The 115,343-nt window shown below is 71.2% G+C and carries 96 protein-coding genes, 2 pseudogenes and 1 riboswitch (1 of these 99 cut by a window edge); of the genes and pseudogenes, 39 read left to right on the plus strand and 59 right to left on the minus strand.

Annotation, left to right across the window (positions count from 1 at the left end; genetic code table 11):
- Positions 1-82 precede the first annotated feature (82 nt).
- The 13 genes from ACIQM0_RS28870 to ACIQM0_RS28930 all read left to right on the plus strand — a co-directional run bounded on the left by ACIQM0_RS28870 (position 83) and on the right by ACIQM0_RS28930 (position 13,317).
- Positions 83-1,138 (plus strand): hydrogenase expression protein HypE, encoded by a 1,056-nt coding sequence (locus ACIQM0_RS28870; protein ID WP_401292098.1) that lies wholly within the window; start codon positions 83-85, stop codon positions 1,136-1,138.
- A gap of 46 nt (positions 1,139-1,184) precedes the next feature.
- Positions 1,185-2,978 (plus strand): nickel-dependent hydrogenase large subunit, encoded by a 1,794-nt coding sequence (locus ACIQM0_RS28875; protein WP_401292100.1) that lies wholly within the window; start codon positions 1,185-1,187, stop codon positions 2,976-2,978.
- Positions 2,978-3,925: a NifU family protein gene (locus tag ACIQM0_RS28880; RefSeq protein WP_401292102.1), complete on the plus strand. Its 948-nt coding sequence runs from the start codon at positions 2,978-2,980 to the stop codon at positions 3,923-3,925. Before ACIQM0_RS28875 ends, ACIQM0_RS28880 begins: the two co-directional genes overlap by 1 nt.
- Positions 3,922-4,575: a DUF5947 family protein gene (locus ACIQM0_RS28885; RefSeq protein ID WP_401292104.1), complete on the plus strand. Its 654-nt coding sequence runs from the start codon at positions 3,922-3,924 to the stop codon at positions 4,573-4,575. The genes ACIQM0_RS28880 and ACIQM0_RS28885 overlap by 4 nt, the downstream gene beginning before the upstream one ends.
- Positions 4,572-5,216 (plus strand): DUF6084 family protein, encoded by a 645-nt coding sequence (locus tag ACIQM0_RS28890; RefSeq protein ID WP_401292106.1) that lies wholly within the window; start codon positions 4,572-4,574, stop codon positions 5,214-5,216. The genes ACIQM0_RS28885 and ACIQM0_RS28890 overlap by 4 nt, the downstream gene beginning before the upstream one ends.
- A gap of 34 nt (positions 5,217-5,250) precedes the next feature.
- Positions 5,251-6,654 carry a hypothetical protein gene (locus tag ACIQM0_RS28895; protein ID WP_401292107.1) on the plus strand — a complete coding sequence of 468 codons (1,404 nt, stop codon included), beginning with the start codon at positions 5,251-5,253 and terminating at the stop codon, positions 6,652-6,654.
- The gene (locus ACIQM0_RS28900) at positions 6,651-6,770 is read left to right on the plus strand and encodes a DUF6893 family small protein (RefSeq protein ID WP_385030265.1); all 120 of its coding nucleotides are present in this window, start codon (positions 6,651-6,653) and stop codon (positions 6,768-6,770) included. The genes ACIQM0_RS28895 and ACIQM0_RS28900 overlap by 4 nt, the downstream gene beginning before the upstream one ends.
- 13 nt (positions 6,771-6,783) lie before the next feature.
- Positions 6,784-7,323: a hydrogenase maturation protease gene (locus tag ACIQM0_RS28905; RefSeq protein WP_401292110.1), complete on the plus strand. Its 540-nt coding sequence runs from the start codon at positions 6,784-6,786 to the stop codon at positions 7,321-7,323.
- 28 nt (positions 7,324-7,351) lie between these two features.
- The gene (gene hypF, locus ACIQM0_RS28910) at positions 7,352-9,895 is read left to right on the plus strand and encodes a carbamoyltransferase HypF (protein WP_401292112.1); all 2,544 of its coding nucleotides are present in this window, start codon (positions 7,352-7,354) and stop codon (positions 9,893-9,895) included.
- A gap of 47 nt (positions 9,896-9,942) precedes the next feature.
- A complete protein-coding gene (locus ACIQM0_RS28915; protein WP_363026014.1) occupies positions 9,943-10,239 on the plus strand; it encodes a HypC/HybG/HupF family hydrogenase formation chaperone in 297 nt (98 codons plus the stop codon).
- A complete protein-coding gene (gene hypD / locus ACIQM0_RS28920; protein WP_401292115.1) occupies positions 10,236-11,339 on the plus strand; it encodes a hydrogenase formation protein HypD in 1,104 nt (367 codons plus the stop codon). Before ACIQM0_RS28915 ends, hypD begins: the two co-directional genes overlap by 4 nt.
- Positions 11,340-11,506: 167 nt before the next feature.
- Positions 11,507-12,499, plus strand: coding sequence for a hydrogenase expression/formation protein HypE (gene hypE / locus ACIQM0_RS28925; RefSeq protein WP_401292285.1), 993 nt, complete (start codon positions 11,507-11,509; stop codon positions 12,497-12,499).
- A gap of 65 nt (positions 12,500-12,564) precedes the next feature.
- Positions 12,565-13,317, plus strand: coding sequence for a DUF6390 family protein (locus ACIQM0_RS28930; protein ID WP_401292117.1), 753 nt, complete (start codon positions 12,565-12,567; stop codon positions 13,315-13,317).
- Positions 13,318-13,836: 519 nt separating this feature from the next.
- Here the strand turns inward: ACIQM0_RS28930 and ACIQM0_RS28935 are convergent.
- The 4 genes from ACIQM0_RS28935 to ACIQM0_RS28950 all read right to left on the minus strand — a co-directional run bounded on the left by ACIQM0_RS28935 (position 13,837) and on the right by ACIQM0_RS28950 (position 19,317).
- Positions 13,837-14,487: a thymidine kinase gene (locus ACIQM0_RS28935; RefSeq protein WP_363026021.1), complete on the minus strand. Its 651-nt coding sequence runs from the start codon at positions 14,485-14,487 to the stop codon at positions 13,837-13,839.
- A gap of 91 nt (positions 14,488-14,578) precedes the next feature.
- Positions 14,579-15,766: an alkaline phosphatase family protein gene (locus ACIQM0_RS28940; protein WP_401292119.1), complete on the minus strand. Its 1,188-nt coding sequence runs from the start codon at positions 15,764-15,766 to the stop codon at positions 14,579-14,581.
- On the minus strand, positions 15,766-16,362 hold the full coding sequence (locus ACIQM0_RS28945) for a DUF5998 family protein (RefSeq protein ID WP_123462856.1): 597 nt from the start codon (positions 16,360-16,362) through the stop codon (positions 15,766-15,768). Before ACIQM0_RS28945 ends, ACIQM0_RS28940 begins: the two co-directional genes overlap by 1 nt.
- A gap of 81 nt (positions 16,363-16,443) precedes the next feature.
- Complete coding sequence (locus ACIQM0_RS28950) at positions 16,444-19,317, minus strand: GNAT family N-acetyltransferase (protein WP_401292122.1); 2,874 nt, start codon at positions 19,315-19,317, stop codon at positions 16,444-16,446.
- Positions 19,318-19,500: 183 nt separating this feature from the next.
- On the opposite strand from ACIQM0_RS28950, the gene ACIQM0_RS28955 reads away from it, so the two are divergent.
- On the plus strand, positions 19,501-19,782 hold the full coding sequence (locus ACIQM0_RS28955) for an HPr family phosphocarrier protein (RefSeq protein WP_266410823.1): 282 nt from the start codon (positions 19,501-19,503) through the stop codon (positions 19,780-19,782).
- Between the two features lie 178 nt (positions 19,783-19,960).
- On the opposite strand, the gene ACIQM0_RS28960 is transcribed toward ACIQM0_RS28955, so the two are convergent.
- The 4 genes from ACIQM0_RS28960 to ACIQM0_RS28975 all read right to left on the minus strand — a co-directional run bounded on the left by ACIQM0_RS28960 (position 19,961) and on the right by ACIQM0_RS28975 (position 24,853).
- Positions 19,961-20,671 (minus strand): GntR family transcriptional regulator, encoded by a 711-nt coding sequence (locus ACIQM0_RS28960; protein ID WP_401292125.1) that lies wholly within the window; start codon positions 20,669-20,671, stop codon positions 19,961-19,963.
- A 172-nt stretch (positions 20,672-20,843) separates the two neighbouring features.
- The gene (locus ACIQM0_RS28965; protein WP_401292127.1) at positions 20,844-21,680 is read right to left on the minus strand and encodes a M23 family metallopeptidase; all 837 of its coding nucleotides are present in this window, start codon (positions 21,678-21,680) and stop codon (positions 20,844-20,846) included.
- A 13-nt stretch (positions 21,681-21,693) separates the two neighbouring features.
- Positions 21,694-21,860: riboswitch (cyclic di-AMP (ydaO/yuaA leader) on the minus strand.
- Between the two features lie 213 nt (positions 21,861-22,073).
- Complete coding sequence (locus tag ACIQM0_RS28970; protein WP_401292288.1) at positions 22,074-23,456, minus strand: M16 family metallopeptidase; 1,383 nt, start codon at positions 23,454-23,456, stop codon at positions 22,074-22,076.
- Positions 23,457-23,482: 26 nt separating this feature from the next.
- Positions 23,483-24,853 (minus strand): pitrilysin family protein, encoded by a 1,371-nt coding sequence (locus ACIQM0_RS28975; protein WP_363026030.1) that lies wholly within the window; start codon positions 24,851-24,853, stop codon positions 23,483-23,485.
- Positions 24,854-25,099: 246 nt separating this feature from the next.
- Between ACIQM0_RS28975 and ACIQM0_RS28980 the strand changes: the two genes are divergently transcribed.
- On the plus strand, positions 25,100-27,550 hold the full coding sequence (locus tag ACIQM0_RS28980; protein ID WP_401292130.1) for a DNA topoisomerase (ATP-hydrolyzing) subunit A: 2,451 nt from the start codon (positions 25,100-25,102) through the stop codon (positions 27,548-27,550).
- 24 nt (positions 27,551-27,574) lie between these two features.
- Here the strand turns inward: ACIQM0_RS28980 and ACIQM0_RS28985 are convergent, their stop codons facing one another.
- Positions 27,575-28,687, minus strand: coding sequence for a CobW family GTP-binding protein (locus ACIQM0_RS28985; protein ID WP_401292133.1), 1,113 nt, complete (start codon positions 28,685-28,687; stop codon positions 27,575-27,577).
- Positions 28,688-28,707: 20 nt separating this feature from the next.
- A complete protein-coding gene (locus ACIQM0_RS28990) occupies positions 28,708-29,868 on the minus strand; it encodes a citrate synthase/methylcitrate synthase (protein ID WP_401292135.1) in 1,161 nt (386 codons plus the stop codon).
- Positions 29,869-29,980: 112 nt separating this feature from the next.
- Between ACIQM0_RS28990 and ACIQM0_RS28995 the strand changes: the two genes are divergently transcribed.
- Positions 29,981-31,351 carry a citrate/2-methylcitrate synthase gene (locus ACIQM0_RS28995; protein WP_401292138.1) on the plus strand — a complete coding sequence of 457 codons (1,371 nt, stop codon included), beginning with the start codon at positions 29,981-29,983 and terminating at the stop codon, positions 31,349-31,351.
- 6 nt (positions 31,352-31,357) lie between these two features.
- On the opposite strand, the gene ACIQM0_RS29000 is transcribed toward ACIQM0_RS28995, so the two are convergent.
- A complete protein-coding gene (locus tag ACIQM0_RS29000; RefSeq protein ID WP_401292141.1) occupies positions 31,358-32,377 on the minus strand; it encodes a LacI family DNA-binding transcriptional regulator in 1,020 nt (339 codons plus the stop codon).
- A 96-nt stretch (positions 32,378-32,473) separates the two neighbouring features.
- Between ACIQM0_RS29000 and ACIQM0_RS29005 the strand changes: the two are divergent.
- A pseudogene (locus ACIQM0_RS29005) lies at positions 32,474-32,686 on the plus strand (hypothetical protein); the annotation flags it as partial.
- 32 nt (positions 32,687-32,718) lie between these two features.
- On the opposite strand, the gene ACIQM0_RS29010 reads toward ACIQM0_RS29005, so the two are convergent.
- The 6 genes from ACIQM0_RS29010 to ACIQM0_RS29035 form a co-directional block, all read right to left on the minus strand.
- The gene (locus ACIQM0_RS29010; protein ID WP_401292144.1) at positions 32,719-34,311 is read right to left on the minus strand and encodes a cation acetate symporter; all 1,593 of its coding nucleotides are present in this window, start codon (positions 34,309-34,311) and stop codon (positions 32,719-32,721) included.
- Positions 34,308-34,751, minus strand: a complete 444-nt coding sequence (locus tag ACIQM0_RS29015; RefSeq protein WP_401292291.1) for a DUF485 domain-containing protein — start codon at positions 34,749-34,751, stop codon at positions 34,308-34,310. Before ACIQM0_RS29015 ends, ACIQM0_RS29010 begins: the two co-directional genes overlap by 4 nt.
- A 131-nt stretch (positions 34,752-34,882) precedes the next feature.
- Entirely contained in the window at positions 34,883-35,560 is a 678-nt protein-coding gene (locus tag ACIQM0_RS29020; protein WP_401292146.1) for a response regulator, read from the minus strand.
- Positions 35,557-36,720, minus strand: coding sequence for a sensor histidine kinase (locus tag ACIQM0_RS29025; protein WP_401292149.1), 1,164 nt, complete (start codon positions 36,718-36,720; stop codon positions 35,557-35,559). The genes ACIQM0_RS29020 and ACIQM0_RS29025 overlap by 4 nt, the downstream gene beginning before the upstream one ends.
- Entirely contained in the window at positions 36,717-37,235 is a 519-nt protein-coding gene (locus ACIQM0_RS29030) for a DUF1453 domain-containing protein (RefSeq protein ID WP_401292151.1), read from the minus strand. Before ACIQM0_RS29030 ends, ACIQM0_RS29025 begins: the two co-directional genes overlap by 4 nt.
- Before the next feature lie 149 nt (positions 37,236-37,384).
- Complete coding sequence (locus tag ACIQM0_RS29035) at positions 37,385-39,505, minus strand: DNA topoisomerase IV subunit B (RefSeq protein WP_363026050.1); 2,121 nt, start codon at positions 39,503-39,505, stop codon at positions 37,385-37,387.
- 438 nt (positions 39,506-39,943) lie between these two features.
- Here ACIQM0_RS29035 and ACIQM0_RS29040 point away from each other — a divergent pair, with 438 nt between their 5' ends.
- Positions 39,944-40,177: a hypothetical protein gene (locus ACIQM0_RS29040; protein WP_024489001.1), complete on the plus strand. Its 234-nt coding sequence runs from the start codon at positions 39,944-39,946 to the stop codon at positions 40,175-40,177.
- A 104-nt stretch (positions 40,178-40,281) separates the two neighbouring features.
- On the opposite strand, the gene ACIQM0_RS29045 is transcribed toward ACIQM0_RS29040, so the two are convergent.
- The 7 genes from ACIQM0_RS29045 to ACIQM0_RS29075 form a co-directional block, all read right to left on the minus strand.
- The gene (locus ACIQM0_RS29045; RefSeq protein ID WP_401292155.1) at positions 40,282-41,112 is read right to left on the minus strand and encodes a S1 family peptidase; all 831 of its coding nucleotides are present in this window, start codon (positions 41,110-41,112) and stop codon (positions 40,282-40,284) included.
- 133 nt (positions 41,113-41,245) lie between these two features.
- Entirely contained in the window at positions 41,246-42,793 is a 1,548-nt protein-coding gene (locus tag ACIQM0_RS29050) for an RNA polymerase sigma factor (RefSeq protein WP_401292157.1), read from the minus strand.
- A 322-nt stretch (positions 42,794-43,115) separates the two neighbouring features.
- Positions 43,116-43,982, minus strand: a complete 867-nt coding sequence (locus ACIQM0_RS29055) for a FadR/GntR family transcriptional regulator (protein WP_401292293.1) — start codon at positions 43,980-43,982, stop codon at positions 43,116-43,118.
- A 181-nt stretch (positions 43,983-44,163) separates the two neighbouring features.
- Positions 44,164-46,017, minus strand: a complete 1,854-nt coding sequence (locus ACIQM0_RS29060; protein WP_401292160.1) for an ATP-binding cassette domain-containing protein — start codon at positions 46,015-46,017, stop codon at positions 44,164-44,166.
- A 214-nt stretch (positions 46,018-46,231) separates the two neighbouring features.
- Complete coding sequence (locus tag ACIQM0_RS29065) at positions 46,232-46,996, minus strand: NUDIX domain-containing protein (protein ID WP_363026057.1); 765 nt, start codon at positions 46,994-46,996, stop codon at positions 46,232-46,234.
- 108 nt (positions 46,997-47,104) lie between these two features.
- The gene (locus ACIQM0_RS29070) at positions 47,105-48,406 is read right to left on the minus strand and encodes a DUF4192 domain-containing protein (RefSeq protein WP_401292163.1); all 1,302 of its coding nucleotides are present in this window, start codon (positions 48,404-48,406) and stop codon (positions 47,105-47,107) included.
- Positions 48,407-48,599: 193 nt separating this feature from the next.
- Positions 48,600-50,759, minus strand: coding sequence for a RecQ family ATP-dependent DNA helicase (locus tag ACIQM0_RS29075; RefSeq protein ID WP_401292166.1), 2,160 nt, complete (start codon positions 50,757-50,759; stop codon positions 48,600-48,602).
- 413 nt (positions 50,760-51,172) lie between these two features.
- On the opposite strand from ACIQM0_RS29075, the gene ACIQM0_RS29080 reads away from it, so the two are divergent.
- A complete protein-coding gene (locus tag ACIQM0_RS29080) occupies positions 51,173-51,802 on the plus strand; it encodes a hypothetical protein (RefSeq protein ID WP_401292168.1) in 630 nt (209 codons plus the stop codon).
- Between the two features lie 65 nt (positions 51,803-51,867).
- On the opposite strand, the gene ACIQM0_RS29085 is transcribed toward ACIQM0_RS29080, so the two are convergent.
- Positions 51,868-52,488, minus strand: coding sequence for a hypothetical protein (locus ACIQM0_RS29085; protein ID WP_401292169.1), 621 nt, complete (start codon positions 52,486-52,488; stop codon positions 51,868-51,870).
- 60 nt (positions 52,489-52,548) lie between these two features.
- The gene (locus ACIQM0_RS29090) at positions 52,549-53,259 is read right to left on the minus strand and encodes a ribonuclease HII (RefSeq protein WP_363026065.1); all 711 of its coding nucleotides are present in this window, start codon (positions 53,257-53,259) and stop codon (positions 52,549-52,551) included.
- Between the two features lie 181 nt (positions 53,260-53,440).
- Here ACIQM0_RS29090 and ACIQM0_RS29095 point away from each other — a divergent pair.
- Positions 53,441-54,092, plus strand: a pseudogene (locus ACIQM0_RS29095) (MFS transporter); the annotation flags it as partial.
- A gap of 114 nt (positions 54,093-54,206) precedes the next feature.
- Here ACIQM0_RS29095 and ACIQM0_RS29100 read toward each other — a convergent pair.
- The 4 genes from ACIQM0_RS29100 to ACIQM0_RS29115 form a co-directional block, all read right to left on the minus strand.
- On the minus strand, positions 54,207-56,015 hold the full coding sequence (locus tag ACIQM0_RS29100; protein ID WP_401292171.1) for a DUF4153 domain-containing protein: 1,809 nt from the start codon (positions 56,013-56,015) through the stop codon (positions 54,207-54,209).
- Between the two features lie 234 nt (positions 56,016-56,249).
- The gene (locus ACIQM0_RS29105; protein WP_401292174.1) at positions 56,250-57,146 is read right to left on the minus strand and encodes an ADP-ribosylglycohydrolase family protein; all 897 of its coding nucleotides are present in this window, start codon (positions 57,144-57,146) and stop codon (positions 56,250-56,252) included.
- Positions 57,147-57,156: 10 nt separating this feature from the next.
- On the minus strand, positions 57,157-57,816 hold the full coding sequence (locus tag ACIQM0_RS29110; protein WP_401292177.1) for a histidine phosphatase family protein: 660 nt from the start codon (positions 57,814-57,816) through the stop codon (positions 57,157-57,159).
- A gap of 94 nt (positions 57,817-57,910) precedes the next feature.
- Entirely contained in the window at positions 57,911-58,516 is a 606-nt protein-coding gene (locus ACIQM0_RS29115; RefSeq protein ID WP_401292179.1) for a YdbC family protein, read from the minus strand.
- A gap of 261 nt (positions 58,517-58,777) precedes the next feature.
- Between ACIQM0_RS29115 and ACIQM0_RS29120 the strand changes: the two genes are divergently transcribed.
- Positions 58,778-59,314 (plus strand): TerD family protein, encoded by a 537-nt coding sequence (locus ACIQM0_RS29120; protein WP_363026075.1) that lies wholly within the window; start codon positions 58,778-58,780, stop codon positions 59,312-59,314.
- A 103-nt stretch (positions 59,315-59,417) separates the two neighbouring features.
- On the opposite strand, the gene ACIQM0_RS29125 is transcribed toward ACIQM0_RS29120, so the two are convergent.
- Together ACIQM0_RS29125 and nrdR are read right to left on the minus strand one after the other, a co-directional pair.
- On the minus strand, positions 59,418-62,324 hold the full coding sequence (locus ACIQM0_RS29125) for a vitamin B12-dependent ribonucleotide reductase (RefSeq protein WP_401292182.1): 2,907 nt from the start codon (positions 62,322-62,324) through the stop codon (positions 59,418-59,420).
- A 159-nt stretch (positions 62,325-62,483) separates the two neighbouring features.
- On the minus strand, positions 62,484-62,996 hold the full coding sequence (gene nrdR / locus ACIQM0_RS29130) for a transcriptional regulator NrdR (protein ID WP_385037075.1): 513 nt from the start codon (positions 62,994-62,996) through the stop codon (positions 62,484-62,486).
- Between the two features lie 521 nt (positions 62,997-63,517).
- Here nrdR and lexA point away from each other — a divergent pair.
- On the plus strand, positions 63,518-64,312 hold the full coding sequence (lexA, locus tag ACIQM0_RS29135) for a transcriptional repressor LexA (protein WP_123462787.1): 795 nt from the start codon (positions 63,518-63,520) through the stop codon (positions 64,310-64,312).
- Positions 64,313-64,394: 82 nt separating this feature from the next.
- On the opposite strand, the gene ACIQM0_RS29140 is transcribed toward lexA, so the two are convergent.
- The 5 genes from ACIQM0_RS29140 to ACIQM0_RS29160 form a co-directional block, all read right to left on the minus strand.
- On the minus strand, positions 64,395-66,365 hold the full coding sequence (locus tag ACIQM0_RS29140; protein WP_401292186.1) for an ATP-dependent DNA helicase: 1,971 nt from the start codon (positions 66,363-66,365) through the stop codon (positions 64,395-64,397).
- A gap of 50 nt (positions 66,366-66,415) precedes the next feature.
- The gene (locus ACIQM0_RS29145) at positions 66,416-68,341 is read right to left on the minus strand and encodes an IucA/IucC family protein (RefSeq protein WP_401292189.1); all 1,926 of its coding nucleotides are present in this window, start codon (positions 68,339-68,341) and stop codon (positions 66,416-66,418) included.
- Between the two features lie 60 nt (positions 68,342-68,401).
- Positions 68,402-69,136, minus strand: coding sequence for a GNAT family N-acetyltransferase (locus tag ACIQM0_RS29150; protein ID WP_401292191.1), 735 nt, complete (start codon positions 69,134-69,136; stop codon positions 68,402-68,404).
- Between the two features lie 62 nt (positions 69,137-69,198).
- Positions 69,199-71,091 (minus strand): IucA/IucC family protein, encoded by a 1,893-nt coding sequence (locus ACIQM0_RS29155; protein WP_401292194.1) that lies wholly within the window; start codon positions 71,089-71,091, stop codon positions 69,199-69,201.
- A gap of 29 nt (positions 71,092-71,120) precedes the next feature.
- Complete coding sequence (locus ACIQM0_RS29160; protein WP_401292197.1) at positions 71,121-72,500, minus strand: diaminobutyrate--2-oxoglutarate transaminase family protein; 1,380 nt, start codon at positions 72,498-72,500, stop codon at positions 71,121-71,123.
- A gap of 371 nt (positions 72,501-72,871) precedes the next feature.
- On the opposite strand from ACIQM0_RS29160, the gene ACIQM0_RS29165 reads away from it, so the two are divergent.
- Both ACIQM0_RS29165 and ACIQM0_RS29170 read left to right on the plus strand, forming a co-directional pair.
- Entirely contained in the window at positions 72,872-74,101 is a 1,230-nt protein-coding gene (locus tag ACIQM0_RS29165) for a trypsin-like serine peptidase (protein WP_401292198.1), read from the plus strand.
- Between the two features lie 228 nt (positions 74,102-74,329).
- On the plus strand, positions 74,330-75,496 hold the full coding sequence (locus ACIQM0_RS29170) for a trypsin-like serine peptidase (protein WP_401292200.1): 1,167 nt from the start codon (positions 74,330-74,332) through the stop codon (positions 75,494-75,496).
- Positions 75,497-75,579: 83 nt separating this feature from the next.
- Here ACIQM0_RS29170 and hflX read toward each other — a convergent pair whose 3' ends face one another.
- The 6 genes from hflX to miaA form a co-directional block, all read right to left on the minus strand.
- Positions 75,580-77,100 (minus strand): GTPase HflX, encoded by a 1,521-nt coding sequence (gene hflX, locus ACIQM0_RS29175; RefSeq protein WP_363026092.1) that lies wholly within the window; start codon positions 77,098-77,100, stop codon positions 75,580-75,582.
- Between the two features lie 133 nt (positions 77,101-77,233).
- Positions 77,234-78,697, minus strand: coding sequence for a M1 family metallopeptidase (locus tag ACIQM0_RS29180; RefSeq protein WP_401292203.1), 1,464 nt, complete (start codon positions 78,695-78,697; stop codon positions 77,234-77,236).
- A 111-nt stretch (positions 78,698-78,808) separates the two neighbouring features.
- The gene (locus ACIQM0_RS29185) at positions 78,809-80,920 is read right to left on the minus strand and encodes a RelA/SpoT family protein (RefSeq protein ID WP_401292205.1); all 2,112 of its coding nucleotides are present in this window, start codon (positions 80,918-80,920) and stop codon (positions 78,809-78,811) included.
- Between the two features lie 229 nt (positions 80,921-81,149).
- A complete protein-coding gene (dapF, locus tag ACIQM0_RS29190; RefSeq protein ID WP_401292208.1) occupies positions 81,150-82,022 on the minus strand; it encodes a diaminopimelate epimerase in 873 nt (290 codons plus the stop codon).
- Positions 82,023-82,125: 103 nt separating this feature from the next.
- Positions 82,126-82,566 (minus strand): hypothetical protein, encoded by a 441-nt coding sequence (locus tag ACIQM0_RS29195; RefSeq protein ID WP_385032597.1) that lies wholly within the window; start codon positions 82,564-82,566, stop codon positions 82,126-82,128.
- Positions 82,567-82,673: 107 nt separating this feature from the next.
- Entirely contained in the window at positions 82,674-83,612 is a 939-nt protein-coding gene (miaA, locus tag ACIQM0_RS29200; protein ID WP_401292211.1) for a tRNA (adenosine(37)-N6)-dimethylallyltransferase MiaA, read from the minus strand.
- Positions 83,613-83,851: 239 nt separating this feature from the next.
- Between miaA and ACIQM0_RS29205 the strand changes: the two genes are divergently transcribed.
- The gene (locus ACIQM0_RS29205) at positions 83,852-84,088 is read left to right on the plus strand and encodes an antitoxin (RefSeq protein ID WP_362965262.1); all 237 of its coding nucleotides are present in this window, start codon (positions 83,852-83,854) and stop codon (positions 84,086-84,088) included.
- A 122-nt stretch (positions 84,089-84,210) separates the two neighbouring features.
- Here the strand turns inward: ACIQM0_RS29205 and ACIQM0_RS29210 are convergent, their stop codons facing one another.
- On the minus strand, positions 84,211-84,924 hold the full coding sequence (locus tag ACIQM0_RS29210; RefSeq protein ID WP_401292215.1) for a class III extradiol dioxygenase subunit B-like domain-containing protein: 714 nt from the start codon (positions 84,922-84,924) through the stop codon (positions 84,211-84,213).
- A gap of 84 nt (positions 84,925-85,008) precedes the next feature.
- Positions 85,009-86,529, minus strand: coding sequence for a tRNA (N6-isopentenyl adenosine(37)-C2)-methylthiotransferase MiaB (gene miaB, locus ACIQM0_RS29215; RefSeq protein WP_363026103.1), 1,521 nt, complete (start codon positions 86,527-86,529; stop codon positions 85,009-85,011).
- A 135-nt stretch (positions 86,530-86,664) separates the two neighbouring features.
- Here miaB and ACIQM0_RS29220 point away from each other — a divergent pair, with 135 nt between their 5' ends.
- Entirely contained in the window at positions 86,665-87,666 is a 1,002-nt protein-coding gene (locus tag ACIQM0_RS29220; RefSeq protein WP_401292218.1) for a TAXI family TRAP transporter solute-binding subunit, read from the plus strand.
- A 34-nt stretch (positions 87,667-87,700) separates the two neighbouring features.
- On the opposite strand, the gene ACIQM0_RS29225 is transcribed toward ACIQM0_RS29220, so the two are convergent.
- On the minus strand, positions 87,701-89,095 hold the full coding sequence (locus ACIQM0_RS29225) for a sensor histidine kinase (RefSeq protein ID WP_401292221.1): 1,395 nt from the start codon (positions 89,093-89,095) through the stop codon (positions 87,701-87,703).
- Positions 89,096-89,110: 15 nt separating this feature from the next.
- The gene (locus ACIQM0_RS29230) at positions 89,111-89,803 is read right to left on the minus strand and encodes a response regulator transcription factor (protein ID WP_385032530.1); all 693 of its coding nucleotides are present in this window, start codon (positions 89,801-89,803) and stop codon (positions 89,111-89,113) included.
- A 337-nt stretch (positions 89,804-90,140) separates the two neighbouring features.
- On the opposite strand from ACIQM0_RS29230, the gene ACIQM0_RS29235 reads away from it, so the two are divergent.
- The 8 genes from ACIQM0_RS29235 to ACIQM0_RS29270 all read left to right on the plus strand — a co-directional run bounded on the left by ACIQM0_RS29235 (position 90,141) and on the right by ACIQM0_RS29270 (position 96,549).
- The gene (locus ACIQM0_RS29235) at positions 90,141-90,929 is read left to right on the plus strand and encodes an amino acid ABC transporter ATP-binding protein (RefSeq protein ID WP_363026111.1); all 789 of its coding nucleotides are present in this window, start codon (positions 90,141-90,143) and stop codon (positions 90,927-90,929) included.
- Positions 90,930-91,010: 81 nt separating this feature from the next.
- The gene (locus ACIQM0_RS29240; protein ID WP_401292224.1) at positions 91,011-91,853 is read left to right on the plus strand and encodes a glutamate ABC transporter substrate-binding protein; all 843 of its coding nucleotides are present in this window, start codon (positions 91,011-91,013) and stop codon (positions 91,851-91,853) included.
- 74 nt (positions 91,854-91,927) lie between these two features.
- Complete coding sequence (locus ACIQM0_RS29245; protein WP_401292227.1) at positions 91,928-92,593, plus strand: amino acid ABC transporter permease; 666 nt, start codon at positions 91,928-91,930, stop codon at positions 92,591-92,593.
- A complete protein-coding gene (locus tag ACIQM0_RS29250) occupies positions 92,590-93,498 on the plus strand; it encodes an amino acid ABC transporter permease (RefSeq protein ID WP_401292230.1) in 909 nt (302 codons plus the stop codon). Before ACIQM0_RS29245 ends, ACIQM0_RS29250 begins: the two co-directional genes overlap by 4 nt.
- A gap of 242 nt (positions 93,499-93,740) precedes the next feature.
- A complete protein-coding gene (locus ACIQM0_RS29255) occupies positions 93,741-95,354 on the plus strand; it encodes an FAD-dependent monooxygenase (RefSeq protein WP_401292297.1) in 1,614 nt (537 codons plus the stop codon).
- A 72-nt stretch (positions 95,355-95,426) separates the two neighbouring features.
- Positions 95,427-95,474: a hypothetical protein gene (locus tag ACIQM0_RS29260; RefSeq protein WP_311314449.1), complete on the plus strand. Its 48-nt coding sequence runs from the start codon at positions 95,427-95,429 to the stop codon at positions 95,472-95,474.
- Between the two features lie 74 nt (positions 95,475-95,548).
- Positions 95,549-96,085, plus strand: coding sequence for a cysteine dioxygenase (locus ACIQM0_RS29265; RefSeq protein WP_401292233.1), 537 nt, complete (start codon positions 95,549-95,551; stop codon positions 96,083-96,085).
- Positions 96,086-96,129: 44 nt separating this feature from the next.
- The gene (locus ACIQM0_RS29270; protein ID WP_401292300.1) at positions 96,130-96,549 is read left to right on the plus strand and encodes a rhodanese-like domain-containing protein; all 420 of its coding nucleotides are present in this window, start codon (positions 96,130-96,132) and stop codon (positions 96,547-96,549) included.
- Between the two features lie 58 nt (positions 96,550-96,607).
- Here ACIQM0_RS29270 and ACIQM0_RS29275 read toward each other — a convergent pair whose 3' ends face one another.
- A complete protein-coding gene (locus tag ACIQM0_RS29275) occupies positions 96,608-99,166 on the minus strand; it encodes an FtsX-like permease family protein (protein WP_401292235.1) in 2,559 nt (852 codons plus the stop codon).
- A gap of 448 nt (positions 99,167-99,614) precedes the next feature.
- Between ACIQM0_RS29275 and ACIQM0_RS29280 the strand changes: the two genes are divergently transcribed.
- Positions 99,615-100,331, plus strand: coding sequence for a hypothetical protein (locus ACIQM0_RS29280; RefSeq protein WP_401292238.1), 717 nt, complete (start codon positions 99,615-99,617; stop codon positions 100,329-100,331).
- A 24-nt stretch (positions 100,332-100,355) separates the two neighbouring features.
- Here the strand turns inward: ACIQM0_RS29280 and recX are convergent, their stop codons facing one another.
- The 4 genes from recX to ACIQM0_RS29300 form a co-directional block, all read right to left on the minus strand.
- On the minus strand, positions 100,356-101,102 hold the full coding sequence (gene recX, locus ACIQM0_RS29285) for a recombination regulator RecX (protein WP_401292241.1): 747 nt from the start codon (positions 101,100-101,102) through the stop codon (positions 100,356-100,358).
- A 3-nt stretch (positions 101,103-101,105) separates the two neighbouring features.
- Positions 101,106-102,236: a recombinase RecA gene (gene recA / locus ACIQM0_RS29290; protein ID WP_401292244.1), complete on the minus strand. Its 1,131-nt coding sequence runs from the start codon at positions 102,234-102,236 to the stop codon at positions 101,106-101,108.
- Between the two features lie 309 nt (positions 102,237-102,545).
- Entirely contained in the window at positions 102,546-103,715 is a 1,170-nt protein-coding gene (locus ACIQM0_RS29295) for an AI-2E family transporter (protein ID WP_401292303.1), read from the minus strand.
- A gap of 184 nt (positions 103,716-103,899) precedes the next feature.
- Positions 103,900-104,094, minus strand: coding sequence for a DUF3046 domain-containing protein (locus ACIQM0_RS29300; RefSeq protein WP_401292245.1), 195 nt, complete (start codon positions 104,092-104,094; stop codon positions 103,900-103,902).
- Between the two features lie 79 nt (positions 104,095-104,173).
- Between ACIQM0_RS29300 and ACIQM0_RS29305 the strand changes: the two genes are divergently transcribed.
- Entirely contained in the window at positions 104,174-105,088 is a 915-nt protein-coding gene (locus ACIQM0_RS29305; protein WP_401292247.1) for a hypothetical protein, read from the plus strand.
- A 24-nt stretch (positions 105,089-105,112) separates the two neighbouring features.
- On the opposite strand, the gene ACIQM0_RS29310 is transcribed toward ACIQM0_RS29305, so the two are convergent.
- Genes ACIQM0_RS29310 through ACIQM0_RS29320 form a run of 3 tightly spaced genes read right to left on the minus strand, consistent with a single transcriptional unit; the run spans position 105,113 to position 107,089 of the window.
- Entirely contained in the window at positions 105,113-105,418 is a 306-nt protein-coding gene (locus tag ACIQM0_RS29310) for an AzlD domain-containing protein (protein ID WP_363072708.1), read from the minus strand.
- Positions 105,415-106,215 carry an AzlC family ABC transporter permease gene (locus tag ACIQM0_RS29315; RefSeq protein ID WP_401292249.1) on the minus strand — a complete coding sequence of 267 codons (801 nt, stop codon included), beginning with the start codon at positions 106,213-106,215 and terminating at the stop codon, positions 105,415-105,417. The genes ACIQM0_RS29310 and ACIQM0_RS29315 overlap by 4 nt, the downstream gene beginning before the upstream one ends.
- A gap of 10 nt (positions 106,216-106,225) precedes the next feature.
- Positions 106,226-107,089: an AraC family transcriptional regulator gene (locus ACIQM0_RS29320; protein ID WP_363026131.1), complete on the minus strand. Its 864-nt coding sequence runs from the start codon at positions 107,087-107,089 to the stop codon at positions 106,226-106,228.
- 138 nt (positions 107,090-107,227) lie between these two features.
- On the opposite strand from ACIQM0_RS29320, the gene ACIQM0_RS29325 reads away from it, so the two are divergent.
- From ACIQM0_RS29325 to ACIQM0_RS29335, 3 genes are all read left to right on the plus strand, one after another.
- Complete coding sequence (locus ACIQM0_RS29325; RefSeq protein WP_401292252.1) at positions 107,228-111,901, plus strand: DEAD/DEAH box helicase; 4,674 nt, start codon at positions 107,228-107,230, stop codon at positions 111,899-111,901.
- A gap of 72 nt (positions 111,902-111,973) precedes the next feature.
- A complete protein-coding gene (locus tag ACIQM0_RS29330) occupies positions 111,974-112,801 on the plus strand; it encodes a DNA-formamidopyrimidine glycosylase family protein (RefSeq protein WP_401292255.1) in 828 nt (275 codons plus the stop codon).
- A 36-nt stretch (positions 112,802-112,837) separates the two neighbouring features.
- Positions 112,838-113,602, plus strand: a complete 765-nt coding sequence (locus ACIQM0_RS29335; RefSeq protein WP_401292256.1) for an SDR family NAD(P)-dependent oxidoreductase — start codon at positions 112,838-112,840, stop codon at positions 113,600-113,602.
- Here the strand turns inward: ACIQM0_RS29335 and ACIQM0_RS29340 are convergent.
- The 4 genes from ACIQM0_RS29340 to ACIQM0_RS29355 form a co-directional block, all read right to left on the minus strand.
- Positions 113,550-113,849 (minus strand): hypothetical protein, encoded by a 300-nt coding sequence (locus tag ACIQM0_RS29340; RefSeq protein WP_401292258.1) that lies wholly within the window; start codon positions 113,847-113,849, stop codon positions 113,550-113,552. The genes ACIQM0_RS29335 and ACIQM0_RS29340 overlap by 53 nt on opposite strands.
- A 191-nt stretch (positions 113,850-114,040) precedes the next feature.
- Positions 114,041-114,235: a CsbD family protein gene (locus tag ACIQM0_RS29345; protein WP_401292261.1), complete on the minus strand. Its 195-nt coding sequence runs from the start codon at positions 114,233-114,235 to the stop codon at positions 114,041-114,043.
- 109 nt (positions 114,236-114,344) lie between these two features.
- Entirely contained in the window at positions 114,345-114,815 is a 471-nt protein-coding gene (locus ACIQM0_RS29350) for a Dps family protein (RefSeq protein WP_401292264.1), read from the minus strand.
- Positions 114,816-115,027: 212 nt separating this feature from the next.
- On the minus strand, positions 115,028-115,343 hold the 3' portion of the coding sequence (locus ACIQM0_RS29355; RefSeq protein ID WP_024492760.1) for a helix-turn-helix domain-containing protein. The gene runs 68 nt beyond the window's last position; only the last 316 of its 384 coding nucleotides appear in the window; its start codon lies beyond the right edge, outside the window; it ends in the stop codon at positions 115,028-115,030.

Raw genomic sequence — 115,343 nt, forward strand, 5'->3', positions numbered from 1 at the left:
AGGCGTGATGGTAGCAATGTGCGCGTACCCGTCCGTGGGGGCCGATGGCCGGTGGGCCGTCATTCTGAAAGGCGGCACTTCCATGCCGACAGAGGAAGCGGTAAAAGCGGAGGACACCCTGATCCACGTTCTGTGGATCAACGCGGGCCTGAGCTGCGACGGCGATTCCGTTTCACTGACCGCCGCCACTCAGCCGAGTATCGAGGAAATCGCACTCGGCGCCCTGCCCGGACTCCCGAAGATCGCCGTCCACTGGCCTCTCATCGATTTCGAGTGCGGCCCCAACGGCGGCGCGGATGATTTCCTCGAATGGTTCTTCAAGGCCGACCGCGGAGAGCTGGAACCGTTCGTCCTGGTCGTCGAGGGGTCCATTCCGAACGAGCAGTTGCACGACGAGGGGTACTGGTGCGGATTCGGTAACGATCCCGCCACCGGTCAGCCGATGACCACCAGCGAGTGGCTCGACCGGCTGACCCCGAAGGCCACCGCGGTCGTCGCGGTCGGCACGTGTGCGACGTACGGCGGCATCCACGCGATGGCGGGCAACCCGACCGGCGCGATGGGGGTGCCCGACTACCTGGGCTGGGACTGGAAGTCCAAGGCCGGGATCCCGATCGTGTGCGTCCCCGGGTGCCCGATCCAGCCGGACAACCTGTCGGAGACGCTCACCTACCTGCTCTACATGGCCACCGACCAGGCGCCGATGATCCCGCTCGACGACGCGCTGCGGCCGACGTGGCTGTTCGGTTCGACGGTCCACGAGGGCTGTGACCGGGCCGGGTACTACGAACAGGCCGACTTCGCGACGGAGTACGGCTCGCCCAAGTGCATCGTCAAGCTGGGCTGCTGGGGGCCGACGGTCAAGTGCAACGTGCCCAAGCGCGGCTGGATGAACGGCATCGGCGGCTGCCCCAACGTCGGGGGCATCTGCATCGGCTGCACCATGCCGGGGTTCCCGGACAAGTTCATGCCGTTCATGGACGAGCCTCCGGGCGGCAAGCTCTCGACCAACGCGGTCGGGCTGTACGGGTCGACGATGCGGCGGCTGCGCCGCATCACCACGCACACCCTGGACCGCGAACCGAAATGGCGTAAGCCCGGCACGGAACTCACGACCGGCGCCGCACGCACCTGGTAAGTATCCCGCACATCACCGCAACGGACAGAAAGATGAGGCGGCGCACATGACCGCGACGCAGCACAAGGGTGCCCGGGGAGGCCAGGGAAAGAACGACCTGGTCGAAATGGCGTGGGATCCCATCACCCGGATCGTCGGCAGCCTGGGCATCTACACGAAGATCGATTTCAAGCAGAAGGTGGTCGCCGAGTGCCACAGCACCAGCTCCATCTTCCGCGGCTATTCGGTCTTCATGAAGGGAAAGGACCCGCGGGACGCGCACTTCATCACGAGCCGCATCTGCGGAATCTGCGGTGACAACCACGCCACGTGTTCCTGTTACGCGCAGAACATGGCGTACGGAGTGAAGCCGCCGCACCTCGGTGAATGGATCGTGAATCTCGGCGAGGCCGCGGAGTACATGTTCGACCACAACATCTTCCAGGAGAACCTGGTCGGGGTCGACTACTGCGAGAAGATGGTCGCGGAGACCAATCCCGGGGTGCTGGAGCAGGCCAACCGCACCCCCTGCCCGCACGCCGACGACCACGGGTACAAGACGATCGGCGACATCATGCGGTCGCTGAACCCGTTCACCGGCGAGTTCTACCGCGAGGCGCTCCAGGTCAGCCGGATGACCCGGGAGATGTTCTGCCTGATGGAGGGGCGGCACGTCCACCCCTCCACGCTGTATCCCGGCGGCGTCGGCACCGTGGCGACCATCCAGCTGATGACGGACTACATCACCCGGCTCCAGCGGTACGTCGAGTTCATGAAGAAGGTCGTGCCGATGCACGACGACCTCTTCGACTTCTTCTACGAAGCCCTGCCGGGGTACGAGCAGGTCGGCAACCGGCGCATCCTGCTGGGCTGCTGGGGCTCCTTCCAGGACCCGGACCACTGCAACTTCGAGTACAAGGACATGACCGACTGGGGACGGAAGATGTACGTCACCCCCGGTGTCGTCGTCGACGGGAAGCTCGTCACCACCGACCTGGTGAAGATCAATCTCGGCATCCGCATCCTGCTCGGTTCGTCGTACTACAACGACTGGGACGAGCAGGAGACCTTCGTCTCCCACGACCCGCTCGGCAACCCGGTCGACCGGCGCCACCCGTGGAACCAGCACACCAACCCGCAGCCGCAGAAGCGGGACCTGGACGACAAGTACAGCTGGGTCATGTCGCCGCGGTGGTTCGACGGCAAGGACTACCTGGCGCTCGACACCGGCGGCGGACCGCTCGCGCGGCTGTGGACCACCGCGCTGGCCGGTCTGGTCGACATCGGCTACATCCAGGCCACCGGCCACAGCGTCAAGATCAACCTCCCCAAGACCGCGCTCAAGGGGCCGGTGGAGCTGGAGTGGCACGTCCCGAAGTGGAGCAACACCATCGAGCGCAACCGGGCGCGCAGCTACTTCCAGGCCTACGCGGCCGCCTGCGCGCTCCACTTCGCGGAGAAGGCGCTCGCGGAGATCAGGTCGGGGAACACCAAGACCTGGGAGAAGTTCGAGGTGCCGGAGGAGGCTGTGGGCTGCGGGTTCACCGAGGCGGTGCGCGGTGTGCTCTCCCACCACATGGTGATCCGGGACGGCAAGATCGCCAACTACCACCCGTATCCGCCGACTCCGTGGAACGCGAGTCCTCGTGACACCTACGGCACGCCGGGTCCCTACGAGGACGCCGTACAGGGCCAGCCGATCTTCGAGGAGAACGACCGGGAGAACTTCAAGGGCATCGACATCATGCGCACGGTGCGCAGCTTCGACCCCTGTCTGCCCTGCGGTGTGCACATGTATCTCGGCGAGGGCAAGAAGCTGGAACTGCTGCACTCCCCCACCCAGTCCGCGGGCAGCGAGTGATGGCGCGGGAGGAAGAACCCCCGCCGGCGCCGGACTGGCGGACGACCGGTGACCGCATCGACACCCTGATCGCCGCCAGCGGCTCCGGCGGCGCGGTCGCCCGTGAGCGCAGCGAGGAACTGGTCCGGCTGGTCGTCGACTTCTACGGGGCCGGTCTCGAGCGGCTGCTCGACCTCGTGCACGAGCAGGGGCGGCTGGACGACGGCGTCCTGGCGGCCCTGGCCGGCGACGATCTGGTGGCCAGTGTCCTGCTGGTGCACGGGCTGCACCCGTACGGCGTGGAGACGCGGGTCGAGCGGGCGCTGGAGAGTGTGCGGCCGTATCTGGGTTCGCACGGCGGTGATGTGGAGCTGCTCGCCGTCACCGAGGAGGGCACCGTCCGGCTGCGGTTGCTGGGCAGCTGCGACGGCTGCCCGTCGTCCTCGGTCACGCTCAAGCTGGCCGTGCAGGGTGCGGTGGAGGCGGCGGCTCCGGAGATCACCTCGATCGAGGTCGAGACCGCGGCCGAGCAGGAGTCCGGGGCGCCGGGGCCGCTGGTGCCGGTGGATTCGCTCTTCTCCCGGCTGCACACGGGTGCCGGAACGGTCCCGGACGACGGCGCGTCCTGGGAGGTCGTCCCCGAGCTGTCGGCTCTGGAGTCCGGTGCCGTGGCCCGGGTGGAGGTCGGCCGGATTCCGGTGGTGGTCTGCCGGGTGGGTGCGGATCTCTTCGCCTTCGAGGACCGGTGCGCGCGCTGCGAGCGGCCGTTCGAGGGCGCCGCGCTGGCTCGGCGGCTGGGCGGTGGGGCGGGGGACGCGATCCTGCGCTGCGCCGGCTGCAAGGCGCACTACGACGTGCGGCGGGCGGGTGTCTGCCTCGACGAGGACGGCGCGCACCTGGCCCCGCTGCCGCTGCTGTCGGACGGCGGCGAGGTCTGCGTATCGGTGCCCGCGGCGGTGGCGCCGTGATCGCGGCCGGCCGTTCCGCGTACCCGGCGTCCACGCTGCTGCGCCTCAGCCGCGACCGGCCGCCGCCGGCCGCCGGGGAGCGCTGCGAGATGTGTGCGGAGCCGATCGGCGAGAGCCACTCCCACGTGGTGAACCTCGACAGCCGGGCCCTGATGTGCGGCTGCAGGGCGTGCTATCTGCTGTTCACCGACGAGGGGGCGCAGTTGCGCTACCGGGCGGTTCCCGAGCGCTATCTGCACTTCGCCGGGCTGACCGTGGACGGGCGTGCCTGGGACGAGTTGCAGATTCCGGTCGGGCTCGCCTTCCTGTTCCGTAATTCGGTCCAGGACCGCATGGTCGCGTTCTATCCGGGTCCGGCCGGGGCCACCGAGTCGGAACTGCCGCTGGACGCCTGGGAGGCGGTCGTCGAGTCGAGCCCTGAGCTCGCCGGGCTGCGTCCCGATGTCGAGGCCCTGCTGATCCGGCGCACTCCGGAGAGCGGCGGTTCGTGCCATCTGGTGCCGATCGACGCCTGTTACGAGCTGGTGGGACAGCTGCGCACGCTGTGGCGGGGCTTCGACGGCGGCTCCGAGGCACGCGCCGCGATGGACGCCTTCTTCGCACGGGTCGCGGAGCGCAGCCGGCCGGCCGCGGGGATCGGGGCGCCGTGAACGACTTCGCGTTCTCCGTGCTCGACGTCTTCGCCGAGCCGTACGCGGCCGCGCCGCAGCTGACGGCGCGGCTGCGGATCGAGGAGCGGACGGGCCGGCGGATCCATGCCGTCGCGCTGCACTGCCAGGTCCGCATCGAGCCGCAGCGACGCCACTACGACGACGCCGAACAGAGCGGTCTGCACGCCCTGTTCGGCGGCCGGGAGCGCTGGACCGACACGCTGAAGCCGTTCCAGTGGATGAGCTGCGACACCACGGTGCAGGGGTTCAGCGGGGCCACCGAGGTGGACCTCGCGCTGCCCTGCACGTACGACTTCGACGTGATCGGCTCCCGCTATCTGCACGCCCTGGGAGAGGGTTCGGTCCCGCTCGCCCTGATGTTCTCCGGCACGGTCTTCACCCGGGGCAGCAAGGGCTTCGGGGTCGAGCAGGTGCCGTGGGACTGCGAGGCCCGCCACTCCATGCCGGTCCAGGTGTGGCGGGACATGGTGGCGGCGCACTTCCCGAACACCGGCTGGATCAGGCTGGACCACGAGGTGCTGGCGCGCTTCGCGGACTTCCGGGCCCGGCGCGGGCTGATCAGCTGGGACGAGACGGTCCAGGCCCTCCTGGCCGAGCACGACGAGGTGGTCCCGCGATGAGCCCTGACCGGATGTGTGCGCGAGAGGTGGCCCTGTGAGCCTTGACCAGGTGCGTTCGATCGCCGACGCCGTCCTGTACGAGGGGTACCTGCTCTACCCGTACCGCGCGAGCTCGCACAAGAACCGCTCGCGCTGGCAGTTCGGGGTCCTCGGCCCGCCGCACGCGACGGCGGCGAGTTTCGGCGAGCAGCCGGGGATGGAGACGCAGTGCCTGCTGGCACCGCACGACGGACCGGCGGCCGTCACCGTGCATCTGCGCTTCCTCCAGCTCCAGGTCCGCGAGGTGCGGAGCCTGGGCGCGGACGGGGTGGAGACACCGGTCGACCAGCTCACCGTCGACGGGGTCCCGGTGCTGTCCTGGGACGAGGCCGTCGAGCGGGAGGTCGTGCTGGCCGCGCTGCCGTTGGGTGAGCCGACGGACACCGTCCACGCGGTCCCCGGCGGTGAGGACAGCGAGCCGGTCACCGACGCGCGGGGCGCGGTGGTGGGCCGGATCGTGCGGCGGCGGCTGCCGTTGGCGGTCCGCATCCGTACGGAAGCCGTCGTGGACGACGGTTACGTACGCCTCTCGGTGGCGGTGCGCAACGAGCACCCGGAGCCGGCGGACACCAAGGACGCCGCGATCCGGGCCTCGCTGATCGGTGCGCATCTGCTGCTGCGGGCGCATGACGCCGGGTTCGTCTCGCTGCTCGAACCGCCCGCAGGGGCGGTGGGCGCCGCGGGGCGCTGCCGGCAGAGCAGGTGCTGGCCCGTGCTGGCCGGTCCGAAGGGGACGACGGACGTCCTGCTCGGCGCGCCGATCATCCTGTACGACTACCCGGAGGTCGCCGAGCAGAGCCCTGGTGCCCTGTTCGACTCGACCGAGATCGACGAGATCCTGACCCTCCGGGTGATGACCATGACGGAGGCGGAGAAGGCGGAGGCGCGGGCCACCGACCCGCGGGCCAGGGAGATCATCGACCGCTGCGACGGGATGTCCCCCGCCGGCCTCCAGCAGCTGCACGGCTTGCTGCGCGACCCGCACCGGCCGCGGCCCGGGGCCCCCGTGGAGCCGGCGCCGGACGTGCGGGACGTGGAGCCCGCCGCCTTCGACACCGCGGGCGCCCCCTGGTGGGACCCGGCGGCCGACGCCTCGGTGCGGCCGGGGAGCGACGCGGTGGTGATCGACGGGGTCAGGGTGGCCAAGGACAGCCTGGTCCGCGTCCATCCGTCCCGGCGTGCCGACGCGCAGGACCTGTTCTTCGCCGGCCAGGTGGCCCGGGTGACGGCGGTGCTCTCGGACGTGGACGGCGGCACGCACGTCGCCCTGGTCCTCGTCGACGACCCGGCATCGGACCTGCACGACTGGTACGGCCGCTACTTCTACTTCGCACCCGACGAGCTGACACCGCTGACCGTCGAGGAGACGGCGCGGCACCGAGAGGAGAACCGATCGTGAAGATCCTGGGCATCATCACCGCCGGCGTGGCGGCGGCCGTGGCGCTGGTCGCCGTGGGCGTCGGCATCAAGTCGATCCCCGATGTCCGCCGCTATCTGCGCATCCGCTCGATGTGAGCCGCCGGTCCCGATGACGAGAACGGCGAGGGAGACGGGGGCGGCCGAGGAGACGGGCACGGCCGCGCGGGTACTGGTGGCCGGCATCGGCAACCTGTTCCTCGGCGACGACGGCTTCGGCCCGGAGGCGGTCCGCCGGCTGGCCCGCGACGCCGGACTGCCGCCGCGGGTACGGGTGGTGGACTACGGCATCCGCGGCATGCACCTCGCCTACGACCTGCTGGACGGGTACGACGCGCTGGTGCTGGTCGACGCGTACCCGGGTGGCGGAGCGCCCGGGGAGCTGACGGTGCTGCGCATCGGCGCGGAGGACCTCGGTACGGGTGAATTCGACGCCCATGGGATGAATCCGGTCGCTGTCCTTGCAAACCTGGATCAATTGGGCGGTACTCTTCCGCTCACTTACCTCGTCGGCTGCACACCCGCCGGAGTCGAGGAGGGCATCGGGCTCAGCGAGGCCGTCGAGAGCGCGGTGCCCGAGGCCGTCCAGACCGTGCACACCCTGGTCCGGCAGCTCGTGCCGGCCGGACCAGCCCTACCGACACATCCGTGAAGAGCGCCGAACCCCGGAGATCCTGATCATGTGCCTAGGCATTCCTGGCCGCGTCGTGGAGATCGTGGACGGGTATGCGGGCCAGCTGGCTCTGGTCGACGTGGAGGGCGCCAGGCGCCGCGTCAACATCGGCATGCTCGACGAGGCACCCGGCTGCGACGACTGGGTGCTTCTTCACATGGGCTTCGCCGTCGAGCTCATCGACCGGGCGAAGGCCCGCGAGGCCCTGTCGGGCCTGGAGATGATGGGCCGCGGCCGGGCGGAGCGCGTCCGGCGCAGATTCGAGGTGCGCGGGGTCGTGCAGGGCGTGGGCTTCCGGCCCTTCGTCTACGTCACCGCCACCGAGCTGATGCTCACGGGCACGGTGACGAACACCGGCGACGGGGTGCTCGCCGAGGTCGAGGGAGCCTCCGACGCGGTGGAGGAGTTCGGCCGGCGGCTCCGTACCGACGCCCCGCCGCTCGCGGTCGTCGAGGACGTGCGCACCGGCGAACAGCCGGTCCGGGGCGGTACCGGCTTCACGATCGAGGAGTCCAGCGGAGGCGGCCGGGCCAGGACGCTCGTCGCGCCCGACACGGCGACCTGCCGGGACTGCCTCGACGAGCTGGCCGACCCGGCGAACCGGCGCCACCGCCACCCCTTCATCACCTGTACGCACTGCGGCCCCCGGTTCACGATCGTCACCGGCCTCCCGTACGACCGGGCCGCCACCACGATGGCGGACTTCGAGATGTGCGGGGCCTGCCGGACGGAGTACGAGGACCCCCGCGACCGGCGCTTCCACGCCCAGCCGATCGCCTGCCCCGACTGCGGGCCCCGGCTCGAACTGGTCGGCGGGGACGGCGTGCCCCGCTCCCGTGACGAGGACGCGCTGCGGGCCGCCCGGGAGCTGCTCGCCGGCGGCGGGATCATCGCGGTCAAGGGGCTCGGCGGCTACCACCTGGTGTGCGACGCCCGCGACGACGCGGCCGTGGCCGAGCTGCGCCGGCGCAAGCGGCGCGGCGGCAAGCCGTTCGCGGTGATGGTGTCGGGACTCGACGTGGCGCGGGAGCTGGTGACCGTCACGGCCGAGGAGGAGGAACTCCTGACCGGCGGCCGCCGCCCGATCGTTCTCCTTCCCCGACGGGGCGGGGCAGGTGTGTCCGACGCCGTGGCTCCCGGGAGTCCCGACCTCGGGCTGCTGCTCCCGTACACCCCGTTGCACGTCCTGCTCTTCGGCATCGGTGCCGACCGGCCGGGTCCGGACGCGCTGGTGATGACGTCGGCCAATCTGTCGGGCGAGCCGATCGTCACCGATGACGAGGCCGCGCTGAGCGTGCTGGCCCCGCTCGTCGACGGCTGGCTGCGGCACGACCGGCGCATCCAGGTGCCGTGCGACGACTCGGTCAGCCGCTGGGTGGCCGGTGCGGAGCTACCGGTCCGCCGGTCGCGCGGATACGCCCCGCTGCCGCTCGCCCTGCCCTTCGACGTGGAGCCGACGCTCGCCGTGGGCGCCGACCTCAAGAACACCTGCGCGCTGGCCGAGGGCCGCTACGCCTGGCTGAGCCAGCACATCGGCGACATGGACGACCTGTCCACGGTGGACGCGCTGACCCGGACCGAGAAGCACCTGGAGAACCTCACCGGGGTGGCGCCCGCCCGGCTGGTCGCCGACCGCCACCCCGGCTACCACTCCGCCGCCTGGGCCCGCGCGCACGCGGCCGGGAGGCCGGTCCGCACCGTGCAGCACCATCACGCGCATATCGCGTCCGTGATGGCCGAGCACGGTCTGGGCGCGGACGAGCGCGTGATCGGCATCGCCTTCGACGGCACCGGTCACGGCGACGACGGGGCGGCGTGGGGCGGCGAGGTCCTGGTCGCGGGGTACGCGTCCTTCCGCAGGGCCGCCCACCTGGCTTACGTACCGCTGGCCGGGGGCGACGCGAGTGTGCTGCGTCCGTACCGGATGGCTCTCGCGCACCTGTACGCGGCGGGCATCGCCTGGGACGCGGACATGCCCGCGGTCCGGGCGTGCCCGGCCGCGGAACGCGACGTGCTGGCGCACCAGTTCGCCACCGGGTTCGGCTGCGTGCCGACGTCGAGCATGGGCCGGCTCTTCGACGCCGTCGCGTCCCTGGCCGGCGTCCGGCACGAGGTGGCGTACGAGGCGGAGGCCGCCATGGAGCTGGAGGGCCTGGCCCGGGGCGCACACGGTGTGCCCGGCGCTCCCGGGAGCGGCTACCGCTTCGGTGTCCGGCCAGGAACGGACGACGGGACCGCTGTCGCCGATCCGGCCCCGGTCGTGCGGGCCGTCGTGTCCGACGTACGGGCGGGCGTTCCCGCCGGGCTGATCGCCGCGCGCTTCCACGCGTCCGTCGCCGCGCTGGTCACGGACCTCGCGGACCGCTGCCGCAAGCACACCGGTCTCGCCACCGTGGCTCTGGGCGGCGGTGTCTTCCAGAACGCCGTCCTGCTCGAAGCGGCGCAACGGGGCCTGGCGGAGCGGGGCTTCACGGTGCTGCGGCCCCGGCTGCTCCCGCCGAACGACGGCGGGATCGCCCTCGGCCAGCTCATGATCGCCGCGGCGGGCTGACCGCGCCGCGCTCCCGTACCCCAAGGGATCCACAGAGGAGAGAAGCCATGTGTCTCGCTGTTCCGGGGCGTGTCCTCAGTACCGCAGAAGTCGACGGCACCGTGATGGCCGAGGTCGACTTCGGCGGGGTGCGCAAAGAGGTGTGCCTCCAGTACATCCCCGACGCGGTCGTCGGTGAATACGTCATCGTGCACGTCGGATTCGCCATTCAGCGCCTCGACGAGGCCTCCGCCCAGGACACCCTGGCCAACTTCGAACGGCTCGGCATCCTCGCCGAGGAGTTCGGGGACGGCTTCGAGCTCGCCGCACAGCAGCGCACGTCACCCGAAGGAGCCGGCCGGTGAAGTACCTCGAAGAGTTCAGCGACCCCGATCTCGCGAAGAAGCTGATCGACCAGATCCATGCGGCCACCACCCGGAGGTGGGCGATGATGGAGGTCTGCGGCGGCCAGACCCACTCGATCATCCGGCACGGCATCGACCAGCTCCTCCCCGAGAGCGTGGAGATGATCCACGGTCCGGGATGTCCCGTCTGTGTGACCCCGCTGGAGATCATCGACCGCGCCCTGGCGATCGCCGCCCGCCCCGGTGTCATCTTCTGCTCGTTCGGCGACATGCTGCGCGTGCCCGGAAGCAGCCAGGACCTGTTCTCCGTCAAGAGCGCCGGCGGCGACGTACGGGTGGTGTACTCACCTCTCGACGCGCTGAGACTGGCCCGCGAGAACCCGGACCGTGAGGTCGTCTTCTTCGGGATCGGCTTCGAGACCACCGCCCCCGCCAACGCGATGACGGTGTACCAGGCCGAGCGGCTCGGGGTGCGGAACTTCTCGCTGCTGGTGTCCCACGTCCTGGTGCCGCCCGCCATCGCGGCGATCATGGAGTCCCCGGCCTGCCGGGTGCAGGCGTTCCTCGCCGCCGGTCATGTGTGCAGTGTGATGGGGACCTCCGAGTACCCTCCGCTGGCGCAGAAGTACAAGGTGCCGATCGTGGTCACGGGCTTCGAACCCCTGGACATCCTCGAAGGCGTCCGCCGGACCGTCCTCCAACTGGAGGCGGGCCGCCACGAGGTGGAGAACGCCTACCCCAGGGCCGTTCGCGACGAGGGCAACGCGCCCGCGATGAAGATGCTCGCCGATGTCTTCGAGGTGACGGACCGGACCTGGCGCGGCATCGGCGCGATTCCCCGCAGCGGCTGGCGGCTCTCCGGGAAGTACCGGGAGTTCGACGCGGAGCAGCGGTTCGACGTGACGGACATCCACACCGCCGAGTCCTCGCTCTGCCGCTCGGGCGAGGTGCTCCAGGGCCTGATCAAACCGCACCAGTGCGAGGCGTTCGGCAAGGAGTGCACACCGAGGAACCCGCTCGGCGCGACCATGGTGTCGTCGGAGGGCGCGTGCGCCGCGTACTACACCCACCGCCGCCTGGAACTGGTCGATGCGAAGTGACTGAGGCGATGCAGGACGTGACTGCCCCTGTGTGGGACTCGGCCGATCCCGTGCGGGACTTGGCCGGCCCGGCGCGCGACATCTCCGACGCGGCGCCGGGGCCGGCCGGACCGGACTTCGAGGGGTGGGCCTGCCCCGTACCGCTGCGGGACGTCCCGACCGTCGTAATGGGCCACGGTGGCGGCGGCGCGATGTCCGGCGAGCTGATCGAGCACCTGTTCCTGCCCGCGTACGGGGCCGCGGCGGCCGCCGAACTCGGTGACTCGGCCGTCCTGAGCGTCGGCACCGACACCCGGCTCGCCTTCTCCACGGACTCGTTCGTGGTGAAGCCGATGTTCTTCCCCGGCGGGTCGATCGGTGACCTGGCCGTGAACGGGACGGTCAACGACCTGGCCATGTCGGGGGCGACGCCCCTGTTCCTGTCGACCGCCTTCATCCTCGCGGAGGGCACCGAACTCAGCGTCCTCGGCCGGATCGCCCAGGCGGTGGGCCGGGCGGCCGAGGCCGCCGGCGTACGCCTGGTCACCGGGGACACCAAGGTCGTGGAGCGCGCCAGCGGCGACGGCGTCTACCTCAACACCTCGGGCATCGGTGTCGTGCCGTCCGGTGTCGACATCGGCCCGCGCCGGGCGCGCCCCGGCGACGCCGTGCTCGTCAGCGGTGACATCGGGGTGCACGGGGTGGCGGTGATGAGCTGCCGGCAGGGCCTGGAGTTCGGTACGGCCGTCGAGAGCGACACCGCTCCGCTGCACGGACTGGTCGCCTCCATGATCGCCACCGGCGCGGACGTCCATGTGCTCCGGGACCCCACGCGCGGGGGTGTCTCCGCGTCGCTGAACGAGATCGCCCGTGCCGCGGAGGTGGGCATCGAGCTGGTCGAGCGGCTGTTGCCGGTGCCGCCCGCGGTGCGGGACGCGTGCAGTCTGCTCGGGCTCGACCCGCTCCAGGTGGCCAACGAGGGCAAGCTGATCGCCATCGTTCCCGCCGCGGACGCGGACCGGGTGCTGGCCGCGATGCGGGCGCACCCGCTGGGCGGGTCCGCGTGCAGGATCGGCAGGTGCGTGCCGGATCACGCCGGGATGGTGGTCGCGAGGACAGGCCTGGGCGGGAGCCGGGTGATCGGGCTGCCGATCGGCGAACAACTGCCGCGGATCTGCTGAGTGAGTGGCGAACGGCTGCCGAAGGCCTGCCGCGTGGCGAACGACTACGACCGAGGATCTGCTGAGTGAGTGCTGAGGGCGCGCTGCTGTTCGCGCGATACGCCTACCCGCCCAACGAGCTCGGTTACTGCGGCCCCGCCGACGCGGCGGCCCTCCTGCGCCGGGAGGCGACCGCCGACATCGGGCGGCGGGCCCGGCAGTTCGAGGGGGCCTGGTGCTATCTCCAGTTCCTCGCGGAGACGGCCGGGCTCACGGACCCGCTCGATGTCCGGGTGGTCGAGGCCTACTGGATCGGCAACGAACTGCTGGAGCTGGCCGATCCCGCCGCCTTGGTGGAGCGCCTGACGGACCGTTTCCGCGGCCAGTCGGGCGGTACCTGGCGCGAGGCGGCGCGGCGGGCCCTGGCCCACCACAGCTTTCAGGTGTTCGAGGTGTATCCGTGGGCGCCGATGCTCCGGCCCGACGGAAATCCGACCGCCCTGTCCGTACTGGACCGCTGCCGCATCCGGACGGGCGTGGTGCTCACGGCCGGCAGCGAGGTGGCGACCGTACGGTCCCGTCCGCTGGTCTGGGACGGGACCGCGACCGCCACCGGCGACTGGCAGGAGGAGACCGTGCGCCTCTCGGCGGGCGGGCGGACACTGCTCGACGGCGTCTCCCCCGGTGACCGGGTGGCGCTGCACTGGGACTGGGTGTGCGACGTGCTCACCGATGAGCAGGCCCTGCGCATCGAGTCCTTCGAGGCGCGCACCCGCACCGGGCTGGGCCTGCTCGTTGCTCAGCCCGGCACCACCCCGGCTCAGGTCAGAGCGCGTTGATCTCCTCGTCGGACAGCACCCCGGCCCAGGTGCGTACCTCGTCGATGTCACCGTCGAGGTGGTGGGCCCCGGCCCCGTCGGCTGCGGAGTCCCGGCCGGCCTGGAGGAACCCCGTGGCTCCCAGGCGTCGGACGCCGCGTAGGGCGCGCTGTCGGCGAGGGCGCCATCGATCCAGAGCTGAACCTCGCCGGCCTTCTCGCCGTACTGGAGCAGCAGGGTCCGCGTGCCGCCCGCCGCCGGTGCGCTGAGCTCCGTCGTCCCCGCGTCCGGCTCGTCGAAGTGGGCCGCACCCGGGGCGTTTCCGTGGGGCCCCTGAACCCAACCGCGCGACCCGGACCGCACCCGAGTGCGAACCAGATCGGCGAACCGGCGCGAGCGACAGGTGAGACCCGGCCAACCCCCCGTACAAACCCTCACCCTAGAACAAGAGTTCGGCATCACCGGAGCGGCCGATGGGCTGCTTTCAGCCATCGAGTACCGGAAGCGGAACGCCGCCGCCCACCGCGGGCGAACGCGGTGTCAGGCAGGTGACACCGGCAGAACGTCGGGAGACAGGGCGCCCACACGGGCGGACGCGGCGGTCATGCGGCGCGAGTGGTGGCGGCGGCAGAGAACCTCGTAACCGACCTCGCCCGCCGGGCGGTTCACATCACCGACCACGACCTGGGCGCCCGCGACGACCATCTCCCCCTCTATCGTCCGCGCGTTGTGCGTCGCACGGGCCCCGCACCAGCACAGGGCCTCGACCTGGAGCTGCTCGACCCGGTCCGCCAGTTCGATCAGCCGCTGCGATCCGGGGAACAGCTTCGTACGGAAGTCCGTGGTGATACCGAAGGCGAAGACGTCCATCTCCAGGTCGTCCACGACGCGGGCCAGCTGATCGATCTGGTCCGGAGCCAGGAACTGCGCCTCGTCCACGATCACGTAGTCGACCCTGCCGCCCTTCGACAGCTGAGCGACCAGGTACGCGTACAGGTCCATCCCCCGGTCCGCCTCGACCGCGTCCGTCACCAGACCCAGCCGCGACGACAGCTTGCCCTCCCCCGCCCGGTCGTCCCGGGTGAAGATCACGCCCTGGAGGCCACGCGCCGACCGGTTGTGCCCGATCTGGAGCGCCAGAGTGCTCTTCCCGCAATCCATGGTTCCGGAGAAGAACACCAGCTCGGGCATGAGGGGTCGAGCACCTTTCGGGACGGGCGGGGGGGGCCGTGGAACGGGCCCGTACGGCCAGGAGGGCGCGTACGGGACTTTCGAAACACGCCTAAGAGCGTACTTCGAGGAGCGGGACCAACTGCTCGACGGGGGTCATCGAGCCGTGCATGCCCACCATCGCCGACTCGTGGGGCTCGTTGTCGGAGGCGGTGATCACCACGTCGTCGTGGGCCGCCGCGACGACGTCGCCGATCCGGCCGAGGGCCCGTTCGTCGATCCGGGGGCCGAACCAGCCCGCCGCGACGGCCTCGTCCCGGCTCGCCACCCAGAACTGCTCGCCGAGCACCTCGCGCCAGACGGTCAGCACATCGGCCTCGGCGCCCGGGACTGCGTACACATGGCGGGCGCGGCCCTCGCCGCCGAGCAGCGCGACGCCCGCGCGCAGCTCCCAGTCCGCGTCGAAGTCGATCCTGGACTGCTCGTCGAACGGGATGTCGATCATGCCGTGGTCGGCGGTGATGTACAGCGCCGAGCGCGGCGGGAGCTGCTCGGCGAGGCGCCGGGCCAGTCCGTCGACGTGCATCAACTGACCGCGCCAGGCGTCGGAGTCGACGCCGAACCGGTGCCCCATGCCGTCGACCTCGCTGTAGTACGTGTAGACGAGCGAGCGGTCACCGGCGGCCAGCCGCTCGGCGGCGACGTCCATCCGGTCCTCGCCGGTCAGCCGGCCGAGGAACGAGCCGCCGCTGAGCGCGACCTTGGTGAGCGGGGTCTGCTCGAAGGCGGGCGCGGAGACCTGCGCGGTACGCACTCCGGCCGCGTCGGCGCGAGTGAAGACAGTGGGGTGCGGCTGCCAGACCTTGGGCTGCGTCCACGGCCTCCAGCGGAGCTGGTTCATCAGCGCGCCGGTCTCCGGATTGCGCACCGTGTACCCGAGGAGGCCGTGCTCGCCCGGGGGCAGCCCGGTACCGACCGAGGCCAGCGAGGTCGCGGTGGTGGCCGGGAAGCCCGCCGTTATCGGGCGGCCCGTGCCGCCGCGCGAGGTGGGCAGCAGGGAGTACAGGAAGGGGGCCTCGTCCGGGTGCGCCCGGATCTGATCCCAGCCGAGGCCGTCGATCAGGAAGACGCAGTTCCGGTCGGCGGGGGTCAGCTCGGCGATCGCCGCCGTGAAACCGGGCACGCCCTGTCCCGCGACGAGCGTGGGCAGCAGATCGGCGAGCGAGCCGCTGCCGTACTCCGGTACCGGGGCGGTGTCGACGGACAGCAGGACGGGGTCCTGCCAGGCCGGCTGGACCATCAGCGGCCGGCCGCCGCGGTCGCGGCCGTGGCCTCGGAGAGCGCCTGGGCGAAGGCGAGGGTCTGGCGCACGGTGTCGGGGCCGTCGCCGGCCTCACTGACCCGCAGGCTCAGGTCGTCGGCGGTGGAGCTGCCGGTGTAGCCGTGGTCGGCCTCGCAGTTGGGGTCGCCGCAGGCGGCGGGCTCCAGGTCGATCCGGGAGACCGCGCCCCAGCCGATCGTCAGGACGACCTCACGGGGCAGCGTGCCGGGAACGTACTTCTCCGGGTTGGCCACGACACGGCTGACCACGACCGAGGAGATCCGGTCGAGCTTGACCGACTCGGTGGAGGTGGTGGCGTACGGCGTCGGGGAGCTGGTGTCGGCGTTCTGCTCGTCGGTGTGGCTGACGACGAAACGATTGTCCGTGAGCACCAGGACCGTGACGTGCCGGCGCACCTCGTTGGAGTCGAAGGTCGTCTCCTGGTGCACCAGGTACGAAGCGACCGGCTCACCGCCCACGGCGGCCTCCACCGCCTCGGCCACGAGGGCCGGGTAGTAGCCGCTGCGCTCGATCGCCGCGCGCAGCCCCTGGGTCGTCGTACCGGTCTTAGCCATACGGACCATCCTACGGGGGGCGGATGGCTGCCGGGGACGTCCTGTCCGCCCTCCCTGCCGGGCGGCGCCTGCAGGGGCGGTTCAGTAGTTGGAGAGGCGGCGGGGCCCGAGGTCGGTGCGGGCCGGGGGCGGCGACAGCCGGACGCTCGCTCCCAGGACGGTCAGCCCCTGGGTGGCGACCACGACCGGTTCCAGGGCGATGGAGACCACCTCGGGGTGGTCGTCGACCAGCAGGGAGACCCTGAGCAGCAGTTCTTCCAGCGCCTCGGTGTCCACGGGCGCCGAACCGCGCCAGCCGAAGAGGACCGGGGCGGCCCGGATCGAGCGGATCAGCTCGGCGGCGTCCCGGTCGGTGACCGGAACCAGCCGGTGGGCGGTGTCGCCGAGGAGCTCGGAGGGCGCACCCGCCAGGCCGAAGGAGAGGACGGCGCCCGCGGCCGGGTCGATCGTGGCCCGTACGACGGTGTCGACACCGCGCGGGGCCATGGCCTGCACGACGGGCCGGAGCTCGGCGGGCTTGCCGAGGAGATCGGTCAGTTCGCCGTACGCGCGGCGCACCGCGGACTCGGTGGCGAGGTCCAGCCGCACACCGCCGAGGTCGGCGCGGTGGCGCAGATGGGGTGCGGTCGTCTTCAGCGCGACCGGGTAGCCGAGCCGTGCGGCGGCGTCGACGGCCGCCTCCGCGTCGGGCGCCGGAAGCGTCGGCCGGACGGTGATGCCGTAGCAGGCCAGCAGCTCGCGGGCCTCGTCGTGCGCCAGGGGCCTGCCGCGCGGATCGGGGTCCTCGCCGAGCAGCGCCTCGATGCGGGCGGCCGCGCCCCGCTCGTCGATGGTGTCGTCGAGGAACTCGGGGACCTTGCCGGGGACCGCGGCCTGGCGTCGCCACTGGGCGTACTTCACGGCTTCTGCGAGCGCCCGGACGGCCCGTTCCGCGGCGGGGTAGGCGGGGATCCGGCCGGTGGTGCGGGCTCCCCCGGGGCCGGTCGCCGTCGGCGCGGCGTCCGTTCCGCCGGGCGGGGCCGGTGTGGCGGCGGGGGTGGCCGAGGGCCGTCCCGGCGCCGGGGCCGGGCGCTGCTGGGCCACCGTGCCGGTGGCGGCGGCCAGGGCCTCCGCCAGGCCGCCGATCTCGACGTGGACGACGGCCACCGGCTTGGCCGGCCCGGCGGCAGCGGCCGCGTGCAGGGCGGTGGCCAGCACCTCGCCGTCGCCCGGCTCCGCCTCGCCGTCCTCGCCCACCCACGGGATCGCCGTCACGACCACCGCGTCGCAGCCCTCGTCGGCCAGCGCCTCGGCCAGCGCGTCCCGGAAGTCCTGCGGGGTGGCGGCGGTGGTGAGGTCGCGCGGCGGACGCGGGCGCAGGCCCTCGGCCAGGCAGGCGTCGTACGTGAGCAGGCCGAGGGACTCGGAGTTGCCGAGGATCGCGACACGGCCGCCCGCCGGGAGCGGCTGGCCGGCGAGGAGCAGGCCCGCGTCGACCATCTCCGTCACCGTGTCGACGCGGATCACGCCCGCCTGCCGCATCAGCGCGGAGACCGTGGCGTCCGGGATCCGGCTGACGGGTACGGCGTGGCCCGGCGGGGTGGAGCCGCTGTGCCGGGCGCCCTTTACGACGACGACCGGCTTCACGGCGGCGGTACGCCGGGCGAGGCGGGTGAACTTGCGGGGGTTGCCGAGCGATTCGAGGTACAGCAGGGCGACGTCGGTGTCCGGGTCCTCGTACCAGTACTGGAGGAAGTCGTTGCCGGAGATGTCTGCGCGGTTGCCGGCGGAGATGAAGGTGGAGAGTCCGGCGCCGCGCCGGTAGAGCCCGGAGAGCAGGGCGATGCCGATCGCGCCGGACTGGGTGAACAGGCCGATGCGCCCGGAGGCGGGCCGTTCCGGTGCCAGGGAGGCGTTCAGCCGGACCGCCTCGGAGTTGTTGATGATGCCGAAGGCGTTCGGGCCGATGATCCTCATGCCGTACGAGCGGGCCTGGCGCACCAGTTCGCGCTGCCGTTCGCGGCCCTCCGCACCCCACTCGGCGTATCCGGCGGAGAGGACCACCAGGCCCTGGACGCCGTGTTCGCCGCAGTCCGCGACGGCCTCCGGCACCCGCTCCGCGGGTACGGCGACGACGGCGAGGTCGACGGGTTCGCCGATCTCGCCGAGGGAGCGGTGGGCGGGCACCCCGTCGATGGTGTCCTGGCCGTCGGCGAAGGCGCTGTTCACGGCGTAGGCGCGGCCGGTGAAGCCCGCGCCCAGGAGGTTGCGCAGGACGGTGCGGCCGACCCCGCCGGGGGTGCGCCCCACGCCGATGACCGCGACGGAGCCGGGTGCGAGCAGCCGCTGCACGGAGCGTGCCTCCGCGCGCTGTTCCCGGGCGCGCTGGACGGCGAGCGACTCCGCGGTCGGTTCGAGGTCCAGGGTGAGGTGGACGGAGCCGTCCTCGAAGCTGCGCTGCTGGGTGTACCCGGCGTCCCGGAACACCTTGATCATCTTGTTGTTGGCGGGCAGTACCTCGGCGGCGAAGCGCCGGATGCCGCGCTCGCGGGCGACGGCCGCGATGTGTTCGAGCAGTGTGGAGGCGACGCCGCGGCCCTGATGCGCGTCCTGGACGAGGAAGGCGACCTCGGCCTCGTCCGCCGGGGCCGACGCGGGCCTGCCCGTGGCGTCGATCCGGTCGAAGCGGACCGTGGCGATGAACTCGCCGCCCACCGTGACGGCGAGTCCCACCCGGTCGACGTAGTCGTGGTGGGTGAAGCGGTGGACGTCCTTGGCGGAGAGCCGGGGGTAGGGAGCGAAGAAGCGGTAGTACTTCGACTCCGGGGACACCTGCTCGTAGAAGCTGACCAGCCGTTCGGCATCGTCCGTGGTGATCGGCCTGATCCGCGCGGTGCCGCCGTCGCGGAGCACCACGTCCGCCTCCCAGTGGTCGGGGTAGACGTGATGCGGACTCTGCTCCGGAGAGGGCTCCATGGGCAAAGCGTACGGCTCTGTCAGCGGTCGCGTGGGTGTCGGGGCCGGGGCAGTCTGGGGGTGGCCGATCGACGGTTCGACCCGGCCCCGGCACCCGCGCGGACGGGCCGCGGGTCGGCCGGAGCATCGGGCACTGCATGAGAGACTGGTCTAGACAACCATTGATTCGTGAAGGGCAGAACCATGGCTGAGCGCCGCGTCAACGTCGGTTGGGCCGAGGGCCTGCACGCCCGCCCCGCATCCATCTTCGTCCGTGCCGCCACGGCCTCCGGCATACCCGTGACGATCGCCAAGGCCGACGGCAACCCGGTGAACGCCGCGTCCATGCTCGCGGTGCTCGGGCTCGGCGCCCAGGGCGGCGAGGAGATCGTCCTCGCGTCCGACGCCGACAACGCCGAAGCCGCTCTGGACCGCCTGTCCAAGCTGGTCGCCGAGGGGCTCGACGAGCTTCCGGAGACCGTCTGACCCAGCGGTCACGACCGCCGGAATTCTTGCGAAAGAGCCGCGACACCCCCGACCGGGAGTCGCGGCTCTTTCGTGTGCGCGGGAATGACGGATCACAGATAAAGACCCGCGCGTCAGAATTCAGAGCAGCAAGAAGAAAGCCCCACTGAATGCCTGCTCTTTGTATACGGCCCTCTTGTTAATGCCGGCCGCTCGGGGTGTTTACGGCATGTTGCGAAGTCCTCACCCGGCCGGCACGGGGGATGGCGGCGGCACCCGGCAGGTCGGGGCGGCGCAGCCGGTGCGCGGCGGTGGCCCGCTCGGCGTGCTGGGCGGCCAGCGCCCGCGCGCGTTCCGCGTCGCCGCGCGCCACGGCGTCCACGATGGCCCCGTGCTCGGCCCAGGAGTCGGCGGGGCGGGCCGGCTGGTCGACCGCGTACATCCAGGCGATCTTGTGCCGGAGCTGGGTGAGCAGTGCGATCAGGCCGGGGCTGCCGGAGGCCTGGGCCAGGGTCTCGTGGAACCAGCCGCCCAGTGACCGCAGGTCCTCGCCCTCGCCCCGGCGGGCCCGCTCCTGCCCCAGCCTGACCAGGCCGCGCAGCACCTTGAGGTGGGCGTCGGTGCGGCGCTGGGCGGCACGGGCCGCGCCGAGCGGCTCCAGCAGCATCCGGACCTCCAGCAGGTCGGCGGCCTCCTGCTCGTCGGGCTCGGCGACGCAGGCCCCGGCATGCCTGCGGGTGACCACGAAGCCCTCGGACTCCAGGGTGCGCAGCGCTTCGCGCACCGGGACGCGGGAGACCCCGTAACGGCGTGCGAGCACCTCCTCGGTGAGTCGGCTGCCGCGCTCGAAGACACCGGAGACGATGTCGTCACGGATTGCCGTGCATACCGAATGCGCCGGAATGCGCATGTCCGAACCTCCGCCTTAATCCCCGCGGAACGCGGCCGATCGACGCCTGTCCTGTGACTCTATTGCAATGCGCTCGTATTTCCGATGCCGGGTCGAAATTCATGAATATCTTTTGGGCACGACGAAGGCCCCGGCGGGCTGCGGGGCCTTTCACCGAGGTGCTTCGTGCCGGTCAGACGGTGACGCCGTGGGCGCGCAGATAGGCGACCGGGTCCATGTCGGAGCCGTACGACGGCGTGGTCCGGGCCTCGAAGTGGAGGTGCGGTCCGGTGGAGTTGCCGGTGGAGCCGGAGAGGCCGATCCGCTGCCCCTGCCCGACGCTCTGGCCGACGGAGACGCCGATCGAGGAGAGGTGGCCGTACTGGGTGTACGTGCCGTCCGTCATCCGGAGCACGATGTTGTTGCCGTACGCGCCGCCCCAGCCGGCCTCGACGACCGTACCCGCGCCGACGGCGACGACCGAGCTGCCGGACACGGCGTGGAAGTCGATGCCGGAGTGGCTGCCGGAGGACCACAGGGAGCCGCCGGCCTGGTAGCCGGTGCTCACGCGGGAACCCGCGACGGGGAGCTGGAAGGTGCCCAGCCGGGCGCGCTCGGCGGAGCGGGCGACACGCACCTCGCCCGCACGGGCCTCCTCGGCCTTGGCGGCGGCCTCGGCCTTCGCGGCAGCCCTGGCCCTGGCGTCGGCCTTCTTCTTGGCGTCCGCCTTCTTCTTCGCCTCGGCCTTCGCCCTGGCTTCCGCCTTCGCCTTCGCGGCGGCGTCGGCCTGGTGCCGCTGCGCGTCCGCCTGCGCGTCGATCCGGTCGGCCAGGTCGCCCTCGATGGCGATGAGCTGGGAGAGGCCTGCCTCTTCGGCGTCGGGGGTCTCGGTGTCGGCGGCGAGGGCCGGGGAGGCCAGGGAGCCGATGACGCCGGTGGTGGCCAGGGTCGCGATGCCGACGGCCTTCGCGCCGCAGCGCGTCAGACGGCTCGGGGCACGGTGCTTCCCGGTGGCACGGGTGAACGCCATGAAGTGGCTGGTCCTTTCCTTCCTTCTCGCCTACCGGGTTAGCTGACGGGTTCGGAGCAGGAAGGTCTCCTACGGATCCCCCGGCCTCACCGAGGCATGGGCATCCGATTCACCCCAGGGACTGCGCGGGTCCCCGGCTCCCCCGGCTCGCGCCTGACGGGGACTCGGCGATGGCTGCCCGGTACGTCGCGGATGCGGCATACGAGTGACGGACAGCCGGGCCGACGTTAAACGGGGGCACTTCCCCACACCAAACGGACAGGCGGTTTTGTAGCACATCCCACAGGGCGGACAGGCAACCTCCCCCGCAAAACCGGACAAAAGAGGAAGGCCCCGGCGGTCAGTGATCCGCCAGGACCTTCCTTTTGTCCCGTTACCGGGGAGAGTGACCGGTCAGCCGGTGACGACCGAGACCTCTCCGATGCCGAGGGCCCTCACGGGCTCCTCGATCTGCGCGGCGTCCCCGACGAGGACCGTGACCAGCCGGTCGCCCGGGAAGGCGTTGACCACGGCTGCCGTCGCCTCCACCGTGCCGGTGTCCGCGAGGCGCGCGTACAGCTGCGCCTGGTAGTCGTCCGGGAGGTGCTGCTCGACCTGGTCCGCGAGGGTCGCGGCGACGGAGGCCGCCGTCTCGAACTTCAGCGGTGCGACGCCCACGAGGTTCTGCACGGCCGTCTCGCGCTCGGCGTCCGTGAGGCCCTCCGCGGCCAGCGTCCGCAGCACCTTCCACAGATCCTCCAGCGCCGGCCCGGTGGACTCCGTGTCCACCGAGCCGCTGATGGCGAGCATCGCGGCGCCGGTCGACCCAGAGGCGGCGTCCCTGGCGGAGGAGCGCAGCACCTGGGCGAAGGCGCGCACGCCGTAGGTGTAGCCCTTCTCCTCGCGCAGCACCCGGTCCAGGCGGGAGGTCAGCGTGCCGCCCAGGCAGTACGTGCCGAGCACCTGGGCGGGCCAGACGCTGTCGTGCCGGTCGGCGCCGATCCGGCCGAGGAGCAGCTGGGTCTGGACCGCTCCGGGTCGGTCCACGATCACCACCCGGCCGGTGTCGTCGGCGGTGATCGGCGGGACCGGGCGGGGCTCCGCCGTGTTGCCCGACCAGTCGCCGACGGTGTCGGCGAGCAGGGCGTCCAGGTCGATGCCGGTGAGGTCGCCGACGACCACGGCGGTCGCGGTGGACGGCCGGACGTGGGCGTCGTAGAAGGCGCGCACGGCCGCGGAGTCGATCCGCTCCACGGTCTTCTCGGTGCCCTGACGCGGGCGCGACATGCGGGCCGTGGCCGGGAAGAGCTCCTTGGAGAGCTGCTTGGCGGCGCGCCGCGCGGGGTTCGCCTGCTCGTGCGGGATCTCGTCGAGCCGGTTGTTCACCAGCCGCTCGATCTCGCTGTCGGCGAAGGCCGGTGCCCGCAGGGCCTCCGCGACCAGGCCGAGCGCCTTGGCCAGCCGGGAGGCGGGAACCTCCAGGGAGACCCGGACGCCGGGGTGGTCGGCGTGGGCGTCCAGGGTGGCGCCGCACCGCTCCAGCTCGGCGGCGAACTCCTCGGCGCTGTGCTTGTCGGTGCCCTCGGACAGGGCGCGCGACATGATCGTGGCCACCCCGTCCAGGCCCTCGGGCTCGGCGTCCAGCGGGGCTTCGAGGAAGATCTCGACGGCGACGACCTGCTGGCCGGGGCGGTGGCAGCGCAGCACCGTGAGGCCGTTGGGCAGGGCACCGCGCTCGGGTGCGGGGAAGGCCCAGGGCCTGGCCTCTCCGGGGGCGGGCTGCGGGTGGTACTGCATCGAAACTCCAGTCGCGGCAGCGTCGGTCACTTGTCCGCTCCTTCGTGCGCGTCGGTGTCGTTGGCTGCGTCGGCGTCCTCTGCGGGCTCCGCCGACTCGACCGGCTCATAGACCAGCACCGCCCGGTTGTCGGGCCTCAGCTGGGCCCTGGCGGCCGCCCGGACCTCCTCCGCGGTGACGTCGAGCACCCGGTGCACGGCGGTCAGGGCGAGCTGCGGGTCACCGAACAGCACGGCGAACCGGCACAGTTCGTCGGCCCGGCCCGCGACCGTACCGAGCCGGTCCAGCCACTCGCGCTCCAGCTGTGCCTGGGCGCGCTCCATCTCCTCGGGCGAGGGGCCCTCCTCGGCGAACCGGGCGAGCTCCTCGTCGACCGCGGACTCGATCTGCGCCACCTCGACGCCGCCGGACGTCTTGACGTCCAGCCAGCCCAGCGAGGGCGCACCGGCCAGCCGCAGCAGTCCGAATCCGGCCGCGACGGCCGTCCGGTCGCGGCGGACCAGACGGTTGTGCAGCCGGGACGACTCGCCGCCGCCCAGCACGGTCAGCGCGAGATCCGCGGCGTCGCACTCACGGGTGCCGTCCTGCGGCAGCCGGTAGGCGGCCATCAGCGCACGCGCCGGGACCTCCTCGCGGACCTCCTCGCGCAGCTCACCGCCCATGACCTCGGGCAGTGAACCGTCCCGCGGCGGCTGCTTGCCGTCGTGCGACGGGATGGTGCCGAAGTACTTCTCGATCCAGGCGAGCGTCTGCTCCGGGTCGATGTCGCCGACGACCGAGAGCACCGCGTTGTTGGGCGCGTAGTACGTACGGAAGAAGGTCCGCGCGTCCTCGAGCGTCGCCGCGTCCAGGTCGGTCATCGAGCCGATCGGGGTGTGGTGGTACGGGTGGCCCTCCGGGTAGGCGAGGGCGGTCAGCTTCTCGAACGCGGTGCCGTACGGGACGTTGTCGTAGCGCTGGCGGCGCTCGTTCTTGACGACGTCGCGCTGGTTCTCCATGGACTCCTCGTCGAGCGCGGCGAGCAGCGAGCCCATCCGGTCGGCCTCGAGCCACAGGGCCAGTTCCAGCTGATGCGTGGGCATCGTCTCGAAGTAGTTGGTCCGCTCGAAGCTGGTGGTGCCGTTGAGGGAGCCGCCGGCGCCCTGCACCAGCTCGAAGTGTCCGTTCCCCTTGACCTGGCCCGAGCCCTGGAACATCAGGTGCTCGAAGAGGTGAGCCAGACCGGTGCGCCCCTTGACCTCGTGGCGCGAGCCGACGTCGTACCAGAGGCACACCGCGGCGACCGGGGTCAGATGGTCCTCGGAGAGCACCACGCGCAGGCCGTTGGCCAGACGGTGCTCGGTCGCTGTCAAGCCGCCGGAGCCGGCCTGGGCTGTGGCCGTGTGACCCATGGGCATGTACGTCCCTTCGATCGCGATACTGGATGTGATGCGAGACCTGCCACTGTAAGCAAGCGCACCGACGCCTGGCGAAGTTCCCGTGCCGCGCACGTCACCGGAAAGCGGTGTCCGGACCCCTCGGGACGGGTGGAGAACCCCCTTTGGGACGGGTCGAGGTCGGAGTTGTCAGTGCGGCGGTCCACAATGGTCCGCGTCAGAACCTGAGGTTGCCCGAACAGAATCCGTGAAGGAGTCGCAGCAGCGATGGCCCGCCGCAGCACGAAGACCCCGCCGCCGGACGACTTCGAGGAGAAGATCCTCGACATCGACGTCGTCGACGAAATGCAGGGCTCCTTCCTCGAGTACGCGTACTCGGTGATCTACTCACGGGCCCTGCCGGACGCCCGTGACGGCTTGAAGCCGGTGCACCGCCGCATCGTGTACCAGATGAACGAGATGGGCCTGCGCCCGGACCGCGGCTACGTGAAGTGTGCCCGCGTCGTCGGCGAGGTCATGGGTAAGCTGCACCCGCACGGGGACGCGTCGATCTACGACGCCCTGGTGCGGATGGCGCAGCCGTTCTCCATGCGGCTCCCCCTCGTCGACGGACACGGAAACTTCGGCTCGCTCGGCAACGACGACCCGCCGGCCGCCATGCGATACACCGAGTGCCGGATGGCCGACGCGACGTCGTTGATGACGGAGTCGATCGACGAGGACACCGTCGCTTTCCAGTCGAATTACGACGGTCAGGAGCAGGAGCCGGTCGTCCTCCCGGCCGCCTATCCGAACCTCCTGGTCAACGGCACGACCGGGATCGCCGTCGGCATGGCGACGAACATGCCGCCGCACAACCTGGGCGAGGTCATCGCCGCCGCCCGCCACCTGATCAAGCATCCGGGCGCGGACCTGGAGACCCTGATGCGGTTCGTCCCCGGTCCCGACCTGCCGACCGGCGGCCGGATCGTGGGCCTCGGCGGCATCAAGGACGCCTATGCGGGAGGCCGCGGCTCGTTCAAGATCCGCGCCACCGTCGCCGTGGAGAGCGTCACGGCACGCCGCAAGGGTCTGGTCGTCACCGAACTGCCCTTCAGCGTCGGCCCGGAGAAGGTGATCGCCAAGATCAAGGACCTGGTCTCGGCGAAGAAGCTCCAGGGCATCGCGGACGTCAAGGACCTCACCGACCGCTCGCACGGACTGCGCCTGGTCATCGAGGTCAAGAACGGCTTCGTGCCGGAGGCCGTCCTGGAGCAGCTCTACAAGCTGACGCCGATGGAGGAGTCCTTCGGCATCAACAATGTGGCGCTGGTCGACGGACAGCCGCTCACCCTGGGCCTCAAGGAGCTCCTGGAGGTCTATCTCGACCACCGCTTCGACGTGGTGCGCCGGCGCAGCGAGTTCCGCCGGACCAAGCGCCGCAACCGGCTGCACCTGGTCGAGGGCCTCCTCGTCGCGCTGATCGACATCGACGAGGTCATCCGGCTCATCCGCTCCAGCGACAACTCGGCGCAGGCCAAGGACCGGCTCATCGAGCACTTCTCGCTGAGCGAGGTCCAGACGCAGTACATCCTGGACACCCCGCTGCGCCGGCTCACCCGGTTCGACCGGGTCGAGCTGGAGAGCGAGCAGGAGCGGCTCAACGCCGAGATCGCCGAGCTGACCGCGATCCTCGACTCGGACGCCGAGCTGCGCAAGCTCGTCTCCACGGAACTGGCCGCGGTCGCCAAGAAGTTCGGCACCGACCGGCGTACGGTGCTGCTGGAGTCGGCCGGTTCGCAGGTCGCGGCCGTACCGCTGGAGGTCGCGGACGACCCGTGCCGGGTGCTGCTGTCCTCGACCGGTCTGCTGGCCCGTACCGCCAACGGCGACCCGATCGTCTTCGCCGAGGACGCCAAGCGCGCCAAGCACGATGTGATCGTGTCGGCCGTGCTCGCCACGGCGCGGGGCGACGTCGGCGTGGTGACCACGACGGGGCGGATGCTGCGGCTCGCGGTGATCGATCTGCCGCAGCTGCCGGACACCCATGCGGCGCCCAACCTCTCGGGCGGCGCGATGGTCGCGGAGTTCCTCACCCTGGAGGCGGACGAGGAGGTCGTCTGCCTCACCACGCTCGACGAGTCCTCACCGGGGCTGGCGATCGGCACCTTGCAGGGCGTCGTGAAGCGCGTGGTGCCGGACTATCCGGCCAACAAGGACGAGCTGGAGGTCATCGGCCTCAAGGACGGTGACCGGATCGTCGGCGCGGTCGAGCTGCACACCGGCGAGGAGGACCTGGTCTTCATCACCTCGGACGCGCAGTTGCTGCGCTACCCGGCGGCGCAGGTGCGCCCGCAGGGCCGCGCGGCCGGCGGTATGGCGGGCGTCAAGCTCACGGAGGGCGCGGAGGTGCTCTCCTTCGCCGCGGTGGATCCGGCCGCGGACGCCATGGTGTTCACGGTCGCTGGTTCGCACGGCACGCTGGACGACTCCGTGCTGACGTGCAAGTACACCCCGTTCGACCAGTACCCGCGCAAGGGCCGGGCCACGGGTGGGGTGCGCTGTCAGCGGTTCCTCAAGGGCGAGGACGTCCTGACGTTCGCCTGGGCGGGCCCGACACCCGCCCGCGCCGCGCAGAAGAACGGCACACCGGCCACGCTGCCCGCGCCCGACCCGAGGCGCGACGGTTCGGGGACGCCGCTGGAGTCCCCGGTCGCGGTGATCGCCGGTCCGGTGTAGCCGGGCCGGCCCGGTGCGTCAGCGCTATGCGTCGTCGCCGGGCTGCTGTACGTAGCGCAGGACGCCCCACATGCTTCGCTCATGTGCGGCGTCCTGCGTTGTGTCCGGCGCCGTTTCCCGCTGCGCCCGGGCGGTCTCGCGGCAGTCGGCCAGCTCCTTGCGCAGGGCCTCGGCGTCGATGCCGGAGCCGATCAGCACGAGGCTGGTCAGCCGCGGTTCGGCGCGGCTCCAGGGCCGCGGGGCGAACCGCAGGAACCTGCCGACGGCGTGCAGCGCGTAGCGGTTGTCCGTGTCCCCCGCGCCGAAGTCGACGAACCCCTTGATCCGGTAGAGGCCTTCCGGCCGGGAGTCCAGGAACCCCATCAGCCGCCGGGGGCTCATGGGCACGTCGGAGGTGAACTCGACGCTCTCGTACGCCGCGTGCAGATGGTCCCCGTGCTCCTCACCGGCGTCCGCGGCCCGCTCCTCCAGGTACAGGTCCTCGAAGGTCAGCTGTCGGGCCTTCTCCTCGCTGTCGGGCCGCAGCGCCGGATCGAAGAGCAGCTCGGGGTCGATGCGCCCGTACGTGGCGGGGACGACGGCCGCCGTGCTGCCGGTGGCCGCGACGGCCTCCCGGATGCGCAGCAGTCCGGCGTCCCCGGCCCGGTCCGTCTTGTTCAGCACGACCAGGTCGGCGACGGCGAGATGGCGGTCGATCTCCGGGTGGCGCTCCCGGGTGGCGGCGAACTCGGCGGCGTCGACCACCTCGACCAGTCCCCCGTACACGATGTGCGGGTTGTCGCTGGCCAGCAGCATCCGTACGAGTTCCTGGGGTTCGGCGAGCCCGCTGGCCTCGATGACGATCACGTCGAGCCGGGCGGCGGGCCGGGTGAGGGTCTCCAGGTAGGTGTCCAGCTCGCTCACGTCGACCGCGCAGCACAGACAGCCACCGCCGAGTGAGACCGTCGAGCCGACCTGTCCGGACACGGTCATGGCGTCGATCTCGATGGACCCGAAGTCGTTGACGATCACGCCGATCCGGTTTCCCGCGCGGTGGCGCAGCAGGTGGTTGAGCAGCGTCGTCTTGCCGGATCCCAGGAATCCTGCGAGGACGATGACCGGGATCTGCCGGCTGCGGGGCGGGGACGACGGGTTCAACGGTGGCCCTTCGGAGGACGTCAGACGGCCGGGACCGGCTGCGGCGGAGGCGGGCCGACGTAACGGGCCGCCGGGCGGATGATCTTGGAGTCCTCCGCCTGCTCCAGGATATTGGCGCTCCAGCCGACCACTCGCGCCGCGCAGAACGTCGGCGTGAACATCTCGCGCGGCAGCCCGCACAGCTCCATGACCACGCCGGCGTAGAACTCCACGTTGGTGTGCAGTTCGCGCCCCGGCTTGAGCTCGGCGAGGATCGCCTCGACCTGCCGTTCCACCTCGACGGCGAAGTCGACGAGCGGTCCGCCGAAGCTCTGGGCGATGCCGCGCAGCATGCGCGAGCGCGGGTCCTCCGTGCGGTAGACCGGGTGTCCGAAGCCCATGATCCGGTCACCGGCGAGGACCCGTTCGCGGATCCATCCGTCGATGCGGTCGGGGGTCCCGATGGCGTCCAGGGTGTCGAGGGCCCGGCTGGGCGCACCGCCGTGCAGCGGTCCGGAGAGCGCGCCGACGGCCGCCACCAGGCATGCGGCGACGTCCGCGCCGGTGGACGCGACGACCCGGCCGGTGAAGGTCGAGGCGTTGAAGCCGTGGTCGACGGTGGAGATCAGATACTGCTCGACGGCCCTGACCCGGGCGGCGTCCGGCACGGAACCGGTGAGCATGTAGAGGTAGTTGGCCGCGTACGGCAGGTCGTCGCGCGGCTCCACCGGTTCGAGGCCCCGGCCGAGCCGGTGCAGGGCGGTGAGCACGGTGGGGACCGCGGCGCAGGCGATCAGCGCGTCGGCCCGGCGCCGCTCCGCGTCGATGTCGTACACCGGGCGGAAGCCCGCCGACGCACCGAGCAGCGAGAGCGCCGTGCGCAGGCCCGCCAGCGGACCGGAGACGGCGCCGGCGCGGGCTATGGCGGGCAGGGCGTCACGTACCTCCGCGGGCAGCCGGCGCAGTGCGGCGGTGCGGGCCGCGAAGTCGGCGCGGGCGGCCGGACCGGGCAGCTCACCCTCGGTCATCAGGTACCAGACGTCCTCGAAGCCGCGGGTCTGTGCCAGCTCGACCGCCGAGTACTGCCGGTAGTGGTAGAAGCCCTCGCGGCCGCGGACATCGCCGAGGGCGGTGTCGGTGACGACGACACCCGCGAGACCTCGGGGGACGTCGAGCGGGGCTGAGCCGGTCATGGTCGTCATTGCTTCCTCCATGGACATTCCGGTGGTGCGACTCTTGACATTGATTCGACTGTCCATGCTTGACTTTAGATCTGTCAATGTTGATTGAATCAATATGGATACGGTGAGCAGCATGACGGATCAAGCAGGTGCGGGCGACAGTTCGGGGGCCACGGCGCATCGGCTCACCACCCGGGAGACGGCCGAGCGCCTTGGCGTGAAGCCCGAGACGGTGTACGCGTACGTGAGCCGGGGCCAGCTGAGCAGCAACCGCGCGCCCGGCGGGCGGGGCAGCACGTTCGACGCGGCGGAGGTCGACGCCCTGGCACGGCGTACGGGACGCAGGGAGCCCGCGTCCCCCGCCGGCGAGCTCGCCTTCCGGACCGGCGTCACGCTCATCGAGAGCGACCGGTACTACTTCCGGGGCGTGGACGCCACGGAGCTGGCCCTGCGCCACACCTACGAGGAGGTCGCCGAGTGGCTCTGGACCGGTGAGCTGCGGACGGGCACGCGCTTCACGGCGCCTCCCGAGGCGCTGGCCGCGGCCCGCCGCACGGTCGGCGCCCTGCCGGCGCACTGCGGTTCGACGGACCGGCTGCGGGTGGCGGTCGTCGCCGCGGCCGCCGCCGATCCGCTGCGTTTCGACCTGTCGCGCGAGGCGGTGCTGGGGGGCGCCCGGAGTCTGATCCCGACCCTGGTGGCCGCACTGCCGACGGTGGACACGAACGGGGCCGGGGGCAGGGACGGCGGCGCGGGCGGCGGCGCGGACGGCGCCGGGGACGGCGGGGCGGACGCGTCCGCCGGCACCGGTCTGGCGCGTCAACTGTGGCCGAAACTCACCGCGCACCCGGCCGACGAGGCGTCACTCGACGTGCTGGACACCGCCCTGGGACTGCTGATCGACCACGATCTGGCCGCCTCCACCCTGGCGGCCCGGGTCGCGGCCTCCGCTCGGGCCCACCCGTACGCGGTGGTGTCGGCGGGGCTGGGGGTGCTGGAGGGGCCGCTGCACGGCGCGGCCAGCGGACTGGCGCACCGGATGCTGGCCGAGGCCCTGGAGCGGGGCGGCGCGGCCCCGGTGGTCGCGGACCATCTCCGCACCGGACGCCGGGTACCGGGGCTGGGCCACCGGCTCTACACCGGCGAGGACCCACGGGCCACGGCGCTGTTCGCGCTGCTCGCGGAGGTCCCGCGAGCAGCGCCTGCGCTGGCCGCGGCCCGCGACGTGGTCACCACGGCCGCGCGCCACACCCCGCTGCACGCGAACGTCGACCTGGCGCTCGCGGTGCTGTCCGTCTCCTCGGACATGGCGGCGGAGGCGGGTGAGACCGTGTTCGCGATCTCCCGCACCGCGGGGTGGATCGCCCATGCCCTGGAGGAGTACGGGGAGCGGCCGCTGCGGATGCGCCCCATCGGCCAGTACACCGGGCCGCGGCCGCCCCGACCGCTGCCCGACGCCATCGGAAACACCGTCGCAATAGACGGCTCACCGGGCGCAAAATAGCGACGGTCAGCGGGAAGGATTGCGCGGGGGCTGGGCAGTCGAGCCGCGTACCACCAGCTCAGGCTCGAAGAGCAGCTCGTCGGAGGGCACGGCACGCCCTGCGATCTGCACGGAGAGCAGCTCGACCGCGGCCCGCCCCATGGCCTCGATCGGCTGGCGGACCGTGGTCAGCGGCGGCTCGGTGCAGTTCATGAACGCCGAGTCGTCGTACCCGACGACCGAGACGTCAGCGGGGACCGAGAGGCCGCGGCGGCGCGCCGCGCGCACCACACCCAGGGCCAGCGGGTCGCTGGCACAGATGAACCCCGTGACCCCTTCGTCCAGCAGTCGCGTGGCGGCCGCCTGCCCGCCCTCGAGCGAGAACATCGCCCTGGCCACCCAGGCGTCGGGGATGGCCGTGCCGGACTCCTCGGCGAGCACCCGGGCGGCGGCCAGCTTGCGCAGCGAGGGCATGTGGTCCGAGGGGCCGAGCACCAGGCCGATGCGCTCGTGGCCCAGCGAGACCAGGTGGCGCCAGGCCTGCTCGACGGCGACGGAATCGTCGCAGGAGACGGCCGGGAAGCCGAGATGGGCGATGGCCGCGTTGATCAGGACGACGGGGATCTTGCGGTCGGCGAGCACCTTGTAGTGGTCGTGCGGGGCGTCGGCCTGGGCGTAGAGACCGCCGGCGAAGACGACGCCGGAGACCTGCTGCTGGAGGAGCAGCTCGACGTAGTCCGCCTCGGAGACGCCTCCCTTGGTCTGGGTGCACAGGACGGGCGTCAGGCCCTGCTGCGCCAGCGCGCCTCCGACCACCTCGGCGAAGGCGGGGAAGATCGGGTTCTGCAGCTCGGGCAGGACCAGGCCGACCAGCCGGGCCCGCTCGCCGCGCAACTGGGTCGGCCGCTCGTACCCGAGGACGTCCAGCGCGGACAGGACGGCCTGCCGCGTGGCGTCGGAGACTCCTGGCTTGCCGTTGAGCACCCGGCTGACCGTAGCCTCGCTGACTCCAACCTTCTGTGCCACCTGAGCAAGTCGTCGCGTCATGTGTGCAAGATTAGCGCAAGATACGCAAGTGGATTGCGTGGGGCTGGAAACTTGACGAATTTCGGAAAGCACCGGAATGCCCCTGCCGTCTCTGCGATGAGCGCACCGCCCGTCTCCACGACGAGCGCCCCACCGTCCACCGCCGGAAAGCCGCGTCGGCTCGGCCGGCCCCGGCGGGTCTTCTCGCAGGTAATGCTGATGCAGCCGGCTGTCGCCACCGGCGTCACCGTACTCGTCACCGGCCTCTTTCCGGCACCCCTCAGTGCACAACTCGACGACCGGGCGATACGCCGGGCACCGGCCATCGCGCTCCCCCGCAGCTGAGGGCACGCCGCCGCCCGTCAGACGGCGCCGGCTCCGGTCAGCGCACGGACCTCGGTCTCCGCGTGCTTGGCCGTGTCCGGCGGCTCCTGCGAGGTGACGGTGCCGATCCAGCCGGCCAGGAATCCCAGCGGGATGGAGACCAGGCCCGGGTTCTCCAGCGGGAAGAGCTGGAAGTCGACGCCGGGCAAGAGCGAGGTGGCGCTGCCGGAGACCACCGGGGAGAACACGACGAGCAGCACGGCGGGGATCAGCCCTCCGTAGACCGACCAGACCGCCCCGCGCGTGGTGAAGTTCCGCCAGAACAGCGAGTAGAGCAGGACCGGGAGGTTCGCCGAGGCCGCGACGGCGAAGGCCAGGCCCACCAGGAACGCCACGTTCAGGTCCTGGGCGAGCAGCCCCAGCCCGATGGCGGCCACCCCGATCCCCACTGCGGCGACCCGGGCCACGGCGACCTCGCTGTGCTGCCTGGAACCCGGACGGCGCAGCGACGCGTAGAGGTCGTGGGCGACGGACGCGGACGAGGCGAGGGTGATCCCGGCGACGACGGCAAGGATCGTCGCGAAGGCCACGGCGGCGACCACGGCGAACAGGATCGTTCCTCCGGTGGAGCCCTCGCCGCCGCCGAGCACGAGTGCCAGCAGCGGAACGGCCGTGTTCCCGGCGGGATTCGACGCCCGGACGTCCGCCGAGCCGACCAGCGCCGCCGCCCCGAATCCGAGCACGATCGTCATCAGGTAGAAGCTGCCGATGAGGCCGATGGACCAGACGACCGACCGGCGGGCCGCGCGGGCGGTCGGCACGGTGTAGAAGCGCGACAGGATGTGCGGCAGTCCGGCCGTGCCGAGTACCAGGGCCAGTCCGAGACTGATGAAGTCGACGCGCGCCGTCCAGGTACCGCCGTACCGGAGACCGGGCGAGAGGAACTTCTTGCCGTACCCGCTGCGGTCGGCGGCGGAGTTGAGCAGCTCGTTGACATTGCCGTGGAAGTGGACCAGGACGAGCACGGTGAGGACGATCGTGCCCGCCAACAGCAGGACGGCCTTCACGATCTGGATCCACGTCGTGGCGCGCATCCCGCCGAGCGACACGTAGATCACCATGAGCGCACCGACGCCGATGACGGTCCAGGACCGCGCGGCACCGCTCGTTCCGCCGAGGAGCAGGGCCACCAGGCTGCCCGCGCCGACCATCTGCGCCACCAGGTAGAGCACGGAGACCGTGACGGAGGACGTTCCCGCCGCGATCCGGACCGGGCGCTCCGCCATGCGCGCCGCGGCCACGTCGGCGAGAGTGAACCGGCCGCAGTTGCGGACGAGTTCCGCGACGAGCAGCAGCACGACGAGCCAGGCGACCAGGAAGCCGACGGAGTAGAGCATGCCGTCGTATCCGAAGAGGGCGATCAGACCGGAGATACCGAGGAAGGAGGCGGCCGACATGTAGTCGCCCGCGATGGCGAAACCGTTCTCCAGGGGTGAGAACAGCCGCCCGCCGGCGTAGAACTCCTCGGCCGAACCGTGCCGGTTGCGGCTCACCCAGGTGGTGATGCCGAGTGTCACGGCGATGAACACGCTGAACAGCAGGAGTGCCAGGGTCTGGTGATTCCCGCTCAACGCCCGAACCCCCGCGTCATCTCCTGTGTCTCCCAGCGCAGATCGAGCGCCGCCCGGTCCCTGCGCAGCCGTGCGTGCCGTGCGTACGCGCCGGTGAGCAGGAACGTCGTCAGGAACTGCCCGAGCCCCGCGACCATGGCGACGTTGACCGCCCCGGCCACCGGTCTCGCCATCAGGCCGGGCGCGGTGACCGCCATGACCACATAGGCGAGGTACCAGACGAGGAAGGCGAGGGTGGCGGGGACGACGAAGCGCCGGTACCGGCGCCGCACCTCCTGGAAGGCGTCGCCGCGCTGCACCTCCAGATAGATGTCCGCCGCGCTGCGGCCGCGCTGCGGTGCCACGGAATCGGGAGTCCCGGCGGGCGCCAAGCTTCCCGTACCGTCCAGTTCCCCCCATCCGGAGGCCAGCGCGTCGTACCACGGGTCGTCGAGTCGCATCGCTGCGGATTCGCGCCCTGCTTCCTTCTCCACCGAACAACTCCCCTTGTCCACGGACCACTTCGGCCGTGTACACAAGAATGGGCAGATGGGGAAGATCCCGGGCACTTCATTCCCGAGACTTCACCTCTTCAGGTGAAGGATGCACCGGGTGGCTGTGCGAGCCCTCGAACGTACGCGTAGCGGACCGCCTGTGCGCGGTCGCGGAGCCCCGCCTTGGCGAACAGGTTGTTGATGTGGCTCTTCACGGTCGCCTGCGAGATGTGCAGGCTGTGGGCGATCTCCGCGTTGGACATCCCGTCGGCGATCAGGACGAGCACCTCCACCTCACGGGGTGTCATCCCGTCGGGCAGCTCGGGCTCACCGCCCCCGGCCAGGGGCAACGGCCCCGTGGTGACCTGTTCCAGCAGCCGGCGCTGCACGGCGGGCGAGAGCCCCGCCTCGCCCGAGAGCACCGCCTCGATGGCCCGCACGATCTCGTCGCCCCCGGCGTCCTTGGTGAGATAGCCGCGGGCCCCGGCCCGGAGTGCGGGAAAGAGCGAGTCGTCCTCGGCGAAGGTCGTGAGCACCACGACCTGCGTGGCGGGAAAGTCCTTGCGGATACGTCGCGTTGCCTCCACCCCGTCGCAGCGGGGCATCCGCAGGTCCATCAGGACCACGTCGGGTGCCTGCTCGGCCACCAGGGCGACGGCCTCTTCCCCGTCCTTCGCCGATCCGACCACCTCGATCCCGGGGAGCAGGCCCAGGAGCATGACGATTCCCTCGCGCACCACCGACTGGTCGTCGGCCACCACCACCCGCGCGGTCACGCGGGCACCCTCAGATTCACCACGAACCCCTCCTCGCCGGGACCGGCCTCCAGCGTGCCGCCCAGCAGTTCGGCGCGCTCCCTCATTCCCAGCAGACCGTATCCGGAGCCACTGACAGCGAGGTCGCCCCCGGGACTTCTCCCACCCGAATCGCTGACCTCCAGGGCGATCCCGTCCGGCAGGTACTCCAGCCTGATGAGCACCCTGGCCCCCGTCGCGTGCTTGCGCACATTGGTCAGCGCCTCCTGTGCGACGCGCCGGACCGTCTGCGAGGCCTCGGCGGTCAGCGTGCGGCGCTCGCCCTCCACCCTGACCTCGGCCGGCTCGGCCGCCACCAGCTGGCGCAGGAAGTCCTCCACCGGCGACACCTCGCCGCGCAGGGCGGAGAGCGCCTGGCGGGTCTCCGCGAGCCCCTCACGGGCCATGCAGCGGGCCGCGACCACCCGCTGAAGGACCTGGTCCCGGAACTCCCCCGCGGGCTCCCTCTCGATCAGCAGCCGCGCCGCCTCCAGATGCACCAGCTGCGCGGAGAGACTGTGGGCGAGCACGTCGTGGATCTCCCGGGCGATCCTGGACCGCTCGTCCAGAGCGGCCGTCTCGGCCTCCGCCTTCCGCGCGGCCCGCTCCTGCGCGAGAAGCCGGCTCGCGCTGCCGCGGGCCTCGGCGTCCAGGCGCAGCACGTAGCCCGCGAGACAGAGCCCCGCCGTGGTCATGGCCGTGGCCGGCCAGTTGTCGGTGTTCACGACGGCGTACGCGCCGAGCGCGACCGCCGTGGACGGGATTCCCGCCACCAGCGGCAGCCGCTCCAGAGCCGTGACCGCGCAGCCGCACCAGAGCACCACCGCCGGCACGGTTGCCCCGGCCTGCTGGGCCCCCAACGCCGCCAGCATCAGTAGGGCGAGCACGCCGAGGGACACCCACAGCCGGTTCTCCAGGCTGGCCCGGAAGAAGGCCACCGCGAGCACCGCGCAGCCGAGCACCCCGGTCAGGCCGACCGCGATCTCCCAGGGCTCGAACAGCCCGCCCGTGAAGGTCCCCCAGAGCATCAGGGTGAGCAGCGCGGCCCGTACGGACCATGCGATGAAGATCCGTGAGCGGGTGCGCGTCTCCCGCGAGAGAGCCTCCCGCGAAGGCCAGCTCGTCCACGAAGCGGGTGTCACACACGGTCCTTCCATGCCTGCCGGAACGGCGCGCGGTCAGCGGGAACACCGTACGACTCGGGTATTTCCGAGGCCCGCCGGACCAGTACCCCACCGCGCACCAGCAGTGTCACGGCGAGCGCCATCATCAGGACGGGGCTGCCCTGATGCACGCCCAGCGCCGCGGCCACCCCGTAGAGCGCCACCCTCAGCACCAGGCCCCCGGTCCAGACGTAGACGGTGGCCTTGGTCCCCTTGCTCCAGAGGGAGCCGTCCTCCGCGCGCCAGAGCCGGGCCGTCCACCCCCAGGCGGCGCCCGTGACCAGCCCCACGACCAGCTCGGCGCCCAGGACGACGACGGAGAGTGTCTCGTGGTGCGGGTCCACGAGTTCGGGCTCGCGCAGCGCCATGACGAGCAGGACGCCCGGCAGGACCCACCAGCGCCGGTCGCCTGAGATCTGCCGTGCCGAGCACTGGCGGACCACCACGAGAGCGATGACCGCGACGATCACCAGGACATTGACGAGCCCGGACATGGAGGCCTCCGAATAGCGGGAAGTTCTACGACTCCGACGCTACGGAAACGGCCAGGTCAGGGGATCGGCTCAGGGGTGGATCGTGGGTGGAGCCGTCGTCTCCACCCAGGGGTGCAGACGACGGCTCCGGTGACGTGCGAACCGCGGACTCAGACGTCGATGCGCGAGCGGTCCAGCGTGGCGGCCGAGCTGGTGATGAATTCCTTGCGGGGCGCCACCTCGTTGCCCATCAGCAGGTCGAAGACCTGCTCGGACGATTCCAGATCTCCGATGTTGATCCGCCGCAGGGTGCGGAAGCGCGGGTCCATCGTGGTCTCGGCCAGCTGGTCGGCGTCCATCTCGCCCAGACCCTTGTAGCGCTGGATCGAGTCCTTGTACCGGACGTTCTTGCGCTGGAGCTCCAGCAGCCGCTGGCGCAGCTCGTTGTCCGAGTACGTGTAGATGTACTTGTCCTGGCCCTTCTTCGGCTGGACGAGCTCGATCCGGTGCAGCGGGGGCACCGCGGCGAAGACCCGCCCCGCCTCGACCATGGGCCGCATGTACCGCTGGAAGAGCGTGAGCAGCAGGATCCGGATGTGGGCGCCGTCCACATCGGCGTCCACGAGCAGGACGATCTTGCCGTAGCGGGCCGCGTCGATGTCGAAGGTCCGCCCGGACCCCGCTCCTATGACCTGGATGATCGCGCCGCACTCGGCGTTCTTCAGCATGTCGGAGACGGATGCCTTCTGAACGTTGAGGATCTTGCCGCGGATCGGCAGCAGGGCCTGGAACTCACTGTTCCGGGCCAGTTTGGCGGTCCCGAGCGCGGAGTCGCCCTCGACGATGAAGAGCTCGCTGCGCTCCACGTCGTCGCTGCGGCAGTCGGCGAGCTTCGCGGGCAGCGAGGAGGACTCCAGAGCCGTCTTGCGGCGCTGGGCGTCCTTGTGCTGGCGGGCCGCGATCCGGGTGCGGGCGGCGGCCACCGCCTTCTCCAGGACAGCCCTGGCCTGGGCCTTCGCGTCCCGCTTGGTCGAGGTCAGGTGCGCCTTGAGCTCCTTGGCCACGACGTTGGCGACGATCCGGTTGGCCGCGGAGGTGCCGAGCACCTCCTTGGTCTGCCCCTCGAACTGCGGCTCCGCCAGCCGTACGGTGACGACCGCGGTGAGGCCCTCCAGCGCGTCGTCCTTGACGATGTCGTCCTCGGCGACGCGCAGCAGCTTCGCGGAGCGGAGCACCTCGTTGACCGTCTTGGTCACGGAGCGTTCGAACCCGGACACATGGGTGCCGCCCTTGGGGGTGGCGATGATGTTGACGAAGGACTTCAGGTTGGTGTCGTAGCCGGTGCCCCAGCGCATGGCGATGTCGACGACCAGTTCCCGGGTGACCTCGGTCGCCGTCATGTGCCCGCGCTCGTCGAGTACGGGCACGGTCTCCTTGAAGGTGCCCTGACCGGTCAGGCGCAGCACGTCGCAGACGGCCTTGTCCTGCGCGAGGTACTCGCAGAATTCGCTGATCCCGCCGTCGAAGCGGAAGGTCTCCTCGGTCTTGCCCTCGCCGTTCAGGCCCCGCTCGTCGCGCACGACGATGGTGAGACCGGGAACGAGGAAGGCCGTCTGGCGGGCCCGCTGGTAGAGCGTGTCCAGATTGAGCTTGGCGTCCTTGAGGAAGATCTGCCGGTCGGCCCAGTACCTGACCCTGGTACCGGTGCGCGCCTTCGGGACCCGCTTGCCCTTGAGGAGCCCGTTGGCCGGATCGAAGGGGCTGTCCGGGCCCTGCTCGGTGAAGATGCCCGGAACCCCGCGCCGGAAGCTGATCGCGTGGGTCACGCCGTTGCGGTCGACCTCCACGTCGAGCCGGGCGGAGAGTGCGTTGACCACGGAGGCGCCCACGCCGTGGAGACCGCCGGAGGCGGCGTACGAGCCACCGCCGAACTTGCCTCCGGCATGGAGCTTGGTCATCACGACCTCGACGCCGGACAGGCCGGTCTTGGGCTCCACGTCGACGGGGATGCCCCGGCCGTTGTCACGGACCTCGACGGAGTTGTCGTCGTGGAGGATGACCTCGATGTGATCGCAGTAGCCGCCGAGAGCCTCGTCGACGGAGTTGTCGATGATCTCCCAGAGGCAGTGCAAGAGGCCGCGGCTGTCGGTGGACCCGATGTACATCCCGGGGCGCTTGCGAACCGCTTCGAGCCCCTCGAGTACGAGCAGATGCCGCGCGGTGTAGTTGGAACCGTCTCGGTCTGCTCCGGTCAGCAGCGCAGTGGACGGCACGGACGTATCGGCGGTCACGCGGTTCGCTCCTCGCTGAATTTCATTTGGGGCCCAGTGGGTAACGGGCTCGGCTTCGGTTGCCGCTGAGAGGGTACCGAGGCCTGGTAGAGCGGGTGTAACGCCACCCTCGGAGAACGCTCACAGTAGTCCAGCCTCGCATACACGTTCGATCCCTCCTCGGAGTGACGTGCACATCACGTTCCCTTCCAGGCATGAACCATTTAGGCTCCGGGCACGTCCTCATGAAGGAGCCGGCAAGCCAGCCGGTCGGACGGACCGACCAAGACAAGCAACGCGAAACCGTAGCGCTACGCAATACGGCACATTCGCCGCGAACCGGCAACAGACAGCCATCTTGAGAAGAAGTTTCGAAGAAAAGCCACGAGCGGGAACGTTTTCGGCCTGGTTGGATGTTGACCCTGGTACGACAGCTCGTCGAGCTAGAGAAGAGGCGACGTGACTACTGTTCTGACCCCCGCGAGCCCGCTGACCGCAGCAGACCGCTGTGACCGTTGCGGCGCCCAGGCCTACCTGCGCGTCGTCCTGATCAGTGGCGGTGAACTGCTCTTCTGCGCCCACCACGGACGCAAGTTCGAGCCGGAACTCAAGAAGATCGCCGCGGAAATACAGGATGAGACGGACCGGCTGACGGCCGTGCAGGCCCAAGCCGCCGAAGAGGAACAACACTGACACCTCGCATCCACGACGAGCCAGGGTCCGGTCCCGGACCGACCGACGGGCGGCCCCCTCCGCAAGAGGGTGCCGCCCGTTCTCGTACCCGGAGCCGGTACCGGTCAGTCGGCGTCGGCCATCCACCCGATGGCGGCGGAGACCCGCGTATAGACCCCGGGACTGCCGGCCCGACCGCAGCCGCTCCCCCAGGACACCAGCCCGACAAGCCGCCCACGGGCCACCAGCGGCCCTCCGCTGTCGCCCTGGCATGCGTCGTACCCGCCCTGCGGTTCGCCCGCACAGAGCATCGCAGAGGCCTCGTACGTGCCATCCCTGCCGCCCGGGTAGGCCTGCTCGCACGAGCTGTCCGGCAGAATGCTCACTTCCGCGGACCGGAGTGACGACGCGTAGTCACTGTTACCCGTGGTGTCCCCCCACCCATAGACGACAGCGGCTGTACCCGACCGGTATCCGACGTCACCGGCTTCGGCCATCGGGATCACGCTCTGCTCCGGCAACGCCTCGGCGAGGGTCAGCACCGCGACGTCCCCGCTGTTGGTGGTGGCGTCGAACCCGGGGTTGACCCACGTCCCGCTCACCGCGATCTCCTTGCCGCCGGAACCGGTCAGCTCGTCACGGCCGGAGATGATCCGCAGATCGCGCACCTGGCCGACATCGGCACCGAGCGCCTCCCTGCTGAGGCAGTGCGCGGCCGTCAGCACTTTCTTCGGCCCCACCGCCACGGCGCCGCAGAACTGGCCGGCGCGGGCGTCTCCGAACCGGGCACGGCTGGAGAGCGCCACTACCCACGGGCTGTCCTTGACGTGAGCGGGCTGGCCCCCGATGACGATGCTGTCCGCGACGGCCGAGGCGGGGAATCCGAGCGGTATCAGGGCTGCGGCGGCAGTGAGGGCGAGCGCCCCGGTCATGGTGCGGACGACGGTACGGGACATACGTACTCCTGACTCTGTGAGGGGACACGCCTACCCAGAGTCATTCCACCGACGCCGATCCGCACCCCAGCACAGGCCGAGGGCCCGCGTCCCAGGGGGATGCGGGCCCTCGTTCCGTGTACTCGCCTGCGACCTAGTCGAGGTAGTCGCGCAGCACCTGCGAACGCGACGGGTGGCGCAGCTTCGACATGGTCTTGGACTCGATCTGACGGATGCGCTCACGCGTCACGCCGTAGACCTTGCCGATCTCGTCGAGCGTCTTCGGCTGTCCGTCAGTGAGACCGAAGCGCATGGAGACCACGCCGGCCTCACGCTCGGAGAGGGTGTCGAGCACCGAGTGCAGCTGCTCCTGGAGGAGCGTGAAGCTGACCGCGTCGGCCGGAACGACCGCCTCGGAGTCCTCGATCAGGTCACCGAACTCGCTGTCCCCGTCCTCACCCAGCGGGGTGTGCAGGGAGATCGGCTCGCGGCCGTACTTCTGGACCTCGATGACCTTCTCGGGGGTCATGTCGAGTTCCTTGGCCAGCTCCTCCGGGGTGGGCTCGCGGCCCAGGTCCTGGAGCATCTGGCGCTGCACCCGCGCGAGCTTGTTGATGACCTCGACCATGTGCACCGGGATACGAATGGTGCGGGCCTGGTCCGCCATGGCGCGGGTGATCGCCTGACGGATCCACCAGGTGGCGTACGTGGAGAACTTGTAGCCCTTGGTGTAGTCGAACTTCTCGACCGCGCGGATCAGACCGAGGTTGCCCTCCTGGATCAGGTCCAGGAAGAGCATGCCGCGGCCGGTGTACCGCTTGGCCAGCGAGACCACGAGACGGAGGTTGGCCTCCAGCAGGTGGTTCTTGGCGCGACGGCCGTCCTCGGCGATGATCTCCAGCTCGCGCTTGAGCTTCGGCGCGAGCTTGTCGGAGTTCGCCAGCTTGTCCTCGGCGAACAGGCCCGCCTCGATGCGCTTGGCGAGCTCGACCTCCTGCTCGGCGTTGAGGAGCGGGACCTTGCCGATCTGCTTCAGGTAGTCCTTGACCGGGTCGGCCGTGGCGCCGGCGACGGCGACCTGCTGCGCAGGTGCGTCGTCCTCGTCGTCGTCGGAGAGGACGAAGCCCTTGTTCTCGCCCTCGCCCTCCTCCTCGTCACCCTTGCCGGCCTTGACTTCCTCGGCGGCGTCGTCGCCGTCGAGGGCATCGTCGTCCTGCTTGCCGGCCTTCTTCGTCGCGGTCTTCTTGGCCGCCGTCTTCTTCACGGCGGTCTTCTTGGCAGCCGTCTTCTTGGCTGCCGCCTTCTTCGCAGGGGCGGCCGCGGTGGCGTCATCGGCCGCCACGTCCACGGTCTCGGCCGACGGGGCGGCGGTGGCCGCGACGGTACGCGTCACGGTCGTCTTGGCCGCGACAGACTTGGTGGCGGTGCGCTTGACCGGGCTCTTCGCTGCGACGCTCTTGCGGGCGCGCTTGGACGGCTCCGCGGCACTGACCATCAGCGTCACACCCTCTTCCTCGAGGATCTGGTTGAGGCTGCGCAGAACATTCTTCCACTGGGTTGGCGGAATCTGGTCAGCCTCGAAGGCCCGACGCACGTCATCGCCGGCGATCTGCCCATCAGCCTTTCCCCGCTCGATGAGCGCCATCACAGATTCGGACTCGGCGATCTCCGGCGGGAGCGTACGGGATGTGCTGGCCGACACGAACAACCTCTCGGAACGATGGAAACGGCTTCCGGTCCGGCCCAGGAGAGGGCTGAACCGACGACCGTCGGCTGGGAGTGTGCCGACGGCGCGGGCTATGCCTCGGAACTGCACAGCGCACTGAACGGCTGCTGTATTCCTTCCGCGGCGGTCACCTCTTAAGTCATCGCGCTGTTTCGAGGAGTGTTACGCCCAATCCGCGTGGCCCGAGTCACACCCCATTTCCGACGAACGCGACCAGGGGCAACATCCCCCCACAATTGTGCCGCCGGACCACGGGGGTCCGGCGACACCTGGCTCGTACGCCCTGCCCGCGCCGCGCTCAGTGCTCGCGCGGCGCCGGCACCACCCGCTCCGCATCGAGGGGGACCGCGAGCAGCTGGCGCATGGCCGTCTCGGCGCCCGCGGAGTCGCCGGACGCGAGGGCTTCGACGATCCGCGCGTGGTGGCCGAGCGACGCCTCATTGGGGCGGTCACAACCGGTCACCGGACCACCCGATACGTGCAGGGCGGCGGAAACGATGCCGGAGAGGTGCTCCAGCATGCGGTTGCCCGCGGCCTGGATGAGCAGGGCGTGGAACTCCGCGTCGGCCCGAGCGCAGGTGATCACGTCACCCTGCCCGAGCGCGTGCCCCATGATCTCGACCATGTCGGCGAGGCGCTGCTGAAGATCCTCACGGCCGTGGCCCGCGGCGAGGCTGGCGGCGAGCGGCTCGATCGTCCACCGGAGCTCGCTCAGCTCGCGGCGCTGGTCGTCGCGCTGCGGGCCGAAGGCGCGCCATTCGATGATGTCGGGGTCGAGCAGGTTCCAGTCACTGACGGGCCTGACCCGGGTACCCACATTGGGCCGGGCGCTGACCAGCCCCTTCGCCTCCAGCACGCGCAGCGACTCCCGCACGACGGTGCGCGAGACCTCGAAACGCTGACCGATCTCCTCCGGCACCAGGGGGCGGTCCGCGCCCAGATCCCCGGAAACGATCATCTGTCCGAGCTGCTGGACAAGTTGGCCGTGCAGGCCTCGGCCACGACTGGCCGATCCCCGTCGGCCCACCCTGCCGAGCTCGTTGTCGGGACCGCCCCAGGAACGAAGGGCGGCACGCTCGCCGGCCGGTGCCTCCGCATAGGGGTATCGGTCTAGTTCGCCCGAGCCGGCGAGGCCGGAGTCGGCAGTGCGGGCGGCGGTCATCATGGTGTGCGCAAGGGTACTCACGCATCCTTTGTCGGCGCGGCTCAGCCGCCCCTTGAGGTCTTTGGTGAAAAGCACACGAAAGGGTGATCGGTACCCGCTTCCCAATTGACGCCTTATCGGTACAAATAGGGCATTCCCAATGGAGTTGTGGGACTTTTGACGTTCCGGCGCCATCCTGCGATCACCAACGCACCCTGCCGCGAAGGCTCGTGAACAGATACGCGCAGATGAGGACCGACAACGACAGGGTCAATGCGGTCCCCACGGGGTGCGCCACGACCCGCATCGCGGCCAGCGCCCACCGGTCCGTCTCGTGCGGCCACCGCAGCCAGGCCAGGTCCCGCAGCCGGGCCGGGAGCCCGCTCATCGAACGGGCGGTCGGAGCCTTCGGCATCCACTGGACGAGCGGAACCATCAGCACCGGGACGGCGAGCACCGCGGCCACACCCGCCGCCGTCACCCGGAACACCCCGGCGGCCAGTAGTCCGGCCCAGGCGCAGCCGACGGTCAGGCCGGACCAACTCACGGCCAGCGACATCGCATTCGGCGGGATCCGGATCAAGTCACCGCCGTACACGAGGCGAAGAGACATCGCGGAGGCCAGCACGACGAGCAGGGCGAGCAGCAGGGCGACGCCCGCGGACACCGCCAGCTTCGCGAGGAGCAGCCCCAGGCGGCGGGGTACGGTGCCGCGGCCGGCGGCGAGCGCGGGGTAGCGGAACTCGTCACCGGAGGAGAGCGCCCCGAGCAGCCCGGCACAGAGCGCGGCGGGCGGCAGCGGGAGCAGGGACGGCCAGGCGGCGAGCACGTTCGGCAGGGGCGTGCGGCCGTCGCGGGCGAGCAGTAGGGAGATTCCGGCCGAGGCGACCAGGGCGACGGCCATGATCAGGGTCGTGGTCCTGACCCCGAAGAGGCGGCGCAGTTCGTAACGCACCGGGCGCAGCGGACCGCGGGCGGGACGCCGCTTGATCGGCGGCGGAAGCTCGGGCCCGTCCGCACACCCGGCCGGTCGCGGTGCGGACGCGGCCCCCGCCCGCCTGGCTCCTGCCTCGTCGGCCCCTGCCCCCTGGCCACCGGCCCCGTCAGTACCGGTCGTGTCGGTACTGGTCTCGGGGGTGACACCTCCGGGAGCCGCGCGGTCGGCGACCGGGCGGGTGTCGCCGACCTCGCCGATCTCGTCGGCGAGCTGGTGAACGGGAAGCCCGTGCCGGAACGCCGTGTCGCCGATCTCCGCGCAGGTGCTGCCGTAGACGGAGAGGCGGCTGCCGCTCGCCTCGGTGACCACCTCGACGGAGCGCCGGGCCGCCCGTGCCTCGCGGCTGACGACCGCGGCGAGGCGGGCGGCGTGCGGGGTGCGGACCGCGACGCGGGGGCGGAGCCGGGTGCGTGCGAAGTCGGCGACGTCCTGGTCCGCGACGAGCCGTCCGCCGTCGATGGACACCACGTGCCCCGCCGACCGAGCGGCCTCCTTGGGATCACTGGTGGTGTACAGCACGACGCCGCCCCGGGCGGCGTGGGACCGCAGCACCCCGTGCAGCCAGTCGGCCTCCCGCGCGGCGAGCCCTTCCGTGGGTTCGTCGAGGATGAGCGCGTGCGGGTCGCCGAGCAGCGCGCAGGCGAGGGCCAGCCTGCGGTCCATGCCGTGGGAGAGCGAGGCGATGCGCTGATCCCCGAGCCCGGCGAGGCCTACGGTGTCGAGCAGTTCGTCGGCCCTGGACGCCGGTACGCCCGCCGCGGCGCAGAGCATCCGGAGCTGTCCCCTGGCGGTGCGGACCGGGTGGCCCGGCACGTCCCCGAGCAGCACCCCCACTTCGCGGGCGGGGTGTGCGACGCGGTGCAGCGCTCTGCCCCGGAAGTAGGTGATCCCCCGGCCCGCGTCGAGTTCGAGCATCAGCCGCAGGGCTGCGGTCTTGCCGGAGCCCGGTGCGCCCAGAAGGGCGGTGACGCAGCCGGAGCCGGCTTCGAACGTGAGGTCGTCCACGGCGGGCGGAAGACCGCGGTGGCGGGCGCTGGTGAGTCCGATGGCCTGGAGCATCGCTTCTCTCGCAGGAGGTGAGACCGCTCGACGGCAGTGGGTACCGCAGCAAGATAACCCGACATATACGACTTTTTGTGCAGCGCCGTATCCGTGGCGCTGCGGCCTCGCCCGCGCAGAACTGCGGCGGCTACGGCCCCCCCGGGCGCGCATCCAACGTACGAGTACGCAGCCGACGCACCGCACTGACGCCGACGCGACCGCCGAAGCGGGGTCAGACCTCGGGCCGGAGCATCGGCGGGTTGAGCACCGTGGCCGCGCCCGACCGGAAGAGCTGGGCCGGACGGCCGCCCTGTCTGGTGGTCGTGCCGCCGGAGGGCACCAGGAAGCCGGGAGTGCCCGTCACCTTGCGGTGGAAATTCCTCGGGTCGAGCACCACACCCCACACCGCTTCGTACACCCTGCGCAGCTCCCCGACCGTGAACGCCGGCGGGCAGAAGGCCGTGGCCAGCGAGGAGTACTCGATCTTGGAGCGGGCCCGCTCCACACCGTCGGCCAGGATCCGCGCGTGGTCGAAGGCCAAGGGCGCCCGGTGCTCGCCGTCGCGGCCGTACCCGCCCTCCGGTCCGAGCACGTCCTCGACGGGGGCCCAGCGCGCGCTGTTCGCGTCCCCGCCCGCCCGGGGAGCGGGCAGATCAGGGGCCAGCGCGAGGTGGGCGACGCTGACGACCCTCATCCGCGGATCGCGCCCGGGGTCCCCGTAGGTGGCGAGCTGTTCGAGATGGGCACCGTTCCCGACGGCCGGGACCGCCGGGTCGTGCGCTGACAGCCCCGTCTCCTCGACGAGCTCACGCGCCGCGGCGGCACCGAGGTCCTCATCGGCTCTGACGAAGCCGCCGGGCAGCGCCCACCTGCCCTGGAACGGCGACTCACCTCGGCGTACCACCAGCGCGCAGAGCGCATGACGGCGCACCGTGAGCACGACCAGGTCGACGGTGACAGCGAAGGGCGGAAAGGTCGACGGGTCGTAGGGCGGCATGTCGTGATCATAGTCGTCTGCCTGACGATAAACACTCCCTTCGTCGCGCTCTTCACCCGTCCCCGCACCATCGGTGTACAAAGCCGGAGGCGCGTGCCGTGACCCCTTTCACCGGCGGGTCCTGGTCCCCCGGCGGCCCAGGGTTCGCGGCTGTCCGGCGCGGCGCCTGCCGGTCGCCGCTCCGGGCCCGGCGGTACGCGGGTGTGTCCCGCGCCGCCCGGCCGCCCGCGCCCGCACGGAAGGGGTCCCCGCGGCCAGGCCCGTGCGGTGGCCGCGCCGCACCGTACGCGTGGTGCGCTCACCGCGCAGGCAGCGCCGCAGCGTCTCCGGATCGAGGCCCTGGTTGCACGCCTCGTGCAGGAGCTGGGCGAAGGTGTATCCGGGATCGAGCCGCAGGGCGAGGCCCAGCGCGACCCGTGCGGCCGGTTCGTCCCCGGTGGACCAGGCGACCCAGCCCGCCAGCGTGAGCGGGGCCGCCGCGTGCTCCTCGTACGGCGCGACACAACGGCGCGCCAGCGCCCGCCACAGCCTCAGCGCGGACTCCGCCTCGGGCCCTTCCATCCATTCCGCGGCCCTGTCGCGGGTCTCCCGGTCCTGAAGGCCGAGAATCAGCGCGGCGGCCTCCTCGTGACTGATCAGCCGGTCATCGTTGAGGTCGCAGAGCGAGGGCATCACCACCGGAGTCTCCCCAAGGCGTTTCATGAGCCGCCGGGCGAGCTCCACCGTCGAGCCGCCGACCTCCCTGCGGCCCTCCTCGTCGAGGAGCTTCGGCAGCAGCGTGGCCCCCGCGGAATCGAGCGCCTGCTGCTGCCCCGCACCCGCCGTGGCTGTCAGGGGCGCCAGCCTCGCCTCCATCTCACGCAGCGATCCCCGCACTTGAATGCCCGCGTAGGCCGCTGCCGCCGCCATCACCGAGGTGCCGGGCACGGCCAGCGGATTGCCGTCGACCGGGCAGCACCGGGCGTCGGGGCAGCAGTAGGACCAGTAGCGGCTGCCGGAGATACAGAGTGCTTCGAGCACGGGCACGTCCAGTGCGCCGCAGGCGGTGCGCAGCCGCTGGGCGAAGGGCCGCAGACGCTCCATGACCTGGCCGCCGGTCTCCCCCTCGGCCGGGTCCTGGCAGAGGAAGACGACGATGGCGTCGGGGCGGCCGCCGCGCCGCTCGCTCCCCTTGATCAGGCACTCCGCGAGCTGCTCTGCAACCGACGGCCACTCCTGCGCGGACTGCGGAATGCCGAGCCTGAGCCGGCCGCCGAAGCGGCCCCGGCCACCGTGCAGGGCGACCATGACCACGCTGTCGTTCGGATGGAACCCCATGAGGTACGGGAGGGCATCGGCCAGCTCGGCCGGGCCTCGCAGGGTGATCTGCTGCTCGTCGGACGGGCCGGTGGATTCGTGGTGCTGGTTCATGGCATGACCGTCTCGTGCCTGGCGAAAATCCGCGACCCCCTGTGGATAAGTTATCCACAGAGAGTCACATGACAGTCATGCTTTCGCACCGGTCGAGAGCAGCTCAGACGTGCCCGACGAGCCCCCGCAGCGGCCGGATCACCCCGTCGAGTCGATCTGCCGAATCCGCCCGTGCCGGGTCCGTCTATCCGGCCTATCCGGCTTGTGCGAGAACGAGGGGCAGCACTTGGTCGGCCCCGCTCTGGCGGAGGAGGCGTGCGCCGACGGCCAGGGTCCAGCCCGAGTCGGTGTAGTCGTCGACGAGCAGGACCGGGCCGGGGGTGGCGGCCAGGGCTGCCGCGAGTTCATCGGGCACGGTGAACGAGGCGGCCAGCGCCCTGAGCCGCTGGGCGGAGTTGCTGCGGTGGCCCGCGTACTCGTCGGCCTGCGGGGTGTAGGCCAGGCTGCCCAGCAGCGGGAGCCTGCCGACGCGGGCCAGGCCCTCCGCCACGGAGGAGACCAGCCGCGGGCGGGTGCGGGAGGGCATGGCGACGACGCCGACCGGCCGCGCCACCGCGTCGTCGGCGCCACTGGCCCAGCCGCCCGGTGAACGGGCCCAGTCGGCGACCACCGTCACGACGGCGGTCAGCACGTCGTCCGGGACCGGCCCGTCCGGTGCCTGCTCCGTCAGCAGGGGGCGCAGGCGGTTGCCCCAGCCGATGTCCGACAGCCTGCCGAGGGCCCGCCCCATGGCGGCCTGCTGGCCTGCGGGGATGCGGCCCTTGAGGTCGACTCCGACCGCCGCCATGCCCGTGGGCCACATGCGGCGCGGCTCCACCTCGACCCCTGGGCGGTCCAGCTCGCCGGCCGCTCCGGCAAGAGCGCCGGGTGAGACGGCGGTGTCGAGCCAGGGCCCTGCGCAGATGTCGCAGCGACCGCAGGGGGCTGCCTTCTCGTCGTCGAGCTGCCGCTGCAGGAACTCCATCCGGCACCCGGTGGTCGCCACGTAGTCCCGCATGGCCTGCTGCTCGGCCTTCCGCTGGCGTGCCACCCAGGCGTACCGCTCCGCGTCGTAGGTCCACGGCTGCCCGGTGGCCGTCCAGCCGCCCTTCACCCGCTTGACCGCGCCGTCCACGTCCAGGACCTTCAGCATCGACTCCAGCCGCGAGCGCCGGAGCTCCACCAACGGCTCCAGCGCCGGCAGCGACAGCGGCCGGCCGGCGTTCTCTAGTACGTCGAGCGTGCGTCGCACCTGCTCCTCGGGAGGGAAGCCCACCGAGGCGAAGTACGCCCAGATCGCCTCGTCCTCCCGGCCCGGAAGCAGGAGCACATCGGCATGGTCCACGCCACGCCCCGCGCGCCCGACCTGCTGGTAGTAGGCGATCGGGGAGGAGGGCGACCCGAGGTGCACCACGAATCCCAGGTCCGGCTTGTCGAACCCCATGCCCAGCGCGGACGTCGCCACCAGCGCCTTCACCCGGTTCGCCAGCAGGTCCTCCTCGGCCTGCAGCCGGTCGGCGTTCTCCGTCTTCCCCGTGTAGGAGGCCACCGGGTACCCGCACTGCCGCAGGAATGCCGCCACCTCCTCCGCCGCCGCCACTGTCAGCGTGTAGATGATCCCCGAGCCCTGGAAATCCCCCAGCCGCTCCCCCAGCCATGCCAGCCGGTGCGCCGCGTCCGGCAGCTCCAGCACGCCCAGCCGAAGGCTCTCCCGGTCCAGCGGCCCCCGCAGAACCAGGGCGTCCCCGCTCCCCGTGCCCAACTGCTCCGCCACGTCCGCTGTCACCCGGGCGTTCGCGGTCGCCGTCGTGGCAAGCACCGGCACGCCCTCCGGCAGCTCGGCGAGCATGGTGCGCAGGCGACGGTAGTCGGGCCGGAAGTCGTGCCCCCAGTCGGAGATACAGTGCGCCTCGTCGACCACCAGCAGGCCGGTCGTGGCCGCGAGCTTCGGCAGCACCTGATCGCGGAAATCAACAGAATTGAGACGTTCCGGGCTCACGAGGAGAACGTCGGTCTCGCCGCGCTCCACTTCCCCGTAGATCGTTTCCCACTCCTCCGGGTTGGCCGAGTTGATGGTGCGTGCCTGGATACCGGCACGTGCCGCCGACTCGACCTGGTTGCGCATCAGCGCCAGCAGCGGCGAAATGATCACCGTGGGGCCCGCGCCGCGCCGCCGCAACAGGGCTGTGGCCACGAAATAGACGGCCGACTTGCCCCACCCGGTCCGCTGCACGACCAGCGCACGGCGATGCTCCCGCACCAGAGCGGCCACCGCCTGCCACTGATCCTCGCGCAGCCGTGCCGTCCCCCCGGGGTCGCCGACGAGCTCAGCGAGGATGGCGTCGGCTTCAGTACGGAGCTCCAGGTTGTCCATGCCCCCATGCAACCCGATGGCACGGACAATCGACCACTTCACCCCGCGTGACAACCAACTCACCAGCCGCGCACGTACAGGCGCACCGCGATCCCCGGCGGCCCCGGAACAGCGAGCGTCAGAGCCATGACGGCCCGAGCTGCGGCAGGTCGGAGGGACGCCGTGTTTCCGCTGGTCCTCGCTGTTCAGGCGGGACAGATGGCGTCATCCGGGGCCCGATTGGGCAGGGATATCCGTGTCATTCCAGCTGATTACCGTCAGCTGCGCCAATTGCTCGTTGCCGCCTGCCGATACGCCAGGAAGAATTGGGCTCGCTCCCCGCACAGTTTCTTTCGCGGCCCGGAAGGGCTGTGCCGCGGCGCGCCCTCACCCGACCCTGCCCGCATCGTGGGCGCGTATGCGAAGGGAGGACCGTGACCTTCGGATTCGCTCCGTCCGCAGCCACTTCGATGTCGGCAGCCGCCGACTCCGCAAACCGCCTCGCCCGGATACTCGAACCGGCCGAGTGGGCCGCGGCGGGGATACCGCTGCTGCGCAACCCGCGCGAGGTCGTCAGCGGCCTGCACGCCAGGCACCGGCCGACTCCGGCGACCGCCGTCGTCGCCGTACTCGATCACGAGGAACGCCTGACGGCCAGCGCCTCGTTCGCCCGCCGCTCGGTGACGGCGGACGGCTGGGAATTCCGTAACTCACTGCTGGCGCATCTGCGCCGGGTCATCCCGCACGATCTCCGCCGCCGCACCCCTGTCCGTACCGCGGTGCTGCTCTACTGCCGCGAGGGCGACGAGCGCTGGACGGAGGAGGACGGGGCGTGGATGTGGGGGCTGCGGGACGCCTGCACCCTGCACGGCCTGCGGTGCGGCGCGTACATCACGCTGACCCGCGGCGGCTGGCAGGTGCTGGGCGAGGGCCGGGGCGGCCGTCGCCCCGGTTCCACCTCGCAGCCGGCCGCTCTCGCCGACACCGCGCAGGCCCAGGATCCGGCCCCGTCGCGCACCGGCGGCGGGGCGGCCCAGGCTCTGCACCGCAGCGCGGCACGCTGACCCCGGTCGTGGGCCCGGCCGCCCCTCGGGGCAGCCGGGTCACCACAGGCCGGCTCGCGCTGCGGTCAGACGCCCGCGCCGAGCACCGCGTTGACCGGCTGTGGGTCACCGCAGACGATCAGCAGGGCTCCGGCGTTCCGCTGTGCGGTGGACAGCGCGCGGGTGGCGGCGTCGTCCACGGCACCGTTGACCGCGATGATCACCACCGGCCGGGGCTTCACCCGGTCCGCGGCCGCGGCTCCGGCGAAGAACACGTCGTCGCCGGCTTCGTGTTGGGCCCAGTAGGCGTCCTCACCGAAGGACAGCTCGTGCGTCGCCCACGGGTGCTGCTCGCCCGTGGTGAGCACCAGGATGTCGCCGGGTGCCCGACCGGAGTCAAGCAGCAGGTCCACCGCCTCGTCGGCGGCGGCAAGCGCACCGTCGGCCGAGGCGGGGATCAGCTGGAGCTGCGGCGAGGAACGATTCTCCGGCGGAGCGGCCTGGGGCCGGCCGGAGGTGGGGTGCGGGCGCGGCGCCGGGGGCGTCGGCCTCGCGGGGCCGGGAACCGGACGACCGGGGCGCGGCGTGGCCGCTGTACGCGGACCGGGTACGGGACGAGGGGTCGACGCGGTGCGGCCGGTGGCCGAAGTCGCGCGGGGACCCTGGGCGCTCTCGTGAATCTGAGGCTCCTCGGGGATGAGAGGCATGGGTGATTGTCTATCAAACGCCGACGCACAAGACATCAGCGGGTGGGTACGTGTGTGCGATCAGAAGTCGAAGCCGAGCTGGCCCCCGCTTTCCAGTGCGGCCGCCTCGGCGGAGAAGCGGACCTTCTTGAGGTGCTGCCACCTGGGCAGCGCGTCGAGGTAGGACCACGAGAGGCGGTGGTGGGCCGTGGGGCCCCGCTCCTCCAGTGCGGCCCTGTGCACGGGGGACGGATAGCCGGCGTTGGCGCCGAACGCGAAGTCCTCGTACTCACCGGATTCCGCGCCGAGTTGGGCCATCACCGTGTCCCTGCGGACCTTCGCGATCACCGAGGCCGCCGCGACCGCCACGCAGGACTGGTCGCCCTTGATGACGGTACGGACCTGCCAGGGCGGGCCCAGGTAGTCGTGCTTGCCGTCGAGGATCACCGCGTCCGGACGTACCGGCAGCGCCTCCAGGGCGCGGACGGCCGCGAGCCGGAGAGCGGCGGTCATCCCGAGCTCGTCGATCTCCTGCGGCGAGGCGTCGCCGAGACCGTACGCGGTGACCCATCGCTCCAGGAGCGGCGCGAGTTCGGCGCGGCGCTTGGGGCTGATCAGTTTGGAGTCGGTGAGTCCCGCGGGCGGCTTACGGAGACCGGTGACGGCGGCACACACGGTGACCGGACCCGCCCACGCTCCGCGCCCGACCTCGTCGACACCGGCGACGGTCCTGGCACCGGTGGTGGCGCGCAGTGAGCGCTCGACGGTGTGCGTGGGTGGTTCATACGGCATGGCGCCAGCAAGCGTACGCCGATGCGGCCGCCGAGAACACCCCGGGGCACCTGCCGGCCGCCGCCGCCGTCCGGTACCGTGCCCCGGGACGGATCACGACGCCGCCGCCGGGAGGGGTACCTGACGGCGGACCCCGGTCGACCCCACGGCGCACCACTTGGGGCGCCCTGACCTCGACGCCCTGCAGAACGTGCTGGCCCACAGTCCGATCGAATCGGGCCTGGCGTTCCTGCCCGTAGCCGTCGCGATCGCCGTCGGGGCCGGCCTCTCGCAGCGGCTCCTCCCGGTGCTCGGACCGAAGCCCTTCATGGTCACCGGCTCGGCGCTCACCGGTGTGGGTCTCGGCTGGCTCACGCTCATATCCTCCGACAGCTCGTATCTTTCGGGGGTGCTGGGACCGATGCTGCTCTTCGGCGTCGGCATGGGGCTGAACTTCGTGACGCTCACCCTCACCGCGGTCTCCGGCGTCGCCCAGCACGAGGCGGGGGGCGGCGTCCAGCCTGCTCAACGCGAGCCAGCAGGTGGGCGGTTCACTGGGGCTCTCGATCCTGGTCACGGTCTTCGGCACGGCGAGCCGCAACGAGGCGGAGAAGCAGGTTCCGCAGTTCCTGGCGAAGGCGTCGCCCGAACAGAAGGCGGAGTTCGCCAGGAGCCGGGAACCGCCGGGATGCCGGGGGCACGAGGTGCTCGCCCACGGCATCTCCAGCGCGTTCATCGCGGCGGTGGCCATGGCGGCTCTCGCCCTGCTGACCGCGGCGCTGGTGATCCGGGTGCGCAAGAGCGATCTGGACGCGCTGAGCGGCAAGGCGTCGGCGGGAGGACCGGCCGTGTGACGCGCAGCCGGCCGGAGGGGCGGAGGGAAGCACGGGCCCCGTCCGTCCCTCCGTATGGATGCCGTGCGGAAGGGGCCTGTCCGGCTCCGATCCGCCGGACAGGCCCGCATCGGATCAGTACGGGTCGTACGGATCGTACGAGTCGCCTCCACCGCCGCCGCCTCGGCCGCTCTCCTCATCGCCCGACCCCACGCCCCGGCAGTTCCGCACCAGCGCACCGGGGTCCCAGTCACCGAGAATGTCCCGGGCCCGCGCCTCGCCCCAACTCGTCGCGTACCAAGGCGTGTCCGAGTTCCTGAGCGTCCGCTGGATCTCCTCAAGGGCGCAGGAGCGCAGCGGCTCGCTCAGGGTGTCCAGGGCGGGCACCGCGTCGGCGGAGAGGCCGCGGAGGTACTGGATGTCGATCGAGTGGCCCTGGCGGTAGCGGTGGACGTTCTGTTCCGCGATCAGGGCGTCCGGCGAGACCAGCCCGAAGGCCAGCACCCCGAGGGCGGCGCTCGCCGCGACGGCGCGCGGGAGCAGCTTGGCGCCGAACACCCCGGCCGCCATGATCAGTACGAGGACCACGCCCAGCCAGAGCTCCACCGCCGCCACGGAGATGCGCAGCCGGGTCAGACCGTAGGCATCGACGTACAGGTCCATGCGCCGCAGTGCGGAGGCGACGACGACGAGGGTCAGCAGGCACAGCGTGCCGAGCACGGCCCGCACGAGCGTACGGTCGCGTGCTCCGCCGCGAGGTGCCCAGCGCAGCGCGAGCGCGATGACGCCCAGCGTGAGCAGGGTGGCCCAGAGCAGTTGCCAGAAGCCCTCACGGGCGTACTGGGCGTACTGGTCACTGAGACCGGATTCGGTCATCACCTTGCCGTACCCGCCGAGCAGCACCGTGAGCTGGATGGCGAGGAAGACGGCGAAAAGCAGGTTCAGGACGATCAGCGGCAGGGCCCACTCCAGCCGCCCGCGTGCCGGGCCGGGAGGCACGGCCAGCGCGTCCCAGCCCACCGGTGCGGCGGCGGTGTACGCGGCGGCGAGCGCGCCCACGAGCCCGATCGCGCCGAGGAACAGCCGCCACGGGCCCTCGCCGACCGAAATGTCGGGGATCAGGCTGCCGAGCACATCGGCGAACGCGGCATCGGCGCTCGCGAAGAGCGCCCCGAACACGATGAGCAGCACGACCGCCGCGGCCGTGGAGCGGAACGCGACGCCCCAGCGGCCCCGGGAGCCGGCCATCCGGTCGCGTACGCCGTGGGCGCCCCAGCCCAGCGATCCGGCGACGGACGTCAGGAGCCCCAGCGAGCCGAGGAAGATCCCGAGCCAGCCCCGGCTGCCGTGCAGCGCGAGTGAGCCCACCGCCACGGCGGACACGATGGCGAGGAAGACCGGCCAGCCGGCGTCGCGGAGTGCCGGGACGATCAGGAGCGAGAGGCCGCCGACCGCCCAGACCGCGGTCCACGGGCGCAGCCGGCGGCCGGCCGCCCGTGCGGCGAAGTACGCCGCGAGTGCCGCGGGCACCGCCACGACGAGCAGGTTCGGGCCGATCCCGTCACCGAGCAGCAGGGCACTGAGCAGTGCGGTGGCCAGGACGGACCAGAGCGTGGCCGCAGGGATGCCCCCCGGCTCCGTGGGGCGGATCCGCGTGAGCTCCGAGGGCGTCCGCTCGGCGGTGGGCCCTCCGGGAGCGGGCGGCTGCTGCGGATGCGCCCGCTGCGCGTGTGCGGGCACCTTCGGAGGCTCCGGCACGGTGCCGCGCTCGTCCGGGACGGCGGGCTCCGGCGTACCGGACTGCGCGGGCATCCGCACGGGCTTGGACATCCGCACCTGGGCCGGCTCGGGCGTACGGGCCTCGGCCGCTCCGGGCGGATCCGCCTGCTCCGGCGGCCCCGGCGCGTGCTCAGGCCGGGGTGACTCTGATCTGTGATCGGACATGGGACCCCTCCCCACCGAGGTCCGCCCACGCGAGCCCTGGGCAGCGCGCGGCCCCCCGGCGTCTCATTCGGTGCGCGCCCGTCGTAATGATCACCGAGGGCGGCGTGGCCGAAAGAGTAACCCCGCGTTACCGGCGTCGGCCGAGCGCGGAAGCGCTGTGGCAGTACCGTGACACTCCGGTACGGCGTGCCGCCTTCGACGCGGCTTTCGCCACGTTTCCCGGTGGGGCAGCCCTCAGCGGGCGAGCCAGTCGGGGAGCTGCTCCGTCTTGGCCGTCCACTCCGCCGGTGGCGCTCCCGCCGTGCCCGCCGCGACCACTCCGCCGACGATCGCGCAGGTGGTGTCGACGTCTCCGCCTGCCTGCGCGGTCACCCAGAAGGCCTGCTCGAAGTCGCCGAGGCTGCGGGCCGCGGACCAGAGCGCGAACGGGACGGTGTCGTGCGCGCTGGTCCGACGGCCGTTGCCGAGGACCGCGGCGACCGTGCCGGCGTCGCTGTAGTCGAGCATGTCGCGGGCGCGGCGCAGTCCGGCACCGACCGCGCTGCGCGGTACGAGCGCGATGACTCCATCGAGGAGGTCCGCCGGCTTCGGCGGGCCGGTGGGCGACGCCGCGAGCGAGGCGGCCGCCGCCACGGCCATCGCGCCCACGACGGCTTCCCGGTGCTGGTGGGTCGGGTACGAGGAGATCTCGGCCTGGTGCGTGGCCTGCTCCGGGTCGTCCGCGTACCAGGCACCGAGCGGTGCGATGCGCATCGACGAGCCGTTGCCCCACGAACCCTGGCCGTTGAACAGCGCGGAGGCCAGCTCCCGCCAGTCCCCGCCCTCCCGGACCAGCCTGAGCAGGCGGTTCACCGCAGGGCCGTATCCCCGGTCGAAATCGTGGTGCACCGCGAAGGAGCGGGCGAGCGCGTCCTGGTCGACACGGTCGTGCTCCCGGAGCACGGACAGGACCGAACAGGCCATTTCCGTGTCGTCGGTCCACTGCCAGGGTCCCGGGGGCAGGGAGCGGTCCTTCAGCAGCGGATAGTTGGCGGGCACAAAGAACTGGGAGCCCAGGGCGTCTCCCACGGAGAGGCCGCGCAAGCTGGCAAGGGCGCGTTCGAAGCGCTGGTCGGAAGCGGAATGGGTCATCTCTTCCACTCTATCCGGTGATGCCGTACGGCTCAGGGGTACGCCAGCGCTCGAACGGCCGGTCAAGTGTGTAGCGCCCGTCCTTGCCGAGCACCAGCGTGCGGGACTCCCCGTTGCCCGGATTCGAGAGCGATTCGAATTCGGCCACGGACCAGTGGAACCAGCGCATGCAGAACAGCCGCATGGTCAGACCGTGCGTGACCAGCAGGACGTTCGGCGGGTGGTCCGGAGCCTCGAAACTCCGGTGCAGGCTCTCCAGGAAAGCTCCCACCCGGTCGTACACATCCGCCCCGGACTCGCCCTGCGCGAAGCGGTAGAAGAAGTGCCCGTAGGCATCCCGGTACGCCTTCTGCAGCTTGACGTCGTCCCGTTCCTGCCAGTTCCCCCAGTCCTGCTCGCGCAGCCGCGGCTCCTCCCGCACCCGCACACGTTCGAGGTCGAGGCCGAAGGACCTGAACGTCTCGTGCGTACGGCGGTAGGGCGAGACGTACACGCTGACCCGCTCGTCGCCGAAGAGGTCGCGCAGATGTACCCCCGTCTCGCGGGCCTGCCGCAGCCCTTTCGCGGTGAGCCTCAGCGCGTGGTCGGGCTCGTGCTCGTACACGGTGTCATCGACATTGCCCTCGGACTCGCCGTGGCGGACGAGGACGATGCGTTGCGGTCTTGCCATGTACCGACCCTAGATCGAGTCGCCACCATTCGAGCAATTGTCCGGATCACGACGGTCGCATGTCACCGGCGTCACGTCCGGGCGCCGCGTCCGCTCACACCGTCCACGACGGTTCGAGCTGCACCACGTCACCGGCGAGCGCCGCGACGTCGTCCTCGGTCTGCGCCCGCTGCGAGAGCCGTTCGACACTCCCCGCCCGGTACTTGCCGCGTTCGGCGCTCGACTGCCACATGGAAAGGACCAGGAACTCATGGCCCGGCGCCTCTGCGAACACCCCGCGGAGCATCCCGGGCGATCCGGCCATCGCCGGGTTCCACACCCGCTGCTGCATGAGCGCGAAGTGCTCGACCCGGTCCTCGTGCACCCTGCTGTGCGCCACCCTGAGCACGTCCGCGTCGGTGAAGGCGGGTTCGAAGCCGGTCTTCACGTCGAAGCGGTACTCGAACAGCTTGACCTGTATGTCGTTGCAGGTACCCGACTGCTCTGCGGCCAGGGCGTCGTGCCCGCGTGCCATGAAGGAGTCGTAGAAGACCCGGTTCTCCCAGAACGCGAAGACATGCGCCACCTCCGGCCGGCCACGGCTCCAGCCGCCGCCCTGCCCCCTGAACCCCGGCTCCCCCAGCAGCCCCGCCCACTTCCGCTGCCCCCGCTCGAAACCGCGACGGTCGACCACATTGCAGCGAATCCACTTGACCAGCACGGCCCCATCGTACGGGTGCCGGACGTGGCATGGGTCACGCTCAGCCGGAGTGCACCGGAACCGGCCCGCGGAACGATCAACAGGAGCCCGCCTCCTCGGCACCCGGGCACCGTCAACGGGCCGCTCGCCGCGGCGGTCCCGGAAAGTTCGGTGGCCCGATTCAGCCGCACATGACCAAGCCGGTTGGTTTCACCGTCAGTTACCGACATGATCGGGTACAGAACCGGAGCGACGGCCCCGTGCGCGCAGGAGGGAAGTCCGATGAGCACGCCCAACAAGGACATCGAGAAGGTCGAGGTCAGGATCAAGTGGGACCCGAGTTCTCAGGGCGAGTCCCCCAATGACCTCGACATCATCGCGGCGACCTACCCGGCCGAGGAGCCGTACGGCAGCCCGGCGTACCTCGTGCACTTCGACAGCCGTGCCCCCGACGGCACGATCACGCTCAACCGGGACAGCCGGACCGGTCAGGGCCTGGGATTCGACGAGGTGATGACGCTGGAACTGGACCGGCTGTCGGAGTCGTACTCCCGGGTCATCGTCGGTGTGGCCATCCAGCAGCGCGACGGCCACAAGACCTTCGACGCCGTGGAGAACACCGCGGTGCAGATCCGCGAGGGGTACGACACCCTGGCAGAGGACGACTTCTCGGCGGTCGGGGCCTCGACGGCGGCCGTCGTCGCCGAGTTCGTCCGGGACGCCTCGGGAGTCTGGCTGTTCCACGACACGCTGCGGGGTTTCGACGGGGACGCCGAATCGTTCGCCGCGACGATGGGAAGCCGCCCGTCCGGAGCGTGAGGCTCCGGATACGGGTCGGGGCGGGAAGGTCTCCGAGGAGATCTTCCCGCCCCTCGGCCGGCCGCTGTGCGCGGCTCAGCCGTTACGCCTCAGGCTGCCGGGATCAGCTGCAACCGCTGGTCGAGCCGCAGCCCTCGCAGATGTAGCAGGATCCGGCGCGCTGCATCTTCGTACCGCAGGAGAAGCAGAGCGGGGCGTCGGCGCTGATGCCCAGCTGCATCTCGACGAGCTCCGCCGAGGTGTGCGCCGTCTTCGGTTCCGGCTTCTCCGCCTCGCGCACGGGGGCGACCGCCTTCAGCGGTTCCGCCGTCCGCACGGGGGCGGACTGGGCCAGGCTCTCGACGTCCAGCTCGTCGTCGTCCAGCAACGCCTCGTACGAACCGGTGTCGAGGTGGCGCTGACGTTCGTCGGCCGAGTGGATGCCGAGCGCCGAACGGGTCTCGAACGGCAGGAAGTCGAGCGCCAGGCGACGGAAGATGTAGTCGACGATCGACTGCGCCATCCGCACGTCCGGGTCGTCCGTCATGCCGGCCGGCTCGAAGCGCATGTTGGTGAACTTCGAGACGTACGTCTCCAGCGGGACGCCGTACTGCAGACCGACCGAGACGGCGATGGAGAAGGCGTCCATCATGCCCGCGAGGGTCGAACCCTGCTTGGACATCTTCAGGAAGACCTCACCGAGACCGTCGTCCGGGTAGGAGTTGGCGGTCATGTACCCCTCGGCGCCGCCCACTGTGAAGGAGGTCGTGATGCCGGGGCGGCCCTTGGGCAGACGCTTGCGGACCGGGCGGTACTCGACGACCTTCTCGATCGCGGTACGGATGGTGTCCTCGGCCTTGGCGGTGACCGCCGCCTTCTCCTTGTCCTTGGTCTTCGCGGAGAGGGGCTGGCCGACCTTGCAGTTGTCGCGGTAGATCGCGAGCGCCTTGACGCCCATCTTCCACGCCTCGAAGTAGACCTCTTCGACGTCCTCGACGGTGGCCGTCTCCGGCAGGTTCACCGTCTTGGAGAGCGCGCCGGAGATCCACGGCTGGATCGCCGCCATCATGCGCACGTGGCCCATCGCGGAGATGGAACGCTCGCCCATCGCGCAGTCGAAGACCTCGTAGTGCTCGGACTTCAGGCCGGGCGCGTCGATCACATTGCCGTTCTCGGCGATGTGGGCGACGACCGCCTCGATCTGCTCCTCGTGGTAGCCCATGCGGCGCAGGGCCTGCGGGACGGTGCCGTTGACGATCTGCATCGAGCCGCCGCCGACCAGCTTCTTGAACTTGACCAGGGCGAGGTCGGGCTCCAGGCCGGTGGTGTCGCAGGACATCGCGAGACCGATGGTGCCGGTGGGCGCGATGACCGAGGCCTGCGCGTTACGGAAACCGTTCTGCGCGCCGAGGCGGATGACGTCCTGCCAGGCCTCCGTCGCGGCGGCCCAGATCTGGTTGTCGAGGTCGTCCGCGTGGACGGCCACGGCGTTGGCGTCGGAGTGCTGCTTCATGACGCGCTGGTGCGGCTCGGCGTTGCGGGCGTAGCCGTCGTACGGGCCGACGACCGCCGCCAGCTCCGCGGAGCGACGGTAGGAGGTGCCGGTCATCAGCGAGGTGATGGCGCCGGCGAGCGCGCGGCCGCCGTCGCTGTCGTACGCGTGGCCGGTCGCCATCAGCAGGGCGCCGAGGTTGGCGTAACCGATGCCCAGCTGGCGGAACGCGCGGGTGTTCTCACCGATCTTCTCGGTCGGGAAGTCGGCGAAGCAGATGGAGATGTCCATCGCGGTGATGACCAGCTCGACGACCTTGGCGAAGCGCTCGGACTCGAAGGACTGGTTGCCCTTGCCGTCGTCCTTGAGGAACTTCATCAGGTTCAGCGAGGCCAGGTTGCACGAGGTGTTGTCCAGGTGCATGTACTCGCTGCACGGGTTCGAGCCGTTGATCCGGCCGGACTCGGGGCAGGTGTGCCACTGGTTGATCGTGTCGTCGTACTGGATGCCGGGGTCGGCGCAGGCCCAGGCGGCCTCGGCCATCTTGCGGAAGAGGGACTTCGCCTCGACCTCTTCGATGACGTCGCCGGTCATCCGGGCGCGCAGCCCGAACTTCCCGCCGGCCTCGACGGCCTTCATGAACTCGTCGTTCACCCGGACCGAGTTGTTGGCGTTCTGGTACTGGACGGACGTGATGTCGTCGCCGCCCAGGTCCATGTCGAAGCCCGCGTCGCGCAGGGCGCGGATCTTCTCCTCCTCTTTCACCTTGGTCTCGATGAAGTTCTCGATGTCGGGGTGGTCGACGTCGAGAATGACCATCTTGGCCGCACGGCGGGTGGCGCCACCGGACTTGATCGTTCCGGCGGACGCGTCGGCGCCGCGCATGAAGGAGACCGGACCGGAGGCGTTGCCGCCGGAGGAGAGGAGCTCCTTGGAGGAGCGGATCCGGGAGAGGTTCAGGCCTGCGCCCGAGCCGCCCTTGAAGATCATCCCCTCTTCCTTGTACCAGTCGAGGATCGACTCCATGGAGTCGTCGACGGCCAGGATGAAGCAGGCGGAGACCTGCTGCGGCTGGGGCGTGCCCACGTTGAACCAGACCGGCGAGTTGAAGCTGAAGATCTGGTGCAGGAGGGCGTACGCCAGCTCGTGCTCGAAGATCTCCGCGTCCGCCGGAGAGGTGAAGTAGTTGAAGTCCTCGCCGGCCTTCCGGTAGGTCTTCACGATCCGGTCGATGAGCTGTCGCAGACCGGTCTCGCGCTGCGGGGTGCCTACGGCTCCGCGGAAGTACTTGCTGGTGACGATGTTGACCGCGTTCACCGACCAGAAGTCGGGGAACTCGACGCCACGCTGCTCGAAGTTGATCGAGCCGTCGCGCCAGTTGGTCATGACGACGTCACGGCGCTCCCACGCCACCTCGTCGTACGGATGCACGCCGGGGGTGGTGTGAATGCGCTCGATACGCAGGCCCTGCTTGGTCGCAGTCGACTTGGTCCCCTTGTTCCGGGAACCTCGTGCCGGGCCGCTCGCCGTCTCTGTCATGCCGCCTCCCATATGTGGGCAAAAACGCCCTGAAGTGCCGAGAACTTCCCCGGTCACAGTGTGTGTCTGGTACTTCGGACGCCGCGAAGGGCATCCGGAGCAGGTCTGTGTGCCGCTCGGCCGCCGGTCCTCGGACCGGCGGCGATCGGCCTGTGCCGCTCAGTCGGCGGCGACGGCGGGAACGGGGACCTCAAGGGTCTCGCCGGTCCCGCATCCTTCTACGGGAGGCCGCCGCTCGCGGAGTTCCACGATGGCGGCCTCGAAGTCCTCGAGGCTGTTGAACGCCCGGTACACGGATGCGAACCGCAGGTAGGCGACCAGGTCGAGTTCCTGCAGGGGGCCCAGGATGGCCAGGCCCACATCGTGCGTGGTCAGCTCGGCGCTGCCGGTGGCACGCACCGCCTCCTCGACCCGCTGGCCGAGTTTGGCGAGGGCGTCCTCGGTGACCGGCCGCCCCTGGCACGCCTTGCGCACGCCGGAGATGACCTTGGTACGGCTGAAGGGTTCGGTCACGCCGCTGCGCTTCACCACCATGAGCGAGCAGGTCTCCACCGTGGTGAAACGGCGGGAGCAGTCGGGGCACTGACGGCGCCGGCGGATCGAGGTCCCGTCGTCGGTGGTGCGACTGTCGACGACCCGGCTGTCGGGGTGCCTGCAGAAGGGGCAGTGCATGGCTCCCAACCCTCCTTCACAGCACGACTGAATGGCCTCACCAGGCCCCGTGAGGGGCCTTCGAAGCAGTCTCAAGCATAGGCGATGACCGCACCCCCGAAGGACGGGGACCACAACTTCTGGGCGGCTGGAACAATCCAACCACTAGATCTTGGGTTTGGCCGCGCATTTGGCCCTAGCGCGTGTCGCGCGTCACGGGCGGCCGGAAGGCAGCGCACGACCGAGCAAGAGGGTACGGGAAGCATCCGGCTCCACCGATCGCGGGGGCGGCGGGTTCCGAGGCGCGAGGAGGACCGGACGGCGACCCCGCGCGGCACCACCGCGGCCGGGAACGCTACCGTAATGGTCCGAATTAACGTTCGATCCGACAGCGGCCAGCACGCCTTCCGGCTTAGCTCATACACCTAGCAATGAACGCCCAACAGACTTTTATTTGTTTTTCACTCGAACGTGTGTTTGGCGCAACCTTTCGAAAGCTACTACCGTTGTGCAGCTAGGGAGACCATTCGAGAGGGGCCGACGTGACCACCACCGCAGACAGTGCCATCATCACTGCCCAGGACCGCTCCCAGAGCCGACTCGAGCCGGTGCATGCCATGAATGACTCAGTCACGAACACGGAGGGACCGGAGCCCGCGCGCCCAGCGCGCTCGCTTCCCGGGCGACCTCCTGGAATCCGGGCGGACAGCTCGGGGCTCACGGACCGCCAGCGGCGAGTGATCGAGGTCATCCGGGACTCCGTGCAACGACGGGGATATCCCCCGTCGATGCGCGAGATCGGTCAGGCGGTGGGCCTTTCCAGTACGTCCTCCGTCGCGCATCAGCTCATGGCACTGGAGCGCAAGGGTTTCCTGCGCCGCGACCCCCACCGCCCCCGGGCGTACGAGGTGCGCGGTTCGGATCAGCCCAGCACACAGCCCACGGACACCACGGGGAAGCCGGCGGCTTCCTATGTGCCGCTGGTCGGCCGGATCGCGGCCGGTGGCCCGATCCTCGCCGAGGAATCCGTCGAGGACGTCTTTCCGCTCCCCCGCCAGCTGGTCGGTGACGGAGAGCTCTTCGTACTGAAGGTCGTCGGTGACTCGATGATCGAAGCGGCCATCTGCGACGGCGACTGGGTCACCGTCCGACGCCAGCCCGTGGCCGAGAACGGCGACATCGTCGCGGCGATGCTGGAGGGCGAGGCCACGGTCAAGCGCTTCAAGCGGGAGGACGGCCATGTCTGGCTGCTCCCCCACAACTCCGCGTACCAGCCGATCCCCGGCGACGAGGCGACCATCCTCGGCAAGGTCGTGGCGGTGCTGCGGCGGGTGTGACTCCTCGACCGCACGGGCGGGGCCCCGGGATCGGCTGTACCGATCCCGGGGCCCCGCCCGTGCGTCCTGACCCCGTACCGGACTACTTCTCCTCCGCCTTCGCGGCGGCATCGATCGCGGCGAGCGAGCGACGCGTCTGATCGCGGTCGGTCGTGTACCAGAAGTCGGGGAGAGAGGCCCGCAGATAGCTCCCGTACCGGGCATTGGCGAGCCGCGGATCGAGCACCGCGACGACACCCTTGTCACCGGTGGCACGGACGAGCCGGCCGGCGCCCTGTGCCATCAGCAGCGCGGCGTGGGTCGCCGCGACCGCCATGAAGCCGTTGCCCCCCGCTTCCTCGACCGCCTTCTGGCGGGCACTCATCAGCGGGTCGTCGGGGCGGGGGAACGGGATACGGTCCATGACCACCAGCTGACAGCTCGCCCCGGGGACGTCCACGCCCTGCCAGAGCGAGAGCGTGCCGAAGAGGCAGGTCTCCGGGGAGGCCGCGAAGTTCTTGATCAGCTCGCCCAGCGTCTCCTCGCCCTGGAGCAGGATCGGCCTGTCCAGCCGGCTCCGCAGCTCCTCGGCGGCTGCCTGGGCGGCCCGCATGGAGGAGAACAGCCCCAGGGTGCGGCCGCCCGCGGCCTCCACCAGCTCGGCGAGCTCGTCCAGCATGTCGGTGCGGGAGCCCTCCCGGCCGGGCGTCGCCAGATGCCGGGCGACGTACAGGATTCCCTGCTTCGGGTAGTCGAAGGGCGAGCCGACGTCGAGCCCCTTCCACTGCGGGACGTCGTCGCCCGCGGTGCCTTCGGGGGCGAGCCCGAGTGACGCTCCCACCCCGTTGAAATCGCCGCCGAGCTTCAGTGTGGCCGAGGTGAGCACGACGGAGCGGTCCGTGAACAACTTCTCCCGCAGCAGTCCGGAGACGGAGAGCGGGGCGACCCGCACGGAGGCGCCGAAGCGGTCGTGGCGTTCGTACCAGACGACGTCGTACTCGGACCCCTGCGTGATGCGTTCGGCGACAGCGTGGATGGTCTCCACCGAGGCCAGGGCCTGCTTGCGGACGGCGTCCTCGTCCTGGACGGACTTGTCCCGGGTGGAGCCGAGGGCGGAGATCACCGTACGCGCCGCGTCGCGCAGAGCCATCAGCGCGTAGCCCAGGTCCTCCGGGACCTCCTCAAGACGGCCGGGGAGCGCCAGCTCCATCACGCGTTCGAAACCCTCCGACGCGCTCTGCAGCGCGTCGGCGGCCTTCTCGTTGACCAGCTTCGCCGCGCGCCGCACCGCGCGGCCGACCTGGCCGGGGGTGAGCTCGCCGGTGGCCACGCCGGTGACCCTGGAGACCAGCTCATGGGCCTCGTCGACGATCAGCACCTCGTGCTGCGGGAGCACCGGGGCGCCCTCGATGGCGTCGATGGCGAGGAGCGCGTGGTTGGTGACCACCACATCGGCGAGCTTCGCCCGCTCGCGGGCCTGTTCGGCGAAGCACTCCGCCCCGTACGCGCACTTGCTGGCGCCCAGGCACTCGCGCGAGGAGACGGAGATCTGCGCCCAGGCACGGTCGGAGACACCCGGGGTGAGGTCGTCACGGTCGCCGGTCTCCGTCTCGTCCGACCAGTCCCGCATCCGCAGGAGGTCCTGGCCGAGCTTGCTCGACGGGGCCGCGGCCTCGAACTGGTCGAAGAGCCCCTCTTCCTCCTCCTGCGGCACTCCTTCGTGGAGGCGGTGCAGACAGAGGTAGTTCGACCGGCCCTTGAGCATCGCGAACTGGGGGCGCCGCCGCAGCAGCGGATGCAGGGCGTCGACCGTACGCGGCAGGTCCCGCTCCACCAGCTGGCGCTGGAGGGCCAGGGTCGCCGTGGCCACCACGACCCGCTCGCCGTGCGCCAGGGCGGGCACCAGGTAGCCGAGTGATTTGCCCGTGCCGGTACCGGCCTGGACGAGCAGGTGGGAATGGTCGTCCACGGCCGCGGCGACCGCGTCGGCCATGGCGGCCTGGCCGGGCCGCTCCGTACCGCCGACGGCGGTCACGGCGGCGTGCAGGAGCTCGGGGAGGGATGGCTTCGTCATAGCCCGACCAGCCTACGGGGCGCCGCTGACAACGGCGATCACTCCCGGCCTCACGCGGAGGGGTGGAGCGGGTTGGGCACCGTGCCGTGGACCGCCGCGTGCGGTCGCTCGGGGCGGTCCCGGTAGCCGTCCAGATGCAGGCGGTTGCGGTTCAGGCAGAGGCGTTCGATGCGCGGCGTCAGCATGTCGAACATCTCGAACCTCTCCTTCAGCTCGGGAAAGCGGGCGTGGTGGCGGAGGATCTCCGCCCGCACGAGTGACCAGAATGCGGCCTCCGGGACGCCCAGCTGCTCCTCGCAGAGCGGGGAGAGGAAGCGGAAGACTCCGGTGAAGAGCCCGGAGTGGATGAACTGGGTGAGGAAGGCCGGCTCCTCGGTGAGCAGGACGCGGCGTACGTCGTACGGCATGGTGTCGTGCTCCGGCAGCGGCCGGGCGCTGACGTTCACGTCGTCCACGAAGTCCTTGATCGCCAGACGCACGGGGACGTCCTGGTCGTCGAAGACGACGATGGCGTTCTCGCCGTGCGGTGAGAACACGGTGCCGTAGCGGTAGAGGAAGTGCAGCAGCGGCGGGAGCAGCGCGGCGAAGAGGCGGGTCAGCCACGCGGTGGGGGTCAGTCCCGAGCGGGCGACCAGCTCGGCGGTGAAGGCGCGGCCCTGCGGATCGGTGAGCAGCAGCGAGGCGAGGGTGCGGGCCCGCTCGCCGGGTGCCAGACGCGGGAGGAGGGGCTCGCGCCAGATCGCGCCGAGGATCTCCTTGAACTGGTACGGCGTCTCGGGGAGGTGGTCGTACAGCGGGTGCTCGACCGTGACCGACGCCACCTCTCCGAGCAGGATGACGCCGCAGGTGTCGCGCAGGAAGGGATCGCTGTCGCGCAGCCCCTGGACCCAGCCGGTGACGGCGGGGGCGGCGAGGGTGCGTTCGGTCGGGAGCCCGCGCCAGACCAGTGTGTTGAGGATCGACAGCGGCAGTTTGACGGTGTGCCGGTCGGGCCGCTCAAGGTTGACGAAGGTACGGATGGACTGCTGCGGCAGCCGCAGATCCGGGTCGGCGTGCAGGGGAACGATGTCACCCGCGGCGATGGCCGGGGCGAACAGGGGCACGATCCACTCGTCCCACTGCCAGGGGTGGACGGGCAGACAGTAGTAGTCGTCGGGGTCGAGGCCCCGGGCACGGAGGGCGGCGGCGAAGGAGTCGCGGACCGCCGGGTCGAGCTCCTGGGCGTAGAGCTGCTCGGCGGCGGCGAGTGAGTTCACGCCCCGGTAGGCGGCGATCCGGGAGGAGACCGCGATCCACGGCAGTCTGACCGGCCTGCGGGCCTCGGGGGTGAAGCGGGACGCGTCGGTGGCGGAGAATCCGAGCCGCCCTTTGTTGGCGACGATCCAGGGGTGGCCGGTCTGGTGTCCTTCGAGTTCCGCGTAGTCGAGGTCGGCCAGCTCGGCGACGGTGAGCGCGCCGTGGTCGAGGCGGGCGTCGGCGGTGAGCGTGGTGGTGAGCTCGCGGACGAGGTGGCCGAGGGTGGCCCCGTCGAGCCCGAGGAGACGGCGGGCGCGGGCGAGGAAGAGCAGCGGGTCGCGGAAGGGGACGCCCGCGGGGACGGGGTCCCCGGCCGGATCGGCGTGTTCGGCGGAGCGGCCGGGGCCGGCGGGCGCTTCGGCCGGGGGTGCGCCGAGTGCGTGTGCCTCGGTCTCGGCGGTGGTGGCCTCGCGGATCGAGTCGGGGGCGACCCGCCAGCTGCCGTAGACCCCCCGTCCGGCGGTGAAGATCAGGCTTCCGCCGTCGTCCAGCACGAGGGTGTAGGTATCGCCCCCGGCGGATCGCGGAACCGGCTGGATGACTTCCTCGTAGGCGAATTCGCCGAGCATCTTCGCGAGCATCCGGGCGGCGGCTCGGTCCCACACCGCCCGGTTCAGTTCTGGAGTGCTGAGCAGCGCGGGCGACTCCGCTGAATCATGGCTCGCGGGATATGTGGGCACGGGGACTCCTCGGGATGGAACCGATGGGGTTCGAGCGGTGTAGAGAAGGCGGCGGATGGTTCACGGCTGGGCACGGTGGGCTCGGTCGCGGATCATCAGCGCGGCCCGCTTGTCCGGGAGTTCGACCTCCGCGGAGAAGCGGAATCCGGCGCTGAGGAACGCGGAGACGGAAGGGGTGTTTCTGAGGTCCGGTTCGGCGACGACGCGTGTGCACAGGGGTCGGTTGTCGAGCACGAGGTCGGAGGCGGCACGGAGCAGCGTGGTGCCGATTCCGTGGCCGCGCTTGCTCACTTCGCCGATGAGGAGGTGGAGCCCGGTGTCGTGCGGGCGGGCGGGGTAGTGGCGGGCCAGCGGGTCCAGGTCGGCGCGGTAGATCTCCCAATAGCTCATGGGGATGCCTGACAGCACCCCGAGGCAGGGGAGGCTGCGTCCGTCGCCGTCGAGCTGGGGCAGCAGATGCTCCGCCGTGACGGATTCGGCTCCGGAGAGTTCCCAGAAGGCCGCCACGGCGGGGTCGTTCATCCAGCGGCTGATCACCGCGAGGTCGCGCTCCAGCCGCACGGGCACGAGCTGGAACACTCCGGCCGGCGTGGTGACGGGCCTCCACGCGGCCGGCCGGTCGAGCAGTCCGGAGACGGCCCCGCGGTACTCGGGCCCGGGTGCGGCGGGTGTGTCCTGCGCCAGGAGTGCCAGGAGGTCGTCGGTGAGCTCCAGGTCCAGAGTGTCCTCGGCCCCCGTACCGGCCCGGGGCGCGGGGCCGGTGCCGGGGTCGGCGTGTGCGTCGGTGGGAGGCACGGTGATGCTCTCCTCTCTCAGCGGTTCGACGACGAGGTTCCTTCGGGCCCGGTGGGATTCCTTCAGCCGCGCAGGGGGTTGGCGATGGTGACGTAGACGGACTGGGTGTCGACCGGGCCGACGAGTTCGTCGAGGCCGTGCAGCCGGGTCAGCATGTTGGCCTTGCAGCGCAGGCGCGGCGTCTCCAGCAGATGTGCGGGGAGCGGGGATCCCAGCGCGGTGGCCGCTCCCAGGAACCGGCGGAAGGCGGCGAGGAGCATCCGTTCGTCGGCGAGCTGCTGGGCGCCGAACGCTCCGATCAGTCCGAACACGTTGTTGATGCCGAGGTAGTACGCGAAGCGCTCGTCGGTGACGGCGTCGGAGACGAAGGTGTCGCTGACCGATCCGATGCCGGGGAGCCTGCGCTCAAGTGCCGAACGGTAGGACTCGCGGAAGTAGTAGCCCTGATTGTCGCGGTAGCGGCCGCCGACCGGCCAGCCCTGGGCGTCGAGCATCACCAGGGTGTTCTGCTGGTGGGCTTCGAGGGCGACCCCGGCGTGTGCGTCGAGCCAGAGCACCGGCTGGACGACCCGGTCGAGGTAGCGCAGGAACCACTCGGCGGCGACGGCGGTCGTGGTCCGTCCGGTGCCTGCGGCGAGCCGGCAGACGATGTCGGCGAGGCGTGAGTGCATGCCCTCCCGGCCCGGCCAGGGGCGCGGTGCGGTGAGTCCGGCGATGCAGACCGCGTCGTCGTGCCGGGCGAAGGGGTTGTGGCGCAGCATGACGTCGAAGCCGGCAACCGGCTCGCCGTCCGGATTGTCGACCGCGAGCCATGCGGGGTCCCGGACGATGTCGAAGCCGGGCTGGGACAGGTGCAGCTCCGTGGCGAGCCCGCTGCGCAGCAGACGGTGGACCTCCACCCCCCGGTGGAGCTCCTTGCGGAGGTTCTCACGGCGGGAGTTGGTGATGCGCAGCCCGAGGGAGAGCTTCAGCATGGTGTCGACGCCGGGCCGCTGCACGGTGCGCACCGACGAGGTGGGGTGCCAACGCGCTCCGTACGGGCCCAGATCGTGCACGAGTCCGGCGTCGAGCAGGGCGGCGACCTCGGGCCGGTTGCCCAGTTCCCGGGCCTGCCAGGGGTGGAGCGGAATCGGCGCGGTGTGCTCGGGGAATCGCAGCCCCTCGGCGTGCCGGGCCACGAGTTCCGTCGCCGGCACCGGTCGGCCCTGGTCGGTCCAGGCGGAGTCGGATGCCAGGACGGATCGGTCGACGGCCATCCAGTGGAGGGGGAAGGAGCCGTTCAACTCAGGTGCGTAGAGGCGGGATTCGGAATCGGAGAGGCCCTCGCGGCTCTTGGGTGAGGGGTGGAGGGGGTGTCCGAGGAGGAGTGACTGCTCCGCGGTGAGGAAGAGGTCGGCCTCGTCGGGAGCAGTGGGGCGGCGGCGTTGGCCGTCGATGAACCCGGCGGTTCGCCGTACCGAGTCGGCCACCCTGGCCACCATGTCGGCGCCCTCGTGGTGGTCGGCCTCGCGGCCCAGGAGCGCGGCGACGGTGACGGCGTCCGCGGTGGGCGCCCCCTCGGGTGCCTGTTCCAGGACGGGTGAGCCGAAGCGGTGCCAGCCCGTGACCGACCAGTGGCGGACGGGGACGAGCAGGGCGGTCCCGCTCGCGGGCAGCGGGATGCGCAGGGTCTCCCCCTCCGAGCGGGGCAGGTCGCATTCGCGAACCCAGCAGCGCAGCAGGTTCTCGATGCCGGCGGCATCCGCGGCCTGGACCGGGTCCGGGTGGTCCAGGGGGTCGGCGGGCGGTGCCGGGCAGATGGGCGTTGCCCTGGAGGCGTACCACTGACCGTGCGGCATCTCCTTCTGGCGCGGCACGGTCGGCGGCTCGACAGCGAGGTGGCCGGGTGTTCCGGTCTCTCCTCGGTGGTGGCTGGGGGGAGGGCCGTCGGCCTCTGGCGCGGGGGTGGGGTTCACGGCGGTCTTTCCTGTGATGGGGTCCGGGATCAGCGGATCGACCCGGTCGCGGTCCGTCGGTGCGGTGAGTGCTCCGCGGCTGCCATGGCGTCGGCGAGGCGGTCGATGACCGCTGTTGCCTGTTCGTCGGTGAGCGTGAGGGGAGGTAGCAGGCGTACGACCGTGGAGTGGCGGCCGCCGAGTTCGACGATGAGGCCTCGGCGCAGGCACTCCTGCTGGACGGCGACGGCGAGGACCGGGTCGGGCGGGGGCTCGTTCCCACCGTCCACCGGGGCCGCCTCGGGGTCGACGAGTTCCACCCCGATCATCAGGCCCCGTCCTCGGACGTCTCCGATGCACGGGTGGTGCGCGGCGAGGGCCCGCAGGCTCGCCAGCATCCGGGCGCCGAGAACCCCGGCCCGCTCGGCGAGCCCGTTCTCCCGGACGTGGGCGAGGGTCGCCGTGCCCGCCGCCATCGCGAGCTGGTTGCCGCGGAAGGTGCCGGCGTGGGCACCGGGCTGCCAGGTGTCGAGTTCGGAGCGGTAGACGATCACCGCGAGCGGGAGGGAGCCGCCGATGGCCTTGGAGAGCACCATCACATCGGGAACGACCCCGCTGTGCTCGACGGCCCAGAAGGCACCGGTCCTGCCGACTCCGGTCTGGACCTCGTCAGCGATGAGGGGGATGGACCGGGACGCGGTGATCTCCCGCATCCTTCGCATCCAGCCGTCGGGGGCGGGGTTGACGCCGCCCTCCCCCTGTACGGGTTCGAGGATCATTCCGGCAGGCGTGGGTGTTCCGCTCTTGGGGTCGTCCAGGACCGTCTCGGTCCACCGCGCGGCGATGCGTGCGCCGCGCTCGCCGCCGATGCCGAAGGGGCAGCGGTAGTCCTGGGGGAAGGGCAGACGGGTCACCCGTACGTCCGAGGCGCCGCCGGATGCCGCGAGGGCTCCGGCCGTCATGCCGTGATAGGCGCCGGTGAAGGCGAGCAGGCCGTCGCGTCCAGTGGCGGCGCGGACCAGTTTGAACGCCGCCTCGACGGCGTCCGTACCGGCGGGTCCGCAGAACTGGATGCGCGCGTTGTCCGCGAGCTCGGGCGGCAGCGTGGCGAACAGCTCCGTGGTGAAGGCGTCCTTGACCGGGGTGGCCAGGTCGAGCACATGCAGGGGTGCGCCCGAATCGAGGACCTTCTTGATCGCTTCCAGGACGACCGGGTGGTTGTGCCCGAGGGCCAACGTCCCGGCTCCCGACAGGCAGTCGAGATAGCGCCGCCCGTCCGCGCCCTCGATGGTCAGCCCCCGGGCCCGTACCGGGACGATCGGCAGCGACCGGGCGTAGGTACGGGCGGCCGACTCGCGCATCGCCTGGCGGCGCAGGATTCCCTCGTACGCCGCGGGCGGCGCCGCCGGAGCTGGTTCGGTCACGGCCACGGCTCTTGATCCTCCCGCTGTAACAGTTGCGTTGCACGTCAGCACGATTGCGCAGGGACGGACTGCGGGGGTGAACTCTGTCCCTGTGTCCCCCGTACGTACCAACGACGCGGGACGCGGAGGATCACGGGTAGGTCCGAAGATCCTTGCGGAGCGGAACCATGCCCCTGCCGCACACCGTCCACACCGGCACCGGCATAGTGGGGGACCGCGCCGGGCCTCCGGGACGGCTTCCCGGCGGTCGCGGCGTCTCCGGAGCAGTCCCGGAACGCCGTCCGGGGAGCTGACCGGTGTGCCGTGCGAAGTCCGGTGCGGCGTGCAGAAGTGCAGGACAGAAGCGTTGAGTTACGAAGTCCCAGGGGGATCACCAGATGCGACTCATACGACCAGCAGCCACCGCACGCCGTGGGGGGAGCGCCCGTCGCTCCTCCTCCCCCGTGCTCGCCACCGCGGCGGTCGCCGCCGTCCTCGCGCTCACCGCGACCGCTTGCGGGCCGGGCGACGACGACGCGGGCGCCGAGCCGAGCGGCAGCTCCGCGGGCCAGACGTCGGACGGCAAGATCACCGTCCCGGACGATCTCAAGGACCGGCTCAAGGCGCACGGGATCGACCTCGGCCAGTGGAAGAACGGCGAATGGAAGAACTGGGACAAGGACAAGTGGCTCCGTGAGGCCAAGGACTTCATCAATCCGATCATCGCGGGCCTCTGGGACCCGGACCGGATGCGGGACGCCGACAAGTCGCCAGAGAAGCCCGTCGACAACGACATCTCGGGTGACGAGGGCGTGACCGACCCGACTCCCGCGCCGGTCCGGGCCGTGGGCGTGAAGACTCCGCTCCACGACAACGCCGCCGAGTCCGGAAAGCTGTTCTTCGACGGCCCCGAGGGCTCGATGGTCTGCTCGGCGACCGTGGTGAAGGACCCGGAGCACCCCGGCAAGTCCAACATGGTGTGGACCGCCGGCCACTGCGTCCACGCGGGCAAGAAGGGCGGCTGGTACCGCAACATCGCCTTCGTGCCGTCGTACAACAACAGCGGTCTGTCGACCGATGAGCTCCGGAACAACCCGCCCAAGGAGAAGGTCGCCCCGTACGGCGTGTGGTGGGGCGCGTGGGCGCAGACCTCCGAGCAGTGGATCGACCAGGGGGCCTCGGCGGGCGGTCTGGGCGCCCCGTACGACTTCGCGGTGCTGCACGTGACACCGGAGAAGGGCGCGAACGGGAAGTCCCTGGAGGAGACGGTCGGTTCGGCGCTGCCCGTCGACTTCAACGCCCCGGCCGTTCCCGAGATCGCCGACATGACGGCCACCGGCTTCCCGGCCGCTCCGCCGTACGACGGCCAGAAGCTGTTCCAGTGCAAGGACAAGCCGGGCCGGCTCTCGCTCACCAAGGCCGACCCGACGATGTACCGCATCGGCTGCTCCATGACCGGTGGTTCCTCCGGTGGCGGCTGGGTCGCGGCGGGCCAGGACGGCAAGCCCGCGCTGGTCTCGAACACCTCCATCGGCCCGGTGAAGGCCGGCTGGCTGGCCGGGCCGCGCCTCGGCAAGGAGGCCAAGGGCGTCTACGACTCGGTCAGCAAGAAGTACGCGGGACAGTGAGGGCGGTCCGTCACCCGTCCAGGCACGGGTGACGGCCGGTCAGGGGCCTTCGGCCCGGTGGGAATGCCGTCCGCCGGAGGCGAAGGCCCCTGACCTGTACGAGGGGCCTTCCGGGGCCTCGCCTCGGCCCGCACAGGGTGGTCCGCATCATCACCGACAGCCGGTCCGACCGGCGTTTCGCATGACACGCTCATGCCATTCTTTGAGATTTCAGGGGGAATCTTTTCCATGCGATCCATACGTCCGCTGCTCGCGGCCACCGGCCTCGTCGCCGCGCTGGCCCTGACCGCCACGGCCTGCGGCCCGAGCGAGGACAAGGCGGCCGACAAGCCCGCCGCCACGGAGTCCGCCGGTGCCGGCGACGGCGGCCTGTCCGCCGCTCTGGCCGACACGCTGAAGAAGCACGGCGTCGACCCGGAGAAGTGGAGGAACGGCGAGTGGAAGAACTGGGACAAGGACAAGTGGCTGCGTGAGGCCAAGGACTTCGTGAACCCGGTCATCGACGGGCTGTGGAAGCCCGACCGGATGAAGTCCGCCGAGGACCCGGCCAAGACCATGTCCGCCGGTGACCTCTCGGCAGGCCAGGGCGTCAGCGACCCCGAGCCGAAACCGGTCGGCGCCGAGCGCGAGAAGACGCCGTACCACAGCTACGCGGCGCCGGTCGGGAAGGTGTTCTTCGACTCCCCCGAGGGCCACATGGTCTGCTCGGGCACGGTCGTCAAGGACCCGGAGAACCCCGACAGGTCCAACCTGGTGTGGACCGCCGGCCACTGCGTCCACGCCGGTTCCAAGGGCGGCTGGTACCGCAACATCGTCTTCGTTCCCGCCTACAACGACCAGGGCAAGAACGCCGCGGCGCTCCAGAACGCGCAGGCCCAGGAGATCGCCCCCTACGGCGCCTACTGGGCCGACTGGGCCACCACCTCCGGCGAGTGGCTGACCGACGGCGGCCCCACCGGCGGCGAGGGCGCGCCGTACGACTACGCGGTACTGCACGTGAAGCCGGAGAAGGGCACGAAGTCCCTGGAGGAGACCGTGGGCAACGCCCTGGCGGTCGACTTCGACGCCCCCGAGGCCAAGCAGATCAGCGCGATGGGCGCCTGGGGCTACCCGGCGGCCCCGCCGTACGACGGCCTGATCATGCACAAGTGCGTCGACCGTCCCGGCCGGCTCTCCATCAGCCCCGCCACCCCGACGATGTACCGCATCGGCTGCACCATGACCGGCGGTTCCTCCGGCGGCGGCTGGTTCAGCGAGGGCGACGACGGCAAGCTCGCGCTGGTCTCCAACACCTCCATCGGCCCGGTGACCGCGGGCTGGCTGGCCGGACCTCACCTCGGCCGGGGCGCCGAGCAGATCTTCACGATGATGAGCGACAAGTTCGGCGGTCAGTGACGACGCCGCACGACGAACGGCCGACGGCCCGCTCCCCGGAAGGGGAGCGGGCCGTCGGTCTGTACTACGGTGCTGCGCCGCGGTCAGTGCGCCGCGGGCACGAACGTGGAGAGCTCCGCGGCGAGTTCCTCGTGCACCAGCGCCTTGAGCAGGGTGCCCTCCGCCAGGTGCTCCTCGGAGATCACCTCGCCCTCGGCGTGCACCCGGGAGACCAGGCCGCCCTGGGTGTAGGGCACGAGCGCCTCGATCTCGACCGAGGGCCGCGGCAGTTCGCTGTCGATGAGCGCGAGCAGCTCGTCGATTCCGGCGCCGGTCCTGGCCGACACCGCGATGGCGTGCTTCTCGATGCGCAGCAGCCGCTGGAGCACCAGCGGATCCGCGGCGTCCGCCTTGTTGATCACCACGATCTCGGGCACGTCCACCGCGCCCACCTCACGGATCACCTCGCGCACGGCGGCGAGCTGCTCCTCGGGCACCGGGTGCGAGCCGTCCACCACGTGCACGATCAGGTCGGACTCGCCGACCTCCTCCATGGTGGAGCGGAAGGCCTCGACGAGGTGGTGCGGCAGGTGCCGTACGAACCCGACGGTGTCGGCCAGCGTGTAGATCCGGCCGCTCGGCGTCTCGGCCCGGCGCACGGTCGGGTCGAGGGTGGCGAACAGCGAGTTCTCGACCAGCACGCCCGCGCCGGTCAGCCGGTTGAGGAGTGAGGACTTGCCGGCGTTGGTGTAGCCGGCGATCGCGACCGAGGGGACCTTGTTGCGCCTGCGTTCCTGGCGCTTGATCTCGCGGCCGGTCTTCATCTCCGCGATCTCCCGGCGCATCTTCGCCATCTTCTCGCGGATCCGGCGCCGGTCCGTCTCGATCTTGGTCTCACCGGGGCCACGGGTCGCCATGCCGCCACCGCCGCTGGAACCGCCGCCGCCCATCTGACGGGACAGCGACTGACCCCAGCCTCGCAGCCGCGGCAGCATGTACTGCATCTGGGCCAGCGAGACCTGCGCCTTGCCCTCACGGGACTTGGCGTGCTGGGCGAAGATGTCGAGAATCAGGGCGGTCCTGTCGACCACCTTGACCTTGACGACATCCTCCAGGTGGATCAGCTGGCCGGGGCTGAGCTCACCGTCGCAGACGACGGTGTCGGCCCCGGTCTCCAGGACGATGTCGCGCAGCTCCAGGGCCTTGCCGGAACCGATGTAGGTGGCCGCGTCGGGCTTGTCGCGGCGCTGGAAGACGGCGTCGAGCACCTGGGCTCCGGCCGTCTCTGCGAGAGCCGCCAGCTCGGCGAGCGAAATCTCCGCGTCGTGCACGGTGCCGGAGGTCCAGACACCGACCAGCACCACACGCTCCAGGCGCAGCTGCCGGTACTCGACCTCGGTGACGTCCTCGAGTTCGGTGGAGAGTCCCGCCACCCGCCGCAGCGCGGCGCGCTCGGAGCGGTCGAGCTGTTCGCCGTCCCGCTCTCCGTCGATCTCGTGGCTCCAGGCGACGTCCTCTTCCATCAGGGCGTCGGCCCGAAGGGGCTCGTTGAGGCTCTCGGTGACGTTCTCCGTGGCGCTCTGCGCGTCCTGCGCGTCCTGGGGAAGGGAAGAAGAGGAGGTCATTGGATCCTTACGTCGATAGGAATGGTCTACAGCAGTCACAACGCGTCACCTCTCCGGATGATTCCCGCACGGGGAACGCTCCGGTCCGGCCGCCGTGGCGACCCGTCGATAGTGACATGGCGCGCCCGGCCCGTCACGCGGGTTTACCGCCGCCCGCCGGTGCGGTGCTGTGCCAGTCCGGGTGGCCGGGCATGGGCGGCGTGCTCGTCCCGTACAGCCAGCCGTCGAAGAACGTGGTCAGGTCGCGTCCGGCCACCTGGGATGCCAGCCGGGTGAAGTCCGCCGTGGCGGCGTTGGAGTCGCGGTGCCCGCGCACCCAGAGCCGCTCCAGCCGGTCGAAGGCGCTGTGACCGATCTCCTGGCGCAGCGCGTACAGGATCAGGGCGCTGCCGTCGTAGACCACCGGGCGGAACAGGCTGATCTTCTTGCCCGGGGCCGGCGCGTCGGGGCGCGCGGGCGGCCCTCCGGCGGCGCGCCAGCCGTCCGACCTGGTGTAGGCGTCGCGCATCCGGCGTTCGAGCGGCTTGTCGCCGTGCTCCTCCGCGTAGCGCGCCTCGTACCAGCTGGCGTGTCCCTCATTGAGCCAGAGATCGGACCAGGTCCGCGGCGAGACGCTGTCGCCGAACCACTGGTGTGCCAGCTCATGGACCATGACCGAGTCGACGTACCACTCGGGGAAGCCGTCGTCGGTGAACAGGCGGCGTTCGAAGAGCGACAGGGTCTGGGTCTCCAGCTCGAAACCGGTGTCGGTGTCGACGATCAGCACGCCGTAGTTCTCGAAGGGGTAGCGGCCGACCTGCTTCTCCATCCATGCCAGCTGCCCGGGTGTCTTCTTCAGCCACGGTTCCAGCCGCTTCCGGTCGGCGGCCGGCACGACGTCGCGCACCGGCAGTCCGTGCGGCCCGGTCCGGTGCACGACTGCGGAGTTCCCGATGCTGACCTGGGCCAGTTCGGTGGCCATCGGGTGGGCGGTGCGATAGGTCCAGGTGGTGCGGTCGCCGTGCCGGGCACGTCCGGTGCGCAGACCGTTGGCCACGACCGTCAGGTTCTGGGGGGCGGTGACGCGGAAGGTGAAGTACGCCTTGTCCGCCGGGTGGTCGTTGCCGGGGAAGACCCGGTGTCCGGCGTTGGCCTGGTTGGCCATGGCCAGCCCGTCGGCGGTCCGCACCCAGCCGCCGCTGTTCCGCTCGCCCCCGGGATCGCTGGTGTGCCGGACCGTGATCCGCAGCGGCACACCGGCCGGGAGCCGGCCGGGGGCCTCGACGATCAGGTCCTCGTCCGCGACCGCGAAGTCGGCGCGCAGGCCGTTGACTTCGACGGAGTGCACGGTGCCCTGGGTGAAGTCGAGGTTGATCCGGTCCAGCGGCCCGGTCGTCCGGGCGTCGATCGTGGTGACGGCTTCGAGCGGTTCGTTGTTGTCGCCCGGGTAGTCGAGGCCGATGTCGTAGGCGAGTACGTCGTATCCGGGGTTGCCGAGGTGGGGAAAGAGCGGGTCACCGATGCCGAGCGGCACCGGTGCGGGCAGGGTGGCGGCGACGAGGGCGGCCGATGCGGTGGCCAGCAGAGCGGCCCGCAGGCGGCGGGAGAGGAACGGCATGGACTACGGCTACCAGCGCCGCCCGCCCGGGACGGGACGGCGCGCGCCGCGCCACTCGAACGAGATCCGCGGTGGCGGACGGTGGCGGCCGGGCCCGGGAAGCCCGCCGGGTCAGAGAACGGCGGCCGGGTGCTGGGCACGGCTCACGTCGTACACCCCCGGTACGTCGCGCATGGCGCGCATCAGCGAGTGCAGCCCCGCGGCATCGGGGAGCTGCAGGGTGTAGGTGTGCCGCACGCGCTGTTCACTGGGCGGTTCGACGGTGGCGGAGATGATCGCCGCGTCCGCGCCGGCGATCGCCTCGGTGAGGTCGGCCAGCAGCCGGGGCCGTCCGAAGGACTCCGCGACCAGCGTCACCCGGCATTCGGACGCGTCGCCCCAGCTCACCGCGACCGGTACCCGGCCGACGGCCTCCATGCGGGCCGCCACGGGACAGGCCAGCCGGTGGACGGTGACGGCGCCGCCGCGCACCGTGAAGCCGGTGACGTCGTCGGGCGGTACGGGGGTGCAGCAGCCGGCGAGCCGTACGGTGGCGTCCGGCCGGTCGACCAGGGCGCTCGCGGTACGGCCGGCCGGCCCCGCGGCTCCGGGCGGCGCGGGCTGCGGTACGGGCCTGGGGTCCGTGGGCCGGCTGCCGGGCACGGTCTCCGGACCCTGCGGATGGGCGTCGAGCCAGCCGGTGATCGCGATGCGGGCGGTGGGTGTCCGGGCGTGGTCGAGCCAGCCGGGCGAGGGCCCCGACGCGGCGTCCTCCGCGAGGAGCAGCTGCACGGTGTCGCCGTCGCCGAGCGCGGTGCCGAGCGTGGCCAGCCGGCCGTTCACCCGGGCCCCGATGCAGCTGTGCGCGGCCTCCCCGTACTGCGCGTAGGCGGCGTCGACGCAGCTGGCGCCCGCCGGCAGGCCGAGCGTGCCGCCGTCGGTGCGGAAGACCGTGATCTCGCGGTCCTGGGCGAGGTCGGCGCGGAGGGTGGTCCAGAAGGTGTCGGGGTCGGTCGCGGACTGCTGCCACTGGAGGAGCCGGGACAGCCAGCCGGGCCGGGTCGGGTCGGCGCGCTCCCCGTCGGCCGGTTCGGCGGTCTGCGCGACGCTGTCCGCGGCGTACGGATTGCCGAGCGCGATGACGCCCGCCTCCGCGACCTTGTGCATCCGGTGGGTCCGGATGAGGACCTCGGCGACCTCGCCCTCTGGGCCCACCACCGCGGTGTGCAGCGACTGGTACAGGTTGAACTTCGGGGCCGCGATGAAGTCCTTGAACTCGGAGATCACCGGGGTGAAGCAGGTGTGGAGTTCGCCGAGGACGGCATAGCAGTCGGCGTCCTCCCCGACGAGCACCAGCAGCCGTCCGAAGTCGGTGCCGCGCAGTTCGCCGCGTTTGACGCTGACCCGGTGGACGGAGACGAAGTGCCGCGGCCTCACGAGGACTTCGGCGGGGATACCGGCCTCCCGCAGTACGGAGGAGACGTTCCCCGCGATGGCGGTGAGCGGGTCGGCCGCCGTGGTGGCGGAGATCACTGCGCGGGTGTGTGCGTACTCCTCGGGGTGGAGGATCGCGAAGACGAGATCCTCCAGCTCGGTCTTGAGCGCCTGCACCCCGAGCCGTTCCGCGAGCGGAATCAGTACGTCGCGGGTGACCTTGGCGATCCGGGCCTGTTTCTCGGGGCGCATCACGCCGAGCGTGCGCATGTTGTGCAGCCGGTCGGCGAGCTTGATCGACATGACCCGGACGTCGTCCCCGGTGGCCACCAGCATCTTGCGGAAGGTCTCCGGCTCGGCCGCCGCGCCGTAGTCGACCTTCTCCAGCTTGGTGACGCCGTCGACCAGGTAGCGGACCTCGTCGCCGAACTCCTCGCCCACCTGGTCGAGGGTCACCTCGGTGTCCTCGACCGTGTCGTGGAGCAGCGACGCGGTCAGCGTCGTCGTCTCTGCGCCGAGTTCGGCGAGGATCAGGGTGACCGCGAGCGGGTGTGTGATGTACGGCTCGCCGCTCTTGCGCATCTGCCCGCGGTGCGAGGACTCCGCGAGGACGTAGGCCCGGTGCAGGACGGTGAGGTCGGCGTCGGGATGGTGGGCCCGGTGCGCCTCCGCGACATGCCCGATGGCGGCCGGCAGCCGGTCGCGGGAGACCGGGCCGAGCAGGGCGACCCGCCCCAGTCTGCGGAGGTCGATCCGGGGACGGCCCCGCCTGCGGATGGGGGCACCTGGGTTGGTGGCCTCTGCGCTCATGGGGCACCTCCGGCGACGTCGACCGGCGGTGAGAAGGTGCGGTCGCGCCTCCGGGCCGGTGCTTGATGCTACCGACCCCACCACGTGGCGGAGTCCGGCTCTCGCCCAGCGTGAAACGGATCACCCATTCGAGCGAAGCTCCAGGGCCCGTCGTTTGGATCATGCGGTCTCGCGGGGTCCGGCACCGCTTCCGGGTCCACCCTGATCCGGCCCGAGCGGGGCGTAGGGCCTAGCCGTTCAGCGTTTCGATCCAGGCCGGATCGATCGTGCCCTCGGCGACGATCACGGCCGGTCCGGTCATCTCGATCTCGCCGTGCGGGTGCTCGGTGATCACCAGCGTGCCGCCGGGGAGGTCGACGGTGTACGTGACCGGGGTGCCGGTCAGCGCGGGGTCGGCCGCGTCCCGGCGGGCCGCGGCGACGGCCACGGCACACGCGCCGGTGCCGCAGGACCGGGTCTCCCCCGAGCCGCGCTCATGGACGCGCATCGCGACATGGCGGGGGCCGCGGTCCACGACGAACTCGATGTTGACCCCGTCGGGGTAGACCGCGGCCGGGCCGAAGGACGGCTCGGAGAGCAGATCACCGGCGTGCGCCAGGTCGTCGACGAAGGCGACCGCGTGCGGGTTGCCCATGTTCACGTTGCGGGCGTCCCAGCTGCGGCCGCCGACGGTGACCGTGACTCCGGCGGCCGGGAGCTCCGCGCGGCCCATGGAGACGGTGATGTCGCCGTTCTTGGCGAGGTGCACCTTCTTCACTCCGCCGCGGGTGGCGACGGCGACGTCGCCGTCCTCGACCGAGCCGGAGCGCTGGAGGTAGTGGGCGAAGACCCGTACGCCGTTGCCGCACATCTCGGCGATCGAGCCGTCCGCGTTGCGGTAGTCCATGAACCACTCGGCCTCGTCCGCCATGTCCCGCGCCTCGGGGTGGGCAGCGGACCGTACGACGTGCAGCAGGCCGTCCCCGCCGATGCCGGCCCGGCGGTCGCAGAGCCGGGCGACGACGGGGGCGGGCAGGGCGACGGCGTTGTCCGGGTCCGGAACGATCACGAAGTCGTTCTCGGTGCCGTGGCCCTTGAGGAAGGCGATCTGCGAGGTGGTCACGGGACAACTGTACGAGGCGGCGCACACAGCGCCGCGAACCGGCCGCCCGCGCGACGGGGCTCCGGCACCTGCCGGGGGAGGCGGGGCGGGGCCGGGTCCGGTGTCAGGAACGCAGCCGCGCCACGCGCCACACGGCCAGCGCGACCAGTACCGCGCACACGGCGACGTACAGCATGATCACGCGCCAGTCGGGGCGCTCCCCCGAGCCCTTGGGCGGCAGTCCGGGCCAGGTGTGTCCGACGCGGCGGGCGGCCATCATGCCCCAGCCCGCGGCGCAGCAGCTGATCAGCAGTCCCAGCATGGCGACGACCGCGCCACCGTCACCGAACTCGAAGGCGAGCGGGAAGGCGAACATCAGCGATCCCAGCGCGGCGAGGGTGACGATCGGTGCGAGCTGCCAGATACGCAGCCGGCGGGCGGGACGCAGCTCGACCTCGACCTCGGGGGTCACTTCGAGCTCATCGGGCCCGTCGGGGCTCAATCGTCCTGCCTCGTGCTGCGTGTCCGGTGCGTCTTGCTCTGTGTCGCGGGGGCCGGCCTCCATCGCCACGCGCCCTCCCAACTCGGACTCCACTGGTCGATCGATGCTCGATGATGGCACGCCGCGGCTCGCCGAACTGACGGGCAGGGCTTCCCGATGCCATCACGTGATCAGGCTGTAACCGCTCGTTCGACCAACGCCAGCGCCTGGCCCGGGAGTTCCCCGCGGTGTGCGGCGGCGCCGTTCAGCCAGTGGACGCGCGGGTCGCGGCGGAACCAGGAGTCCTGGCGGCGCGCGAACCGTTTGGTGGCGCGCACGGTCTCGGCGCGCGCCTCGTCCTCGGTGCAGTCCCCGGCCAGCGCGGCGAGCACCTGCTGGTAGCCGAGTGCCCGGGAGGCGGTGCGGCCGTCCCGCAGCCCCCGCGTCTCCAGGGTGCGCACCTCGTCGACCAGCCCCGCGTCCCACATCCGGTCGACCCGCCGGGCGATGCGTTCGTCGAGTTCGGGGCGGGCCACGTCGACGCCGATCTGGACGGTGTCGTAGACCGCATCGTTACCGGGGAGGTTGGCGGTGAAGGGCTTGCCTGTGATCTCGATGACTTCGAGGGCCCGGACGATGCGCCGCCCGTTGCTCGGCAGGATGGCGCGGCCCGCCTCCGGGTCCGCCGCGGCGAGCCGGTCGTGCAGCGCGCCGGAGCCCCGTTCGGCCAGTTCGGCCTCCAGCGCGGCCCGGACGCCGGGGTCCGTGCCGGGGAACTCCAGGGCGTCGATCGCGCCCTTCACATAGAGGCCGGAGCCGCCGACCAGGACCGGGGTGCGGCCCTCGGCGAGCAGCCGGTCGATCTCGGCGCGGGCCAGGCGCTGGTACTCGGCGACGCTGGCGGCCTCGGTCACGTCCCAGATGTCCAGCAGCAGGTGCGGGACGGACGCGCGCTCCGCGAGTGTCAGTTTCGCGGTGCCGATATCCATCCCCCGGTAGAGCTGCATGGAGTCGGCATTGACCACTTCGCCCCCGAGCTGCTGGGCGAGGAACACCCCCAGGTCGGACTTTCCTGCTGCGGTGGGACCGACGACGGCGATGACCCGCGGTGCGGGAGCTGGACTTCTCACTGCGACAGTCTCGCAAACCGGGGGCCCGTTCCCGAATGGACGACGCGGCAGCCGGGACGGGGACGCGTTCGGATGCCCCGTCAAGTAAAATGTCGAGTACATATGGGCGTTTTCTCATGGTTCTGCCGTTCGTCCTCCACGATCGCCGATACCGCGGCCGGGAGAGTGCGTCACAGCACGGCGGGTATCCGGGCCGGAGAGAGCACTCGCACGCAGTCCCCCAGCAGAGAAGGTGTCCGATGGGCTTCATGGACAATTTGAAGGCGAAGCTGAGCCCGGCGAAGGACAAGGTCAGCGACCTCGCGCAGCAGCACGGGGGCAAGATCGACCAGGGGCTCCAGAAGGCCGCGCGGACGGTGGACGAGAAGACCAAGGGCAAGTACAGCGACAAGATCGAGTCCGGCACCCAGAAGGCCAAGGACGCGGTGGAGCGGCTGTCCCACAAGGACGGGGGCACCACGCCGCCCGCTTCCTGACCCCGGTCCGGCAGGACAGCGTGACGGCCGCGGAGCGGCATCGCTCCGCGGCCGTCGTGCGTCCGCACTGATAGCGCCCCGACGGGGCCGGCCGGTGTTCCCGCGGCCGAAGCCGTGGCGGGTCAGGACCAGGCGGCGACCAGGTAGCCCACGCCGTACGGCGCGTCGTCGTACAGCAGCCGGCCGTCGAGACCGGCGCCCTGCGCGGCCCCCGCGAGCACCTGCCAGGGCGCGCGGCCCGCGGCCTTCAGCTCGTACGCCAGCGCCTCGTCCAGCGCGATCAGCGCACCCGTGTCCGCCGTACCCAGGGCGCGCGAAGCCACCGCGTCGAACTCCGTGGCGCGCTCGTCCAGGTAGCCCGGGGCCTTGAGGGTGCGGCAGGCACTGCCGTCGCCCATCACCAGCAGCGCGACCCGGTCCGCCCGGGCGGCCAGCGCCCGCCCGGTCTCCGTGCAGCGGCCGGTCTCCAGCGGCTCACCCACGCCGAGCCCCTCGACCGGGGCGTCCGCCCACCCGGTACGGGCCAGCAGCCAGGCGCCGACCGCGAGTGACGCCGGAAGGGGCCGGTCGGCGACCGCGCCCAGGTCCCGCCCGAGCCGCACCGCGAGATCGACGCCGAACTCCTGGAAGGTGCCGGTGGCGCCCTCGGGATGGGGTCCGCGGCCCGCGGGGTCCGCCGGGCCGACCACGATCAGCAGATCGGGCCGGGAGGCGGCCAGCACGCCCAGGGCGTCGGTGCACGCGGTCCTCGCGGCGTCGAGCTCGGGCGCGGCACCGGCGGCGACGTCGGGGACCAGCAGGGGCGGACAGGGGCAGACAGCGGCGGCGACAAGCATGGTGGGCAGCGTACTGGCTGGGGGGCCGCCCGCCCCTCGGCGGACGCACCCCCGAGCGCCCGTGGCGGGCGGGCGGTGGGCCCGTCAGTCGCAGCCGCAGCCCGGGGCGGAGGCGGCGGGCAGCGGTGCCGGGGCGCCGATCCCGGGCAGCCCCAGCATCACGCCGGCGGGCGTCGCGGCCGGGGCTGCGTTGCGCTTCTCCCAGGCGTCCCCAGAGCGGGTGCGCCGCACGGCGACGGGTGTGCCCTCGGCGAGCAGGTGGTGCGGGGCGGCGTAGCTGATCTCGACGGTCACCACGTCGCCGGGCCGTACGTCCTGGTCCGGCTTGGTGAAGTGGACCAGGCGGTTGTCGGGGGCGCGGCCGGACAGCCGGTGGGTCGCGCCGTCCTTGCGGCCCTCGCCCTCCGCGACCATGACGTCCAGCGTGCGGCCGACCTGCTTCTTGTTCTCCGACCAGGAGATCTCCTCCTGGAGGACGGACAGGCGCATGTACCGCTCCTGGACGACCTCCTTGGGGATCTGCCCCTCCATGTCGGCGGCCGGGGTGCCGGGGCGCTTGGAGTACTGGAAGGTGAAGGCGTTGGCGAAGCGCGCCTCCCGGACCGCGTGCATGGTCTGCTCGAAGTCCTCCTCGGTCTCGCCGGGGAAGCCGACGATGATGTCGGTGGAGATCGCGGCGTCCGGCATCGCGGCGCGGACCTTCTCGATGATGCCGAGGAAGCGTTCCTGCCGGTACGAGCGCCGCATCGCCTTGAGGATCGTGTCCGAGCCGGACTGCATCGGCATGTGCAGCTGCGGCATCACGTTCGGGGTCTCGGCCATCGCGGCGATCACGTCGTCCGTGAAGTCACGCGGGTGGGGCGAGGTGAAGCGGACCCGTTCCAGCCCCTCGATCCGTCCGCAGGCGCGCAGCAGCTTGGAGAAGGCCTCGCGGTCGCCGATGTCGGAGCCGTAGGCGTTCACGTTCTGGCCGAGCAGGGTGATCTCGGAGACGCCCTCGGCGACCAGGGCCTCGATCTCGGCCAGGATGTCGCCGGTCCGGCGGTCCTTCTCCTTGCCGCGCAGCGCGGGGACGATGCAGAAGGTGCAGGTGTTGTTGCAGCCGACGGAGATGGAGACCCAGGCCGCGTAAGCGGACTCGCGGCGGGTGGGGAGCGTCGAGGGGAACGCCTCCAGGGACTCGGCGATCTCGATCTGCGCCTCCTCCTGGACACGGGCGCGCTCCAGCAGCACGGGCAGCTTGCCGATGTTGTGCGTACCGAAGACGACGTCGACCCAGGGAGCCCGCGCGACGATGGTGTCGCGGTCCTTCTGGGCGAGGCAGCCGCCGACCGCGATCTGCATCCCGGGGCGCTTCGTCTTCATCGGGGCGAGCCTGCCGAGGTTGCCGTACAGCTTGTTGTCGGCGTTCTCCCGCACCGCGCAGGTGTTGAAGACGACGACGTCGGCGTCGCCGTCGGAGCCCTCGGGCGCCCGTACGTAGCCGGCGCCCTCCAGCAGCCCCGACAGCCGCTCGGAGTCGTGGACGTTCATCTGGCACCCGTAGGTACGCACCTCGTAGCTTTTTCTGACGTCCACTGCTTCGCTCCGGTTGCCGCTGCTCATGCGACAAGGGTAGGCGCTGCCCGGACACCTCCCGTCGCGGGCGGCTCCCGGACGGCTCTCCCGGCCGCGGTGGAGGTCGGGAGATCCGCCGGCGCCCCTGGCCACGGCCGGGAACGACCTGGCAGGATCGCCGCCATGCTCCCGGCCGCACTGTCCCGAATCGGCCGGCGTCGCTCCTTCCGGGCGGGCGCCGCCGTCGTCGTCGTGCTCGGGCTGCTCCTGTGGTGGCTGATGCCGCTCGGGGAGTCCACACCGAGCGGAACCCTGTCGTTCAGTACCGGGGTCCGCAGCGGCGTCTACCAGCGTTACGGCGAGCGGCTCAAGGGCGCACTCGCCAAGGACCTGCCCGATGTGTCGATACAGCTGCAGACCAGCGAGGGATCTCAGCAGAACATCGCCCGGGTGGCGACGGGCAAGGCCGATTTCACCATCGCGACCACCGACGCCGTGGCCACCTATCTGCGGGACGGGAAGCCGGGCGCAGAGCGGCTGCGCGGCTGTGTCCGGCTGTACGACGACTACATACAGCTGGTCGTGGACCGGGGCTCGGACATCCGCAAGGTCGCGGACCTGCGCGGCAAGAAGGTCGCGGTCGGACAGCCGGGGTCGGGGGTGCGGCTCGTCGCCGACCGGCTGATGACGGCCGCCGGCCTCGACCCGGTCAACGACGTGACGGCGATACCGGCGGGCATCGACACCATGCCCGAGCTGCTGGAGGACGGCAGGCTCGACGCGTTCTTCTGGTCGGGCGGGCTGCCGACCACCGCGGTGGCCGACCTCTCGGGCCGGTTCGCGATCCGGCTGGTCCCGCTGGAGGACCCGCTGATCAAGGAGCTCCAGGCGGCCGGCGGGTCCACCCGCTACTACCGCTCGGCCGTGATGCCCGCGGACGCCTACCGCAACGCGCAGCAGGGCCAGGCGGTGCCCACCGTGGCGGTCGCCAACGTGCTGGTGACCACCGACCGCACGGATGCGGCGATGACCGAGGCGTTCACCCGGACCGTGATCGACAGCCGGGACCGCATCGGGCGCGAGGTGCACGCCGCGCAGCTGGTGGATCTGCGGACGGCGATCTACACGGATCCGCTGCCGCTGCACGAAGGGGCCAAGCGCTACTACCGCTCGGTCAAGCCCTGACGTCCGGTCCCGGCCGCTCCGCGGAAGCGCGTGTTCAGCCGTGCGGTCCGTTGCGCGGCACCGAGACCGTCACCCGCAGCCCGTGCGGTTCGTGCCGCTCATAGGCGAGGGAGCCTCGGCTCGCGGCCAGGAGTGCCTGGGAGATGGAGAGGCCGAGACCGGACCCCCGCACGTTCTGGTGCTGTGAGCTGCGCCAGAAGCGGTCTCCGACGCGCTCCAGCTCCTGTTCGGTGAGACCCGGCCCGCGGTCCGCGACGACGACCGTGACGCATTCGCTGCCGGAGGCGACCGTGACCCGGACCTCCTCCTCGGCGGGGGTGAACTTGAGCGCGTTGTCGATGATGGCGTCGAGTGCGCTGGACAGGGCGATGGGGTCCGTCCAGGCGGTGACGGCGGGCGTGCCGTCCGCCCTGAGCCGTACGCCCTTCTCCTCGGCCACCGGCCGCCAGGAGGAGACGCGCTCGGCGGTGAGGGCGCCTATGTCCGTGAGCTGGAGATCGGCCGCGGCGTGCTCGGCCAGGGCCAGGTCGAGCAGATCGTCGAGGACCTGGCCGAGGCGCTTTCCCTCCGTGCGCACGGAGGCGATCTCCTCGTTGCCCTCCGGGAGTTCGAGGGCGAGCAGCTCGATGCGCAGCAGCAGCGCGGCCAGCGGGTTGCGCAACTGGTGCGAGGCGTCCGCGACGAAGGCGCGCTGCTGTTCCAGCACGTCCTCGACGTTGTCGGCCATCTCGTTGAACGAACGGGCCAGCCGCCTGAGTTCCGACGGCCCTCCCGACGCCGCCACCCGGGACCGCATCCGGCCGCTGGCGATGTCGTGGGCGGCCACGTCCAGGGTCCGCACCGGGAGCAGGACCCAGCCGGTGAGCCGGATCGCCGCGCCCACGGCCACCAGCATCGCGACCACCTCGCCCGCCGCGATCACCAGCCAGCCGCGGAGTGTGTCGGAACGCATCTGCGCGGTGGGCGAGTCGATGACGACGACGGCCACCACGTCACCGTCGCGCACGACGGGCGAGGCGACGACGACCCGGCCGTTCTGCCAGGGCCAGACCTGCGGCGGATCGTGGCTGCGACGGCCGAGCAGCGCCTCGTTGAACGCCTGGCGGCCCTCACCCTCGACCGGCAGCCGCCAGTTCGCCGGGGCCTTCGCCATCGCGGAGTCGTCGCGGTAGAAGACGCCCGCCCGGATGCCGTACACCGAGTCGTACGTCTCCAGTTCGGTCTGGAGCGTGCGCTGCCGTTCGTCGTAGCCGTGGGTGCGTTCGGTGATGAACTGGGCGAGTGCGGCGAAGCGTGCCGTGTCGTCGATCCGGTCGATCACGACGCCCTGCTGCTGGGCGGCGGCCACGCTGACGGCCAGCGGGAAGCCCAGCGCGAGCAGCACGCTCGCCATGAGAACGATGAGCAGCGGAAGCAGCCTGGTACGCACTGGGGACGTACGCCTCTACGCGGACGGGGCGACGAGGCGGTAGCCGACCCCGCGCACGGTCTCGATCAGTGCGGGCAGCCGCAGCTTGGCGCGCAGGGAGGCGACGTGCACCTCAAGCGTGCGCCCCGTCCCCTCCCAGCTCGTGCGCCAGACCTCGCTGATGATCTGCTCCCGGCGGAACACCACGCCGGGCCGCTGCGCGAGGAGGGCGAGGAGATCGAACTCCTTGCGGGTGAGCTGGACTTCGCTCCCGTCGACACTGACCCGCCGGGTGGGCAGCTCGATGTGCACATGGCCCAGGCGCAGCGCGGCGACGGGCGTGGGCCCGGTCTCCTCACCGGCCGGCTTGCGACGGCTGACGGCGTGGATACGGGCGAGGAGCTCGCCGGTGTCGTACGGCTTGGTCACGTAGTCGTCGGCGCCGAGGTTCAGTCCGTGGATGCGCGAGCGGACGTCGGCCCGCGCGGTCACCATGATCACCGGTACCGCACTGCGCTTGCGGATCTTCCCGCACACCTCGTAGCCGTCCTGGTCGGGCAGCCCGAGATCGAGGAGTACGACTCCGAAGGGCTCCGCATCCGTAGGGAGGAGGGCCTGCAGGGCCTCCTCGCCGCTGCGGGCGTGCACCACCTTGAAGCCGTGCCGACCGAGGATCGCGGACAGGGCGGCGGCGACGTGGTTGTCGTCCTCGACGAGCAGCAGTCTCATGGGCCCCCTCTCCGAAGGTGCGGTTGCGTGTCACTGCGGTCACATGTCGGTGCGGTCACGTGGACCTCTGGTCACTGCCCCGTTTCGAGGCGTTTCACATAAGGGTGTACCAGGGCATCCACTCCGATGACCGGTGGACCAGTCAAGTGCTCGCCTGTTGCATCAGTGTTTCCGTTATGCACCCGGTACGCCCGGAGGGCCCGCAGGGCGTCCCGTTCACGCGGAGTGTCCGGTTGCGGCCGGATCGTTATGCTCAATTTCCGCTCAGATGTAATGACGCTGGTCGCACTGCGTCACTAGGGTCCTTCACAACCGAGGAGGACGGAGCAAAAAGCCGATGAGCGGAGTTTCAGTGACCAAGGGCGCCGAGGACGCTGCACCCGCGGCCGGCGGCGACCTGGTCGTGCTGAGCAACGTCAACAAGCACTTCGGCGCGCTGCATGTGCTCCAGGACATCGACCTGGCTATCGCCTCCGGCGAAGTCGTGGTCGTCATCGGGCCCTCGGGGTCCGGGAAGTCCACGCTGTGCCGCACGATCAACCGCTTGGAGACGATCGACTCGGGCGCGATCACGATCGACGGGAAGCCCCTGCCCGAGGAGGGCAAGGAGCTGGCACGGCTGCGCGCCGATGTCGGCATGGTGTTCCAGTCGTTCAACCTCTTCGCCCACAAGACGGTGCTCGAGAACGTGATGCTGGGCCAGCTCAAGGTCCGCAAGACGGAGAAGAAGGCGGCCGAGGACAAGGCGCGTTCGCTGCTCGACCGGGTGGGCGTGGCGACCCAGGCCGACAAGTACCCGTCGCAGCTCTCCGGCGGTCAGCAGCAACGTGTGGCCATCGCACGGGCGTTGGCGATGGACCCCAAGGTCATGCTGTTCGACGAACCGACCTCCGCGCTCGACCCGGAGATGATCAACGAGGTGCTGGAGGTCATGCAGCAGCTCGCCCGCGAGGGCATGACCATGGTCGTCGTCACCCATGAGATGGGTTTCGCCCGCTCCGCGGCGAACCGGGTCATCTTCATGGCGGACGGGAAGATCGTCGAAGAGGCAACACCCGACCAGTTCTTCAGCAACCCACGCAGTGACCGGGCCAAGGACTTCCTGTCGAAGATCCTTCACCACTGATGAAGCCACCGTCGAGGCCTTCAGCGCCGGTTTCCGGACCGGCTGATCACTCACATCGCGTCAACCCCAGGGAATTTCACCATGCAGCTTCGTAAGGTCACCGCCGCCTCGGCCGCCGTGCTCGCTCTCGCTCTCACCGCCACCGCCTGTGGTTCCGACGACAAGGACGACTCGTCCGGTTCGGGCGGCGGCAAGAAGATCACGATCGGCATCAAGATCGACCAGCCGGGTATCGGTCTGAAGACCCCGGACGGCAAGTTCACCGGCTTCGATGTCGATGTCGCCACGTACGTAGCCAAGGAACTGGGCTACGACGCGAAGGACATCAACTTCAAGGAGACCAAGAGCCAGGACCGCGAGACGTCGATCGAGCGCGGTGACGTGAAGTTCATCGCCGCCTCCTACTCGATCAATGACGAGCGGCTGCAGAAGGTCGACTTCGCGGGTCCGTACCTCCTCGCCCACCAGGACATCCTGGTTCGCGCGGACGACGCCTCGATCAAGTCGCCGCAGGACCTGAACAACAAGAAGCTCTGCTCGGTCACCGGCTCGACCTCGGCGCAGAACATCCACGACAAGCTGGCACCGAAGGCTCAGCTCCTGGAGTACGGCGGCTACTCGGAGTGCCTGACCGGCCTGGAGAACAAGGCTGTTGACGCGCTGACCACGGACGACAGCATCCTGGCCGGCTACGCCTCGCAGGACGCCAACAAGGGCAAGTTCAAGCTGGCCGGCTTCAAGATGACCAACGAGAACTACGGCATCGGCCTGAAGAAGGGCGACGCCGACCTCAAGAAGAAGATCAACGACGCGCTGACCAAGATGGTCTCGGACGGTTCGTGGGAGAAGGCCGTGAAGGCCAACTTCGGCCCGGCGAACTACAAGAACGACCCCGCCCCGAAGATCGGCAACGTCGTCAAGTGAAGCAGGGCTGACCGGGCGCGCCGCCGCTGACGGCGGCGCGCCGTGCCCTCCTACACGCGGAAGCACGGGAGATCGTGTTCGACTTTCTTGATGGTTACGACCTGCTGGGGGCCTTCTGGGTGACGGTGCAACTCACCGTCTATTCAGCCCTCGGCTCCCTCATATGGGGAACGCTGCTGGCCGGCATGAAGGTCAGCCCGGTCCCCCTGATGCGCGGTTTCGCCACCGCCTACGTGAACGTGGTCCGGAACATTCCGCTGACCGTGATCATCGTATTCTCCTCACTGGGCCTGTTCCAGACGCTCAACGTCAAGCTCGGTGCAAGCGACTTCACCGACATCAACTTCCGGCTCGCGGTGCTCGCGCTGAGCGCCTACACCGCCGCCTTCGTGTGCGAGGCGCTGCGGTCCGGCATCAACACGGTGCCGGTCGGCCAGGCCGAAGCCGCACGCGCCCTCGGCCTGAGCTTCGCCCAGGTACTGCGGCTGATCATTCTCCCGCAGGCCTTCCGCTCGGTCGTCAATCCGCTTTCCAACGTCCTGATCGCGCTGACGAAGAACACCACCGTCGCCTCCGCGATCGGGGTGGCGGAGGCCTCGTACCTGATGAAGGGCATGATCGAGAAGGAGGCCCAGCTCATTCTGATCTCGGCCGTCTTCGCGTTCGGCTTCGTCGTCCTGACCCTCCCGACCGGCCTCATCCTCGGCTGGGTGAGCAAGAAGGTGGCGGTGAAGCGATGACCTCCGTCCTCTACGACGCCCAAGGACCGCGCGCCAAGCGACGGAACATCCTGTACACGGTGCTGTTCGCACTGGTCGCCGCCGCGGTGGTGTGGTGGGTCTACGACGGCCTCGCCTCCAAGCAACAGCTCGACTGGATCAAGTGGAAGCCCTTCTTCACCAGCTCCCAGCCGTGGGAGACGTTCATCTGGCCGGGGCTCCAGAACACGCTGAAGGCGGCCTTCTTCGCCCTGATCATCGCCCTGCCGCTGGGTGCGCTGTTCGGGATCGGCCGGCTCTCGGACCACCGGTGGATGAGGATGCCGTCCGGGGTGGTCGTGGAGTTCTTCCGGTCCATCCCCGTACTGATCCTGATGATCATCGCGAGCGCGGTGTACTCCGAGTACACGAACATCAGCACCGACACGCGCCTGCTGTACGCCGTGGTCACGGGACTGGTGCTCTACAACGCCTCGGTGCTTGCCGAAATCGTGCGCGCGGGCATCCTGTCCCTCCCGCAGGGCCAGACCGACGCGGCCAAGGCGATCGGTATGCGCAAGGGCCAGACCATGGTCTTCGTGCTGCTGCCGCAGGCGGTGACCGCCATGCTCCCCGCGATCGTCAGCCAGCTCGTGGTGATCCTGAAGGACACCGCACTGGGTGGCGCCGTGATGACCTTCCCGGAACTGCTGGCATCGGTCCGGCCGATGGCCGCGAACTACGGTGCGAACACCATCGCGTGCTTCACCATCATCGCCGTGATCTACATCGCGGTGAACTTCACCCTCACCTCGTTCGCGAGCTGGCTGGAGCGCTGGCTCCGGCGCGGGAAGAAGAGCACGGGCGCCGTCGTGGGCACAGGCCCGGGGGGCGCGCCCGAGACGGTCGGTGCGCCGGTGGTCGTCATGGACTCGTCCGCTTCCTGACGGCCCGTCGACAGACGTCCGCGAGGGGCGGTGGCGCATCCGCCACCGCCCCTCGCCGCGTTCCGGTGTCACTTGACGCACGCACCGGCAGTAGGTTGCATACGTTCTGTGATCGCGCACCGAGCCCCCTACGCCGCCGCATCTCCGTCGCCGCCGTCCCCGACCTCGTGGGCCGCCCCGGCCCGTCCGTTCTCCCCGTGCGCCTCCACGCGTCCGACCTCACACGTTCCGGGGGCCGCGCCGTGGACCCGGTGATCATCGTCGGTGCCGGGCCGGTCGGCCTGGTGCTGTCGCTCGCCCTCTCGGCGCAGGGTGTGCCGTCCGTGCTCCTCGACGAGGACCCCGGCAGGGACGAGACGCGCCCGGCCCGCACGGTCGTGCTGCGTGAGGACACCGCGGCCCTGGTGGAGCGGCTCGGCTGCAAGACGCTCCAGGACGAGGGCCTTCGCTGGTCCGGCTGGCGGTCCCTGCGCCGCAAACAGCTGGTACGCGAACTGCCGCTGGAGGAAGGCCCCCCGCCGGGAGGCCCGCCGGCCGCCCCCGTCCATATGCCGCAGCACGCGCTGGTGCGCGGACTGCGGGACGCGGTGGCCGCGCAGGATCTCGTCCAGGTGGCGCGGCTCAGCCGGATCGACACGCTGGAGCAGGACCCGGCCGGGGTCACCGTGCACACCAGGGAGCCCGGTTCGACCTGGTGGCGCGGGAGTTACCTGGTCGGCTGCGACGGGGCGCGGTCCACGGTGCGCAAGCTCCTCGACATCCGGTTCCCCGGGCGTACGGCGGTCGAACGCCACGCCGTCGCCGCGCTGCGCACCGAGCTGCCCTGGCCGGGCGAGGCCGTGCTGCACCGGCTGCCGCCGTGGCGCACCGGTGGCGCCGAGGTGACCGCTCGCCCGCTGCCCGACGACGTCTGGCGGCTGGACTGGCTGCTGCCGCCACGTGGCGAGCTCGTCACGCCCGACGTCCTGGTCACCCGGGTCCGGGACACCCTGGCGGGCTGGTGCGGCGAGACACCGCCGTACGAGCTGCTGGACACCGGCGTCTACACGCTGCACCACCGCCTCGCCCGGCGGTGGCGGGTGAAGCGGGCTTTCCTGGCCGGGGACGCCGCCCATCTGCTGGGCGCGCTCGGCACCCAGGGGCTGGACGAAGGGCTGCGGGACGCCGAGAACCTGGCCTGGAAGCTGGCGCTGGCCTGGCATCACGGCGCTTCCGACGCGCTCCTCGACAGCTACCAGGCCGAGCGCCGGGCCGCGGTCGCCTCGCGGCTGCGCGCCGCCGACCAGTCGCTGCCGATACTGCGGGGCGGCGGAGGACTGCGGACCCTGGTCCCGGGGAGCGCACGGGGGCACGATTCGCTGCTCACCGACGGACATCTGGGCTGCGGCCCCCTCGGTGCGCCCCCTTCCTACTCCCTGTCCCCCCTTGCGCCCCCACGCGCCGAGGCGCACGCCTCCGTGGGTACGCCCCTCGGTGCGCCGGTCGCAGATGTGCGGGTGACGGCGCCGGACGGCACGCCCGTACGGCTTCGGGAGCGGCTGGGGCAGGGGCAGCTGCTGGTGGTCCTGGTGGCCCCCGGTACGGGTGTGTGGGACCGGCGGCACTGGATGCGGGCCGGGATCATGCCCCGGCTCGTCGAGGCGGTGGACGCCCTGCCGGTGAAGGGTGAACTGCTGGTGGCGGAGAGCTATCCGGGGGCGTCCGCGCACACCGTTCTGCTGGTCCGACCGGACGGCCACCTCGTGGAGTCGTTCGGCGGGGTGCAGCCCGCGGAGCTCCTCGCGGCGGCCGAAGCGGCGCGCGGCGGCGCGGCCCGCACCTCCGAACGCTCCGACCGCACCGCAGACATCAATTGACCCCCCACAGGCGCACATGGTCTACTCCGGACCATGACCGACACCGATGTGCGCCTGTGGCGGAGGGTCCATATGGACCTGCTCCGCTATGCGGGCTGCGTGTGTCGCCCGTCCTGCTGAATCGCCTCCTCCTGCTCCGCCGTGCCCCACGACGTACGGCGTGAGCCTCCGCGCGAACTCTCAGGACGGTCCCTGTGTCTGCCTCCCCCTCCCCTGTTTCCGTACGCACGTCCACTTCCGGTCCGACGGCTGCGGAACTGCTCGACTTCGTCCGCCGTACCGCCGCGGACGCCGGCCTCATCGCCTCGCTCCCCCTGGACCCCGAGGGCCGGACCTGGATCCGGCTCGACGGGCCCGGTGGCAGTGAGGCCTGGCTGATCGGCTGGCCGCCCGGTACCGGCACCGGCTGGCACGACCACGCCGACTCGATCGGCGCCTTCCTGACCGCGAGCGGCACGCTCAGGGAGCACTCGCTCGCGGCGCGGCTGCCCACCGACGGGTGGAAGACCCTGGAACTGAACGAGGACATCGACCGCTCACGGGAGTTGACGGCGGGGCAGGGCAGGGCCTTCGGCAGGCACCATGTGCACGAGGTGCTGAACGAGTCCGCCGCCGAGCACGCCGTCTCCGTCCACGCGTACTATCCCCCGCTGCCGCAGATCCGGCGCTACAGCCGCACGGGCGCGGTGCTCCGCCTTGAGCAGACCGAAAGCCCGGAGGACTGGCAGTGAGAGACGAACCGCACGACGGTACGGAACGGGCGGTCACCGGACAGATATGCAGGGAACGGGCCGGTACGGAACAGGCCGCTGCGGAACGAGTCGGGATCGATGAACTGCTGGAGCGGGTCCGGTCCGGGTACGAGCGGCTCGGCCCCGACGAGGCGAGGGCGGCGGCCGCCGAGGGGGCTCTGCTCGTCGACATCCGCTACGCGGAGCTGCGCACCCGGGACGGCCTGATCCCGGGGGCGCTGGTCGTCGAGCGCAACGAGCTGGAGTGGCGGCTGGACCCGTTGGGGAGCCATCGCGCGGCGGAGGCGGTGAGCCACGGTCTCCGGGTCGTGGTGTTCTGCAACGAGGGCTATGCGTCGAGCCTCGCCGTCGAGTCCCTGCACCGGCTCGGTCTGTACCGGGCCACCGATCTGGTCGGCGGCTTCCAGGCCTGGCGCGCGGCGGGACTCCCGGTCGACGCGTGACCGGGCGCCCCGGCCCGGTAACCCTGGGCCGGGGACCCCGGGCCGACGGTGGCTGCGTTCACTGACCCGACGTGACGGCCTCCACCGGGCGGGCCTTCAGCACCACTCTGCCGGGCAGCGCCGTGGCAGTCAGGGCCAGCAGCGCCGCGGCGCCCACCACCGTCGCGTACACCAGCGGAAGAACGGCGGGCGCCGCACTGCCGGTCATACCGATGCTGAACGTGGTCAGCACGGCGAGGGCGATGCCGGTTCCGAGAACGGCCGCGATCAGCACGACCGACACCGTCTCCATACGCAGCATCCGCAGCACCTGGCGGCGCGTCGCTCCCGCCAGCCTGAGCAACGCGAACTCCTTGAGCCGTTCCGACACCGACATGGCGAGCGTGTTGACGACCGCGATGGCGGTGAAGGCCAGGACGAGACCCATGGCGAGAAGGTTGACCTCGGCGTTCTCCTGCTGCCGGTCCGCCCGGAGCCGGTCGGCTGCTGTCGGGGCCAGGACCGCGATCCCGGGAAACCTCCTTACGGAGGCGGCCAGTTCGCTACGGGAGGCGTCTCCGGCCACCAGGACGGTGGCGGCCAGCGGGTTGTCCATGTGGCGGGCGACCAGGTCGTGCGGCAGCGTCAGATCCCCGAAGCCCAGGCCGCGGTGGTAGACGGCGGCGACCGTGAGGGTGGCGGGCGTCCCGTCGCCGAGATGCAGCTCCAGCTCGCTGCCGGGGCGGAGGCCGAGCCGGTCGGCGGCGAGTTCGCTGATCGCGGCGGTGCGCGGGCCCGCGGTGAAGGCGGCGACCGAACCGCTCGTCACCTCGGGGTCCCAGGTACGGCTGAGGCCGGCCGCGGTGACCCCCTGGGCCTGGTACTTGTCGAGCCCGACCCGGACCGTGGTCCGGACGACCTCCGTGGCGGCGGTGACACCGGGCGTCTCGCGGACCGCGTCGACTGCGGCGGACGGGACGCCGGGGCCCTGTGCGCCCAGTACCCAGGTCGCGCGGGTGCCCTCCCGGGCCTGGGCCAGGGCGGCGTCCCCGAGGGTCGGCTGGATGAAGAGCACCGTGCAGGTCATGCCGATGAGCAGGGTGAGCGGGGTGACGACGGAGGCCATCCGCGTGGAGTTCCCGCGGATGTTCGCGTGGGCCAGCTTCCCGATGGGTCCGGCCGGGCGGAGCACCAGCCTCAGCAGGACGGCGGCCGCCCGTACGAGGTAGGGGCCCAGGAGCGACACCGCCGTGGCCAGCACCACCACCGCGAGGAAGGTCACGGGGGTCGAGGCGGCCTCGGTGCGCAGGATGCTCAGTACGGCGACGAGCACGGCGCCGCCGACGAGCAGGACCAGACCGGCGACGGTCCGTACGCGGGCGGGGCGGGCGCGCTCGACCGCGGCTTCGGCCATGGCCTCGGCCGGGCGGAGCCGGGCGATACGGCGGCCCGAGATCCGGGCGGCGGCCCAGGCGCCGATGAGGGTGACGGCCAGGGCGACGCAGGCCGGGAAGATGCCTGACGTCCGCTCCAGGGTCGCGGGGATCGCTCCTGTGTCGATGAATCGACTGTGAAGCCAGACGGCGAGCGGCAGTCCCGCCAGTGCGCCCAGCACCCCGGCGACGGCACCGACCACCAGGGCCTCGCGGCCGAGCAACCGTCGGACCTGCCGTGAGGTGGCGGCGATGGTGCGGAGCAGGGCCAGTTCACGGTGGCGCTGCTGGATGGAGAGCGCGAAGGTGCCGACGACGACCAGCACGGCGACCAGCAGGGAGGTGCCGCCCATGGCCGCGCCCATGGAGATGAGCTTGACCCGGGCGCCCGCCGCGTCCAGGAACTCGACCGGCCCGCGGTCCTCACCCGTGGCGATCTGGGCGGTCGTTCCCTCGAGGGCATGGGCGACCTGCTGCTTCAACCGGCCGATGTCCGTCCCTGAGGCGGGCAGCACACCGAAAGCCGTGACCTGGCCGGGGCGGGTGGCGAGGCGCTCGGCCTCCGCGGTGGAGAAGAACAGCGAGGTCTGACGTCGGAGTTGACCACGGCCCTCCGGGGCAGCGATGCCGCTGACGCGGTACGTGCGAGGCGCCCGGGTGGACTGCACGGTGAGCCGGTCACCGGTCGACAGGCCCGCCCGTTCGGCGAGGCCCCGGTCGATCACCACGTCGTCGTCGGCAGCCGGTGCACGGCCCTCGGTGAGGGCGAACGGGGTGAGCGGGGCGGAGGTCCACGCGTGGCCGTAGGACGACGGGCCGGCAGCTCCGTCGCCCGTCGGGAGGCCTAGCGGCTGGGCGAGGAAGGTCAGTTCGGGGACGACCGCACGGACACCCTCCAGGTCACGGAGCCGGTCGGCGTCGGCTGCGGGGAGCCAGGCGCGTTCGGCGACCGGCTTCGCCTTGTGCTTGACCTTGGTCTTTCCCTTGCCCTTGTGCTTGACGGTGGTCCGGTGGACGTTCTGGTCGGCGGAGACGACGAGCGGCGTCGCGGCATAGCGCTCGGTGACGATACGCCCGCGCAGACCGGTCTCCAGCAGGGTGCCGCAGGCGGTGACGAGGGCGGCGGCACACATGAGGGCCAGCAACGCTCCGAGGAATCCGCCCTTGCGATGTCTGATCGTCCGCAGTGCGTAGCGCAGCATCATGATGCGTCCGTCTCTTTTCCGTTGTCGCCCGCGGTGCGGTCGCCTGCGGTGTGGTCGCCGAGCTGCTGCCGTCACGGGGCCTGCGTGCCCCGGGCCCTGAGCTCTCGGCCCTGAGCTCTCGGCTCTGGGCTCCTGGCTCCTGGCTCCTGGCTCCTGGCTCCTGGGGCAGGTCGTCCGCCACGTGTCTGTGGCGGGCCCGTTTCGGCATGCGTCACACACTGCTCTGCGCACTGGCACCTGCGCACTGGAGCGTTCCGCCGTCTTCGTGCGGGGGCTTTCCCCCCGCACCGAGAGGCACTCCCCGGCCCGCGCGTCCAAGGGCGACCTCCCGGCCCGAATCCGTCGCGACACACCCGTATGGCCTCGCTCCGGTGGAGCGATCCGCGTGCGGGACGGACATTCGCCTCAACGACAAGGACCGCACCGCTATGACGGGGAGCCCGCACCGATGCCGACCACCGCCCTCACCCCTGACGAACTCGACATCCAGGCCGCTCGTCTCCACGACACCGATGCGTGGCACCAGATCGTCACGAGCTGGGACCTCACGGCCCAGGAACCCGTACGCCCTGTTCCGGCCGTGCCCGATCCAGCCCAGTCCGATCGGGACGGGTCCGATCCGGACGGCCTGTCACACCCGCTACACCCGTCGCATACAACACACACGTCGCACCCAGCGCAGGAGGACCCGGCCGACTGGCGTGGCCTGCTGTCCGTGCCGGTGGATCAGCTCATCGCGGATACGGTCCGCGCCCTGCCCGCCACCGCGCCGCGCGAGCGTCCGCTCCCCGGGCGCCTCGGTGCGGTACTGCCCGACCGGCTCCACTCCTGGCGGCGCATCGGACAGCCCGAGGTGCGGCCCTCCACCCATCTCGCCCATGCGCGGCAGATCCTGACCGAGTGGGGCTGGCAGAACACCCCGTACAAGCTGCGCAACGCGAGGGGCGCCCGTTGCGTCTGCGGTGCCATGCTCACCGCGCACCGCCTCGGCTACGGTTCGCAGGCCACCGTCGACCGGGCCGGCGCCTGGCTGATCACCGAGCTCCGCTCCCAGGGCTGGACCGGGCTGATCGGGCCGTGGAACCGCTACCCCGGGCGCACCGCCGCAGACGCTGTCGCCCTGATCGACGCCACCATCAGCCGCGCCGCCCGCGCCGGGCAGTAGGCACGCAGCAGGGGTGCCGGCCGGTCAGAAGGGCTCGTCCAGCCCTTCCGTGTCCTCGCCCTCTTCCTCGAGTGCCCTGCGGACCACGCGCAGGGCCATTCCCTCCCCGTATCCCTTGCGGGCGAGCATGCCGGCGAGCCGGCGCAGTCGCTTGTCGCGGTCCAGCCCTCGGGTGGACCGGAGCTTGCGCGCGACGAGTTCGCGCGCCGTCGCCTCCTCCTGCTCCGGGTCGAGCTGGCCGATGGCTTCGTCGATGACCGCCGAGTCCACGCCCTTGGTCCGCAGCTCACGGACGAGTGCGCGGCGGGCGAGCCCACGGCTCTGATGCCGGGATTCCACCCAGGCGTCGGCGAACGCGGCATCGTCGATCAGACCGACATCCTCGAAGCGCGACAGCACTTCTTCGGCGGCCTCGTCGGGGATCTCCCGTTTGTGCAGGGCGTCCGCGAGTTGCTTGCGGGTGCGCGGGGTCCCGGTGAGCAGGCGCAGACAGATGTTGCGCGCCTCCTCGACCGGGTCTCGCGGCTCCCCCTTCTCGGCCCTCGACGAGGAGGGGGAGCCGCTGCTTCTGGAACGGGAGCGGGAACGGCGCCCGCCCCCTTCACCGAATCCGGAGCCCGAACCCGCCCCCCGGCCTCGGCCGGTCCCCGCCGACTCGTAGGGAAGACCGGACTCGGGATCGGATCCGGTGGTGTGTCCGGCAGCGGATTCGGGGCCGGGGCCCGCGCCGGATTCGGCGGCGCTGCCCGGCCACTCCGTACGACGCGTCACGGTCTAGCTCTTGGCCGCCGCCGTCTTGGCCGGCTTCGCCTTGCCGGCCGCAGCGGACACCGGCTTCGCCGCACCGTCGGCAGGAGCCGCGGCGGTTCCGGCCGCGTCCGCTCCGGACTCGGCGGGCACTGCCTCGGGCCGCACACCGACGCCCAGCTTCTCCAGGATCTTCTTCTCGATCTCGTTGGCGAGATCGGGGTTGTCCTTGAGGAAGTTGCGGGCGTTCTCCTTGCCCTGACCGAGCTGGTCGCCCTCGTACGTGTACCAGGCGCCGGCCTTGCGCACGAAGCCGTTGTCCACGCCCATGTCGATCAGGCCGCCCTCACGGCTGATCCCCTGGCCGTAGAGGATGTCGAACTCGGCCTGCTTGAAGGGCGGTGCGACCTTGTTCTTGACGACCTTGACGCGGGTGCGGTTACCGACGGCGTCGGTGCCGTCCTTGAGCGTCTCGATCCGTCGGATGTCGAGGCGCACCGAGGCGTAGAACTTGAGCGCACGGCCACCGGTGGTGGTCTCGGGCGAGCCGAACATCACACCGATCTTCTCGCGGAGCTGGTTGATGAAGATCGCGGTGGTCTTGGACTGGTTGAGCGCGCTGGTGATCTTGCGGAGCGCCTGGCTCATCAGACGGGCCTGCAGACCCACGTGCGAGTCACCCATCTCGCCCTCGATCTCCGCACGGGGCACCAGGGCCGCGACGGAGTCGATGACGATCAGGTCGAGGGCGCCCGAGCGGATCAGCATGTCCACGATCTCAAGGGCCTGCTCACCGTTGTCCGGCTGGGACAGGATGAGGTTGTCGATGTCGACACCGAGCTTCTTCGCGTACTCGGGGTCGAGGGCGTGTTCGGCGTCGATGAAGGCCACCGTGCCGCCGAGCTTCTGCGCGTTCGCCACGGCGTGCAGTGTCAGCGTCGTCTTACCGGAGGACTCCGGTCCGTACACCTCCACCACGCGGCCGCGCGGGAGGCCGCCGACGCCGAGCGCGACGTCGAGCGCCGTCGAGCCGGTGGGGATCACTTCGATGGGCTCGTTCGGCCGCTCACCGAGGCGCATCACCGCGCCCTTGCCGAATTGCCGTTCGATCTGTGCGAGTGCGGCGTCCAGCGCCTTCTCGCGGTCGTTTCCTGCCATGGGTTCCACCCGATTTGCTTGAGTCGATCGCTTCACGTCTCAGACGCTAACCCCTGCCACTGACAATGGGCCTCGGCGTCCTCCCGGCCTGTGGACAACTCCACGGTCGAGCCCGGCAAAACCCGGCCGGAATCCCATGAGAACGGATGTTCGATTTTGGTGTCAAGCGCACCACGCCGCACCGACTCGCCCTCAGGGTAGCGCTCCAGTACCGGGCATTCCGGAAGTTACTGCCACATATTCGCCGTAACGCTCGATACCGACGCTACGGCGGCATCAGTGGTGAGAAGCGCCTCCGGGCACGCCCCCTCAGGAGCGCGGCTGCCGCCCCTGCGGCTCCTCGTCCGTCCCCTGCCCGCCGTCGTCCTCCGGGGCGTGCCAGAGCCGGCGCAGCCGCGCGGACACCGGTACGCCGCGCCCCCACTGGTGCCGGCCCTGCACGCGCGGGTCGTCCGTGACGTCGTACCGCTTCACGTAGGCGCCGAGGAAGGCCTGCAGCGTGGCCACGGCCGGGATGGCGATCAGCGCGCCGACGGCGCCCATCAGCGCCGTACCCGCGATCACCGAGCCGAAGGCGACCGCCGGGTGGATGTCCACGGTCCTGGAGGTCAGCTTGGGCTGCAGCACATAGTTCTCGAACTGCTGGTACACCACGACGAACCCCAGGATCCAGAGGGCGTACCAGGGGTCGACGGTGAAGCCGATCAGCATCGGCAGGGCGCCCGCCAGATAGGTGCCGATCGTGGGGATGAACTGCGACACGAGCCCGACCCAGACCGCGAGCGCCGGTGCGTACGGCACTCCGAGAGCCGCCAGCAGGATGTAGTGCGCGACTCCGGAGATGAGCGCCATCAGGCCGCGCGAGTAGAGATATCCACCGGTCTTGGCGACCGCGATCTCCCAGGCCCGCAGCACCTCGGCCTGGCGGGACGGCGGGAGGACGGAACACAGCCCGCGTCGCAGCCGGGGCCCGTCGGCTGCGAAGTAGAAGGAGAACAGGAAGATCGTCAGCAGCCGGAACAGGCCGCCGAGGACCGTGGTCGACACGTCGAGCACACCGGTCGCACTGTTCTGGACGTACTTCTGCAGCCAGTCGGAGTGCAGCAGGCTGTCCTGCACCTCGACCCGGGAGAGCTCCGTGTGGAAGGTCTGGTTGACCCAGTTGATCACCGAGTCGAGGTACTTGGGGAACTCGTCGACCATGTCGACGATCTGGCCCGCGAGCATCGAGCCGAGCATCACGACGAAACCGATGCTCGCGATCAGCACGGCGAGGAAGACCAGGAAGGTGGCGAGGCCCCGGCGCATGCCTGCGGCCGACATGCGGCTCACCGCGGGCTCGATGGCGAGCGCCAGGAAGAAGGCGATCAGCACGTTGATCAGCAGCCCGATGAGCTGGTCGAACGCCCAGCTCCCGAGCCGGAAGCAGGCGTAGAGCGCAAGGGCCAGCACCATCGCACGCGGCAGCCAGACGGGCATGCGGGCCGGCCCGGTGCCGGACGGCGGGGCCGGTGGCTCGACCGGTGGGACGGGCGGGGGGATGGGGGGCTGGGTCTGAGCGGTCTCGTCTGTCGGTGCCACGGAACCAGTCTCGCCTACGGCTGCGACACGCTGTCGCGCACCCCGGGCAACCGTCACCCGGCGCGGGGCGCCGAGCCGTGCGTCAGCGCTTGTCCGAGGGGATGCCGACCGCCGTGCAGACTCCGCGCCAGACGTCCTTGGCGTCCCAGCCGGCGGCCAGGGCCTGATGCACCGTGCGCCCGCCGAGCTCGGCCATCACATGGTCGCGCGCGAAGGAGTCGGCGTACCCCGCGCCGAAGTGGTCCGCCATCCGTTCCCAGAAAATCGTCAACCGCATGCCATCAGTATCCCGCTCCTGAGAGTGCAGACGGGCCGCCTGCCCTTGCCGACAGCGTTCACCGGCCTACGGTCGGTCCATGGCTGGAACCGGAGAAAGTCCCCTCAACCGTGCCGAGCAGTTCATCTGGCTCACGGCCCGTGTCCTCGAACAGCGGCGGTTCGCCCATCACTTCCTGAAAGGAAGTGCGGATGCCGTGGAAACGGCGCTCGCCGCCTATCTCAATGAGGACGGCGGGTACGGTCACGCGCTCGAACCCGACCTGCGCGGCCCCGTCAGTCAGCCGCTGCACACGGCCCACGCGCTGAGCGTCCTCGACTCCATCGGCCGTTGCGACGGTCTCCGGGTGGAGCGGATCTGCCGCTTCCTTACGGATGTGTCCACGAAGGAGGGGGCACTGCCCGCGCTCCTTCCCTCGCAACGCGGCTATCCGGCCGCGCCGTTCATCCCGATCGTCGACGACCCGCCGGCCGAGCTGCTGGCCACCGGCCCCGTTGTCGGATTACTGCACCGCAACGCGGTCTGGCATGCCTGGCTGTTCCGGGCCACCGACTTCTGCTGGGCCGCCGTCGACGCCCTTCAGGTGTCGCACCCGTACGAGATCGAGGCGGCCGTCGCCTTTCTCGACGGAGCCCCGGACCGGTCGCGGGCCGAGGCCGCGGCCGATCGCCTGGGGCGCCTGGTACGCGACCAGCGGCTCGCCGTGCTGGATCCGGAGCAGCGCGGGGGGTACCCGGTGGCGGCCGGTTACGCGCCCGGCGAGCAGCACTTCCCGTACGACTACGCCCGTGCCCCCGAGTCGCTCGCCCGCCGGTGGTTCACCGACGCGGAGATGGAGCTGTCGCTGGACCACCTGGCGGCCGGGCAGGAGGCGGACGGCGGCTGGCCGGTGACCTGGCGGCAGTGGGCGCCGGGGACCGCGCTGGAGGGGCGGCCCCTGGTGACGCTCAGGGCGTTGCAGACGCTGCGCGCGCACGGGCGCGGCCTCGGCTGACACGGGTCCTCGTGCGGTGTGCGTTCACCCGAGGGCCCGCACCGCGGCGGTGACGGCCACGGCGGCGCCCACCACGACGAGGAAGGGTGCGCGCAGGACGAGTGCGAGCGCCGCCGCGGCGAGGCCTGCGCCCCTGGCGTCCAGTACCAGGTGCTGCCCGTCACCGAAGGTCTGCTGCGCGGTCAGGGCGGCCAGGAGCGCCACCGGCAGCAGCGCGGCGAGGCGCTGCACGAGGGGGCGCTCCAGGGCTCCGGCGGGCACCAGGAGCCCGAGGAGTTTGGCGAGGTAGCAGCCGACGGCGGTCAGCGCGATGGCGATCCAGACGTTCATCGGCCGTCCTCCGGAGTGCTCGTGCGCGCAGCCGTCGCGCCATTCTTGTCGTTCATGTCCCTCGGGCCCTTGTCGCGTCCCCTCATGAAGAGGACGACGGGTGCCGCGAGCGCGGACACCAGTACGGGCATCCCGGCGGGCAGTACCGGCAGCAGACCGAGGACGAGGACGACCGCGATCCCTGCGGTGACGCGTTCCGTGGTCGTCTTCAGCATCGGCGCGAGCAGGGCGAGGAAGACGGCGGGGCTGGCCGCGTCCAGCCCCCAGGCGTCGGTGTCGCCGAGTGCCTCGGCGCCCAGGGCGCCGACCAGCGTGGTGAGGTTCCACAGCACATAGAGCGTGAGCCCGGTGACGGTGAAGCCGATCCTGGCGGCCCGCCGGGTGGGCTGGGGCAGCGTCACCGCTGTCGTCTCGTCGATCACCCAGTGGGCGGCGAAGGGGCGCACGGCGCGCGGGAGTGCGAGCAGCTGCGACAGCCGCAGGCCGTAGAACGAGTTGCGTACGCCGAGGAAGAAGGCTCCGGCTGCGGCGGTGTACGGATTGCCGCCCGCGGCGAGGGCGCCCACCAGGGCGAACTGGGAGGCACCGGTGAAGACGAGGAGGCTGAGCGCGCAGGTCTGCAGCAGGCTCAGTCCGGAACCGGCCGAGGTGACGCCGAAGGCGAAGCCGGAGAGTCCGACGGCGATGCCGACGCCGAGCGCGTCACGTACGACGGCCGCGTCGGGCTTCGCCCCGGCGATGATCACACTGCCGTCGGCCGGTTCGCCGGTTCTCTGAGGTGTTGTCTGTTCTGCCACGGCCGGAACGCTACCCGGGCGGCTCAGCACCGGTCTTGTACGTTCTTGCACGTTCGCGCTGGTAGGCGCCCGGCGGCACGCCCACGATCCGGGTGAAGTGACGGTTGAGGTGTGGCTGGTCGGTGAAGCCGACCTCGGCGGCCGCCACCGCGGGAGGCGTGCCCGCGTCGAGCATCCGGCGCGCCCGTCGGACCCGGGCGTCGGTGAGCCAGGTGTGCGGCGGCATCCCGTACTGCTTCTTGAAGGCTCTCAGCAGCGCGAACGGGCTCGTGCCCAGCTCGGTGGCCAGCGCCTCCAGCGTGGGCGGCCCGGCCATCCTGCTCTCCAGTACGGCACGGGCACGCTCCGCGTCCCGCGCGCCCGCCGCCCTGGGCTCGAAGACGGGAAGCGCGCTGCCGTGCCGGGTGAGCAGACGCGTGACCATGACCCGCAGCAGACTGTCCGCGGCGAGTGCGTTGCCCTCCTCCGCCGCGCGGTGGACCTCGCGGATCAGCCGGGCCGCGTACGGATCGACCACGCCGGTCTCGGTGAAGCCGACCGTGCCGCGCAGGCTCGTCGTGTCGGCCGCGATGTCGTTGATCACCTGTGCGGACGGGTAGAGCGTGGCGTACACCCACCCCTCGGGGACACCGGCGCGGGCGGTGTGCGGCACCTCCGGGTTGATCATGACGACGGTGCCGGGTCCGGCGTGGACGGTGCCGCCGGGCAGCCCGACATCCTCGACCCCGTCGCTGATGGTGCCGAACACATAGCCCTCGTGGCTGTGGCGCGGGAAGGTGTGGCGGACGTAGCGGGCCCGCAGCAGGTCGAGGTCGGGCAGCTCCGCGTACTGCCAGTGCCTCGCCCACTCCCCCGGCCCCGCGGTTCCCGCCACACCCGAATTCTCGCAGCTCGCGGCGGAGGTCACCGACCGTGGCCACCGGGCCCGCGGAACCGGCCGGAGCGGGTGGCCCGGCCCGGTCGCAGGGCGGCTTCGCGGCCGTTGTCAGTGGCGGGGTGCACGATGGGGAGCATGACCGGCTCCGCACTCGATTCGTTCTCCTCCGCGACCCGCGGCTGGTTCACGGGCGCCTTCAGCGCGCCGACGGCCGCGCAGGAGGGTGCCTGGCGGGCGATCGGTGCCGGGTCGGACGTGCTGGTCGTCGCGCCGACCGGATCGGGCAAGACTCTGGCCGCCTTCCTCGCCGCCCTGGACCAGCTGACGGCGGTCCCGCCGCCCGCCGAGGCGAAGAAGCGCTGCCGGGTGCTGTACGTATCGCCGCTCAAGGCCCTCGCGGTCGACGTGGAGCGCAATCTCCGCTCCCCGCTCACCGGCATCCGCCAGGAGTCGGTGCGCCTCGGACTGCCCGAGCCAGAGGTACGTGTGGGGATCCGCTCGGGCGACACCCCGCCGGCCGAGCGCCGGTCGATGGCGAACAAGCCGCCGGACATCCTGATCACCACGCCCGAGTCCCTGTTCCTGATGCTGACCTCCTCGGCCCGGGAGGCGCTGGCCGGGATCGAGACGGTGATCCTGGACGAGGTGCATGCCGTCGCGGGTACCAAGCGGGGCGCCCATCTCGCCCTGTCGCTGGAGCGCCTCGACGAACTGCTGCCGCGGCCGGCCCGCCGGATCGGCCTGTCCGCCACGGTCCGCCCGGTCGACGAGGTGGCACGGTTCCTCTCCCCGCAGCGGAGAGTGGAGATCGTCCAGCCGCCGTCCACCAAACAGTTCGACCTGTCGGTGGTCGTACCGGTCGAGGACCTGGGCGAGCTCGGCGGCTCCCCCGCCGCCGGCACCGACACCGCGGGCCAGGGGGACAAGCCGTCGATCTGGCCGCATGTGGAGGAGCGGATCGCCGATCTCGTCCAGGCGCACCGCTCCACCATCGTCTTCGCCAACTCCCGCCGTCTCGCCGAGCGGCTCTGCAACCGGCTCAATGAGATCGCGTACGAGCGGGCCACCGGCGAGACGATGCCGGAGGCCCACTCACCCGCCGAGATCATGGCCGAGTCGGGTGCCGCGAAGGGAGCACCGGCTCTGCTCGCGCGGGCGCACCACGGATCGGTCTCCAAGGAACAGCGGGCCCAGGTCGAGGAGGACCTCAAGGCGGGCAGGCTGCCCGCGGTCGTCGCCACCTCAAGCCTGGAGCTGGGCATCGACATGGGCGCGGTCGACCTGGTGATCCAGGTGGAGTCACCGCCGTCGGTCGCCTCCGGGCTGCAGCGGGTCGGCCGTGCCGGACACCAGGTGGGCGCGGTGTCCACCGGGGTCGTGTTCCCGAAGTACCGCGGTGACCTGGTGCAGGCGGCGGTGGTCACCGAGCGGATGCGCGAGGGTTCCATCGAGGCGCTGCGGATCCCGTCCAATCCGCTGGACGTGCTGGCCCAGCAGTTGGTCGCGATGGTCGCCCTGGACAGCTGGCAGGTGGACGACCTGCTGGCCGTGACCCGCCGGGCCGCCCCTTTCGCCTCGCTTCCCGAGTCGGCGTTCACCGCGGTGCTCGACATGCTGGCCGGCCGCTATCCGTCCGACGCCTTCGCCGAACTGCGCCCGCGCGTGGTCTGGGACCGCGTCGCGGGTACGGTCACGGGCCGTCCCGGCGCCCAGCGGCTCGCCGTCACCTCCGGTGGCACCATTCCCGACCGCGGACTCTTCGGGGTCTTCCTCGCGGGAGCCGACCCCAAGAAGGGCGGCGGCCGGGTCGGTGAGCTGGACGAGGAGATGGTGTACGAGTCCCGGGTCGGCGACGTCTTCACGCTGGGCACCACGTCCTGGCGGATCGAGGACATCACCCGCGACCGGGTCCTGGTGTCGCCCGCGCCCGGCGTCCCCGGGCGGCTGCCGTTCTGGAAGGGCGACCAGCTGGGCCGCCCGTTGGAGCTGGGCCGCGCCCTGGGCGCCTTCCTCCGCGAGCTCGGCGGGCTGTCCCCCGAGGACGCGCGGCAACGGCTGCTGGCCGCGGGCCTGGACACCTGGGCCGTGGACAACGTGCTGTCGTACATCGACGAGCAGCGCCGGGCCTGTGGTCACGTACCGGACGACCGGACGATCCTCGTCGAGCGTTTCCGCGACGAGCTGGGCGACTGGCGCGTCGTCGTGCACTCGCCCTTCGGCGCCCAGGTGCACGCCCCCTGGGCACTCGCGCTCAGCGCCCGCCTCGCCGAGCGGTACGGCATGGACGCCCAGGTCATGCACGCCGACGACGGCATCGTCCTCAGGCTGCCGGACGCCGACATGATGGGCCTGGATCTCCTCGACTTCGACCCGGTCGACCAGGACCGGGCCGCCGCCCCCGGCGGCGGGGCGCCGTCCCCGCTGTCGAACGCCGCCCAGGACAGCGACCAGCCCCCCGTCGGCGCCGCCGATGTCGCCTTCGACCAGGGCGAGATCGGGCAGATCGTCACCGACCAGGTCGGCGGTTCCGCCCTGTTCGCCTCCCGGTTCCGCGAGTGCGCGGCCAGGGCACTGCTGCTCCCGCGGCGCAGCCCCGGCAAGCGCACACCGCTGTGGCAGCAGCGGCAGCGGGCCTCCCAGCTCCTCCAGGTCGCCTCCGAGTTCGGCTCCTTCCCCATCGTTCTCGAAGCGGTCCGTGAATGCCTCCAGGACGTCTTCGACGTCCCCGGGCTCACCGAAGTGATGGGTGACCTGGAAGCACGCCGGATCCGCCTGGTCGAGGTGACGACCCAGGAACCCTCACCCTTCGCGCGCTCGCTCCTGTTCGGCTACGTCGCACAGTTCCTGTACGAGGGCGACTCGCCCCTCGCCGAGCGGCGGGCCGCCGCGCTCTCCCTCGACTCCCATCTCCTGGCCGAGCTGCTGGGCCAGGCGGAGCTGCGCGAGCTGCTCGACGCCGACGTCCTGACCGAGCTGGAGCGGGAACTCCAGTGGCTGACCGAGGACCGCCGGATCAAGGACGTCGAGGGCGTCGCCGACCTGCTGCGGGTCCTCGGACCGCTCACCTCCGCGGAACTGGCCGAGCGCGGGGCCGAACCACCGTGGGCGCAGGAGCTGTCATCGGCCCGCCGGGCCATCCGGGTCCGGATCGGCGGCGGCGAGCACTGGGCGGCGATCGAGGACGCCGGACGGCTGCGCGACGCCCTGGGCACGGCGCTCCCCGTCGGCGTCCCGGAGGCGTTCACCGAACCGGTGAAGGACCCGCTCGGCGACCTCCTCGCCCGCTACGCCCGTACGCACGGCCCGTTCACCTCCACCGCGGCCGCCGCCCGATTCGGACTCGGCACCGCCGTCACCGACGGTGCGCTGCAACGGCTGGCGGCCTCCGGCCGGATCGTCCAGGGGGAGTTCCATCCCGCCGGCATCGGCCAGGAGTGGTGCGACGCCACGGTGCTGCGGCGACTGCGGCGCCGCTCGCTCGCCGCGCTCCGGCACGAGCTGGAGCCGGTCCCGCCCGCCGCCCTCGCGGGCTTCCTGCCCCAGTGGCAGCATCTCGGCAGCAACAGCCTGCGCGGAATCGACGGACTGGCCCGTGCCATCGAGCAGTTGCAGGGCGCACCCGTGCCCGCGTCGGCCCTGGAGAAGCTGGTCCTGCCCGGCCGGGTCACCGGCTACTCCCCCGCGCTGCTCGACGAACTCACCACCACCGGCGAGGTCGTGTGGGCCGGGGCGGGCGCCCTCCCCGGCAAGGACGGCTGGCTCTCCCTCTACCTGGCCGACAGCGCCCCCCTGCTGCTGGCTCCTCCGCGCCCGCTGGAGCTCAGCGCACTGCACGAATCCGTACTCACCGCCCTGACCGGCGGGTACGGACTCTTCTTCCGGCAGATCGCCGATCAGGTCCGGGCCACCACGCACCCGGACTGCACCGATCCGCAGCTGGCGGACGCGCTCTGGGACCTCACCTGGTCGGGGCGGCTCACCAACGACACGCTGGCACCGCTGCGTTCACTGCTCGGCTCCGGCCGCACCGCCGGGTCGACCGCGCACCGCGCCAGACGGAACGTCCCGCGCGGCCGTTACGGCTCGCTGACGGCCGCGGCCCGCCCGGCCTCGCGCACCGGACCGCCCACCGTGTCGGGCCGCTGGTCCCTGCTGCCCGCCGCCGAGCCGGACCCCACGCACCGGGCCCACGCCCTGGCCCGCACCCTGCTGGACCGGCACGGGGTGGTGACCCGCGGCGCGGTCCAGGCCGAGGGCGTCGAGGGCGGCTTCTCCGCCGCGTACCGCGTGCTGTCCGTCTTCGAGGACAACGGTCAGGCGCGCCGCGGCTATGTCGTGGAGGGGCTGGGGGCCGCACAGTTCGCCATGGACGGCGCTGTCGACCGGCTCCGCGCGGCCTCCACCGCCCGCGACCGGAAGGAACCGGGCGTGGCGCCGGGCGCCCTGGTCCTCGCCGCGGCCGACCCTGCCAACGCCTACGGTGCGGCGCTGCCCTGGCCCGAGCCACCGGACGGGGCCGGGCACAAGCCCGGCCGCAAGGCGGGCGCCCTCGTGGTCCTGGTCGACGGCGAGCTGACGCTCTACATGGAGCGCGGCGGGAAGACGCTGCTGGCCTGGCCGACCGATCCGGATGATCCCGCGCTCCGGGCGGCCGCCGCCGCCCTGGCCGCGGCCGCCCGCGCCGGAGCCCTCGGCACGGTGACGGTGGAGCGCACCAACGGCGCCTCGGCACTGACCTCGCCGCTGGGCCGCACGCTGGAGTCGGCCGGTTTCCTCGCCACCCCCAGAGGCCTCCGCCTCCGCGCCTGACCCGGCCCTCGCAGCGCCACGGCTGCCGCCCGGGAACCGTCCCGCGGCCCGCATCCCGCGCATCATGGACACATGCCCGAAGGAGACACCGTCCTGCAGACCGCCAGGCGTCTGCACCACGCGCTCACGGATCAGGTCCTCACCAGGTCCGATCTGCGCGTCCCCCGGTTCGCCACCGCCGACCTCACCGGCCGGACCGTGCTCGGCACCCTCTCGCGCGGCAAGCATCTGCTGACCCGCTTCGAGGGCGGCCTGACCCTCCACAGCCATCTGCGGATGGACGGCGCCTGGCGGATCTACGGCCCTGACGAGCGCTGGCGCGGCGGCCCCGCACACCAGATCCGCGCGATCCTCGCCAACACCGCGCACACGGCCGTCGGCTACCGCCTCCCCGTCCTCGAACTCCTGCGCACCGCGGACGAGGAGAAGGCGGTCGGCCACCTCGGCCCGGACCTCCTGGGGCCCGACTGGGACGCCGACACAGCGCTGCGCAATCTGCTCGCCGACCCCGCCCGACCGCTCGGCGAGGCCCTCCTCGACCAGCGCAACCTGGCCGGCATCGGCAACATCTACAAGGCCGAGCTGTGCTTCCTGGCCCGTGCCACGCCCTGGCTCCCCATCGGTGAACTGCCCGCCGCCACGGCCGCCCTTCTGGTGAGCACCGCCCACCAGCTCCTCGAAGCCAACCGCGACCGTCCGGTCCGCGTCACCACCATCGGCGCGCGACCCCGCACCGCCACCGGCCGGCCTTCCCGCACCGGCCGCCCGAGCGAGAACCTCTGGGTCTACGGCAGAACGCACCGCCCCTGCCTGCGCTGCGGAACGCCCATCCGCGCGGCCGAACAGGACGCCCGCCCCGCCTACTGGTGCCCAGCCTGCCAATCCGGCCCCACCCACTAGTTGACGCCCCGTCAGATTCAGTCGTACGGTCCGGTCATGTCCCTCGCCGCGTACGACCTCACCGGCCGATCCGCGTTCGTCACCGGCGCGGCAGGCGGCATCGGCCGCGCCTGCGCCGTCCTCCTCTCGGAGGCGGGCGCCACCGTCCACTGCGCGGATCTCGATGAGAAGGGCCTCCAGGAAACCCTGGAGCTGATCACCGCGGCGGGTGGCGAAGCCCACACCCACCCGCTGGATGTCACCGACCGCGATCAGGTCCGGGCCGCCGTCGCGGCCGCCGGAGATCTGGACATCCTGGCCGCCGTCGCCGGGATCATGCACACGAGCAGCGTCCTGGAGACCGCTGACGAGGACCTCGACCGCGTGCTCTCGGTCAACTTCAAGGGTGTTCTGTACGCCTGCCAGGAAGTGGCCCGTTCCCTGCTCGCCCGCGACGCCCCCGGCTCGCTGATCACCATGGCCTCGGGTGCGGTCGACGCCGCGAGCCCGGGACTGCTCTGCTACAGCGCGGCCAAAGCGGCGGTGGTCCAGCTGACCAAGACCCTGGCGGCCGAGCTGGGGCCGCGGGCCATTCGGGTCAACGCCGTCGCCCCTGGCTGGGTCCGCACCCCCATGACCGCCCGCCACGACGCGGAGCAGCAGCACCGGGCGGAGGCCGCCATGGCGCGGATATCGCCGCTGGGCAGGGTCGGGGAGCCCATGGACGTGGCGCACACGGTTCTGCATCTGGCGTCCGACGCGTCGGCCTTCATGACAGGCCAGATCCTCCGCCCGAACGGCGGCGTCGCCATGCCCTGGTAGCCGCCGTGGCAGCCCACCGGGACCGCATCTCCTCGGCGCACCGCCGCAGGAGGCCGGTACCCGCGTCGAATATCCCGGTCGGCCGGGCGGTCGCGGCCACATGCACCGGCAGGAGGCTCAGCCCCCAGCCGCCCGCCGCCACCGCTCCCTCGACCACCCCGGTGTGCGCCGGCTCCAGCACCAGCCGCAGCACGGCCCACCACCACACACCACCGAGAACGAGCGCCGGCACCCATCGCCGTGCCATGGCTGCCTCCTCCGGCCGAACCCAGTACCCCCGGCAATATGTCGGGCCCGATCACCCGACGGGAGAGCGCACCGGTGCAGTACCGGCGCGCACGGCGCAGTCGCACACCTTCGCAGTCTCACCCGGCGCCATCGGGGCCGCATCCAGAGCGGAGCCCCCACCGCTTCCGGTGGGGGCTCCGTGTCCGGCTGTCAGCCCTTGTCGTCGCCGGTCAGGGAGTCCTTGACGCCCTCGGCGCGCTCCTTGGCGTCGCCCATGGCCCCCTTGGCCTGACCCTTCGCCTGGTCCGTCTTGCCTTCGGTCTCCTTGCGGCGGTCACCGGTCATCTTGCCCATGGCCTCCTTGGCCTTGCCGGTGATCTTGTCCTTCGCGCTTCCGTCAGTCATGGTGACTCCTTCGGATGGGGCGGACCGGCAACTGCCCGAACACGGGCAGGCCGGGAGTGAGGGGGCGGTCCGGCGCGATGGCGCCCGACCGGGTGAAACAGGGGGCGGGTCAGGCGCTCTCCGCCTGGAACATCCACGCGTGCTTCTCGAGGTCAGCGGTCAGCGAGATCAGGATGTCCTGGCTGACCGGATCGGGGTCGCCGGTCACCTCGATCCGCTCGCGCATCCGGCCGATCACCACGCTGAGTGCGTCGACCAGGGTCCGTACCGCGTCCACGTCCTTGACCCAGCCCTGGGGCACGGAGTCGATGGCCGTGGTCCTGGCGATGGTCCCCGACCGACCGTCCGGGTTGACACCCAGCGCGGAGGCCCGTTCGGCGACCGTGTCGGAGTGCTGGCGGGCGGTGTCGACGACCTCGTCGAGCTGAAGGTGCACAGACCTGAAGCGTGGCCCCACCACGTTCCAGTGGACCTGCTTCGCGACCAGGGAGAGGTCGACGAGATCCACCAGGGCGCCCTGGAGCGCATCGCCGACCGACTTGAGGTCGGCCTCGGACAGCGGGCTCTTCACCACAGACATGCACGTCTCCGATCTGGTATCCATTCCGTTCAGCACCACCCACGATGGCACAAACGAAGCAAAAGGGTCATTCGGGGAAGGAACCGCACGAGACCCTTCCCCGGCCTCACACAGTGCGCTTGCCCGCCACAGCTCCTCGCACACATGCAGAAACCCCGGTCCGCCCCCTGAGGGGAGGACCGGGGCTCCGGCTTCAGACCGAACCGAGCGGGTCAGGCGGCGACGACATCCACCGCTTCCGCAGGCGCCTTGATGGTCACCCGTCCCGTCGGCACACCCGCCACCGACGAAACAGAGACGGAATTGAGCCTGGGGCGCACCGGCACGGGTACCGGGTCGCCGGCTGCTGCCGACTCGGCCAGTTCAGCCAGCGACAGATCATCGCTCACTTCACGCATGAGCTCGGACATCCGTACGTCAAGCGCGTCGCAAATGGCGGAGAGCAGTTCGGAGGATGCCTCCTTCTGCCCCCGCTCCACCTCGGAGAGATAGCCGAGCGAAACTCGGGCGGACGAGGAGACTTCGCGC

Source organism: Streptomyces sp. NPDC091387, from assembly GCF_044756945.1.
Classification (GTDB): Bacteria; Actinomycetota; Actinomycetes; order Streptomycetales; family Streptomycetaceae; genus Streptomyces.

What these genes read in the sequence shown, in the direction of transcription:
- ACIQM0_RS28965 (WP_401292127.1), bottom strand. Translation starts at nt 21,680, where the DNA reads ATGGCGTTCACCCGTGCCACCGGGAAGCACCGTGCCCCGAGCCGTCTG.
- recA (WP_401292244.1), bottom strand. Translation starts at nt 102,236, where the DNA reads ATGGCAGGAAACGACCGCGAGAAGGCGCTGGACGCCGCACTCGCACAG.
- ACIQM0_RS29120 (WP_363026075.1), top strand. Translation starts at nt 58,778, where the DNA reads ATGAGCACGCCCAACAAGGACATCGAGAAGGTCGAGGTCAGGATCAAG.
- ACIQM0_RS28940 (WP_401292119.1), bottom strand. Translation starts at nt 15,766, where the DNA reads ATGGTCCAGCCGGCCTGGCAGGACCCCGTCCTGCTGTCCGTCGACACC.
- ACIQM0_RS29030 (WP_401292151.1), bottom strand. Translation starts at nt 37,235, where the DNA reads ATGTCCGGGCTCGTCAATGTCCTGGTGATCGTCGCGGTCATCGCTCTC.
- ACIQM0_RS28950 (WP_401292122.1), bottom strand. Translation starts at nt 19,317, where the DNA reads ATGGAGCCCTCTCCGGAGCAGAGTCCGCATCACGTCTACCCCGACCAC.
- ACIQM0_RS28955 (WP_266410823.1), top strand. Translation starts at nt 19,501, where the DNA reads ATGGCTGAGCGCCGCGTCAACGTCGGTTGGGCCGAGGGCCTGCACGCC.
- hypE (WP_401292285.1), top strand. Translation starts at nt 11,507, where the DNA reads ATGGGCCACGGTGGCGGCGGCGCGATGTCCGGCGAGCTGATCGAGCAC.
- ACIQM0_RS28960 (WP_401292125.1), bottom strand. Translation starts at nt 20,671, where the DNA reads ATGCGCATTCCGGCGCATTCGGTATGCACGGCAATCCGTGACGACATC.
- ACIQM0_RS29185 (WP_401292205.1), bottom strand. Translation starts at nt 80,920, where the DNA reads ATGAGCGCAGAGGCCACCAACCCAGGTGCCCCCATCCGCAGGCGGGGC.
- ACIQM0_RS29165 (WP_401292198.1), top strand. Translation starts at nt 72,872, where the DNA reads ATGCGACTCATACGACCAGCAGCCACCGCACGCCGTGGGGGGAGCGCC.
- ACIQM0_RS29300 (WP_401292245.1), bottom strand. Translation starts at nt 104,094, where the DNA reads ATGCGGTTGACGATTTTCTGGGAACGGATGGCGGACCACTTCGGCGCG.
- ACIQM0_RS29195 (WP_385032597.1), bottom strand. Translation starts at nt 82,566, where the DNA reads ATGGAGGCCGGCCCCCGCGACACAGAGCAAGACGCACCGGACACGCAG.
- ACIQM0_RS28870 (WP_401292098.1), top strand. Translation starts at nt 83, where the DNA reads ATGCCGACAGAGGAAGCGGTAAAAGCGGAGGACACCCTGATCCACGTT.
- ACIQM0_RS29275 (WP_401292235.1), bottom strand. Translation starts at nt 99,166, where the DNA reads ATGATGCTGCGCTACGCACTGCGGACGATCAGACATCGCAAGGGCGGA.
- ACIQM0_RS29090 (WP_363026065.1), bottom strand. Translation starts at nt 53,259, where the DNA reads ATGCCGTATGAACCACCCACGCACACCGTCGAGCGCTCACTGCGCGCC.
- ACIQM0_RS29170 (WP_401292200.1), top strand. Translation starts at nt 74,330, where the DNA reads ATGCGATCCATACGTCCGCTGCTCGCGGCCACCGGCCTCGTCGCCGCG.
- ACIQM0_RS29210 (WP_401292215.1), bottom strand. Translation starts at nt 84,924, where the DNA reads ATGCTTGTCGCCGCCGCTGTCTGCCCCTGTCCGCCCCTGCTGGTCCCC.
- ACIQM0_RS29205 (WP_362965262.1), top strand. Translation starts at nt 83,852, where the DNA reads ATGGGCTTCATGGACAATTTGAAGGCGAAGCTGAGCCCGGCGAAGGAC.
- ACIQM0_RS29085 (WP_401292169.1), bottom strand. Translation starts at nt 52,488, where the DNA reads ATGCCTCTCATCCCCGAGGAGCCTCAGATTCACGAGAGCGCCCAGGGT.
- ACIQM0_RS29325 (WP_401292252.1), top strand. Translation starts at nt 107,228, where the DNA reads ATGACCGGCTCCGCACTCGATTCGTTCTCCTCCGCGACCCGCGGCTGG.
- ACIQM0_RS29065 (WP_363026057.1), bottom strand. Translation starts at nt 46,996, where the DNA reads ATGCCGCCCTACGACCCGTCGACCTTTCCGCCCTTCGCTGTCACCGTC.
- ACIQM0_RS28995 (WP_401292138.1), top strand. Translation starts at nt 29,981, where the DNA reads ATGACGGATCAAGCAGGTGCGGGCGACAGTTCGGGGGCCACGGCGCAT.
- ACIQM0_RS29220 (WP_401292218.1), top strand. Translation starts at nt 86,665, where the DNA reads ATGCTCCCGGCCGCACTGTCCCGAATCGGCCGGCGTCGCTCCTTCCGG.
- ACIQM0_RS28990 (WP_401292135.1), bottom strand. Translation starts at nt 29,868, where the DNA reads ATGACGACCATGACCGGCTCAGCCCCGCTCGACGTCCCCCGAGGTCTC.
- ACIQM0_RS29100 (WP_401292171.1), bottom strand. Translation starts at nt 56,015, where the DNA reads ATGTCCGATCACAGATCAGAGTCACCCCGGCCTGAGCACGCGCCGGGG.
- ACIQM0_RS29060 (WP_401292160.1), bottom strand. Translation starts at nt 46,017, where the DNA reads ATGCTCCAGGCCATCGGACTCACCAGCGCCCGCCACCGCGGTCTTCCG.
- ACIQM0_RS29055 (WP_401292293.1), bottom strand. Translation starts at nt 43,982, where the DNA reads ATGATGACCGCCGCCCGCACTGCCGACTCCGGCCTCGCCGGCTCGGGC.
- ACIQM0_RS29000 (WP_401292141.1), bottom strand. Translation starts at nt 32,377, where the DNA reads ATGACGCGACGACTTGCTCAGGTGGCACAGAAGGTTGGAGTCAGCGAG.
- ACIQM0_RS29330 (WP_401292255.1), top strand. Translation starts at nt 111,974, where the DNA reads ATGCCCGAAGGAGACACCGTCCTGCAGACCGCCAGGCGTCTGCACCAC.
- ACIQM0_RS29075 (WP_401292166.1), bottom strand. Translation starts at nt 50,759, where the DNA reads ATGGACAACCTGGAGCTCCGTACTGAAGCCGACGCCATCCTCGCTGAG.
- ACIQM0_RS29180 (WP_401292203.1), bottom strand. Translation starts at nt 78,697, where the DNA reads ATGCCGTTCCTCTCCCGCCGCCTGCGGGCCGCTCTGCTGGCCACCGCA.
- ACIQM0_RS29295 (WP_401292303.1), bottom strand. Translation starts at nt 103,715, where the DNA reads ATGCCCGTCTGGCTGCCGCGTGCGATGGTGCTGGCCCTTGCGCTCTAC.
- ACIQM0_RS28880 (WP_401292102.1), top strand. Translation starts at nt 2,978, where the DNA reads ATGGCGCGGGAGGAAGAACCCCCGCCGGCGCCGGACTGGCGGACGACC.
- miaB (WP_363026103.1), bottom strand. Translation starts at nt 86,529, where the DNA reads ATGAGCAGCGGCAACCGGAGCGAAGCAGTGGACGTCAGAAAAAGCTAC.
- ACIQM0_RS28875 (WP_401292100.1), top strand. Translation starts at nt 1,185, where the DNA reads ATGACCGCGACGCAGCACAAGGGTGCCCGGGGAGGCCAGGGAAAGAAC.
- nrdR (WP_385037075.1), bottom strand. Translation starts at nt 62,996, where the DNA reads ATGCACTGCCCCTTCTGCAGGCACCCCGACAGCCGGGTCGTCGACAGT.
- ACIQM0_RS28945 (WP_123462856.1), bottom strand. Translation starts at nt 16,362, where the DNA reads ATGGCTAAGACCGGTACGACGACCCAGGGGCTGCGCGCGGCGATCGAG.
- ACIQM0_RS29310 (WP_363072708.1), bottom strand. Translation starts at nt 105,418, where the DNA reads ATGAACGTCTGGATCGCCATCGCGCTGACCGCCGTCGGCTGCTACCTC.
- ACIQM0_RS29105 (WP_401292174.1), bottom strand. Translation starts at nt 57,146, where the DNA reads ATGACCCATTCCGCTTCCGACCAGCGCTTCGAACGCGCCCTTGCCAGC.
- ACIQM0_RS29240 (WP_401292224.1), top strand. Translation starts at nt 91,011, where the DNA reads ATGCAGCTTCGTAAGGTCACCGCCGCCTCGGCCGCCGTGCTCGCTCTC.
- ACIQM0_RS28970 (WP_401292288.1), bottom strand. Translation starts at nt 23,456, where the DNA reads ATGCAGTACCACCCGCAGCCCGCCCCCGGAGAGGCCAGGCCCTGGGCC.
- ACIQM0_RS29345 (WP_401292261.1), bottom strand. Translation starts at nt 114,235, where the DNA reads ATGACTGACGGAAGCGCGAAGGACAAGATCACCGGCAAGGCCAAGGAG.
- ACIQM0_RS29350 (WP_401292264.1), bottom strand. Translation starts at nt 114,815, where the DNA reads ATGTCTGTGGTGAAGAGCCCGCTGTCCGAGGCCGACCTCAAGTCGGTC.
- ACIQM0_RS29280 (WP_401292238.1), top strand. Translation starts at nt 99,615, where the DNA reads ATGCCGACCACCGCCCTCACCCCTGACGAACTCGACATCCAGGCCGCT.
- ACIQM0_RS29015 (WP_401292291.1), bottom strand. Translation starts at nt 34,751, where the DNA reads ATGCGACTCGACGACCCGTGGTACGACGCGCTGGCCTCCGGATGGGGG.
- ACIQM0_RS29045 (WP_401292155.1), bottom strand. Translation starts at nt 41,112, where the DNA reads ATGTCCCGTACCGTCGTCCGCACCATGACCGGGGCGCTCGCCCTCACT.
- hypF (WP_401292112.1), top strand. Translation starts at nt 7,352, where the DNA reads ATGTGCCTAGGCATTCCTGGCCGCGTCGTGGAGATCGTGGACGGGTAT.
- ACIQM0_RS29110 (WP_401292177.1), bottom strand. Translation starts at nt 57,816, where the DNA reads ATGGCAAGACCGCAACGCATCGTCCTCGTCCGCCACGGCGAGTCCGAG.
- ACIQM0_RS28935 (WP_363026021.1), bottom strand. Translation starts at nt 14,487, where the DNA reads ATGCCCGAGCTGGTGTTCTTCTCCGGAACCATGGATTGCGGGAAGAGC.
- ACIQM0_RS28980 (WP_401292130.1), top strand. Translation starts at nt 25,100, where the DNA reads ATGGCCCGCCGCAGCACGAAGACCCCGCCGCCGGACGACTTCGAGGAG.
- ACIQM0_RS29230 (WP_385032530.1), bottom strand. Translation starts at nt 89,803, where the DNA reads ATGAGACTGCTGCTCGTCGAGGACGACAACCACGTCGCCGCCGCCCTG.
- ACIQM0_RS29335 (WP_401292256.1), top strand. Translation starts at nt 112,838, where the DNA reads ATGTCCCTCGCCGCGTACGACCTCACCGGCCGATCCGCGTTCGTCACC.
- ACIQM0_RS29235 (WP_363026111.1), top strand. Translation starts at nt 90,141, where the DNA reads ATGAGCGGAGTTTCAGTGACCAAGGGCGCCGAGGACGCTGCACCCGCG.
- ACIQM0_RS29070 (WP_401292163.1), bottom strand. Translation starts at nt 48,406, where the DNA reads ATGAACCAGCACCACGAATCCACCGGCCCGTCCGACGAGCAGCAGATC.
- ACIQM0_RS29125 (WP_401292182.1), bottom strand. Translation starts at nt 62,324, where the DNA reads ATGACAGAGACGGCGAGCGGCCCGGCACGAGGTTCCCGGAACAAGGGG.
- ACIQM0_RS29305 (WP_401292247.1), top strand. Translation starts at nt 104,174, where the DNA reads ATGGCTGGAACCGGAGAAAGTCCCCTCAACCGTGCCGAGCAGTTCATC.
- hflX (WP_363026092.1), bottom strand. Translation starts at nt 77,100, where the DNA reads ATGACCTCCTCTTCTTCCCTTCCCCAGGACGCGCAGGACGCGCAGAGC.
- ACIQM0_RS29140 (WP_401292186.1), bottom strand. Translation starts at nt 66,365, where the DNA reads ATGACGAAGCCATCCCTCCCCGAGCTCCTGCACGCCGCCGTGACCGCC.
- ACIQM0_RS29250 (WP_401292230.1), top strand. Translation starts at nt 92,590, where the DNA reads ATGACCTCCGTCCTCTACGACGCCCAAGGACCGCGCGCCAAGCGACGG.
- ACIQM0_RS28905 (WP_401292110.1), top strand. Translation starts at nt 6,784, where the DNA reads ATGACGAGAACGGCGAGGGAGACGGGGGCGGCCGAGGAGACGGGCACG.
- ACIQM0_RS29340 (WP_401292258.1), bottom strand. Translation starts at nt 113,849, where the DNA reads ATGGCACGGCGATGGGTGCCGGCGCTCGTTCTCGGTGGTGTGTGGTGG.
- ACIQM0_RS28915 (WP_363026014.1), top strand. Translation starts at nt 9,943, where the DNA reads ATGTGTCTCGCTGTTCCGGGGCGTGTCCTCAGTACCGCAGAAGTCGAC.
- ACIQM0_RS28975 (WP_363026030.1), bottom strand. Translation starts at nt 24,853, where the DNA reads ATGCCCATGGGTCACACGGCCACAGCCCAGGCCGGCTCCGGCGGCTTG.